This window comes from Mesorhizobium erdmanii USDA 3471, assembly GCF_000472705.1.
Taxonomy (GTDB): domain Bacteria; phylum Pseudomonadota; class Alphaproteobacteria; order Rhizobiales; family Rhizobiaceae; genus Mesorhizobium; species Mesorhizobium erdmanii.
On sequence record NZ_KI421454.1, the window covers coordinates 1 to 102,550 of the forward strand.

The following is a 102,550-nucleotide window of genomic DNA, read 5'->3' on the forward strand; positions in this document are numbered from 1 at the left end:
CTCGATCACCGGCACGCCGGTGACGCTGGTGCAGAACGGGGCGGGCGAAGTCGACGGCAAGGATGGCCTTGGCCATACCGTCTTCACGCTGACGGTCGACGCCACCGGCAAGGTGACGATGACCGAACTGCGCGGCGTGCATGAAGGCTCGGGCGAGACCCCCGACACCAGCGAGGGCACCCTGCTGGGCGCCGGCCTGGTGTCGGTGACCGCGACCGTGACCGACAATGACGGCGACAAGGCGAGCGCCAGCATCGACCTGGGCGGCCAGATCACCATCCATGACGACGGCCCCTCAATCACGCTGAGCGGGGCGGCGGCGCCGATACTGAATGTGGACGAAAGCTATTTGGCGAATGGCTCGACGCCAAACGCGGCTCTGACGGCAGTTACGGCCGCCTTTGCGGGGATGTTCACCGTGGTGCAGGGCGCCGATGGCGCCACCACCAGCTACGGCGTGAGCGTCTCCTCACAAGGCGTGACCTCCAACCTGATCGACTCAGCCACGGGCCAGGCAGTGGTGCTGACGCAGAGTGGCGGCACTGTTTCGGGCTATGTCACAGGCCACAGCGGCGATGCCGCCTACCTGGTGTTCACACTCGCGGTCGATACAGCAAGCGGCCAGGCGACCCTGACAGAGTTCCGCGCGGTGCATGAGAACACCGCCGACAATCCGACCGACACCTCTGAAGGCATCAGCCTGACCTCGGGCTTGGTGACGCTGACGGCGACGGTGACTGATGGGGATGGCGACAAGGCCTCGCAGTCGCTCGACCTCGGCTCCAAGGCCACCTTCCATGACGATGGCCCGGTCTTCAACTCCGTCATGGACGCGATCGTGGCCAACCAGGCCGGTGCCAGCTTCACCGGGCTCTACAGCGCGGCTTTTGGCGCCGATGGGCTTGATCACCTGTCGCTCGCACTTCAAGGGAGTGGAATGTACAGCGGCAGCGCGGTCAATTTCGTCCAGAGCACCAGCTCGGGCGTCACGACCGTTCAGGTCCAAGACGCAACCACGCACGCTGTGGACTTCACTTTTTACTACACCGAGACCCTACAGGCCGACGGCGGTGTGGTGATGCATGCCTATTCGAATCCGAGCGATCCGGCAGGGAGCGCCTTCTTTACCCTAGATCTCAATGCGAACGGCACCTACGACTACACCTTGAACTCACCGTCGGTGATAACCACGACAACGGTGACCGGAGATTCGGCATTCTCGTCCTCCGGTGGCAGTCAAAATTCGCTCACCTCGCCGGACGGACAGCTGATCATCACCGGCGATCTCAACGGCGCTGGGGCGCAGGTCAAGGCTTCCGCCGTGGGCATCGCGGTCGGCAGCACCGGACAGCAGATGGATCCGCATGAGACCCTGCACCTCAACTTCACGCAGAACCAGACGACCGTCAGCTTCGTCCTCAACAAATGGAGCGGTAACGGTGTCGCCGACGTCCAGTTCCATGTTCTCGACAATGGCGGCTCCGTCAGGGACTTCGATCTTCAGATCACAAAGCCCGCGACCGACGTCACGATCAAAGTCGTTGAGACCGCGGACAACACCCTTTTGACCACCAATGGCGGCGTGGCGTTCAACGCGGCGACCAGCACCTATACGCTGTATGTCAATCACGCCTACGACGACATCAACGTCACCTATGACCATGTGGTCAGCGGCAACCCGACATTTGCTTTCAACAACATCACCTATGGCGAGGTGACGACGATCCACGATCTCACGATGAATTTCGGCCTGTCGGCAACCGACCACGATGGCGATACCTCGACGCTTTCCGATCCGCTGACGATCGCCACAACCTCCTCGCTGACGCTCGACGCGCATAATGCGGCGTTTGCCCCAGTCGACGGAAATGACGGCGTCGTCATTTCCGGCGGCGCCGGCAACGACATTCTTATCGGCGGTGACGGCAACGACATTCTCTACGGCGGCGGTGGAACGAACAATATGACGGGCGGCGCAGGCGCCGATACGTTCAAGCTCGACCATCTCGACATCAAGGATCTGATCGCCGACTACCATGGCGCCGAAGGGGACAAGATCGACTTGAGCGCGCTGTTCGACAAGGCGGCGGCCGGCAACATTGCCGACTATGTGCATTATAACAGCGCAACCAGTACTTTGAGCGTCGATACCAGCGGCTCCGGCAACGCGGTCAACTTCGTGGATGTCGCCGTGCTGCAGAATGCGCCTGCCGCCGGCACGATCAACATCCTCTACGACGACACGAACCACGTGCAGCACACGGCCACGATTTAGCACTTATGCATGGCCGTGCTGGCATGCTACATATTAGCGAAGAATAAAATGGCGGTTTGGAGAGGGACTTAAATGAAGCGTTGTGCAAAAATGCTGGCTTCGGCCGCACTGCTGCTGCTGGCTGGATCGACGAGCTTCGCGGCAGACATCATAGGGGAACCGGTAGGCGACTATTGCCGCGTCGTGGGGACGTCCAACCTGGTGCTGAACGACAACATCGTCGATCTCAAGGCCCAGGTGGTCAAGCTGATGGACGAGTCGGTCGCCGTCGCCAACAGTTCGGAGTGGATCAATTCATCCCGGCCTGCCTTCGTCTGGGCATCGGAAGCCAAGGTCGCCTGCGGCATGGCCTATGGCTATCTGAAGACGAACTACAAGGACGAAGACACGCTCAACAAATGCGAGTGTTTCCACGACCGCATGGTCGAGTACATGCACTGAGCGGATGGGCCGCGCCTGTTGGCCACCATGATTGTCAGTCGGATCAATCTTGAGGGCGATCGCCGCAACGGTCGCCTTGGTCTGTTTGCAACCAAGGCGCCGACCGTGCCCCTTGGAAAGCCAGACGGATCATAGTGCCGAGAGCCGCTTTTCGGGCGACTAAAGAACCGCAAGACGGCACGGCAAGTCCGCCGTAACATGGATTGAGGACCAGACCGGGTCATACCCGGCGGCAGACAGGGTGGGGCGATCATGGAAGCAGGCCGGCAGGTCCGCAATCCCTGGATTTGGGCACTAGCCCTGGGGCTCGCCATGACAGTGTCGGGGTGCCAGTCGAAGGGCGGCGTTTCGGAAGTGCTCGACCCGGCAACGATCGCCGCGCCCGCGGTCCAGAACAACGCCCCCGGCACCGGTCCGGCACCGGCGGCCCAGTCGCTCGGCACCGGCTCGACCAAAGTCACGATGTTGCTGCCCTTGTCCGCCTCGGGGACGTCAGGAGAAACCGGCCGCAAGATGCGCGACGGGGCCAGGCTGGCGATGACCGATATCGGCAATGGATTGCTGACGCTGACGATAGAGGACACGAAAGGCGACAGCGCACAGGCCGGCAAGCTGGCGGTGCAGGCGATCACGACGGGATCCAAGGTCGTCATCGGTCCGACCGAGCTGCCGGCGGCCCAGCATATTGCCACGCTGTCGGGTTCGAAACGTCCACCGGTCCTGGCGCTTGCCGACAATTTCGCGGGCGGCGCCGGGGTTTATGCCGTGCGCCTCAGCGAAGCCGACAGCGCCGCGGCGGGTGCCGCGGGGCTCGCCGCGAAGGGCCGCAAGAAGTTCGTGTTGCTGGTCGCGGAAGGCTCGAACGCCAGCGTCGTGGAGAAGCGGGTGGCGAACGGCCTCAGCATCTATGGCGCGACGCTGGCGGTCACTCTGCCCTATTCGGCCGGCGACGGTGGCGCGAAAGCGATCGATCAGATGGGCTCGATCGTGGACGCTCCCGACGCGGTCATCGTTGCCAGCGGCGACGGCAGCCCCGCGGCTGTCCTTGCCGCCCTCAAATCAAAGGGCATTCCAGGAAAGGCGGTTTCGGTGGTCGGAACGGACCGCTGGCTGGAGCACCCCATGGATCCGCTGTTCGAGGGAGCATACATCGCCACGCTCGATCCCGGTGAAACCGGACCGATCGCCGACCGCTTCAGGACGACATACAACTACCCGGCCGACGTCGATGTGGCCTATGCCTATGATATGGTCGCCCTGACGGCGGGGATTGCCAGCGCGGTCGGACCTGATGGCTTCAGCAAGCAAGTCCTCGAAAACCCGAACGGCTTTCGCGGATCGACAGGTTTGTTCCGCTTTCGCGCTGACGGTTCCAGCCAAAGATCGATGCCATTCTATCGGATAGAAAAGGGTGCGCTCAAACTGGTTGCCAAATCGACGTCGGGTTTCTGACCGGCTGCCGGCGGGACGTTGCTCGAACGCAGCACTCGCCTGATGGGCCGGCATGCCCGCCTCGCGATCGCGAGTCTTGAGCTCGTGGTCGGAATTGTCCTGATCATGCGGGCCGGGGCCTTGCTTTCTCTCGACCGGCCCGTCCCCGCGCCATCCTTCGCGCAATCCTTGGAAACTGCCGGCAAGCCGGCACATCAGGCAGATGCGGCCATTCGCATCAAACAATTACAGGAACCGGCCCGCCGGATCGCCGAGAGCCTGATCGCCCCGCCGCCGGTTGATGCATCGGAAATCGAGCGGGTCGAAGCGCGGCCGCCGCTCGGAGACCTGGGACTGGCTGTCCGTCCCAAGACACCGATGCCGAAGGACTGGCGCGAAACCCGGCTCTACAGCCCGATCGCTACATCGTCGGCGACGTTCGTATCGATGGGGTGGAAGGTGGCCATCAGCGGGGCTCAGGACATCGACGTCGACCAGACCTGTTCGTTTCGCGACGAGGCCTGGCCCTGCGGCCAGCGGGCCCGCGCGGCCTTCAATGCCTGGCTGCGGGGCCGCGCGCTCAACTGTTTTCTGCCGCCGGAAACCGAGCGTTTCGCCATCGCCGCGCCGTGCCGGCTGGGCAAGCAGGATGTCGGCGCCTGGCTTGTCGCCAATGGCTGGGCGAAGGCGCTGCCGGGCGGCATCTACGGCAAGGCGGAAGCAGTTGCCAGGGATGCCGGGATGGGTGTCTTCGGGCCGCCGCGATAGAGCAATCACAGGAAAGGTGTGAACGGCCTTGCGTCCGTAATTGCGTCAACGCCGAAGTCGCAGATGGCAGGGACAGATCGACCGCGTCAGGCGACGATTGTTCAGCAATCCCACGTTTCACCTGACCGTCAAGGCGCTGGGTTCCCGGCAAACCGGCTCGTCCGGAGCCTGGCGAATACCCATTCGACCCTTTTTTCATCAAATTGTACGGTTCGGCGAAACCGAAATTACGGCAGGCAGGCCTTATACCAGCCGACCTGACAGGAGATTGGCCAAATGACGAGACCGATGGCGACCACCACTGCCCAGCCCTGGAAGCACGTTGCATGGCTGGCATTCCTGGGAACCGCCGGGAGCCTCGGCCTTTCCGTTGGCCTCAACTACCTGCTCTTGTTCAGCGATGCGCTGACGCCGTTTGGCCGCAGCATGGTCACCGCCGGGCTGCTGCCGGTGATCATCGGCCTGCCTCTGTTCGCGCTGATCGGCTGGAACCGGGCCGAAATCCGTCGCTACCAGCAGGAACTCAACAGGTCCGGGACCTATGACGGGCTGACGGGCTGCCTGAACGGGCCGGTTTTCACGTCGATGGTCGAACGGCGGGCGGCCAGGCGATCGGGACCAGGACCGCGCTCGGGCGCCTTCCTGATCATTCATCCCGAACACCTTCGGTCCATCAACATGCGCTTTGGCCTCGAATGGGGCGACGAGGCCTTGCGGCTCATCGTCTCGACCATTCAATCATCGGTGCGCGAGGAGGATCTGATCGGACGCATCGGCGCTTCGATGTTCGGGGTTTTCCTCGCTGGCGCGACCGAAGCAGAGGCCGAGGAAATCGGCGAGCGTATCCGGAGGCGTGTCGCGCAAGTCTATTTCGCGCCCAAGGGAACCGAGGATGTCCTCGCCATCAAGGTCGGCGGCGTGATGCTGGAGAACGAGATGGAGTTCTCGGACATGTTCCGGTCCGCCGAACAGCACCTGTCCGACGCGCAGGATGAAGCCGGCTTCGAACTGGCGCATCTCAACAGCTGAGAACAGCCGGCGCGCCAGAGCAGGCAATTGAAGAAACCAGAGGAACTGGTGCTGCGAGAGAGGATTGAACTCTCGACCTCTCCCTTACCAAGGGAGTGCTCTACCACTGAGCTACCGCAGCCGCCGATGGCGGGGCTTCTGCCATATCGAACCGGCAAGCGCAAGGCCAAGAACAACGCTTCTGTGAAAGCCTTTGCCGGATGGCTTTCAATGACATGGCGGCGCCACAATGTTGGCTATCCCTGAATGGGGTATCGGCTATGAGCCAGCCGGGGCGGAACGATGGGCGACAAGGCAAATCCAGCGAAAAAAGGCGGCACGGACCGCAAGGACCGGCTCGCCGAGCAGTTGCGCGCCAATCTGCAGAAACGCAAGGCGCAATCGCGCTCGCGCCGTATCGGCGAGGCCGACCAGCGGCCGGATGGGCTCGCTTCGGCAAAGGAAATGCAGAAAGATTAACTCAAATCGGCCACTCTTGGCCCGGGGCGGGCGAAATCCTATTTCTTGAACCAGAGTGGCCAATGGTCTAGACGGGCCGATACTCAAACGATTGAACCGGCTTTTTTGGCCGAGAGGGACGTTTTCCATGGATCGCATCAGAATTGTTGGCGGCAACAAGCTTGCCGGAAGCATTCCGATCTCGGGCGCGAAAAACGCGGCCCTGCCACTGATGATCGCCTCGCTTTTGACCGACGACACGCTGACGCTCGAAAACGTGCCGCATCTGGCCGATGTCGAGCAGCTGATCCGGATTCTCGGCAATCACGGCGTCGATTACTCGGTCAATGGCCGCCGCGAAAAGCAGAATGAAGGCTATTCGCGCACCATCAACTTCTCCGCCCGCAACATCGTCGACACGACGGCGCCTTACGAGCTGGTGTCGAAGATGCGAGCATCGTTCTGGGTGATCGGGCCGCTGCTGGCTCGCATGGGCGAGGCCAAAGTGTCGCTGCCCGGCGGCTGCGCCATCGGCACGCGCCCGGTCGACCTGTTCCTCGAAGGCCTGCAGGCGCTCGGCGCCGATCTCGACGTCGACACCGGCTATGTCATCGCCAAGACCAAGAATGGCCGCCTGATCGGCAACCGCTATGTGTTCCCCAAGGTCTCGGTCGGCGCCACCCATGTGCTGATGATGGCGGCTTCGCTGGCCAAGGGCGAGACGGTGCTGGAAAATGCCGCCTGCGAGCCCGAAATCGTCAACCTCGCCGAATGCCTCAACGCCATGGGCGCCAGGATTTCCGGCGCTGGCACGCCGACCATCACCATCGACGGCGTCGAATCGCTGTCGGGGGCGCGCGTGCGCGTCATCCCCGACCGCATCGAGACCGGCACCTATGCCATGGCCGTCGCCATGACCGGCGGCGACGTCGTGCTCGAGGGGGCGCGGCCGGAGCTGCTGCAGACAGCGCTGGACGTGATTTCGCAGACTGGCGCGGAGATCACGCAGACCAATTCCGGCATTCGCGTCAAGCGCAACGGCGCCGGCATTTCGCCGGTCGACGTGACGACGGCGCCCTTCCCGGCCTTCCCGACCGATCTGCAGGCGCAGTTCATGGGCCTGATGACCATGGCCAAGGGCAAATCGCGCATCACCGAGACGATCTTCGAGAACCGCTTCATGCACGTCCAGGAACTGGCCCGGCTCGGCGCCCACATCACGCTTTCGGGCCAGACGGCGATCGTCGACGGCGTGGCGAAGCTGAAAGGTGCGCCGGTCATGGCCACCGATCTTCGCGCTTCGGTGTCGCTGGTCATCGCCGGCCTTGCTGCCGAAGGCGAGACCACGGTCAACCGCGTCTACCATCTCGACCGTGGCTTCGAGCGGCTGGAGGAAAAGCTGTCCAACTGCGGCGCGGTGATCGAGCGAATTTCCGCCTGACGATCGGGCGGCGGCAACCTCGAAGGAGAGTGCTCCGTACGGCCTGATCGCCCCTGCCAATATCCAAACTCGAGGCAATTGCCTCGGGCTGAAGTCGTGTCGCGGTTGCACCCGCCGGAAAGACCGCATAACAGAAGGCCCAAGAGTCAACCTTCAGGTGCGAAATCCGCATGGCAGCCCTCAAGCTCATCGCGCTCGACGACCAGGATCTGAGCATCGTTTCGGCCCATGTCCAGGACGCCGTGCTGAAAGTCAGTGACATGGAATTCCTGCCCGCGGCCAAGCGTTTCGTGTTGACCATGAACCGTTTCGTCTGGGAGGCGAAGTCGGGCCTGTTTCGCCAGCACAATGAGCGGCGGCAGGCCGTGCTGCATTTCGACCGGGTGCTGGGCGCCAAGACCAACGGCATCGCCCGCGACAAGCCGGCCGAGGTGCTGTCCCTGCTGGCGATCAGCTTCATCGAGATCAGTAAGCCCGCTGGCATTGTCGAGCTGATCTTTTCGGGCGGCGGCACCATCATGCTCGATGTCGAGTGCATCGAGGCTCGCCTCGCCGACATCGGCGGCGCGTGGGAAGCCACGTCACGCCCCGTCCACAAGGCTTGAGCGACCGATGGCCATCACGCTCCGCCAGTCCGACGCCGATTTCGAGCAGCGCTTCGCCGCCTTCCTGACGACCAAGCGGGAAGTATCCGCCGATGTCGAGGCCGCGGTGCGCGAAATCATCGCGCGGGTACGCGCCGAGGGCGATGCGGCGCTGCTCGACTATTCCAGCCGATTCGATCGCGCCGACTTGAAGAGCGTCGGCATTGCCGTCTCGAAGGCCGAAATCGCCCGCGCCTATGACGGCGCCGATGCGCAGACGATCAAGGCGCTCGAATTCGCGCGCGACCGCATTCGCGCCTATCACGAGCAGCAGCTTCCGAAGGACAATCGCTATACCGATGCCGCCGGGGTGGAGCTCGGCTGGCGCTGGACGGCGATCGAGGCCGTCGGCCTCTACGTGCCGGGCGGCACCGCGAGCTATCCGAGCTCGGTGCTGATGAATGCCATACCGGCCAAGGTTGCCGGCGTCGACCGCATCGCCATCTGCGTGCCCGCCACCGGCGGCGCCATACCGCCGCTGGTGCTGGTGGCCGCCGATCTTGCAGGCGTCAGCGAAATCTATCGCGTCGGCGGCGCCCAGGCGATCGCTGCCCTCGCGTATGGCACCGAAACGATAAAGCCGGTGGCCAAGGTGGTCGGCCCCGGCAATGCCTATGTCGCGGCGGCCAAGCGCCAGGTGTTCGGCACGGTCGGCATCGACATGATCGCCGGCCCTTCGGAAGTGCTCGTGGTGGCCGACGGCAACAACAATCCGGACTGGATCGCGGCCGACCTGCTCGCCCAGGCCGAACACGACGTGTCGGCGCAATCGATCCTGATCACCGACGATCCGGCCCTCGGCAAAGCGGTCGAACAGGCGGTCGAACGCCAGTTGCAGAGCCTGCCGCGCGGCGAGACGGCGGCGGCGAGCTGGCGCGATTTCGGCGCGGTGATCGAGGTCGCGACCATCGAGGCCGCGCTGCCGCTGGTCGACCGCATCGCGGCCGAACATGTCGAGTTGGCCATCGACGATGCCGAAGGCTTCCTGGCGCGGATGCGCAATGCCGGCGCCGTCTTTCTCGGCCGCCACACGCCGGAGGCCATCGGCGACTATGTCGGCGGCTCCAACCACGTGCTGCCGACCGCGCGCTCGGCGCGCTTCTCGTCTGGCCTGTCGGTGCTCGACTTCGTCAAGCGCACCTCGGTGCTGAAACTCGGGCCGGAGCAATTGCGCCTGCTGGCGCCGCCGGCGATCACGCTTGCCAAGGCGGAAGGCCTCGACGCGCATGGCCGCTCCGTCACTATCCGGCTGAACATGTAGGCTGGGATGACGGGCTCCGGTCATAGCGCAAAGCTGATCGATGTCGAACTCGATGAATCGATCGGCCGTTCGACGCCCGATGTCGAGCATGAGCGGGCGGTGGCCATCTTCGACCTGATCGAAGAGAACAGTTTCCAGCCCGTCAACGACAGCGGCGCCGGTCCCTACCGGCTGAAACTGTCCCTGGCCGAGCAGCGCCTGGTCTTCGCCGTGGCGCGCGAGGATGGCACCGCGGTCGTCACTCACATCCTGTCGCTGACGCCGCTCCGGCGCATCGTCAAGGATTACTACATGATCTGCGAAAGCTATTACGACGCGATCCGGTCCTCGACGCCGAGCCATATCGAGGCGATCGACATGGGCCGGCGCGGTTTGCACAATGAAGGTTCGCAGACGTTGATGGACCGGCTCGCCGGCAAGATCGACATCGACTTCGACACGGCGCGACGGCTGTTCACGCTGGTCTGCGTGCTGCACTGGCGGGGTTAGCCCTGGTACCCGGCGCCCTGCCCCGCTCGATCCTGTTCCTGTGCGGCATGAATGCCGTGCGCTCGCCGATGGCCGAGCAACTGGCGCGACGGATGCTGCCCGCCACCATTTTCGTCGCCTCGGCCGGCGTGCGCGCCGGCGAGCGTGACCCGTTCGTCGACGCGGTGCTGGCCGAGGATGGCCTGACGCTGGGCGAACGCCATCCCAGGACGCTGGACGACCTCGAGGACGACTATTTCGACCTGATCGTCACGCTGGCGCCGGAGGCGCACCATGCCGCGCTGGAGCTCACCCGCTCGCTCGCCGTCGAGGTCGAATACTGGCCGACACAGGACCCGACCGGTGCCGGCGGCACGCGCGAGCAGATCATGGCGGCCTACCGCGACGTGCGCGAGCGGCTGAAGTTGCGCATAAGCCGACGTTTTCTGCCTTCAGACGCAAAAAACGCAACGGATTAAGCGTGTTCACAAGCGCACGATTATCATATAGGTTCCGCCGAAATTCCGGCTAGAGTCGGATGATTTCAGGTCTGTTCGACCTGGTATCTGAATCCGCCTCTAGATCAAAGAAATAGAGCGCCGGAACTGCCATCCAAGCAAAGGTATCGAATGCCGAAGGAAGAAGTCCTCGAGTTTCCGGGTGTCGTGACGGAATTGTTGCCCAACGCGATGTTCCGGGTAAAGCTCGAAAACGAACACGAAATCATCGCCCATACGGCCGGCCGCATGCGCAAGAACCGCATCCGCGTGCTGACCGGCGACAAGGTTCTGGTCGAGATGACGCCATACGACCTGACCAAGGGCCGCATCACCTACCGCTTCAAGTAAGATCAAGGCCCGACTGGTTCGCGATGAGCATTTTGCAGAAGCTGGTGCTTGCCTCGGGTTCGCCGCGCCGCATCGAACTCTTGCAGCAGGCCGGCATCGAGCCGGACCGGATCCTGCCAGCCGATATCGACGAAACGCCGCTGCGTGCCGAGCATCCACGTTCGCTGGCCAAGCGGCTGTCGAAGGAAAAGGCCGAGAAGGCGTTCGCGTCGCTGAAGGCAGAGACGGAGCATGCGCCAAGCTTCGTGCTGGCCGCCGACACGGTGGTCGCGGTCGGCCGGCGCATCCTGCCCAAGGCCGAAACGCTCGATGATGCCGCCAACTGCCTCGGGCTGTTGTCCGGCCGTTCGCACCGTGTCTATTCCGGCATCTGCCTGATCACCCCGGGCGGCAAGCTGCGCCAGCGGCTGGTCGAGACGCGGGTGCGTTTCAAGCGGCTGCCCCGCGAGGAGATCGACGCCTATGTCGCCTCGGGTGAATGGCGCGGCAAGGCCGGCGGTTACGCCGTCCAGGGCCTCGCCGGCGCCTTCGTCGTCAAGTTGGTCGGCTCCTACACCAACATCGTCGGCCTGCCGCTCTATGAGACGGTAGCGCTGCTATCGGGCGAAGGTTTCAAGACCCATCAAAGTTGGTCGTCGGCGCGGCCATGAGCCTCGACGACAAGGTCACGCCGCTGCGGCCCAAGCGCCCTTGCCCCGAATGCGGCAAGCCCTCGGCGCGCGAAACCTATCCATTCTGCTCGACGCGCTGCAAGGACATCGACCTCAACCGCTGGCTGAAGGGCGCCTATGTCATCAAGGCCCGCGACGACGAGGAAGAGCCCGACACCGACGAGCCGAAATGAGGCAGAAGCCGCTGGATCAGGCGGCTTCCGTCTTGCGCTTCACGCGTGCCCAGGCCGGCAGCCAGTCGCCGTGAGCGGCGAGCAGATCATCGACCAGTGACCAGATCTGGTCGAGATCGAGTTCGGCCGCCGTGTGCGGATCCATCATCGCCGCGTGGTAGATATGCTCGCGGTTCTCGCTCATCAGCGCCCGCACCGCCAATTCCTGGACGTTGATGTTGGTGCGCATCAGTGCCGTCAGTTGCGGCGGCAGGTCGCCGATATAGGTCGGCTGGATGCCGGAGGCATCCACCAGGCATGGCACTTCGGCGGCGCAATCGCGGGGCAGCGAGGTGATGCAGCCATTGTTGCGGACATTGCCGTAGATCACCGACGGCTCGCCGGTCCAAACCGAGTTCATGATCGAGGAGGCATACTCCCTGGACTCCTCGACCTCGATGCGCTGCGCCGAGTTGTAGGCCTGCGCCTGGTCTTTCCAGCGCTCGATCTGTTCGATGCAGCGCTTGGGATATTCATCGAGGGGGATGCCGTATTTCTCGATCAAATCTGGGCGGCCATCCTTGATGAAATAGGGCGTGTATTCGGCGAAGTGCTCCGAGCTCTCAGTGACGAAATAGCCGAGCCGGGTCAGCATCTCGTAACGCACCTTGTTGGGGCAGCGCGGGTTCCAGCCGGGCTTTGGCGCGCGGCCTTCACGGTAGGCGCGCACGAGATCCGGATAGAGGTCGCGATAGGATCCGTCCGGCTGGCGATGCTCGAACTTCAGATAGAAGGCCATGTGGTTGATGCCGGCCGAGCGGTAGCGGATCTCGTCATAGGGAAGGTCGAGATCATGCGCCAGTTCCATCGCCGTGCCCTGCACCGAATGGCAGAGGCCGACCTGCCGGATGTCAGGATATTTCTCCGCTATCGCCCAGGTGTTGATCGCCATCGGGTTGACGTATTGCAACATGATCGCCTCGGGGCAGACGGCGAGCATATCCTCGCAAATCTTCCATAGATGCGGCACGGTCCTGAGGCCCCGCATGATGCCGCCGACGCCGAGCGTGTCGGCGATGGTCTGGCGCAGGCCGTATTTCTTCGGCACCTCGAAGTCGGTGACGGTACAAGGCTCGTAGCCACCGATCTGGAAGGCGACGACGACGAAATCGGCGCCCGTCAACGCCTTGCGCTGGTCAGAATAGGTTTCGGCCTTCGCCTTCACTCCAAGCGTGGCGATCAGCTTGTTGACGACGACGGCGCTCTCTTCCAGCCGCTGCGGATTGATGTCCATCAGCGCGATCGTCGCGCCCGAAAGTGCCGGCCGCTGCAGCACGTCGCCGACGATGTTCTTCATGAACACCGTCGAGCCGGCGCCGATAAAAGTGATCCTGGGATTTCTTGCCATGCTGGTCTCCGGCATATGTTCAGGCCACATCGAAGGCGGCTCTGACGAGCCGTTCGGTGTAGGCGGTCTTGGGATTGGTGAGGACCTCGTCGACAGGTCCCTGCTCGACGATCATGCCGTGCTGCATGACGATGACGCGGTGGCACAGCGCACGCACCACCTTGAGGTCATGCGAGATGAAGAGGTAGCTCAGGCCGCGCTCGTCCTGCAGCTTGCGCAACAGATCGATGATCTGCGCCTGAACGGAAAGGTCCAGCGCCGATGTCGGCTCGTCGAGCAGGATGAATTCGGGCTCGAGCGCGATGGCGCGGGCAATCGCGACGCGCTGCCGCTGGCCGCCCGAGAATTCGTGCGGGAAGCGCGACAGGATATCGCCCGGCATGCCGGCGCTGATCAGCGCCTCGCGCACCCGATCGACCCGCTCGGCCCGCGTCGCGCCGATGCTGTTGACGATCAGACCCTCCTCGATGATCTGGCCGATAGTCATGCGCGGATTGAGCGACGAGAATGGATCCTGGAAGACGATCTGCATGCGCGCACGCAGCGGCCGCATCTCGGCTCGCGTGAGACCGTGGATTGGCTGGCCGTCGAAGCGGATTTCGCCGCGCTTGGCGTCGGTCAGCCGCAGCAGCGCCTGGCCGAAGGTGGTCTTGCCGGAGCCCGATTCGCCGACCAGGCCCAGTGTTTCGTGGCGGCAGAGCTTCAGGCCGAGGTCGTCGACGGCGACCAGTTCGCGCCAGTCCGGTTTCAGGAACGTACCGTGGCGCAGCATGAAGCAGACGCGCACGCCATTCGCTTCGAGGATGGTGGCGCTTGCCTCCGGCAGTGGCTGCGGCCGCCCGCGCGGTTCGGAGGCGAGCAGGCGCTGCGTGTAAGGGTGCCGCGGCTCGGCGAACAGTTGCTCGGTGACGTTGTGCTCGCGCATCTCGCCATGCTGCATGACATAAACATAGTCGGAGAATTTGCGCACCACGGTGAGGTCGTGGGTGATCAGGATGACCGCCATCCTGAGCTCTTTCTGCAGGTTGCGGATCAGATTAAGGATCTGCGCCTGGACGGTGACGTCGAGCGCCGTGGTCGGCTCGTCGGCGATCAGCACGTCGGGATCGTTAGCCAAGGCCATAGCGATCATGACGCGCTGGCGCTGGCCGCCGGAGAGCTGGTGAGGATATTGCTTCAGCCGCGCTTCCGGTTCGGGAATCTGGACATGCCGCAGGAGCTCGAGCGCGCGGGCCCAGGCTTGCCTGCGGCCCACCTTGCGATGCACCCTGATCGCCTCGACGATCTGGCTGCCGACCGTGTAGATCGGGTTGAGCGAGCTCATCGGCTCCTGGAAGATCATCGAGATGCGGTTCCCGCGCAGCTTGCGCCGCGCGCTCTCGGGGAATTTCAGGATGTCTTGCCCGCAATAGTCGACACTCGACCGCGGCGATACGGTCGCCCGCCGTGACAACAGCCCCATGACCGTGCGCGCCGTCACTGATTTGCCGGAACCGGATTCGCCGACGATGGCGATCGTCTCGCCGCGATAGAGCTGGAACGAGACGTCCTTGACCGCCTCGACGGTGCCGTGTTCGACCTTGAAGGCGACCTCGATGTTGCGCGCGTCGATGATGGGTTGATCGTGGCGCCCGTCATGGTCGAGACGGAAGGCCGGTGCGAAGGGTTCCGTGAACGTGATCGTCGTCATCCCGGCCACCTCAATAAGGATCGACGGCATCGCGCAGGCCGTCGCCCAGCGCGTTGAAGGCAAAGACGGTGATCAGCACGAAGCCGACCGGCGACAGGATCCAGGGATAGGTGCCGATGACGGAATAGGTCGCTGTGTCCTGCAGCATCAGCCCCCAGGAGATCAGCGGCGGCTTGACCGCGAACCCGAGAAACCCGAGGAAGGATTCGAGCAGCACCACCGTCGGGATCGCCAGCGTCACGGCGACGATCACATGGCTCATCACATTGGGGAAGATGTGCTGCAGGATGATGCGCCGGTCGGTGGCGCCGACCGCCATGGCGGCGCGCACATATTCGATGCGCGCCAGCGCCAGCGTCTTGCCGCGCACTTCGCGCGACATCTGCGCCCAGCCCAGCGCCGACATGACGATGATGACGAAAGCGAGGAAGACGTTGGTCGGCGCGGTGACCGGGATCAGCGTCGTCAGCGCCAGATAGAGCGGCAGTTGCGGGAAGGCGAGCACCAGTTCGACGAAGCGCTGCATCCAGATATCGAACCGGCCGCCGAAATAGCCGGAAACCATGCCAACGGTGGTGCCGATGACAGTGATGATGAAGACCACCGTCAGCGCGATCATCAAGGAGACGCGCGAGCCGTGAATGGCGCGCGACAGCACGTCGCGGCCGAACTTGTCGGTACCGAGGAAATGTACCGGCTGGCCGTCCATCGAGGCGAAGAAATGCAGATCCGCCGGGATCAGCCCGAAGAGCTTGTAGGGCGCGCCCTCGACGAAGAAGCCGAGCAGCCTTGGATGGTCATAGTCGGGGCCGACGATGGGCTGGAAGGTCACCGGATCGAGGTCGGTCGAATCGGCCAGCGCGTAGACCCTCGGCCGTGCGACGAAATTGCCGTCCTTGTCGTGGAAGGACGGCAGTTGCGGCGGCGCGAAGCCGACATCCGTCGCCTTCGGGTCCATCGGCGCCAGGAACTCGGCGAACACGGCCATCACCAGCAGCAGGACGACGAGCCAAAGCCCGGCCATGCCTGTCCAGGAGCGCTTCAACCGGCGCCAGACGAGCGCGATATAGCTCTCATTGCCGCGCGCCGGCTTGGCGACGATAGACCCTTCGCCCGGCGGTGGTGGAGGGGATGGATCGCGGGCCAGCATCTAGCTTTCTCCATACTGGCGGATGCGCGGATCGAGCAGGACGAGCAGCATGTCGGCGATGATGTTGCCGACGATCAGCGTCGCCGACAGCACCATCATGAAGGTGGCAGTGACATAGACGTCGCCGACCGCCATCGAGCCGACGATCGCCGGGCCGACGGTGGGCAGCGCGAAAATGATCGCCGTCTCGATCTCGCCGGTCAGCATATAGGGCAGCACAACGCCCTGATACATGACCAGCGGATGCAGCGCATTGGGTACGGCGTGGCGCATGACGACGGCGCTGCCGGTCAGGCCCTTGGCCCTCGCCGTCTCGACATATTGCGCGTTGAGCGTGTCCAGCAGATTGCCGCGCATGACACGCATGTTGTAGGCGAGGCCGCCGAAGGTGGCGATGGCGACCACCGGCCAGACATGCTTGACCAGGTCGACGAACTTCGCCCACGACCACGGCGCGCCCCCATATTGCGGCGAGAAAAACGAGCCAATCTCCGAGACGTTGAACTGGAAGACCAGGAGATAGACGATGATCAGCGCCATCAGGAAGCGCGGCACCGTCATGCCAAGGAAGGAGATGGCCGACAATGTCGTGTCGATCCAGGTGTATTGCCTTGTCGCCGCCCATATGCCGAAGGTGATGCCGAGCACCGAGGCGAGCAGATGGCAGACCAGCGCCAAGAGCAGCGTGCGCGGCAGGCGCTCGCCGACCACATCGGCCACCGGCTTGTTGTAGTAGAGGCTGTAGCCGAAATCGCCACGTGTGACGATGCCGCCGATCCAGTTGAGATACTGGACGGGCAGCGGCTTATCGAGGCCGTGTTCGACGCGGTAGGCCTGCGCCTGCGCATCGGCCTCGGCGAAAGAGGCGCCGCCCTGGTTGATCAGCTGCGAGCGGATGTAGTCGGCATAATCGCCAGGCGGTGCCTGGATGATGGCAAAGGTGACGAGGCTCAGTATGGCGAGGACCGGTATTGCCGACGCTATGCGCATGAGCAGAAATCGCAGCATGGACGGTCCGCTTCCTCATCTTGCCGGACGCTCCCATCGAGGATCGTTCGGAGGGTTGGTCTTTCCCGGCCGCGCCAGCGGCGCGGCCGGGTCTGTCTTGGCCAGGGGAGGTAAACCTTACATCGGACCCTTGTCACCCGGTTTGCCGGGAAGCTCCTCTGGGAAAAGCTCATACTTGGCTTGCTTGTCCGCTTTGACGAAGACGCGTTCGCGGATGATCGAATCCTCTGCCCAATTGAACATGAAGATCGGCGTGCCCTGCGGAATGTTGGAGAAGCGCTTGTTGACGATCAGCGCGCCGGGATATTCCGTCAGGCCGACATTGTAGACATGTTCCGTCGAGATCTTCTGGAACTCCCGCATCAGGCTGGCGCGCTCGTCATTGTCCGCGGACGCGACAAACTTGTTGACGAGGGTGACGAGGTCTTTTTCGAATGGCATCAGGTCGACCTCGCCGCTTTCCGGCGCGCGATGGTTCCAGCTGGTTTTCGGGCCGACCGGCGCAAGCTGCTCGGTGTTCTGCACGACGGAGGTCAGTTCCTGGTCGTTGCGCCGGATCAGCCAGTCGAAACGCCCGGAATATTGCGAGGCATCGCGCTGCGTACCGTTGAGGCCGTTGAGCACGACCCTGATCCCAAGCTTCTCCATCTGCGCGACGACGCCTTCGGCCAGGCTCTTGTCCGTTCCGTAGTCGTTGTTGACCAGCATCACGATCTCGACGTTCTTGCCACCGGCAGTGCCGGCGGGAAAGTTCACGAAACCGTCGCCGTCGGTATCCTTGAGGCCGGCCTTGGCGAGTTCGGCCTTGGCCCCCGCGAGATCGAAGGGATAGTACACGGTCGACTTGCGGTCATAGAAGCTGGTACCCGAGGAGAAGCCGCCGGGGTAGATGGCGGTGAACGGGCCCTTGACCAGAGAGTCGCCGAGCGCCTTGCGGTCGAGCGCCATGGTGATGGCCTTGCGGAAATCCTCGTTGCGGTTCAGCTCGCGGACCGCCTGGCCACGCTCGTCCGGGTTGCCCCAGCCATTGGCGGAATAGTTCAGGCGCAGATTGTAGCCGATGAGCCGCGGTCCGAAGGCGAGCCGTGCCGGCGCGTTCGCCTCGGCGGCGCGCTTCAGCGAGGCAACGAAGTTTTCCGGCTGCTCCAGATTGGAGAAGTCGCCCGAGCCGGCAACCGCCTGGACGTCGCGATCGGCCCATGTCGACAGCTTGTACTGCAACTCGTTGAGGTAGGGCAGTTGGTTGCCCTTCTCGTCGACCTTCCAATAGTAGGGATTGCGGCGCATGACGATGATGTCGTCCGGCCGGTATTCCACCGGCACCCAGGCGCCCATGACCGGCATGTTCATATATTCCGGCGGGAAGGCGTTCTTGAACTGGTCGTAGGTGTTCTTCGAATATTTGGGGTGCTGCGGCTTCAAAATGTGCGCGGGGCCGGGGCAGAACGTGCCGTAGGCCATGGCGTAGAGGTACTGCTTCGGAAAGGCGTCCTTGAAGGTCCACTCGACGGTGTAGTCGTCGATCTTCTTCAGCGTCGTGCCAACGCCGAAGGTTTCCGGCGTCGCGCCGTTGAGCGGCGAAACGTTCGGGTCGACGACCTCGTCATCCCAGTAGAACATGACATCGTCGGCGTTGAAGGCGACACCGTCAGACCATTTGGCGCCTTCGATCAGATGCATGGTCAGCTTGTGGCCGTCCTTCGACCAGTCCCAGCTTTTGGCGAGGTTCGGCAGCGGCTCCGTGTCCTTGGCCTCGACCTGGAACAGCGGCGCCGTGCGCGTCAGGCATTCGGAAAGGCCGATGTCGATGCCGCCCCAGCCTTGCGTCTGGCCGGCGCCATAGTTCCAGCCCTCCGGCCGTCCACCAATGACATGGCGCATCGTATCGCCATAGACGCCAATGCCATCGGGCATATTGGCTGTCTTGAAGACCATAGGCTCCTTCGGCAGCCGATCCTTGACGGGCGGCAGCTTGCCGGTCTTGACGTATTTCTCGGTCACCCAATCCGGCTCGTGATATTCCGGCAGCGCCTTGAACTCCAGGATGGAGTCGCGCGCCACGTATTTGATCTTGCCCTCGGCCGGAAATGTCGCCGGGGTCGGCGGGACGGTCGGATCGGAAGCGTATGCGTTCAGTGCCATGACCGAGACGCCCAGCGCCAGTCCGGCAAAAATGCCAAGTCTGCCTAAAGTCCTCACTGTCTCTCTCCCTCTTGATTATTCCGGAGCGTTTGCAGTTGCTCCGCTTCTCCTCGAATTCAAAGGCTCCGCAGCGGTGGATCCGCCTCCCGTGGGTCCACCGTCGCCGTATGAGGTTCAGCCGGCCTGTTTCAGCGCGGCCTTTTCGGCACGCAATTCCTCGATCGAGCGCACGTTTCGCCGCGCGGCACCGGCCCATTCGCGGGTCTTGACCGCGGATTTCGACAGCCGCTCCTTGGCAGCCGGAACCGCATGCGCGTATTGCGGCAGCCAGGCGGCTTGAGCGACGACCATCTCATCGACCATCTGCCAGACCTCCTCCGGTGTCGACACCGCGCCGACCAGCGGGTCGTGCAGGACGGCAAGCTTCAAGAGATCGATGTCGCCCGATATCGCAGCATGGACCGACATGCGCTGGACATTGATCGAGGCCATGCAAGTGGCGGCACAAGCCTCCGGCAGGGTGATACCGGCAGCCATGTTGATGCCGAAGCGATCGACGAAACCGGGCGACTCGATGATGGCATCCTGCGGCAGATTGGTGATCACGCCATCGTTCCTGACGTTGAAGTGCCCGCGATAGACGCGATTGGTCTCCAGCGCCTCCAATATGTGACTGGCATGCTCGTTGGAGCGTTTTGCGGGATCGATCGGCTTCGACGCCGCTTCGAGGAATTGCGGATACTCCGTCTCGAACCAGTTGCGGGTTTCGGTCGAGTAGCGGAGATAGCCGCCGGTCTCGCCATGGATCCAGTCCGACATGTCGATCCAGCGCGTGATCTCGTCGGGCCGCTTGCGGTACCAGGGCAGATATTCGGACAGATGGCCATTGCTCTCGGTCGAATAGACGCCGAAGCGCTTCAAGACATCGATGCGCAGCTTTTCCTGCCGCGAATAGACCGGATGCGCCTCGAAGGCGGCTACCAGCTCGTCCTTCACGATCTTGCGGCCATTCAGCCGCAAATCGATGAACCAGGTCTGGTGGTTGATGCCGGAACAGACATAGTCGAGCTCGTGCCTCGACTTCGCGCCCAGCACCTCGGCGATCTGCTCGGCGCCATGCTGGACACCGTGGCAGAGGCCGACCGTGTCGACCTTGCCGTATTCGATCGCCGCCCAGGTGTTCATTGCCATCGGGTTGGCATAGTTGAGGAATTTGGCGCCGGTCGCGGCGACTTCGCGGATATCCCTGCAGAAGTCGAGAATGACCGGGATGTTGCGCTGGCCATAGAGGATGCCACCGGCGCAGATCGTGTCGCCGACGCACTGGTCGATGCCATATTTCAACGGAATGCGGATATCGTCGGCATAGGCTTCGAGGCCGCCGACCCTGACGCAGCTGATGACATAGCGCGCGCCTTCGAGCGCCTTGCGTCGGTCAGTGGTCGCCGTCACCCTGGTCGGCAATCCGTTCGCCTCGACGATCCTGTCGAGGATCGCCTTGATCATGCCGAGATTGTGCTCGCTGAGGTCGGTCAGCGCGAATTCGATATCGCGGAATTCGGGCACGCAGAGAATGTCGGTGAACAGTTTCTTGGTGAATCCAACACTGCCGGCACCGATAATAGCGATTTTGAAACTCATCACCTTCACCTCGATCCGATCGAATGCTAGGCAAGGAGCAACAAGGGAGGACATGGCCACATGCCGAGGCATGTATGCCATTCAAGCCGGAATCCGGCTGTTCTCCTCCCACCCGCTCCTCGACCGCGGGTTCTTCGCGTTCTTGAAGACCCGATTATGCGCTTATTCGCGGACACGGCCAGAGAAGGATTATGCTTTCGAGGGTAATTTTGTGCTGCATGATTTGATCGCCAACGGACAGTCGATGCGCACCATCTCGCTGCCGCGCGGCCGCCAGCGCCTGCACGCCATGCCGACCAGCACGGGCTATGAAGTGCGCGAGGACGAAATCTACGACTGGGATGGGCGTAAACGCGGCCAGACGCCTTTCACCGTGCTGCAGCACACGATCAGCGGCACCGGCCGGCTGCGCTACGAGAACCGTGACTACCGGCTGCAGAAGAACGACACGCTGCTGGTGCTGGTGCCACACAACCATCGCTACTGGCTGGCCAGGGACGAGCGCTGGGAATATTTCTGGATTTCGATGAACGGCGAGGAGGCGCTGCGCATCCACAAGTCGATCCTCAGCGTCTCCGGTCCAGTGTTCCGGCTGCAGCCGGCGACGATCGATCATCTCGCCGATTGCAGCCTGCGTCTGGTCAAGGGGGCGGCGTCGCCGGGTGCCGCTTCAGCCATCGCCTACGAGGCGGCGATGGCGCTCTATGACGATGTCTTCGGATCCCATGCCTTCGCCGAAAAATTGAGCGCCATGCAGCCGGTCATCGACCACATCAACGCCAATCTGGAAAAACCGCTGCCGGTAGCGGAGCTGGTCCGGATCAGCGGCCTCAGCCGAGCCCATTTTTCGCGCTGCTTCGCCGAGAGCGAGGGCCTGCCGCCGGCCGAGTTCGTGCTGCAGCAGCGCCTGCAGCGCGCGGCGAAGCTGTTGACCAAGGCGGACTTCCTGCCGGTGAAGGAAGTCGCCATCCTGTGCGGCTTCGAGGATGCGAACTATTTTTCGAAGGTCTTCCGCCGCCTCTACGGCACGACGCCGAGCCAATTCCGCACCACGGGCATGTACGCCAATCTGCGGACCCCGGCCAGGCGCGGCGTCAGGCTGTCGGACGACGCGAGCTGACGCCGCCCTTTGATCCTTGTCCAGGTATCAGGCCGCGTCCAGGCTGCCGCCGTCCAGCCACTCGAGGTCAGCAAGCGAAAGCGCGATGTCCAGCGCCCGCAGGCTGTCGTCCAGTTCGCCCAGCGTGCGCGGGCCGATCAAGGGGACCGACGGGAAAGGCTGATTGAGCACGTAGGCCAGAGCAATGTGGATCGGGCTCTTGCCCAGCCGCGCGGCAAGCTCGATCGCGCGGTCGCGGCGGCCGAAATTCTTTTCCGAATACCAGACCCGCACCAATTCCTCGCTGTCGCGCCGGTCGCGCCCGGCGCGCTCGGTGAAGAAACCGCGGCCCTGGCTCGACCAGGCGAAATTCGGCATCTGCCTCGATGTGAGCCACGCCTTCCAGTCGTCGGTCGACGAGGTGACGCAACCCGCCCAGATCGGCTCCAGCATTTCGGCCAGCGAAAAATTGTTGGAGAGCGCGCCGGGCTTCTGCTTGCCGGTGCGTTCGGCATAGGCAATCGCCTCGTCCATGCGTTGCATCGTCCAGTTCGAGCCGCCGAACGGACCACGGATGCGACCGGCCTTCACCTCGCGGTCCATGGCATCGACGAACTCGCCGACCGGCACGTCCGGATTGTCCCGGTGCATGAAATAGATATCGACATGGTCGGTCTGCAGGCGGTCGAGCGACTGGGCGAGCTGCTTGCCGATCACGTCGGGATAGCAGAGCGGCGAATGCGCGCCCTTGGCGATGATCGCCGACTGTTCGCGCACGCCGCGGTTCTTCAGCCATTCGCCGAGCAGCTTTTCGGTATAGCCCGCACCATAGACAAAACCGGTGTCGAAGAGATTGCCGCCGGCTTCGAAGAACGCATCGAGCAGGATAGAACCAGAGGAGAACGTGCGGAAATCCTCGAAGCCGAGCGCCACCACCGACGCCGGCTTCGCCAGGCCGGGAATGGCGCGCTTGCCGATCGCCGTTCCGCCGGACCGCAGCGGCCGGCCGGAAATGGTGTTGGTTCGCGAAGCAGCCTTTTCGATCTCGTATTCCAGCCCGACGGCGGCGCGCCATCTGTCAAGCACGCGCAAGGTGCCGAGGCTATCGGCCCAGCCCATGCCCGGCCAGGCGAATTCCTGCCGCCCGGCGCGGATCGCCTCGCCGGCGCCGTCGACCTCGAAGGAATAGACATGGCGCTTTTCGTCGACGCTGATCGTCTCGCTGGAGCCGTCAGCGCCGATCACGTCGATCCGGCCGAGGCCGACATCGCGATTTCCCCCGGCGAACCAGAAGTCGGGAACCTCGATGCGGCCCTTGGTGCCTAGGATGCGCAGCACATTGTCCTGGTTGAGCGAGATGCTGCAGGAGACCTCGGCGACGATGCCACTGGGGAAATGCAGCAGCGCCGAGGCCCATTCGTCGACGCCGGACTGGCCGAGATGGGCGGTGCCAACCACCTTGTCGGGCTCGGCAAAGGGGAGGCCTGCCGCCGCCCCGGCAATCAGCCGCGCCATAGAAACGGTATAACCGCCGACATCCAGGATACCGCCCCCGGCGGAATCGTTGGCGTAGAGCCGGTGCTGCGGCATGAAGCGCGGCATGGCAAAGCCGAAGCTCGACTTGATCATCCTGATCTCGCCGATGATATCAGACTTGATCAGTTCCACCAGCTTCAGCGTCTGCGGATGCAGCCGGTACATGAAGGCTTCGCCGAGAAAGGTGCCGGCCTTGCGTGCGGCATGGATCATGGCGTCGGCCTCGAAGGCGGTCAGCGCCAGCGGCTTTTCGCACAGCACATGCTTGCCCGCTTCCGCCGCCCTTATCGCCCATTGCGCATGGCCGGGATGCGGTATCGAGAGGTAGACGGCATCGATATCGGGATCGGCAAGCAGCGCTTGGTAGCCATCGACGATGCGGGCGCCGGGAAAGGCCTCGGCGAGGCCGGGCTTGCCGGGATTGCGCGCGCCGATGGCGACCAGTTTTCCGGTGCGCGAAGCGGCCACGCCGCCGGCGAAGGCCTGGGCAATGCTGCCCGGGCCGAGAATGCCCCAGCGCATGGGCGTGATTGCGGTCATTGTCATTCTCCTTGAAAGCTTGGAAGGGCAGCCGGTCAGCGCAGCCGCAGCCCTTTTTCGTCGAACAGGTAGGATTTGCGGATGGAAACGGTGATCTCGGAGGTGGTGGGAACCTTCGCCGCGTCGCGCTGGATCACCACGTCTTCGCCATTCTTCGTCCGGGCGTAGAGAAAACTCGTGCCGCCGAGATGCTCGATCACGTCGATGGCCACGACAAGGTCGGTGTCGCCTTCGCCGGCGCCGCCGAAATGCTCGGGCCGCACGCCGACGATGACCTTGCTTCCCACTTCCGGCGTGACATCAGTGAGCGGCTGCACGATACGGGCGTTGTCCTGGCCCGCCAGTTCGACCACCACACCACGCGCATCCTGCCCGACAATATGAGCCTTTATGAAGTTCATCTTCGGCGAGCCGACAAAACCGGCCACGAACAGATTGTCGGGATTGTCGTAGAGATCGAGCGGCCGGCCGATCTGCTCGATGTGACCGGCGCGCAGCACGACGATCCGGTCGGCGAGCGTCATCGCCTCGGTCTGGTCGTGCGTGACGTAGATCATCGTGGCGCCCAGTTCCTTGTGCAGGCGCGAGATTTCGACCCGCATCTGGACGCGCAACTCGGCATCGAGGTTGGAGAGCGGCTCGTCGAACAGGAACACCTGCGGCTCGCGAACGATGGCGCGGCCGATGGCGACGCGCTGGCGCTGGCCGCCGGAGAGTTTCTTCGGACGCCGCTCCATCAATTCGCTGATGCGCAGGATCTCGGCCGCGCGCTTGACCCGCCGGTCGGTGTCGGCCTTGGGATTGCCTGTCATGCGCAGGCCGAAAGAGAGATTCTGCTCGACGCTCATATGCGGATAGAGTGCATAGGACTGGAAAACCATGGCGATGCCGCGTTCGGCCGGCTCGACATCGTTGACCAGCTTGCCGCCGATGGCGATGTCGCCGCCGCTGATGTCCTCGAGCCCAGCGACCATCCGAAGTAGCGTGGACTTGCCGCAACCGGACGGTCCGACGAAGACGACGAATTCGCCGTCCTTGATGTCCATGCTGGCGCCATGGACGACTGTGAAGGCGCCGAAGCGCTTGACGACATTGCTCAGCGTAACGGTTGCCATGCTGCCTCTTACTTGACTGCCCCGGCGGCGATGCCGGCGATGAAATGACGCTGCAGGAGCACGAAGACGATGAGCATCGGCACGGTCAGCATCACGGCGCCTGCCATGATGCCGCCCCACGACACTTTGGTGAGGCCGATCAGCGTGCCGAGCGCCACCGGCGCCGTCATCGCGCCCGGCTGGCTGTTGATCAAAAGCGGCCAGAGGTAATTGTTCCAGGAAGCCAGGAACAGGATGATCGCGAGCGCCGCCAGCATCGGACGCGCCAGCGGCAGCGCAACGAAGACGAAAATGCGCCACTCCTTCACGCCTTCGACGCGGGCGGCATCGAACAGATCGTCCGGCATCATCGAGAAGCTTTGCCGCATGAACAGCACGCCGAGCGAATTGAACAGCGGCGGCACGATCAGCGCCACCCAGGTGTTGGCGAGTTGGAAGTCGCGCGCCACCATGATGAATTGCGGAATCAACACCACCGCGTAGGGCAGCGTGATGGTGCCGAAGATGATGGCGACGACCACGCCTTTGCCGAAGAACTGGTACCGGGCCAGCGCCCAGCCGGCCATCGACGTCAGCAGCACCGACAGGAAGGTGTAGGTCACCGCCACGGAGACGGAGATGCCGATGGCGCCGACGAAGTTGGTGTCGCGCTGCAGATTGTTGAAATTGTCGACGAAATTGCCGTGCGGCAAAAGCTCGATGCCGGGGCTGAAGATGCCATTGTCGGGCATGGTCGAGAAGACCACCATCATCCACAGCGGAAACAGCCAGATCAGCGCCAGCGGCGTCAGGAAGAGATGCAGCGCGATGCTGCGCCTGAGGCGGGCGGAGGAGAGCGAGCTCATTGCTTTTCCCTCGTCAGCCACAATTGTAGCAGCGTGATCGCGATCGCCAACCCCGCCATGGTGTAGGCGACGGCCGAGGCGTAGCCGAAATTGAGCGACCGGAACCCCTGGCGGTAGAGCAGCAGGCCGAGCGTCTCGGTGCCGCCACCCGGCCCGCCGCGCTCGGTGATCAGGAAGGGCTCGGTGAACAGCTGCATGGTGCCGATGATCGACAATACCAGGCAGAACACGATGACCGGCTTCAACAGCGGCAAGGTGATGTAGAAGAATTGCTTGAGCTTGCTGACGCGGTCGAGCGTCGCCGCCTCGTAGACATCCTCGGGGATGGATTGCATGCCCGCCAGAAGGATGATGGCGTTGTAGCCGGCCCAGCGCCAGGTGACCGCGATCATGATCAGGGCCATGGCCGGCGTGACGTTGGAGAACCAGTCGATCTTGGGGAGCCCGATACTGTTCAACAGCTTGTTGACGATGCCGAAATCGAGGCTGAACATCAGCCGGAACACCGCCGAATAGGCAACCTCGCCCACCACGACCGGGGCGAAGAAGGCGAAGCGGTAAAGCCCCCTCGCCTTCAACAGCGGCGAATTCAGAAGCACCGCCATCACCATGGCCAGCGCGATCATTACGGGAACCTGGATGACGAGGATGAGCAGCGTGTTCTTCAGTGCGTTGAAGAAGGCCGGATCGCCGATCAGACGGCCCCAGTTGAAGCTGGGCGCGAAGCGCCAGGGCACGGTGCGGGTCGCCTGGAACGAGATGATGAACGAGGAGATGATCGGCCACACCCAGAAGATGGCGAAGATCAGGAGATAGGGCGTGAGGAAGCGATAGGCCGTGGCGTTGCGGTTGCGCATTGGTTCCTCCTCCTTTTTTCGTCCCTTGTGTCGCGCCTGTTGGCGGCTGGCGTCATTTTGCCGACGCCACCGCCGCCCCTCATCCGCCTGCCGGCACCTTCTCCCCGTTAACGGGGAGAAGGGAGCTAGCCGCTTACTTGACCGGCAATCCGGTCGCCGCGGCGATCTGTTTTGCGGCATCGTCGAGTGCCGCCTTGGCGTCGGGATAACCGCCGGCCAGATATTTGGTCTGCACGGCGCGAACGATGATTTCGGCATCGCTTTGGAACTGCGTGCCGCGGCTGGGGACGACTTTCGGCAAGGTGCCCAGAATGTCCTTCCACACCGCCTGGCCACCCCAATAAGGCAGGCCCTGGCTGACGTAGGGATCGTCAAGCGCCGAGACCAGCGAGGGGACGAGGCCGAACTCCTTCAGCATGGTGATCTGGCCCTCATTGGTTCCGAGCGTGTATTTCAGGTACTCGTATGCCGCTTCCTTGTTCTTCGAGGCCGAAGTAATGGCCAGCGACGAGCCGCCAAGGTTGGCCGCGCGCGGGCCGTCGGCGGTCAGGCTCGGCATCAGATAGACGCCCCATTTGCCGTTTTCGCCGGCCGATTCGGTGCGGATGGTGCCTTCATACCAGCCGCCGTAGACCTGGGTGGCGACGGTGCCGGCGGTGTTGTTGGTGATCTTGGTCCCCCAGTCGGCGGACGAGACGATGCCGGCGTCCTTCATCTCCTTGACCTTGGTCATGGCATCGACGCATTTGGGCTCGGCGACGGTTATCGACTGGCCGTCCTCGGCGAAATAGGCACAGCCCTGCTCGTTGGCGATCATGCGGAAGAACTCGCTGTCGCCGTTGAAGTCGGCGTTGGTCATCGAGACCCCCGGATTGGCGGCCTGGATCTTCTTGCCGGCGGCGATGAAATCGTCCCAGGTCTTGATCGATGCCGGGTCGACACCGGCCTTCTCGTAGAAGTCGCGGCGATAGAAGGCGGCGACCGGACCGGAATCCCAAGGCATCGCATAGGCCTTTTCGCCGACCTCAAGCTCGGTGCGTTTGAAATCGGGGAATTTCTTCTGGTCCTCGGCGGTGTAACCGAGCGTGTGCAGATCGACGAAGCAGTCGGGGAACTGGCTCCAGTAATTCTCGGCCTCGCCATTCTCGATGGTAACGATGTCAGGCAGGCCGACGCCGCCGGCGGCACAGCCGGCGATCGACTTGTCGTAGGTCGGCTGGTTGCCGAGATCCTGGACAGTGACCTTGATATCGGGATGCAGCTTGTTGAAGCCGGCAACCGTCGCCTTCAGCGACGAAGCGGCGACATTCCAGCTCCAGATGGTGATTTCGCCGGACTGCGCAAAGGCCGGGGCTGAGCCCAGGGCAAGCGCGAGCGCGGCGCATGTCAGTGTGATGCGCATTGAAATCCTCCCATTTCATTTGCTCTCTCTCTGCGAGCCCGGCTAGACTAGGCAGCGCGGAAGGCTTGTCGCCGACAAAGGGAAGACGGAATTGGCGGAAAGTAAGATGCCGGATCGGCCGTTTTACCAGCCAGGCGCCAGCAGCGTGGAAGGGCTGCCGTTGCTCCTGCAGATGTTTCACACCGCTCCGCTGGTAATGCTCAAGCCGCATTGGCATGCCCAGGTCGAGGTGAATTTCATCGTGCGCGGCAACGTGCACTACCGCATGAACGAGCACGAGATTTCGCTTTCGGCCGGCGAGATGTGCTTCTTCTGGGGCGGCCTGCCACACCAGATGGACGATCTAAGCGACGATGCCATCTATGCCGGCGCGCATCTGCCACTGGTGCATTTCTTCCGGCTGCATCTGCCGGCGGATGTGCGGCACCGGCTGATGACCGGCGCGACACTGGTGACCAGCGCCACCGATCAGTCCGACAACGACAATTTCGCCCGCTGGAACCGCTATGCCCGCTCGGGCGATCCGGCCAAGGCCGAGCACGCCGTCAACGAACTTCTGCTGCGGTTGGAGCGAGTGCGGTTCGAGCCTTACCGGCTGGTGCCCGAGACGACGGCCGGACAAGAAGCCGGCAGCGCGTTCGACCAGCAATCGTCGCGCAATGTCGGGCGCATGTGCGATTTCATCGCCGAGAATTTCCTCTACGATATCGATTGCGTGAACATCGCGGCGGCGGCCGACATCCACCCCAAATACGCCATGAGCCTGTTCAAGAAATCGACCGGCATGACGCTCAACGAGTATGTCAACCTCTTGCGGCTGAGCTACGCGCAGGCGCTTCTGATGCACCAGGACGCCAATGTGCTGCGCGTCGCCATGGACTCAGGCTTCGGCTCGCTCAGCGCCTTCAACAAATCCTTCCGCAAGCTGGCCGGCATGACACCATCCGATTTTCGCAAGGGCCTGGCGGGTGCCAGGTAGGCCAGGGCTCGGCGTGGAAACCACGGATCGGACGGCATTTCTTTTCCTGCCGGAAATCCACACCTAGGCGCTGGACAGGCCGGATTCCCATGCTATAACCCACGCGCTTTCAAGGGGCGCCCACGGCGCTCCTGAAATCCGGAGCGCGAGTTTTCGTTAGCCGGAACAGGCCCAGATAGCTCAGTTGGTAGAGCAGCGGACTGAAAATCCGCGTGTCGGTGGTTCGAATCCGCCTCTGGGCACCATCCCCTCTTCTCCCGACAGTCTCTTTCGCCGAAGGCTCTACGCTTCTGTCTCGGCAACTAGCTGAAATACTTACTGATTTCGGTGCCCAAGGCGCGGATGGTCGGGTTTCGTGGAATTTCGGCGCAGTTGGTCCAACGAGGCGGGGGGCTGGTATTTTCGCTGGTATTGGAGATCCTGATGGTATCGATGCAGCCAAATTGGAGGTCCCGAAAATGGCTCTTTCCGACGTAAAATGCCGTAATGCCCGACCCGCTTCCAAGCTCGTGAAATTGTCTGACGGTGGCGGGCTCCAGCTTTGGGTGCAGCCTACCGGATCTCGCCTATGGCGCCTCGCCTATCGTTTTGGCGGCAAGCAGAAGCTTCTGGCGTTGGGCAGCTATCCCCTCATCTCCCTCGCTGAGGCACGCGAGGCGCGCGATACCGCCAAACGTCTCCTCCTGCGTGGCATCGACCCCGCACAGGAGCGTAAGACGCAAAAGGCTTCGGCGGAGGACACCTTTCGCTCAATCGCGGAGGACTATGTCGACAAGCTGAAGAAGGAGGGACGTGCCGACCGGACCATCACCAAGGTCAAATGGCTGCTCGACTTTGCCTATCCAACGTTTGGGGACAAAAGCGTTCGGGAGATCGATCCGGCCACAATTCTTGCCGCTCTCCGCCGCGTGGAGGTTCGTGGTCGATACGAGTCGGCCAGGCGAATGCGCTCCACCATCGGCAGCGTGTTTCGATATGCAATCGCAACCGCACGCGCCGATGTAGATCCGACGATCGCCCTGAGGGGCGCACTCGTCGGTCCGACGGTCACGCCCCGTGCCGCGGTTACCGATCCTAAGGCCTTGGGAGGCTTGCTGAGGGCGATTAATGCATTTGACGGACAGCCTACAACCCGAGCCGCTCTGAAGCTGATGGCCCTGCTATTTCCCCGCCCCGGCGAGCTGCGCGCGGCCGGATGGGACGAGTTCGATTTCGAAAGCTCGGTGTGGAGCATCCCTGAAGGACGCATGAAGATGCGACGGCCGCACCGCGTACCTCTTTCCACGCAGGCCGTCAGCGTCCTGACCTCACTTAGAGAAATCTCTGGTGGTGGATCGCTGTTGTTTCCTAGTGTTCGATCGGGTTCGCGTCCGATTTCCGACAACACGCTTAACGCCGCCCTTCGCCGTATGGGCTATGGCAAAGAAGAAGCTACCGCGCACGGCTTTCGAGCAACGGCATCAACTCTGCTAAACGAATGCGGCAAGTGGCACCCGGACGCCGTAGAGCGGCAGCTGGCCCACATTGAGAACAACGACGTTCGGCGCGCCTATGCCCGGGCAGAGCACTGGGAAGAGCGCGTCAGGATGATGCAATGGTGGGCCGATTATCTGGATGAACTCGAGAGCAAAAACTCGCGGGTGGTCTCAATCGGGGGACGCGAGGCAAGCCTGCTGTCCATACATCCTCGCGAGGGTCTAGTTTGGAAGCCAACGGCGACGGTTCGCCAAACGACGAGACGAACCTCCAACCTCCGAAAATCACACTGAACCTCGTCGAAAACACCGAAACTGGGCGACCAATGTTGCAGGCCCGGAGGGTCATCGTTTTCCACAGGAAATCAATACGTTATGTTGGCCACACATTTCCTTCGTATTCTCTCGTATGGTCTGGCGAACCTAAGGACCAGGAGGAGGACTAGTATTCCCTCCGCGGTGTCTCGTCGTCCACAAGAAGGGTCGATTAACCCGTGACGAACGTGGCTGGTTTGGGGCCATGTATGGACGGCTCTCCGTTGGCAAGGGATTTGTGAGCTTTTGCAGTTGCTGGTTGGTGCGGCCATGTATCCGACCTGTAGGTGCGGCCTTTCATGTGCCGCTGGCCATAATGCCATTCGCGCGTTTCAGGTCCCGATCGAAAGCTCGCACTTATAGTGCACGGCCCCAGTGGGTTTTCCTGATCCGGCGGTTTCAACCGGCTTTGTGCATTAGCTCCTGTCCGCCCTTTCCAACCTCGTTGGCGATCCCGCGCCTTGTTTCGTTCTATGCGATGACCGGCTCCCTGTAGCGCTCGCCGCCGGTCATCAATGCCCAGACCATGCGGGCTGTCTTGTTAGCCAGCGCAACCGCCGCGACCTTGGTTGTTCGCCGCGCCATCAGTTGCACCAGCCATGGCCGCCTGGTCCCGTTCCGTTCGGCATAGCGGATGACCGCCATGGCGCCGACCACGAGCAATTGTCGCAGGTAGCGATTGCCGGCCTTGGAGATGCTGCCGAGCTTCTCCTTGCCCCCGCTAGAGTTCTGCTTCGGCACGAGCCCGATCCAAGCCGAGAGGCATCGCCCCGACTTGAACGCGTGCGGATCGGCGACGGTCGCAACGAGCGCACTCGCCAGCAGCGGGCCAACGCCCGGAATCTCCATCAACCTGCGACCCAGTTCGGTCTCTCGCGCACTCGCACGGACCCGGCGATCGTTTTCGAGGATCTGTTCCTTCACGACATCGGTCTTGTCACGGCCACGCAGATCGCCTCTGCATCTGCAGCATCATTCTTCTGCCGCTTCAGATAAGGCTTCACATACTGTGCCGGCAGCAGCCGCACATCATGGCCACGTGCAGTCAGTTCTCTCGCCCAATAATGCGACGAACTGCAGGCTTCGATTCCGACCAGGCAACGCGGCAGGCTCTCAAAGAACGGCAGCACACGCCCACGCGTCAAGTTCCTGCGAACTGCAACCTCACCAGTCGCATCCACGCCGTGGACTTGAAACACGGACTTCGCATTATCCAGACCGATTGTCGTAACGTTGCTCATAATAGCGCTCCTCCAGCTCTAATCCCGCGATCATACCGCAGGAAGGGAGGAGAGCCGTCCACCGCATCAGGAGCGGAAGGATTGCTTCTGTCACAGAAAATGCGATTGCGGTCATCCAGCACGCTAGGATTACATCGCCCGTGGGCCGAAACGGACGTTACAGGCCTCATCGAGGGAGAACCAACTTCGGTTGGAGAGACGAACCGAACCGTTGTAGCCGCTGGCCCGCGGAGGTGGGCAGCCGTCCACAGCCAAGTGAAGAGCTGCCCAACCTCAGCTATACACAACAATTATGTTGTGTTAGACGGAGTCATGACCTTCGGCATGATTCTGAACGAAAGGGACCTACGAGAGGCGCGCACCAGCGCAGCGGTACTGGATGCTGCATTGAGTTCCGAGCATGTGCTTGAGCCGATGGTAAAGGGCCTGCCGCCTGAGGTGGTGGTACACGTGACGCGCGCCATGAAGGCCGAGCGTACGGATTTGGCCGGGGTTATCGCAGCATATGAGAATGCGAAGGATAGCGGCGATCATCGCCCTCTTCAAAAAAGGGCGGGTAGCGACCCCGGCTTGACCTTGATCGTCGCCCGCATTGCAAAGGGGATGTCGCAGCGGGATTTGGCTTGGCGGCTAGGCGTCAAGGAGCAGCAGGTCCAACGGTATGAGGCAGACCGCTACAGTACCATAAGCCTCAAAAATTATGAGCGGGTCGCCGCCCTACTAGGCGTAAGTCTCCGGGCGGAAATCTCCGACATCAAAGAGCTTCGCGGGCTGGACCTGGTCATTGATGACGTCTCCAAGGAGAATATCAGGAAGATAATCAAGCACGGTCGGGAGAACGGCTGGTTTTCTGAGGGCGCGGACAAGGAGGAATTGCGCCGGTTCATAGCGGAAAACAGGATCACATTCGGCAGCCCGTCACTTCTGCGCACAGGCTTGAACGTCAAAGACCATAGCGAAGACATTCTGCTCCATGCGTGGCGTGCTAGGGTTACGAATCGGGCACTAGAGATCATCGATGCGGATAAGCCGCGCTATGTACCGCTTGACGTTACATGGCTTCCTGACCTCGTCCATCTAAGCGTGTTTGCTGACGGGCCCAAGCGCGCGAGGGACATGCTTCTGGAGCATGGCATTGTTCTGGTGACCGAACCGCAGATTGCCGGTCTGGCCATAGACGGCGCGGCGTTCCTGATCGGTGAAATCCCGGTAATTGGCATGACACTGCGCCGGGACGCGCTTGACAATTTTTGGTTTACGCTTCTGCACGAGGTAGCCCACGCGATTCTGCACTATCGCACAGGGCTGGCCGTGGGCTTCTTTGATCAGTCGGAAGCGGAATCAGTTGACGATCAGGAAGCGGAGGCCGACACATTCGCTTCAAATATCCTCATTCCGGAAGAAAGGTGGCGTAAGTCAGCCGCCCGCATTGCCCGCTCACCAGCCATTGTTGAGCGATTTGCTGAAGATATAGCTATCCATCCCGCAATTGTATTTGGACGAATCAGAAAAGAAAGAAACGACTATTCGCTCTTCTCCCAGAAAATCGGTGTAAGGCAGGTGCGTAGCGTGCTCATTGCAGAAACCTAAAGGAAGGTAAGTCAATGCTTCCATACTATCCCGCCCTACGCTTCAAGCAGGGAGAATACACTGCTGCAGGCAAGCTGCCCGCTGACGCTCAACGATTCATAGAGCCGCGCTTTGTCCTGCCGTCTCTGATCGAGCCTGATCCTGCTCTGGAGCGAACGCCCACAGTGGATGAAATCGCTTATCTGACTGGCGACCGTGTTGGAAAACACTGGCCGATCAGGCGGGCGTTCTTGGATACCCATTTCATCGCACGGGAGCTTGGCGACGTAGGTCTCCTGCGTCTCTTTCGTACAGTGTGGGGGCGGAACCCCCGGATCGTGCCGGTGGCTAGATTGACGGACCTAATCAATCCGCTGTTCCGGGACCTTCGGTGTGACGGTCCAGTAAAGCTTTCTGTACTCGTTGGCTATGAAGAAGCGGACGAGGAGGCGATCGCCGAAGCATTAAAGACCGCAAGATTGGAAGCATCAGACTGCGTGATCTTCGTTGATTTCACAGGCGCTCCGCTTGATCCAGACATAGCAACCGGTTCGGTGAGCGGAGTACTGGATCGCGTTGGCGAGGTGGGTCTATGGCAGCGCGTTGTTTTTCAAGCCTCCAACTTCCCGAACAAGAATCCAGCCGCGCCGGGTGAGACGGAACTCATTCCTCGCCACGAATGGGATGTGTTCCACGCCGCCTTGAAGGAATGCGGCATTGCGCCTGATCGGCTGGGTTATGGTGATTTCGGTGCCGACTGCGGAGAAATGGTCTTTCCGCGCAAAAAAGGCGGTGGAGCTGCGATCCGGCATCTGCGCTACACGACGGCGTCAAAGACTCTCGTGGTGCGCGGCGCTGAGACGGGTAAAGACGCTGATGTGATGGCTGACGTATGCAAGCGGATTGTTGATGGCGGACACTTCACCGGGCCGGCGTTCTCGGAGGCGGACGACCGCATTTACTGCCTCGCAAAAGGTATCATTTTGGGACCGGGAAATGCTTCCAACTGGCGGGAATGGAACATGCTGCATCACATGATGCAGGTGGTCCGCGATCTTGGCGCGCTTGCGGGTATGGAGTTCGCACTTGGACGCGTCACGTCAGAAGTCGGCCAACAGCCGTTGTTTGAGAATGCAGTCCTGACGGTAGCGTAATTGATCTTGCCGTAGGCCACAGTCACCAACCACTGGATTGTAATCAAGAGTTTGGTGGGCAGTGCAGCCGTCCGACATGGCGCAAGGTGCCATAAGATTGGCCACTCGTATTAGTGGTAAGCGGGATTATAGATGGAAGAACAGCGCAAGACACTTGAAGGCCTGATACTTGGGCTCCGTGAATTGCTTGAGGACGTTCGACTCGGACAATTCGACACCCGTGAACGCGCTGTCATGGGGCGACTGGCTCGCTTCATGGCGCCGCACTATGAAGACTGGGACATCGACACCGATCATGAACGGAGGGGGACATCCTTCCGAATGGGGAACCGGGCGAGAAGGCAATCATCCCAGATATTATAGCTCACGAATTGGGCGTGAGGAGCAACCTGTTGGTGGTCGAACTGAAGCTGAGCGACAATCACGATATCGCCCTCGACCTTTGGAAGCTCGCTCACATGACCCGCGAGAACGGACTCTATGGCTACACGCCAGGGGCGCACGTTATCCTGAACCTACAGCAGCAGACCGTGGCGCAATCCATCATCTTTGTAGGCGGGGCACCGCATCCCGAACTGGCAGGTTGGTTTCAGCGGCATTTCGACCGGATCGGCGTTATTCAATAGGGCAAACCCCGACGTACGCTTCTGACGCACCCTCGCCGGGGCGCAGTCCAATCTGACCGTTCCAAGGACCAAATTGGGGGCCGAAGGCGTCTATCCGCTTCGAGGTGCAGGAATGCTACGAGCGAAGCGCAGTCGGTGGTGCCGTGTCGCCCCAATTCCGTTGTTGCGACAGGCAAGAAGCACTTCTCCTATAATACGGGGAAACGGTCCTGCGGCACGTGGAAATCGGTCGACAGGTCAACAACGGCAGTATAACTCGGCCTAACAACGATAATTCTTTCGCGAAGCCGTCGTTGGACATGTGTCGCAGAACGCTCTTGGACAGGATTCCTATGGTCAACTTCGAAGATCTGCTCGACGACAACGAGGCGCCGGTGACCGATCCGCGCGATATCTTCCTCACGCTCGACCGAGCGAAGCGCTTCTCGTTCCCGCGCGACATTCAGACCGAAGTGATGAAAGCCTGGTTCCAGGATCCCGACAATCACGACACGGTCATCAAGCTGAACGTGGGCAGCGGGAAGACCGTGGTAGGCCTCCTCCTCCTCCAGAGCTCCTTGAACGACGGCAAAGGGCCGGCGCTGTACATATGCCCGGACAATCAACTGGTCTTCCAGGTCTCCGAGGAAGCCAATGCATTGGGTCTCGAGATCGTCGACGACCCGAAGGATCCGGCCTACGCCTCAAGTCAGAAGATCTGCGTCACGACGATCCACAAGCTGTTCAATGGCAAGTCCGTGTTCGGATTGGAACAGGTGAAGATCGCGATCGGTAGTGTGGTCGTGGACGACGCCCATGCCTGCGTGGCGGCCATCGGCGACCAATTCCGCATAACCCTGCCGAACACCCACCCGGCCTACAGCAAGATTTTCAAAGCAGCATCGAGCCAGTTGAAGCGACAAAGTCCGTCGCGCTTCCTGGCGTTGGAGGACAGCGATCCATGGGCGACCATGGAGGTGCCCTTTTGGGCGTGGAAGGACAATCAGGAAACGATACTGAAGGCCTTGCACGAACAACGGGAGTCAGACGAGCTGATCTTCAGCTATCCATTGCTAAAGGAGGTTCTGCCCTACTGCCGATGCGTTATCGGCGGGCAATCTCTTGAGATCGAGCCCACCTGCCCGCCCACCGACCTCATTAGGTCCTTCTTCAAGGCGAAGAGGAGAATCTACCTGACCGCGACCCTCGCGGACGACAGCGTACTCGTCTCGCACTTCGGAGCCAACCCGAAGAAGCTCCGCGACCCGATCGTGCCGGTATCGTCCCAGTTCATGGGCGAGCGGATGATCTTGATGCCGCAAGAGCTCAATCCCGAGATCGACATCGCCGAGGTCCGGTCGTTGCTCGTCGACCTTTCTCAGGACCACAACGTGGTCGTCATCGTGCCATCCAAGCCCGCGGCCAACACTTGGAAAGGTGTCGCCGACCAGATCCTGATCGGCGACAAGGTCGCGCCGGGCGTCGAGAAGCTTCGAAACGGCCATGTCGGCCTGACCGTGCTGGTCAATCGTTACGACGGCATCGACCTACCTGGCGATGCATGCCATGTTCTGGCACTGTTCGATCTTCCGGAGGTTTCCTCGTTCCGGGAAGCCGCCGATATGGCGATCCTCGCCGAGTCGAAGGCGGGTCTCCGTCGACAGATGCAGCGCATCGAGCAGGGCATGGGACGCGGCGTTCGATCCAACGACGACCATTGCGTGGTCCTGCTGTGCGGCGCCAAACTGACGAGCCGCATCAAGTCCGTCGATGGCCGCGAGATGCTGGCCGGAGCCACTCAGGCCCAACTCGATCTGTCCATGAGCCTCGCCAAGCAGCTCGATGGCACCGACATCGACGGCATCAAGAAGGTCATCGAACAATGCCTGGACCGTGACCCGGGCTGGGTCAAGGTCAGCAAGAAGGCGCTCCTCAAGGCCAAGCCCGGCAAGGGCCTGACTCTCGATCCGATGGCCGTTGCGCTCCGGACCGCATTCGATCTGGCGAGGTCGGGCGACCACCCCGGCGCACTGGAGGAACTCCGATCGGCCGGTAACAATCTCGACGATGTCGACGAGAAGGCCTTGACCTTGGTTCGGCAAGCCGAGATAGCGCATCACATCGATCCTGCGAATGCGCAGAAGATATTGCTGTCCGCGCACAAGTTGAACAACACCGTGCTCAGACCCATCGACGGCATCGCTTACCAGAAGCTCTCCCCGGTGGCCGGCAAGCAGGCGGCGGCAGTCCAGGAGATCCACCGAACGAGCTTCCTGGAAGCAGTGGACAGGATGCTGCACTTTAAGTCCTTAGTGGAGGACCTCAAGTTCGAACCGAGCACCTCTAACAAATTCGAAGCGGCCATTCACGAAACCGGGCGGCTGCTTGGCCTGGGATCGCAACGGCCGGAGAAGACGTCGGAAAAGGGGCCGGACAATCTCTGGGCATTCTCGGACGGAAGCTTCTTGATCATCGAGTGCAAGAACGGCGCCACCACCGAGCAAGGCATATCAAAGCACGACCTCGGTCAATTGGGCCAAGGCATCGACTGGTTCGAGGAGAAGTACACTAAGGTCACGCCGAAGACCGCGTTGATAGTGCACCCGATGAAGAACACCGGCTCGGGCGCGGCCATGATCGACGGAGCCCGCGTAATGACCGAGGTGCAACTCGACAAGCTGCGGAATGTTCTCATGGACTTCGCGAAGGCGCTGGGCGAACCAAACGTGCTGAATGACGTGAGTCGCATCGGTGCACTTCTGACCACACATGCGCTAGTGCCGACCATGTTCGTTGATCGATATTCCGTGCCACTAAAGAAGTCCTAGTCGGTTTGGCGGACGAACTGTTCTTTAGGATAAGACCAGAATATTCCTTGTTAGCCAGCATACCATCCGATGGTTCCAGCCCGGGTTAGCCGCTTGACTCTGAGCAGGGGCGGTTTGACAGGGCTGCCTAAATATCCGCTTTTCGCAGGCAGATGAAGCTCGCCCAACGACCGGAATCAGGCGGTGCAAAGCCGACGCTCCAGATAGGCTGCGCCGCCGTGCTGCAGGCAATCATTTGGAGTCGCCTGTATTTTCCTGGTCATATATCCCTAGTCAGCGCGACCGGCGAAGTTCGGCCAAGCGATCGGCCAAATCGACCTACCGATCGCAAATTTGTACATACTATCAATGCGCTAAGCATAGCGAATATCGGCCATCATCGGCATCGGCATTGGCGTCGTCGATCAACCGTCTCGGTGAAGCTGAGGTAGCGGCTAACATCGGCCAAATGATCGGCCAGTTATGGGCGCTCAGCTAAAATTTCTGTTGACATATACGTACTTAGCGCGATCTAACATCGGCCAATCATGGAAGAGACCGTACAGCGCATCGAGCCGGCGCGCCTGGAAGACGTTGCGGAGCCTATCTCCGACGCGCTGGCTGAGCTGTCAGCAAGCTCGGCGGTTCTCGGCGCCAAGCTGCATCCGCGCACGGCCGCGAACCTGGCGGATCTCGTGCGCATCATGAACACCTATTACAGCAACCTGATCGAGGGCCACAACACGCGCCCCCGCGACATCGAACGCGCCCTCGCCGGCGAATTCGACAAAGACCAGGAACGACGCAACCTGCAGGTGGAAGCCGCGGCCCATGTTCGACTGCAGGGGGAAATCGATCGCCTGGCAGCGGAGGGTCAGCTCCCAGAACCGGCTTCGCTTGATTTTTTGCGCTGGCTGCATGCGGAATTCTACCGTGACGCCGATGAGGCGATGTTGCGCATTCGCGGCGCAGACAGAGAATTCTTGATGGTTCCGGGTCGGTGGCGATCACAGCCCGAACATGATGTCACTGTCGGCCGCCACCAGCCGCCGTCAAGCGATCGCGTCGAAGCGTTCATGGAGCATTTCGCTAGCCGGTACCGCTTCCAACGTACGGGCAAAGCGGCTAGGATATTGGCGATTCCGGCCGCGCATCATCGGTTCAATTACATTCATCCCTTCCCAGACGGCAATGGACGCGTCAGCCGCTTGATGAGTCACGCCATGGCCCATGAGGCAGGAATCGCCGCGCACGGGCTGTGGTCGATTTCCCGAGGCCTGGCGCGGGGTCTGGAAAGCCGCGGCGACTATAAACGCATGATGGATCACGCCGACATGCCACGCCAAGGCGATCGCGACGGCGGCGGTAATCTTTCTATGCGGGCGCTGGCGGATTTTACCTTATGGTTTCTACGCGTATGTATCGACCAGGTCAGTTTCATGTCGAGCCTGTTCGATTTGAACCAACTAGCCCGGCGCCTGCAGCGGTTCGTTCAACGCTACGACCTGAAGCCCGAAGCTTTCCGGCTGCTCGAGGAGGCGCTTCTGCGCGGCGAGTTCGATCGCGGTGAGGCCTCACGTATCGCTGGCTTGCCGGAACGTACGGCCCGCCGCGTGTTTACCGAGGTGCTCGAGCTTGGCCTGCTTGCGTCCGATACCCCGAAAGGACCGGTATCGCTACGCTTCCCGGTCGACACGTTGGACGAACTGTTTCCTAAGCTATTTCCGGAAACTTAGCGTCGCATAACTGCGCCTACTGTTTCCCCGCCCCGGCGAGTTGCGAGCCGCCGAATGGGAAGAGTTCGACTTCAAAGGCTCGGTGTGGACCATCCCGGAAGCAAGGCATGAAAATGCGGCGGCCGCACCGCGTTGCACTTTCGAGGCAGGCCATCACCGATCTCAGAGACATTTCCGGCGGCGAGGCGCTGTTGTTTCCAAGTGTGCGATCGGGTTCTCGTCCGATTTCCGACAATACACTTAACGCCGCCCTGCGTCGCATGGGTTACAGCAAGAAAAAGCAGCGGCTCACGGTTTCCGAGCAACGGCATCAACTCTGTTGAATGAATCGGCAAGTGGCATCCAGACGCAAGAGAGACAGCTGACCCATATTGAAAAGAACGACGTTCGGCGCACTTACGCCAGGGCAGAGCACTGGGAAAAGCGCGTCAGTATGATGCAGTGGTGGGCCGATTATCTGGACGAAATTGGGTGCACGAAACCTGCAGTTGAACCCAACAAGTGTAACTGCAACCCCGTGTCCGCACCTATCGTGAACATGAACATCAGCTTTGCGTACGTTATGACATTGGCCGCGTCTATGTTGGGGCGGAACCGGCGACGCAGTCCTTCGAGGGACAGGGGCTTTTCACAAATCTACGTCAAGCGACTTAACTGGTTGTGGAGCTTCAATCGTTATTCCGAGTCGGCTGACGGCCGGCGTCAGCACAGCGTCAGGAACAGCGGTCTGGCTCAGCGTTCCGGCTTGTCGTCCCGGAGGATGCGCTCAGCGGCTCCGTCAAGATCCTCATATTGGCCACTCTTCAACGCCCACAGAAAGCCAGTCAGCCCCAGTGCGCCAAGAAATAGGGCGACTGGCATGAGGTAGACGAGTATCGTCATGATGACCGCGCTGATGGGTGAATGCCGGAATGCGTTGCCGAAGAAGCCCTCGTCAGCTCGGCGAGCCTAAAGCCCTGCAGCCGCAGCCCGTTTCCGATCACTAGCAGCGATGAGGCGGACATCGCGACCGCGGCGATCAACGGCGTGACGTTGCCGAAGATGGCGATCGGCACGGCAACAGCATTGTAGATGATCGCGATGGCTATGTTCTGGCGGATCAGCCGCCCTGCCTTCCGCGAGACGTCCAGCGCAAGGGGTACGGCCGAAAGGCTTTCACGCAGGAACACGAAATCGGCCGCGTTGCGGCCAATATCGGCGGCGGTCGCGGGAGCGATCGAGACGTGCGCCGCGCCCAGCGCTGGCGTGTCGTTGAGCCCGTCGCCCACCATCAGGACCTTGTGGCCGGCCTTGGTCAGCACTTCGATCCGCTCAGCCTTCTCGGACGGCAGCAGCGCCGAAACAAAACGGTCGATGCCCAATATTCTTGCGACATCGCCACAAGCGTCCGGGGTATCGCCCGACAGCATTTCGACCGACACGCCGGCATCCTTCAATTGTCCGACCGCCGCCTTGGCGTCGGCGCGCCTAGCGTCCTCGAACTTGAAGGAGGCGACGATCCTCCCATTCTTCGAAAGCACCGTCCCGCCATAGCCGCCATACTTGCCTTCGCCACCGGTCCGGGCTTTCCATCCGGCCCAGCCGCGCCGGCCAAGACGCCAGGTGCTGTCCGCGGTCGTGGCTTCGATGCCGAGACCCGGGTGCTCGCTGACGGCTTCCAGCTTCGGCTGGCCGGCAAAACCCGCGAATGCGGCGATGGCCTTCGAGAACGGGTGACGGGAGTGCGCGGCCATGTCGGCTGCCATCGCCAGCATCGCCGGATCGATGGACGACGCGTTGACCAGCCTGGGCTGGCCGAGCGTGAGAGTGCCGGTCTTGTCGAACACCGCGATGTCGATCGCTGCCAGGCGCTCAATGGCCGATCCGTCCTTGACCATCACGCCGGCTTCGAACAAGCGGCGCGCCGCGACCACTTGCACGATCGGCACGGCCAGACCGAGCGCGCATGGGCATGTGATGATGAGAACGGCGATCGCGATCGTCACTGCCCGGTGCCAGTCGCCGGTTACCGCCATCCAGCCAAGGAACGTCACGAAGGCGGTGAGATGGACCACCGGCGCGTAGAGCGCCGAGACACGGTCGGCGATCCGCCGATAGTGCGCACGACCACCTTCGGCGGCTTCCATCAGCCGGACCATTTCCGCCAGGAAGGAGTCCTTTGCCGCAGCGGTCGCTTCGATGGTCAGCGGGCCGGTAAGGTTGAGCGTGCCGGCCTGAACCTGTTGCCCGGACGTCACGGTTTTTGGTGTGCTCTCGCCAGAAACCAGCGAGCAGTCGAGATCCGACGCGCCCCGAATGATCCGGCCGTCGACAGGGACCCTTTCGCCTGCGGCGACCAGAAGGTGCATGCCCGGTTCGATCTCGCCAACCGGCAGGTAGTCGCGCGCGCCATCGCCGCGCAGCACGATGGCGCCACGTGCGGCCAACTGGGACAGGCCTTTCACGGCGGTCCGTGCCCGTTCGCGCATGACGTGATCCAGGGTGCGGCCGATCAACAGGAAAAACAGCAGGGATACGGACGCGTCGAAATAGGCGTGATCGCCATGATTGATCGTCTCGTAGAGGCTCATGGCATAAGCGAGCGACACCCCAACCGCGATCGGCACGTCCATGTTCATGCGGCCGTGGCGCAGTGCATTCCAGGCCGAGCGGAAGAAGATGCCGCCGGCAAAGGTGAGCGCCGGGATGGCGATCAATGCAGAGACCCAGTGAAACAGGTCGCGGGTAGCACCTTCGGCGCCGGACCAGACCGAGACCGAAAGCAGCATGATGTTGCCGGCGGCGAACCCGGCGACCGCGACCGCGCGGATCAGCTCGGCAAGCGTCTTGTCCTTCTTATCAGCGTCGGCTTCGAACAGGTGCGCCTGAAAGCCCAGCCGTCCCAGCGCGGCGACAAACGGAGGCACAGAGTCCCCACGCCACCGGATCGCGACCCGTTTCGTCGACAGGTTGACACGAGCGCCTTCGACGCGATCGAGCCTTCCGAGAGCCGTCTCGATGGCCTGGATGCACGCCGCGCAGTGAACCGTCGGCACTGAAAGGTCGGTCTGCCAAAGATTGTCGCCAAGCGATCGGCTCGCCAACCTGATCTCCTGGCTAAACGGCAGGACCGATGTGGTACTGGTCAGATCCAGCGCCAGTTCCGCGCTGGGTGCACAACAGCTCATTGCAGCGCTCCTTGCGAAATCATGATCCGGCGAACGTCGCGATAGGGCTCTGTCAGACCGGCATCGGCGTCGACTTCGACGATCCAGACGCCATCCCTTGGCAAGTGCTGCGCGGCAAATTCCTGGTCCGAGACGAGGGCGAGAGTGACGGCCTTGTCCCCAGCCTCGTAGGCGGGATGACGAAACAGTATCTTGACGCCATGCAACGGAACCGGCTTGCCGGTGGTATCGCTCAAGCTGTAGCGGACCTCACCCCGAGCGATCGTCAGTTTGCCGGTCCAACCGAGTGCCGCCTGCGCGCGCCCTTCCTCGGCCTTTCGGTTGAATTGCTGGCTGGCCACATAGGTGTTCTCGACGACAAGGCCGGTCCAGCTCGTGCTGGCGAGTGTCGCCATCGTCAGATTGACCGCGATGATCACGCCGAAAAAGCCGAGAATGGTGAGCAGCATGTGCCTGCCGGTGAACTCACGCGTCTTTTGCGTATTGGTGCTCATCTGGCGATCTCCGGTGCGTTGAAGGTGGCGGTGTATTCGTCCGATTCGAAGCTCGCTCTGTCCTCGACGCGGAACTTGAAGGTTTGTGCAGCGTGCCGAACCTCACCCGCTGGCTGGCGCACGAAGACCTTCAGCATGTTCAGCCGGTCGGGTTCGACCGCGATGGCGAAGAAGCGAGCTGCCGGCAGATCACTGCCGACGACGCTCATTTCGGCTCCCTGCAAGCCCTGCATCGTGACGACGATCGTCCTTGGCTCGGGGATCATGTTAAGCAGCTTGACGGTGTAACCGTTGCGGATCGAGCCGTCGGACAGGGTCACGAATTGCGGATTGCGGTCGTGCAGGACGTTGATCTCGAGTCGGTCGCGCGTCAGCAGCGAATAGATCAAGGCAAGCCCGACCGCCGTCCACGCGCTCATGTAGAAGAAGGTCCTCGGTCGGAAGATCTTGCGAATATGGAAATGCGCCAACCTGGCGGAGAATGTGCTGTCGGCCGTTCTGACGAGTGAAGGGTTCACGGGACCGGAGCCGCCTGCGGTCACCACCGCCATGTTGGCGTTGTAGTCGGACAGCGTCGCATAGGAGATCAGCCCGCGCTCCTTGCCGAGCTTGTTCATGACGCCGTCGCAGGCATCAAGGCACAGCGCGCAAGTGATGCATTCGAGTTGCTGGCCGTCGCGAATGTCGATCCCCATCGGGCAGACTGCGACACAGGCATTGCAGTCGACGCAGTCACCGACCGGCTGCCCCGCAGCCTGGACCTTCTTGGCGTGCCGCGAACGAGGTTCGCCACGCCAGTCATTGTAGGTCACAGTGAGCGAATTCTCGTCGAGCATGGCAGCCTGGATGCGCGGCCACGGGCACATGTAGGTGCAGACTTGCTCGCGCATCAGCCCGCCGAACGTGTAGGTGGTCGCCGTCAGCACCGCGATGGTGACGTAGGCGACCGAAGCGGCGGTGCCGTTGAATACGTCGCCGATCAGCGTCGGCGCATCGGCGAAATAGAGGATCCAGGCGCCGCCGGTAGCTGCCGCTATGACCAGCCAGATGGCGTGTTTCGACACACGCAGCACCAGTTTGCGCGCGGTCCAGCGGCCGGCGTCGAGCTTCATGCGAGCGTTGCGATCGCCTTCGATCGCCCGCTCGACAACTAGGAAAAGATCGACCCATACCGTCTGCGGGCAGGTATAGCCGCACCAGGCGCGGCCGACGGTGGACGTGATCAGGAAGAGGCCGATGCCGGCCATCATCAGAAGGCCGGCGACATAGTAGAATTCCTGCGGCCATATCTCGATGAAGAAGACGTAGAAACGGCGGTTGGCAAGATCGATCAGCACGGCCTGATCAGGAGCAAACGGACCTCGATCCCAGCGCAACCAGGGCATCAGATAATAGATGCCCAGCGTGATCGCCATCACCAGCCATTTGAAGCGGCGAAAGCTGCCCGAGGCGCGTTTAGGGAAGATTTTCTTGCGCGGAGCATAGAGCGGCTGTCGTGTCTTGGCGGAGTTGACCGCTTTTGCCTCGAGCCGCTCCATCTGCGTTTTATCCAGCACGTGCATCTCCACTCGCGCGCGGCCTATGACATCGTTGTGCGACGGACTTGTCTGCTTCGACAGACGTCCGGTCTGCAGTGAGCCCGCTTCGCCGTGTGGGCCGCGCCGCCTTGCTGCAGGTCAATCGCCGCATGCCGGAATGGTGTCGGGGCCCGACTCGTGCCGGGCCCCGTCGCTTGGCGGGGAGGGCCGAGAATAGGCTTCCGTTCCTATTCTCCGCCGCCAAGCGAATGGACATAAACCGCAAGTTCCTTAACCTTGCTCTCGCCGAGACGCCCGATCCAGGCCGGCATGACACCGTGCTTCGGCGCGCGGACTTGGACGGCGATGGCTGTCTCGCCGGGTGCGTAGAGCCAGATCGCATCGGTCAGATTGGGCGCGCCGAGCTCTTTGTTGCCTTTCGCATTATCGCCATGACAGGCGACGCAGTTTTCCGCGAATACCTTGGCGCCGGGCTCGATAAGACTTGCATCCTGGACCTTGCCCGAGAGGCTGGCGACATAGGCGCCGACCTGTGCGATCTGTTCGGGCGTGATGATGTCACCGAAGGGGGGCATTTCCGACTGCCGAGTATCCGGGTCGGATGCGAAACGGATGCCGTGCGCGATCGTTTGCTGGATCTGCTCGGTCGTGCCGCCCCATAGCCAGTCATCGTCGTTCAGGTTTGGAAAGCCCTTCGACCCTTGGGCGCCCGAGCCGTGGCATTGCACGCAATTGACCTTGAAGGTAGCTCCACCGGCCGCTACCGCGAATTCACGCAGCGCGTCGTCGGCTGCAATCTCGGATACGGTCTTCTGCTGGATGGCCGCGACATATTTGCCCTTGGCGGCTTCGGCAGCCGCCAGCTCAATCTTGACAGCGTTGCGGCTGGAATAGCCAAGCACACCCTTGGTCGCGGAAGACAGCATCGGCCAAGCCGGATACGCAATTGTATAAGCCACCGCCCAAGCGACGGTGATGTAGAAGGTTATCACCCACCATCGGGGCAATGGGTTGTTGAGTTCCCTTATCCCGTCCCATTCATGACCGGTCGTTGAGATGCCCGAGACTTCATCGATATGCTCGCTGCTCATGATCAGTCGTCCTTGAGTGGAATCTGGGCGGCTTGATCGGCCTGTGTTTTGCCGCCGGGACGCAAGGCAAAGGCAATGCAGCCGACGAAGAAGAGCGCCATGGCAAGCAGACCCCAGCTGTCCGCGAATTCCCGCATCAAATTATAGCTCATTGCGTCCCCCCTCAGCGGTAGCCGGCTGCATCGTCATAGGTCTTGAAATCGACCAGTGTTCCCAGCATTTGCAGATAGGCGACGAGGGCATCCATCTCGGTCACCTGCTGCGGATTGCCGTCCAGATCACCGACTTTGGCTTTCGGATAGCGTTTCTCGACGCCGGAGGCATCGGCATTCGGGTCGGCCTGGGCCATCAGATCGGCATTGGCGTGCGCGATCATGTCATCGGAGTACGGGACGCCAACACGCGCGTTCGCAACCAGATGCGTCGAGAAGTCCTTCACCTCGATCGGAGCGTCCTTCAGGAACGCATAGCTCGGCATGATCGATTCCGGCACCACGGAACGTGGATCGGAAAGATGTGCGACGTGCCATGCGTTCGAATAGCGGTCACCGACCCGGGCGAGATCGGGCCCGGTGCGCTTCGATCCCCATTGGAAGGGATGATCGTACATCGACTCGGCGGCCAGGCTGTAGTGGCCGTAGCGCTCGACCTCGTCCCGGAAAGGCCTGATCATCTGGCTGTGGCAGAGGTAGCAGCCCTCGCGCACATAGATGTTGCGTCCGGCGAGTTCCAGTGGCGAGTAGGGCCGCATGCCTTCGACTTTCTCGATCGTGTTGTCGAGATAGAAAAGCGGCGCAATCTCGACGATGCCGCCGACGGTCACCACAAGAAGAGAGCCAACGAGAAGAAGCGTGGCGTTCTTCTCGATGATCGCGTGTTTGTCCATCAAGCCCATTGTCTGGCTCCCTATTCGGCAGGCCGGAGGGCGGGCTCGGAACCTGGCATTGGTTGCTCTTCGCGCTGGTGGCCAAGAATGGTCATGGTCACGTTCCAGGCCATGAGCAGGGCGCCGGTGAGGTACATCGCACCGCCGATGGCGCGCATGACGTAGAAGGGATGCATGGCGGCGACGGTTTCGGCGAAGGAGTAGACGAGGAAACCCTGCTCGTCGTATTCGCGCCACATCAGGCCCTGCATGATGCCGGAAACCCACATCACCGCGGCGTAGACGACGATTCCGAGCGTCGCCAGCCAGAAGTGCCAGGTGACGAGCCGCAGCGAATAGAGACGTTCACGGTTCCACAGTTTCGGCACCATGTAGTAGATTGCGCCGAACGAGATCATGCCAACCCAGCCGAGCGCGCCGGAATGGACATGGCCGATGGTCCAGTCCGTGTAGTGCGACAGCGAATTGACCGTCTTGATCGACATAATCGGACCTTCGAAGGTCGACATGCCGTAGAAGGCGACTGCCATCACCATCATGCGGATGATCGGATCGGTGCGCAGCTTGTCCCAGGCGCCAGACAGCGTCATCAGGCCATTGATCATACCGCCCCATGACGGCATCCACAGCATGATCGAGAACGCCATGCCGAGCGTCTGCGCCCAGTCGGGTAAGGCGGTGTAATGCAGGTGGTGCGGGCCGGCCCAGATGTAGAGAAAGATGATCGCCCAGAAGTGGACGATCGACAGGCGGTAGGAATAGACCGGCCGGTTCGCCTGCTTGGGCACGAAATAATACATCATGCCGAGGAACCCGGCGGTGAGGAAGAAACCGACGGCGTTGTGGCCATACCACCATTGCGTCAAGGCGTCCTGGACGCCGGAGAAGGCGGAGTAGCTCTTCGAGCCCAGGAACGACGCCGGCATCGACAGGTTGTTGATCACATGCAGCATCGCGATTGTCACGATGAAGGACAGGTAGAACCAGTTGGCGACGTAGATATGCGGTTCCTTGCGCTTCAGGATCGTGCCGAGGAACAGGACGAGATAGGCGACCCAGACGATGGTCAGCCAGAGATCCACATACCATTCGGGTTCGGCGTATTCGCGGGCTTCGGTGATGCCGAGCAGGTAGCCGGTCGCGGCCATGACGATGAACAGCTGGTAACCCCAGAACACAAACCAGGCCAGTTTGCCGCCAAGCAGCCGGGCGCGGCACGTGCGCTGCACGACATAGAGAGACGTGCAAAGCAAAGCGTTGCCGCCGAAAGCAAAGACGACGCCGGATGTGTGCAGCGGCCGCAGCCGGCCGAAATTGAACCAGGGTTGGATGTTGAGGTGAGGGTATGCCAGCTGCAGGGCAATGATCACACCGACGAGCATGCCGACGACGCCCCAGAATACCGTTGCAATGGCTCCGTAGCGGATCGGGCCATCCATGTAGGCGGAGGTGTCGACCGGAGCCGCCGGCTTGAAATCTGTGTTGCGCAGCAGGATCGCGGTAAAGCCAGCCACGGCGACGAACAAAACCCCCATATGCTGGCGAAAAGGTCCTTCTACGCCGAAGCCAGCAGCCACCAGGGCCGCAAAAGCAAACAGGCTTAGAACGACGATCTCCGTGCCGAATTTCATGACATGTCCCCGACCAGGATTCCAATGCGCGGACGCCAAATCCGCGGTGCATTAATTCCGTAGTTGCCGCCTGCTCGCCCTGATCCATGTCAGAGCCGCACGATTTTGCTTCGGGCAGCATCGAGTTCGGTGCAATCAGAAGGTGGCGATTTGAACAAGGAAACGCAGCACGGGCCAACCCGCTCATGGACAAGTGCGGCTTTCTCGCGCCAGGCCGGCACAGAGGCGATTCCGGGCGAGGTCATGAAGCTTGCCCATCGGGAAAAGCTGGAGCTCTGCTTCTCGCTGGAAAGCATTGCCGATGCACTGCCGAACGTCGACCGCCTCAAATGTCTTGGAACGGCCAAGAAGATCGTTCCGCTGCTCCGTGACATTCATGGGTTTGAGGAGAGGGTGATTTTCCCTGCGTATGAGGCGCACTTGACCCCGGCCGAGGCCAAACTTGCCTCTACCAGCCGGTTGCGCATCGAGCACCTTGAGGATCAATGCTTCGCTGGCGAGGTGGCCGAAACGCTCCTAGCGATCGGTCATGGTGATCCGATAGAGAGCGCGGAAGCTGTCGGATTCATGCTACGCGGCTTCTTCGAAGGCTTGCGGCGACACATCGCTTTCGAACGCGAGCATGTCCTGCCGCGGATCGTAATAAGCGACGAAGGCCCCGACGCTTAGGTCTCATTCACAAAGGCCGGTTGCCGCGCGCCTCGGCCGCCGCAGCGCTGCTCCAGCCGGCTCATGCTGTCGACCGTTACATGGCGTTTGTTCTCGATCCGGATCGCGCCGTCAGCCCGCAATCGCGTAAGCTGGCGGCTCACGGTCTCGTTCGTCAGTCCAAGGAAATCAGAGATGTCGGCACGTGTCAGCGGCAGATCGAAGCATGCCGACCCAGCCGCCGGGTCGATACTGGAATCCATATTCCGGGCGATCATGAGGAGAAAGCTCGCCACCTTCTCCGGTGCGGTCTTGCGCCCGAGAGTCACCATCCATTCAAGTGCCTCGTCGAGTTCGTCCAGCGTCTGCTTGAGCAGGCGATGCTCGAGTCCCGGTGATTCCTTCATTATCCGTTCAACGGCCGCCTTCGGAAACGAGCACAGCGAGACGGAGGTTGCCGCTTCCACATTGATCGTGCTTTTCACCTTGAAGGGCCGTCCCAGAAAATCCGGTGCGAACCGAAGACCGACAATCTGCTGGCGGCCGTCCGAAAGGCACTTCGTCAGCTTCACAACGCCTGAAAGCAAGTTTGAAAAGCTGTCGACGGCCTCGGCGTCGGCGATCAGTTCGACCCCCGGCTCGATCTTGTGCCGCGACGAAGTTTTGGCGAGCCCAACCAAATGGTTTGGATCGAGCGCACCGCAGACGCCGCGATGTCGTGCTGCGCAAGACAGGCAAAGAACGGGAATGCCGGAACTGTGAATGTCTTGCCGTACTGTCATTACGCTCGCGCTACCGATCCCAAGTTTCGACAGGATAGCAAGCGATGGCAGAGAAATCCTTGCGGCAGTTTGTCCGTGCTGGAGGCTGACCGAAATCAGGGCATTGGCTCTTCGACGCGTCCAGACTTCCGGCGAGGCAAAAACGGCGGACCACCAAATGAGACCGGATTTAGCTGCCAGGCTTGGCGAGAACGTCCCGCGTTATACCAGTTACCCGACCGCGCCGCATTTCCATCCTGGCGTCGACGCTGATGTCTATCGAAGCTGGTTGAAGGCGCTCGAAAGCGGTGACGAGGTCTCGCTCTACCTGCACATCCCTTATTGCGACCGGCTGTGCTGGTTCTGTGCGTGCCATACAAAGCAGACCCGCCGCTACGAGCCGGTGGCTTCGTATCTCCGCTCGCTTCACGCGGAGATCGCGACTGTCGCAGGTCTTGTCGGCGGCAAGGCCCATGTCCGCGCCGTGCATTTCGGCGGCGGCTCGCCGACCATGCTGAAGCCCGAGGATATGATAGCCTTGGGAACTGTCCTGCGGGATAGCTTCGATTTTCTTGCCGATGCGAAGATCAGCGTCGAAATCGAACCCAACGACATGGACGAAGCCCGCCTTGATACACTTGCCGAGATCGGCATGGCGCGGGCGAGCCTCGGCGTTCAGGATTTCGATCCGAAGGTGCAGAAGGCGATCAACCGCGAGCAGAGCTTTTTGCAGACCAAGGCGGTTGTCGACGGCATTCGCTCTCGCGGCGTAGGGTCCGTGAACCTCGATTTGCTTTACGGCCTGCCGCATCAGACCAGGGAGAGCGTCTGTTCCACCGTGGCGCAGGCGCTGACTCTGGAGCCGGACCGGATGGCGCTGTTCGGCTACGCGCATGTGCCCTGGTTCAAGAAGCATCAGACTATGATCGACGAGGCATGGTTGCCGGGTCAGGCCGAACGGTTCGCTCAGTGGCAAATTGCCGCCCGTCTGATCATGGGCGCCGGATACGAGGCGATTGGAATAGACCATTTCGCCAAGCCGGATGATGCGCTTGCAGTCTCGGCTCGCGCGGGAACAATCCGCCGCAATTTCCAGGGCTACACCGAGGATCGCTGCGAAACACTGATCGGGCTCGGGCCGTCATCGATCAGCCGGTTTCGACAGGGCTATTCGCAGAACATGCCGTCGACAGCCGAATATGGACGCATGGTCGAGGGGGGACATCTGGCCACGGTCCGCGGCATCGCGTTTTCCGAAGATGACCGTGTTCGCGGCTGGATCATCGAGCGCTTGATGTGCGATTTCGGCTTTTCAGCAGCCGATCTGGTGGAACGCTTCGGGGAAGCCGGACAAAAGCTTCTTTTCCAAGCAAGCTCCATCGCCATTGGCGACCCTGCTCGACCGCTTGAACTCCAAGGTGACAGTTACGTCGTATCGGCGGAAAGTCGTCCCTTTGTAAGGAGCATTGCAGCGAAGTTCGACAAATATTTCGAAAGTGGAACGGCCAGGCACTCAGTGGCAGTCTGAGTGCCACAGACGAACGTCACCGTCTTCAGTGGATCGCGAACCTCCTCAAAATCCCCGAAACCAGCAGCTAACAATTCGATAGTGCATATGACGCCACTTTACGATGCTGTGACGACGCGGGTATTTCCCAAAGGGGGTCGCATGGCAGAGGGCTGGGACCAGCCGGAACCCTGCAGGCAGGGCTCCACTTCGTATCCGCCCAAGCAGGTTGGATTGTTCGGCCCAGTCTTTCACTGAATGTCAGCGACGCACCCGATTGCGGCTTCCGCTACTCAGCGCTGCGGCTCTTGAATGCCCTTTGAGATGAGCTCAATTCTGAGTAACAACCGCACGGCGTTCCCACGTGTCTGAAACCATGCATCAGTGCGGCTAGCACGCCCTGCGCCTTGTTCGCGGTTTCCGGGCCGCCCAGGCACTTACTTGACCTCCAGCTGCTCGAAGTTCGCGCATAGGCCTTACACGACGGATCGGTAGGCCGCGACGGCCGGGAAATTAGGCACCCGGGCGGCTGCGCCAATTGACCACTTTATGCTTCGATTACTCGGAATCTGAACCTGACACGCGTCGCGATTTCTCTGACATGCCGGCGGCAGGCAAGCTTTCCTTTCTGGCCTTGGCAAACGCTCTGTCACCTTCCAGAAACCCTGCCAGCATGAAAGGTATGAGTTCCGCTACCGTTTCAGACTCGCCATAGGTCTGGCGGTAAAGCGCCGCATAGTCCTTGAGTGCTTGGTTCAGGTCCGCGCTAACGGTGATGGTCATCTTCGAAGGTGTCCGGTCTGGAAGCTTTCCAAGTTTCAGATCTGCCATGACTACTCCTGTTCAAGTCGGGTATGGGCGCAGCACAAGATCATATGCCGCCCTGTGGACTATCCCGAGTTGCGTGCGCATGTGCTTCCTTTCTGTGGTAATATTAAGAGAATCAGTCGGCATAGTTTGGTTCGTCCAGAACCCGCCGACACTGTGTTTCCGATGAACAGAGCAAGTCGAAAGAGGCGCTCTCGGCTTTTGGTCGAGGGTCCGCTGGCTCCCTATTTTGAGCCCTATGCCGAGTATCTTGCCGATCAGGGGTACTCGCAGGTTTCTTATTGGAAGAAAACGTTCCTCATCAATGAGTTCAGCCGATGGCTGGACCGGGAGGGCATCGCGGTCGAGGAGATAACGACCGCACATGAAGAAGCATTCCTGCGTGATCGGGCTCAACACCGCTGTCTCAAGGGCGGCGACCGCATCACGCTGTCCGGCGTGACGGCCTGGCTTCGTGAAAAAGGCGTTATCGACGGCAGGGCCACGGCTTCGGTCGAGATATCTCCTGTTGACTTGGTCTTGCAGGAATACAGGTCCTACCTGCACGATGAGCGCGGCCTGGCAGCGGCGACCATCGAGAATTACCCCGGATATGTCAGGCGCTTTCTGACGGACATATCCGGCGAGGGCGAACTGCATCTCGCATCCGTGCATGCCAGCCAGATTGCGGACTACATCCGGCGAAATGCGCCGCAGGACCGCACATTCGCTTCGGCAAAGCACATCGTCACGGCACTGCGGTCGTTCTTCCGCTTCGCGCGGTACCGCGACTACATCCATACCGATCTTGCCGCGGCAGTCCCATCCGTTGCCGGATGGTCGATGGCGTCGATTCCGAGAGCGATGCCAGCCGACTGTGTTCGGGTTCTTCTGAACGCGAGCAAGGAATGGCGGGCGCCAGCCGGGTTGCGCAATCGAGCCATCCTGTTGTTGCTCGCGCGGCTCGGGCTGCGCGCAGGAGAGGTTGTCCGGCTTGAACTGGGGGATATCGATTGGGGTGAAGGCTCGCTGAGCGTGCATGGCAAGGGCCGTACGGAACGGCCGTTGCCCTTGCCTCATGACACGGGGCAGGCGATTGCAGCCTATCTGGAGCGCGGACGGCCGGAATCGGCCAGCCGCAGAGTGTTCTTGCGCTCCCGCGCCCCCTTTGAAGGTTTGAGGTCGTCCAGCGACGTAGGCCAGATCGTCGCGCGTGCGATCAGGCGTGCCGGGATTAAGCCCGGTCTCACTGGGTCGCATCAGCTTCGTCATGCGCTTGCCGTCGACATGCTGCGCCAAGGGCTGTCGCTGACGGATATTGGCCAGATGCTGCGGCATCGCAGCCCGGATGCAACGCGGCGATACGCGAAGGTCGATCTGGATGCTTTGCGCAAAGTCGCCCTGCCATGGCCGGGGACTATGCCATGAACAGTTTGCGCGACGGCATTGTCGATTACCTGGAGTTGCGCCGGTCCCTCGGCTTCAAGCTGAAAAAGGACGAGCGGCTGCTCTTGGATTTTGCGCAGTTCATGGAGCGGCGGCGCGCTGCCTGGATCACATCGAAGCTGGCTCTGACCTGGGCGCAACAGCCTGAATCGACCGATCCTAACTACCTCGCCGGACGACTGCGCGCCGTGCGCAGTTTTGCGCGCTACCGTATCGTGACGGACCCGCGCACCGAGATTCCCCCGACGGATTTGCTGCCGCGGCAACGAAGCACCTTCCAGGCTCATATCTTCCGCCAGGAAGAGATAGCCCGCGTTCTCGCCGCCAGCCTGCAACGACGGCGGGGAGCCAAGCCGATCTCGCGCTGGTCGCGCTATACGATCTTCGGCCTGCTGAGTGTCACCGGGATGCGTCTCGGCGAAGTACTGAACCTTGATTTGGAGGACATCGATCTCGACCACGGTGTCCTGACCATACGCAACACGAAGTTCGGAAAATCCCGCCTGGTCCCAGTCCATGCGACGACCTGCGCTGTCCTCAAGCAGTACCTGGAACAGCGCAATGCGTTCCTGGCGGGACACAGCGCCCGCCCATTCTTCATCTCGCCGCTTGGCCGTCGCATTACGCATTCGGTTTTGGAACTGTCGTTCCGCCGACTGTCCCGGAAACTCGGATTGCGCGGCATCTCGGATGCGACGGGGCCACGTTTGCACGATCTGCGCCACACCATGGCCGTCGAGGTCTTGCGGCAATGCTATTGCGCAGGCGCGGATCCCGAGCGCCGCCTGCCGGCGCTGTCCACCTACCTCGGGCACACCCATCTCAACTATACCTACTGGTATCTGCACCAGAACCCATCTCTCATGCAGCAGGCTGTGACGCGGCTCGAGCATTATTGGGAGGCCTCCACATGACCCTCGCGCTCCCGACCTTCCCGGCGCTCTTGCAACGGTTCTTCACCCAGCGGCTGATGCAGCAGAAGCGGGTCAGCGCGCATACGATCAGATCTTATCGGGACACGTTCAGGCTTCTGCTGCGCTTCGCGCAGAAGCGGTTGCGCACGTCGCCGGATCGCCTGGCATTCGAAATGATCGACGCCCCGTTCATCTCTGCGTTCCTGAACGAGCTCGAGAAGACGCGGAGCGTTGGCGCGCGCACCCGCAATCTTCGCCTCACCGCGATTCGGTCGTTCTTCCGCTTCGCCGCCTATGAAATGCCGACCCACAGCGCTCAAATCCAGCGCGTCCTCGCCATGCCGGCCAAGCGTTTTGATCGCAAGCTGATCGACTTCATGACGCGCCCGGAGGTCGACGCGCTTCTGAACGCGCCGGACAGGAGCACCTGGAAGGGCCGACGGGATCACGCGCTGTTGCTGACGACCTTGCAGACGGGCCTGCGCCTGTCCGAAGTGACCGGCCTGAGACGCCAGGATGTTACGCTGGGCACCGGCGCTCATGTCGAAGTCCTCGGCAAGGGGCGAAAGCAGCGCGCCATCCCACTTTGCAAACCTGTCGCCAAAGTCCTCGAAGCATGGCTCGATGAAACAAGCGCCGCCGAAGACGGCATTGTCTTTCCAAGCATGCGCGGCGGGCGATTGAGTGCGGACGCCGTGGAGCGCCTGCTGACAAAGCATCTGGCCACCGCCAGCGGAGTCTGTGCCTCGCTGAGGAAGAAGCACATCACATTCCACTGCTTGCGCCACACGACGGCGATGGACCTGTTGCATGCCGGGGTGGAGCAAACCGTTATCGCGTTGTGGCTGGGGCATGAATCCATTGAAACCACCCAAATCTATCTCGATGCGGATCTGGCCCTGAAGGAAAAGATCCTCGCAAAAACCATCCCCTTTGACAGCAAGCCGGGCAAGTTCCGTCCCGATGACCGGCTGCTGACGTTCCTCAACCAGCTATAGAAGGACCAGAACTATGCCGATATTTGGCGCCCCGATCCTCTCGCTTTATTGCCCCTTCGACCACCACCCGCCCACGCAACTCGGGATAGTCCACAGGGCGGCATATGACCTTGTATTCCGCTAGCGGAATACAAGATCCTTGTGTACAATCACGCGTAGGGGCCAACCGGGGCGGACGATAATGGTGGGTTGAATATTCAGGTTCTTTTCGGTGATGCGCTGGCCGGCTTGACTGATGTTTTGCTGAGTGGATTCCCGGATCGCCTTAACTAGGTCGCTTTCGTTTTCCCCAAAGCTCAACTCGGTACCAACGCCCAGTAGCGTCGCTACAGCAACTCCCTTGATCAGCTGCCAGGTGTGAAAATCGACCTTGTCCTCAAGCCCAGCATAGCCGGCAGTATCCGTCGCTGGCAGATTGTCGATTTCGATCGAGGAACCGTCGGGCAGGATTATTCGCTGCCAGACCAGCAATGCGCGCCTCTGCCCAAAAGCCACGACGCTGTCATAAGTGCCGATGAGGCGTGAGCCTTGCGGAATGAGCACAATGCTGCCGGTGACTGTGTCGTGCACATTCTCGGTGACCTGCGCGACGACAAGGCCAGGCAAGTCGGAATTTATGCCGGTGACGAGACTGGCCGCGATCACGCTGCCGGCCATCAGTTGGTAGGGTGAGGCCGGCGTCTGCAGCGCGTGCTGATTGTAGATCCCGCTTGTGTTCCGCTGACTGATAAAATCGAGCTTGCGCTGTTGGTTGTTCTGGTCACCCTCGGCTGGGGCAACGGAAGCTGACGCGCGCGTCGCTCCGGATTGCGGAAGCGCCTCAGACGGCTGCTGCGCACTCGGCCCGCCGCCGGCGACATCTGTCTGTCTGGGTCGATTGTCGATCCGGAACAAGACTTGCGACTCGCGCGCCTCAATTGCTTGCTGGGCAAGGCGCTGCTCCTCGGCGGAGATATCCTGCCCTGGCGCGATGCCGAGCTGACGTTGGCGTTCAAGGATGGGGCGACCGAGGTCGCCGGGCAGTGGCGGTCCGAGCACAGGGGCCTTCGGCATGATCCCGGAATAGTCCTTGGGAAGCGCTTCTAGTCCCTCGGCGGGTGGCTTGCGCTCGGTGTTATAGCGGTCCTCTGCCTGGTGCTTGATACGCCATGCCGGTCCTTGAAGCGCCATCATCGTGACGCCCAGAATGGCACCGGATCCGACTGCAGCGATGGCGACGATCACACCGCGCCTGAATCGGACAGCGCGGCGGGGCGAGGCTCGCAATTGCAGCTGCTCGGGATCGAGTTTCGGCGGCGCATCGGATCGGGAAGTATCGGTCATGAGCGCTCCCCTCACCTGCTGGGCCGCGCAAAGAGCGGAATCCGCCGCGGCGGTTGCCGGCCGTCAGTCCTGGTGATGCGCACCACTTGCTGCTGTTTGGCGCCGAGGCGCAGTTCGGCGGCAGCAAAGAGGCGATCGACGATGTAATAGTTGCCGCGCATACGGAAGTTGACGAGCTGGTCATTGTCATCAGCGCCGACGATGAAGAGAGGAGGCGCTTCACCCTGATCAATGCGACGGGGGAATTCGATATAGACCTTGCTGCCATCGTCGAAAGCGCGCATCGGCCTCCAGGGTGGTGTGTCGCCGGTGATTGAATACCGGAAGCGGATATTCTCGAGCGCCACATTCGACGCCACCGGCATGGCACCCTCGGCTTGAGCGTTGCGCTGGCGTAGCGCGATGATCTGGTCCTCGCTATAGGTCCAGGAGATCGCCGCCATTGAGGTTTTCTCGGTGCTTTGAAGCTGCAAATGGTAGGTGCGTCGTTCTGTGGTGATCACCAGATTGGTGGTAAGCCCCGGCGCGAAGGGTTTTACCAGCACATGGGTGCGCTGATTGTCACCGGTGCCGCTGACGGTATCGCCGATCACCCAACGCACCGTGTCGCCGGCCGACACGGCTGTTAGTTTCTCGCCCGGCTGGAGTGCGATATCGGTGACGCGCTCCGGCGCGGCATAGAGCTGATAGAGCGCGCCATCGGCGAATGGATAGACCTGAACCGCATTCATGTACCCATACCTGGTAGGTTGCTGCGTCGCTGCTTTATTGGCATCGGAGACCCGTTGTTCAGGAGAGCGCTTGTCTTCGGCCACTCTGCCCGGATTGGGCTGTAACTGACCGGGTAGCGGCAGCGGCTTTGGCACCTCGACTATCTTGACCGGCTTCTCCGGCGGCTTCTCGATTGCGGCTGGTTTGAAATCGGCAGCATCATAGTAAATCTCAGGCGGCGGTACCGGCTTCGACGCGCAGGCGGAGAGGACCGCTGTAGAGGCCGACAGGATCAGCACGGCACGGACCAGCGACATTCTATTCTTCATTGGTGGACTCCTTTTGGGGAAACGGACGTCGGCGCAGCACTGTCGAGCTCGCGCGACCAGTCGATGGCGTTGATGAAGACGCCGAGCGGGTTGTTGCGCAGTTGGTCAGTATTGCTTGGCGGGCGGATCACGATGGTGAGGATCGCGGTCCAGCGCGTCGTGCTGGCAAGGCTGCCGCGCGCAAAAACCTGCTCGGCCCATTTGACCTGGAACGAGCTGTCGGAAGCCCTGACCACGCTGGTCACTTGCACCGACACGCTGCGTGTGCCGATCTGACCGAAAGGATCGTTCGCCTTGGCGTACTCGTTGAGAAAGAGCGCCGCGCGGTCGGTGGCGAAGTCATAGGCCGAAAGCCAGTTCTGCCGCACCAGCACCGGATCGGTGGAAACGGAACGGACATTCTGAATGAAGCGGCCGAGATGCCACGCGATCTGGGCATCGGAGGGCTCGTAGTCCCGGATTGCCGGTGCAACGGCGCGTGCCTCGCCGAAGCCGTCGACCTCGACGACGTAAGGCACGACGCGGCTCTGGATCGACTGCCACACGAGTCCGCCGGAAAGTCCGGCCGCCAAGGTCAGACAGCCAAGAGCCATGAACCGCCAGTTGCGGGCCTGCACTCGAGATGAGCCTATGCGCTCGTCCCAGAGCTGCGCGGCCTTCTGATACGGCGTGACCGGCTCGGGCGTCTTGCCGTAACGTTGAATGGGTCGCTTGAATAGCATTTAGTCGTCCTTGTCGTTGAGAGAGGGATTGGCGCTGCCTCCCGGCCTGTCGCCTTCACGGACGGCCTGCATGGCGGCGTGACGGTGGGCACGGGCTGTCTGTTCGGAACGCAGGCGCCTGGCCCAGCCGGGCGCGGCATCAGCGACCGGACCAGTAGGGCTTCCGGTCATGGATGCGGTCGGCGCACCACCGGTCGCGGTCCAGGCAGCTTCGCGCCCGGCATCAACGCTGCGCCCGAAGCCTCCTGCGGCAGATCGTGCCGCCCGCATTGCGGCGCCGCCGGCGGCGCTGGTCACACCATGCATTCCAGCAGCTACACCGGGCAGGCCGGACTCGGGCGATGTTGCGCGCCCCATCTGCCAGGCCGTAGAAGCCGCTGACCCCATGGTCGTGCCGGCACGGAGTGCGGTGAGACCGCTGCCGGTTGCCATGCGCGCGCCGGCAAATGCTGCGCCTGCGGCAACGAGCGATGCACCGGCTGCGGCTGCCGTGGTTCCAAGTGCGGCGCCCGCGCCAAGCTGCGGCGCGCCCGAGACAAGACCGGAGGCTATCCCAGGTCCGAAAATGCCGAGACCAAGGAGCGCCAAGGCGCCCAGGACCTGTGACATGGCGGCGGCCAGATCCGGCTCCTTGCCTTGCAGCGCGGAAGCGAACTCGCCAAAGAGCGTGGAGCCGATGCCGATGATGACGGCCAACACCATCACCTTGATGCCCGACGAGATGACATTGCCGAGCACGCGCTCGGCGAGAAACGCTGACCGGTTCCAAAGCGCGAAGGGCACAAGAATGAATCCGGCCAGAGTGGTGAGTTTGAATTCGAGAATGGTGATGAAGAGTTGGATGGAGAGGATGAAGAAGGCGATGATGACCAGGAACCAGGCCACGAGCAGCACGAAGATGGTGAGCGCGTTGCCGAAGATTTCTGGGAAGCCGAGAAGCTGGCTTGCCTGATCGAGAAGCGGCCAGGCGCCCTCGAAACCGGTTGCGGCAATGCGGCCCGGATGCAGGAGATTGTCGGCAGATAGGTTGCCGGATGACGCATTGATGCCGAGACCGGCAAAGGACCGATAAATGATATCGGCGAGGTTCTTGAAGTTATTCAAGATGAAGGCAAAGACGCCGACATAGAGCACTTTGCGGATGAGCCGGCCGAATATGTTGGGTTCGCCGCCGAATGCCCAGGCGAGGCCGGCAAGTGTGACGTCGATGCCGATCAGGGTCGTGGTAAGGAAGGCGACATCGCCCGAGAGCAGACCGAACCCGCTATCGATGTAGCGGATGAAGGTCTCCATGAAGCGATCAATGACCCCAAGGTCGTTCATGCCGCCTTCCTCGTCGTCAAGAGATTGGTGATCAGTTGCCGGGATAGGCCGTGCCTGTGCCGAGGAAGCGCTTTGTCGTCTCGCGCGCGGCCTCCTCGGACTGCGCCTTGCGCGCCGCATCCTCGGCCTCAGCGCGGAACTGCGTTGCGAGCAGCGTCTGGATCTGCATCTGCTGCTTGGTCGAAAGCGCAAGGAGCTGGTTAGTGGCCTGACTTGCCTGAAGCGCACCGGCCGCGCCTTGGCTGCGGTTGACGAGATCGGCAAGCAGGTCGCCATCACCGCGAACATTCTCGACGATCTGCGACTGAACACCCATGGTCTGACGGAATGCCTGCATTGCGCTTTGCCAGCGGTCACGTGCGGCGCTCGCCACCTCGCTGACCTTGATCGTGGCGTCGTAGCTTTCCGGATATTGATTACGCCACTGGTCCTGAAGCTTGTTGAGATCAAAGCTCAGGCCACTTGCCTGGTCCATCAGACCGTCGATCCGTTGGAGCGAGCCGGTAAGCTGACCCACGGAAGAAAAATCCAGACTCTGAAGATTGCGTGCCATGTTCTGCAGCACGGTCGCCTGATTCTGGAGCGACTGGATCTGGTTGTTGATCTGCTCCAGCGAGCGCGCCGCCGTGAGCACGTTCTGTGCGTAGTTCGACGGATCGAACACGATGAGCGCGTAGGCCGGCTGTACGTAGTCGGCCATCGGCTTGGCGATCAACGAAAGGGTGATCAGGCCCGAGAGAAAGCGGCGCCGCATCATGACGATTGCTCCTTGGTTGGTTGAGGGAATTGCTGGAGAAGCTCGGCCGCCCAATCCAGGCCGCGGGCGCCGAGGAAGCGAAAGACAAAGCTGTCCTGCCCGTGCTTGGACAGGACCCTGTCGATCAGGCTTTGCGCGGCTGGACCCGAGGCGCCGCAAAGTGCAAGCGCGATGGGGCCGAGCCCGAGCTCGAAGAGACGGTTGCCGCAGCGCGACTGCAAATAGTAGTGCCGCTTCGGCGTGGCCCGGGCGATCAGTTCAATCTGCCGGTCGTTGAGACCGAAGCGCTCATAGGCAGTCCGTGCCTGCGGTTCCACGGCACGATCATTGGGGAGAAAAATGCGCTGTGGGCAGCTCTCGATGATCGCCGGCGCTATTGCAGAGCCGGCGATGTCGGCAAGCGACTGCGTGGCGAAGATCACCGATACGTTCTTCTTTCGCAGCACCTTCAGCCATTCGCGGATGCGGGCAGCAAAAAGCGGATTGTCGAGATAGACCCAGGCCTCATCGAGCATGAGCAGCGTCGGTCGCCCGTCGAACCGCTCCTCAAGGCGATGGAAGAGATAGGTGAGCACAGGCAGCACAGCGCTTTGGCTATGCATCAGCTCCTCGGTCTCGAAGCACTGCACATCCGACAAGGCCAGCCGATCGTCGTCGGCATCGAGCAATCGGCCGAAGGGACCGTCGAGCGTGTAGGGCATTAAGGCGGACTTCAGTGCATTGGACTGAAGCAGGACCGACAGACCGGTCAGCGTGCGCTCCTGCGCCGGCGCGGTGGCGAGGCTGTTGAGCGCCGACCAGATCGCCTCCTTCACCTCCGGCGTGAGGGTGACGTTCTCATGGGCAATCAGGCCGGCGATCCATTCAGCTGCCCAGCTGCGCCTACCCTGATCACCGATATTGCGCAGTGGCTGGAAGGCAAGCGCACCGTCCGAACCCAATACATGATGCTCTCCACCCATGGCGAGCGTTGCCGCGCGCGCCGAATTGCCTTTGTCGAAGACATAGACCTGCGCGCCGGCATAGCGACGAAACTGCAGGGCGATCAGGGCAAGCAGCACCGATTTTCCGGCGCCGCTCGGTCCAACGATCAGCATGTGGCCGACATCTTCGACATGGGAAGAAAGCCGGAACGGAGTCGACCCGCTGGTTTCGGCGATGAGGAGCGGCGGGGCCTCTCGTCCAGTGACTTCAGCCAGATGCTCGTTCGCCGCAGGACCGGCCCACACCGAGGAAAGCGGCATGAGATGGGCAAGGTTCAGCGTGTGAACGAGCGGCTGACGAACGTTGGCATAGACATGACCCGGCAGCGAGCCGAGCCAGGCTTCGACCGCATTGACGCTTTCGCGGATGGTGGTGAACCCGAGCCCATTGATGATGCGCTCGACCGCGCGAAGTTTCTCAGCGGCGGCTTGGCGATCCTCGTCCCATACCGTCACCGTTGCAGTGAGATACCCGAAGCCGACATGATCGCCGCCCAACGCCTGAAGTGCTTCATCGGCGTCGAGCGCCTTATTGTCGGCGTCGCTGTCGACGAGCGGAACGGGTTCGTTGCTTACAACCTCGCGCAGGATTGCGACGATCGATTTGCGCTTGGCAAACCACTGCCGGCGCAAGCGGGTCAGCGTCTTGGTGGCCTCGGTCTTGCCGAGCGGAATGAAGCGCGTCATCCAGCGATAGGCCAAATCCTGATGATTGAGGGCATCGAGGATTCCGGGCCGGGTGAGGTTCGGAAAGCCGAGGATGGTAAGTGTGCGAAGATGTTGCTCACCCAGCATCGGCTCCAAGCCGCCGGTAAGCGGCACATCGACCAGGATGCCGTCCAGATACATTGGCGTTTCCGGCACGGCGACCGGATGGCGGCGGGTCGAGATCGTGTCGTGCAGGTATGTCAGCGTCTCGGCGTCATCGAGTGGACGCACTTCGGGCATGAAGCCCGACAGAAGATCCAGCACACGGTCGGTCTCGTCACGGAACCGCGCCATCTCCTGGCGCCAGTCTCTTTCGCCTTCTGAATGATGCGAGTCGACGAGCGCGCTTTCCGCCCGCGCCTGGGCGTCCGGTGGCGGCATGGACAGCAAGGTCAGGTGATAGCGGCTCTCGAAATGCGCGCCCTTGCCTTCGAAGGCAGCACGCCGTTCTTCATCAACCAGCCATGACGCCGCGTCCGGGAAACGCGAGGACGGATAGCCCAGCGCTTCGATGCGCTCCGCCTCGAAAAACAATGTCCAGCCGGAGCCAAGGCGTCTAAGCGCATTGTTGGCCCGGGCGCAGATGCCGAGGAGTTCGGCTTCGGTCGAGCTTTCCAGATCGGGCCCGCGAAACCGAAGAGTCCGCTGAACGCTGCCGTCCTTGTTGAGCACGATGCCGGGCGCCACCAGTGCTGCCCAGGGCAGATGGTCGGCAAGCCGGTCGGCCTTGCCGCGATATTCCGAAAGGTTCAGCATGCGAGCCATCCCCTCAGGCGAAGGTGACGGACAAGCACGCTGGCAAAGTCGGGATCGCGCCTTGCGGCAAAGACCGCGAGCGTGTGGCCGCCAAGCCAGAGCACTAGCCCGGCAATCCATTGCTGCAAGCCTAGTCCGATGGCCGCAGCCACCGTGCCGTTGAGGATCGCCACCGCCCGCGGCGCGCCGCCCAGCAGGATCGGTTCAGTCAATGCCCGGTGAACGGGAACCTCGAAGCCCTCGATATGTTGCACTCCGGCGGTCATCAGACGAGCGCCCCGCCGCCGAAGGAGAAGAACGAGAGGAAGAAGCTCGATGCGGCGAAGGCGATCGACAGGCCGAAGACGATCTGAATCAGCCGGCGGAAACCGCCGGCAGTATCGCCGAAGGCAAGGGTCAGGCCGGTGGTGATGATGATGATCACCGCGACGATTTTGGCGACCGGTCCCTGCACCGATTCCAGGATCTGCTGCAGCGGCTGTTCCCAAGGCATGCCGGAGCCGGCAGCGTGCGCCGGAACTGTGAGAAGAAACGCGAGCGCGGCAAACGATAGAAAGCGGAGCTTCTTGCGCATAAGGGGGCCTTTCAGAGTTGCTGGAGTTGCGGAGGCGTGAGTGGGGTGACGGCGTAGTCGCCGCTGCCGTCGAGACCTGTGACCTCAGCGATTGCATCGATGCGGCGCGACGAGCCGCGCCCCGCGATGAAGACGATGAGATCGATGGCATTGGCGATGAGGCGGCGCGGCACGGTGACGACAGCTTCCTGTGCAAGCTGCTCGATGCGATAGAGGGCAGAGCGCGCCGAATTGGCATGAACCGTGGCGATGCCGCCGGGGTGCCCGGTGTTCCATGCCTTGAGCATGTCCAGCGCTTCCGCGCCCCTGACTTCACCGACGATGATGCGGTCGGGGCGGAGCCGGAGCGTCGAGCGCACGAGATCGGCGAGTGTGACCGAGCCCCGCCTGGTTCTCAGGGCAACGCAGTCCTTTGCTGCGCATTGCAGTTCGCGGGTGTCCTCGATGAGGATCACTCGCTCGTCGCATTCGGCGACTTCGGCCAGCAGCGCATTGGCAAGCGTCGTCTTACCCGACGACGTGCCTCCGGCGACAAGGATGTTGCGCCGTTCTCGGACTGCCTTTATCAACACATCGGCCTGCAGCGGCAACATGATGCGATCCGCAACATAGTTGGCCAGCGTGTAGAGCTTTGCGGCTGGTTTGCGGATGGCAAAGCAAGGCGCCAGCACGACAGGCGGCAGCAGTCCCTCGAAGCGTTCGCCCGATGGCAATTCGGCGCTGACAATCGGATTGTCCGCATGCGCCTCGGCACGCACGTGGGAAGCGACCAGGCGGATGATGCGTTCCGCCTCGGAAGGATGCATATGCACGGCCGTATCGATTCGGCCTTCTCCCAGCCGGTCGAGCCGCAGCGCACCATCGGGATTGACCATCACCTCGATGACCAATGGATCGGCCAGCGCCTCAGTGATCGTCGGACCCATGGCGGTGCGCAGCATGGCGCGGCGTCGGTGGTCGGCCTCTGGATGAGCGCTCATCCTTCCCCTCCTCCGCCATTGTCTTTGCCAAACGAGCGTTTCCCCGATGCGATCTGGCGACCGACCTGCTCGACGAATTTGTCGAAACGCTCCTGAGCAATCGCCTGCGTCGCCTTGTCCGGAACAGGCGTGTGGGCATGAAGCGTGATCGAAAAGCGGATGAAGAGCGCCAAGCTTTCCAATGTCATGTCGACATCGCGCCTGACGTGACTGAGGTCGCGGGAAAGACGGTCCAGCCTCATGCCATAGCGCCGATCGAGTTCATTCTCGCCACGCCGCTCGATGAAAGCTTCTACGGCCTTCGCGACGACCGCGGATTTTGTGGTCGAGGGATCGCGGCTGAGGTTGTCCAGCTTCTCGCTCAATTCCGGTTCGAGCAGAAACTGGTGACGAATGCGGTGGGGCTTCATGCGCTTGTTCCAACTGGCCGGCGCTGGCGGGCCGGCGGCGGAACAAGCATTATCGAGATGCCCAAAATTGCTTACGGCCGTTATCTACGCTGAGATACGCCCGAGCTGCGGAAAGCGTTCAGAAGCCGGGGACGATATCCTTATCATCGCCCCTTCCCTCGTTGATGCCATAGGCACCTGCGACGGTGGAGATCCGGTCCATGACGCGCTTGTCCGCCATCGCCTCGCTATCATCGTCTGCGGGTCTGGACAGATCGTCCTGGTCCGGTTCCTGGGTGACGGCGGTATGTTCTTCGGGTAGGCCAGGATGGCGCTGCTGCTGAACACCTCCCTCGTCCGCAAGCGCGGCGCCAGCGCTTTCATCGTCAGACGCAAGACGACGGTCGACGCCGCGTACTTGCCCAGTCCAATCGTCCGGCCGCGACATCGGGCAGTCCGCGTAGGGTCCGTCGCGCAACACCGGCGAAGGCAGCACCCGCTCGGTGAAATTGTGATCCTCATAGTATCGCAGCTTTTTGGCCCGGATGGGGGGCAATCCCGAAACCAGCACCAGTTCGTCCGCGGGCGGCAATTGCATCACCTCGCCCGGTGTCAGCAGCGGGCGGGCGGTTTCCTGGCGGCTCACCATGACATGCGAGAGCCAAGGTGCCAGCCGGTGGCCCGCATAGTTGCGCATGGATCTGAGTTCCGTGGCCGTGCCAAGCGCGTCCGAGATTCGCTTGGCCGTGCGCTCATCATTGGAGGAAAAGGCAATTCGCAAATGGCAGTTGTCCAGAATGGCGTTGTTGTCGCCATACGCTTTGGAGATCTGGTTCAACGATTGCGCGATCAAGTAGGCACGAATTCCGTAACCGGCCATAAACGCGAGCGCGGTCTCAAAGAAGTCGAGGCGACCGAGCGCCGGAAACTCATCCAGCATCATCAGCAGTTGATGCTTGCGGCTCTTCTTTGGGTCACCCTCGAGGCGCTCCGTCAGCCGCCTGCCGATCTGGTTCAGGATCAGTCGCACCAGGGGCTTGGTGCGCGAGATGTCCGATGGCGGCACGACCAGATAGAGCGACATCGGCCACTCCGCATCCATCAGATCGGCAATGCGCCAGTCGCAGTCCGATGTTACCGCCGCCACGGTCGGATCACGGTAGAGGCCGAGAAAAGACATGGCGGTCGAGAGGACGCCTGAACGTTCGTTCTCCGATTTGTTCAACACCTCTCGTGCCGCCGAGGCCACGACGGGATGGACCTGAGGCTTATTGGCCGCGCCGAGATGGTTGGTCGTCATCATTCGCCGCAAAGTCGCGGCAAACGAGCGTTGCGGGTCCGAGAGAAAGGTCGCGACGCGGGCAAGAGTCTTTTCCTCTTCGGCGTAGAGCACGTGCAAGATAGCGCCGACCAGGAGTGAATGACTGGTCTTCTCCCAATGATTCCGCCGCTCCAGCGCGCCTTCCGGATCGACTAGAATGTCGGCGATGTTTTGGACATCGCGAATCTCGTCCGAACCTCTGCGTACCTCCAGCAGCGGGTTGTAGCGGGCCGATCGCGGATCAGTCGGATTGAACAAAAGGCAATGCGAGAACCTCGACCGCCAGCCGGAGCTCAGCTGCCAGTTCTCGCCTTTGATGTCGTGAATGACGGCCGAGCCGGACCAGGAGAGAAGGGTTGGGACAACCAGTCCGACGCCCTTGCCGGAACGTGTCGGCGCAAAGGCCATGACGTGCTCAGGCCCGTCATGACGCAGATACCGGTCCTTCAGTTTGCCGAGGAAGACGCCTGCCGGCTGAAACAGCCCTGCTTTCTCGATCTCCCGCGTCGCCGCCCATCGAGAGGAGCCATAGGTGGTGACCAAGCCGCGCTGGCGCGCGCGCCAGAGGGAACCAGCGATCGCAGCGGCACAGCCCATGAATCCACTGGTGCCCGCAAGCATGCCCGCCTTGTCGAATACCTCGGGCGCATAGGCATCGAATTGGAACCACCATTCCAACAGTTTCCACGGCTCGTAGATCGGCCAGCCAGCCGCGACAAACCATGGCGCGCCGAGTTGTTCCTGAAAGGCTAGCATATGAGCGCACCATTGCGTGGCAGCCCACACGCCGAGGAGAACGATGGCGAACACAATGGCGATCTGCCCAATCAGAAGCTTCGTGGGCGTCACTGGCTTGCTCCGCTGTTCTGGAGAGATGGATCGAGCATCGCCCGGGACGGCCGGAACAGGAATGCGCCCTATGTACGACTTGGTGCGATGAGAGGCTGTTTGGCGCGCCGTTGCTCACCTTCGAGGTGTATCAATATTCGCGCATTCCCGAGGACTGCTAAGTCGGAGGGGACTCATATCGGTCGTGCCTATCGTGAGCACGTGGTCGGCGAGCTGGCGGTGGCGTGCGGGCAAGCCGCTGAGGAAATTCCGAACATCGAGTCCGGTCTGAGGTATAACAAGCCTATCGAGATCGGATCGCGAGGTAGCCCTGCCCGCCATGGGAATTCCTCAGGCGAGTACCGACATATTGGGCGCTGCCTTATAAGTGGAAGGCGCCTTCCCGTTGCCTCTATCGCAGATAAGTTACCTTCCGGCCTTCGCGCTGGGTTTCCCAGCTGGACTGCGTTTCAGTCTCAATTCGCTGTGCTTCTTGTGAGCCAGACACCATTTCTCGGACGGTGAATTGACGACATTCATTGTCCGACAAGCCCTCGCCGGCGATCTGTTGGGCAGAGGCGGCTATCACCCCGGCCGTGGCACATTCGCGCGCTGCAGAACCTCGATGAGCCGCCGGCTCAAACGCCCAGGCGGATGCAAAGATCCACAGATGCGTTCCGCCAGCCCTAGTTGCCAAGCATATGACCGGCATTTCGCAACGCGCCTAGGAAGAGGCCGGCATGGTGAGTGACATCGATTTTGGCCTGCATTGACACCGGCATGCTGGTCCAATTCTCCAACGGTGCAATGAAGCGGGAGAAGGTATCGTCGACGACGCAGTAGCGGCTAATAAGGCCTTGTCTGTCCAACGCCAGCACACCAATCTGCCCGCCTCGATATCGGATGGCTGCGAGCCGTTGGACCTCGGCGTCATCATCGATCCGCACATCGAAAAGCAGGTTTCCGCGGCTCCTGGCGGCTATCTCCGCCGCTTTGTCATTGAAGCTCAAGCAGAGTGAGCGGACGCTTTCCACTGCCATCTGGAAAACCAACAAATCCAGTTCATTCACGGCCATGTGGGCAGTTGAGCCAATAAATGGATGATTGCAATGTCGCACAAGGCTTGTTCACAGGTGTCGGCGACTGATCGTTCGTGGCTTTCTGTCCGCTGCCGGCGATGGAATATTTGAAGGACGGCGGGTCCCGTATTTCCTGTCGCGTTGGCAACCGCGGCGGCCACCTGCCGGGCGGCAGCGGCAGAGATAATGTCATAGACAGGTGGAAGCGTGGGCTTTCTGCCCTTCAATAGTTCCCTGACCCTACAGATTTGCACGCGCGGCCGCAGCTTGCCGCCCGCCTCAACGGATTTGGCTTCTCTGGCAGCACGTTCCATTGCTGCGGTCGCCTTGTTGAGCGTCACCAGAACGCCAAGCTTCGTGGCTGGCAAGATCGCCAACTCGCTCAAGCTCACGACCTCTATTCGATGGACGGGCACGGCCGTGCATCGCCGCGACAGGGGACAACATCGTCGTGACCGACGCTCAAGCCCTATATCGTGTCGGCGCGATCGCTCACCAGGAACGGCGAGATCGCCGTGGAGGGCAAGCCCTTCCACATCGTGGCCGTCGGCGGGAGCGGCAAGATCCACGATCAAGCAGCTGAGAAAGATCACGCATATAGCCACGATCCCGCGGTCCAGCCGATCTACATTTGAGGACGACCAGATCAAGCAGCGCGCCCTGTCGAATTTGGGTCCGGGATTGGCAGTTGGTCTATCCCTTCCTGACGATGGAACGCTCGATCCAGTCATCGCTTATAAGGCGGAGAGCGGCGACCAGAGCGCAGATGAGTACGCGCCTACTACGAGATCGGCTATCGCACCAATTCGAGCGGATCATGATCGATGGCGACACCGTGGCTTTCTTCGAGGGCGGGAAGCCGCTTGAGGCCTGCTACGCCGGCGACGGCTGTGAAATCCTGACCTCGAAGAAAGGAAACCGCATGGGCGTCAAATTTCGCTTCGGCATCGCCTTGGCCTCCTCACACTTGGTTGGCTGACTCAGCGGGCAACCCGGTCGAGAAAAGCGTCGAATGCGGCAGCGACAACGCGCATCGCAAAGCGGTGCTGCTGCCGTACGCGGACAAAACCCTTTTCGATGTCCACAATCCCGTCCTTGGCAAGCATCGCCAAGCGTTCAGCTGAATCGAGAAAATGGATCGGATCAGATCCGTGGGCGGCACAGATTGCCGGCACATCGGCCTCGAGATCGCACATTAGTCGCTCGATGATTGCGGCACGCGCGCGGTCTTCGTCGGTGAGACGGTAGCCCTTTGACGTCGCCAGACGGCCAGCTGCGATGTGCCGGCAGTAGGAATCCCGTGTAACCTCGTTCTGGACGTAGCCCTCGCCGACACGCCCGATAGCCGACGCGCCGAAACCGATCAGGGTTTTGCAGGTGTCGGCCGAGTAGCCTAGCGAGTTGCGCCGCAGGCGACCGGTTTTCTGTGCCAGCGCGAGATCGTCGTCCGGCAAGGCGAAATGGTCGAGCCCGATCTCTCGGTAGCCGGCGGCAATCAGCGTCACGGCAATGGCCGCATCCTGTTCGGCGCGGGCAGCGCTGCCCGGAAGCGATGCCTCCTCGATGAGGCGCTGATTCTTAATAAAGGACGGAATGTGCGAGTAGCCGAACACCGCAAGCCGGTTGGGGCGCATGGCGACCGCCGCCCTCGTGGTCTCGACGCAAGACTGCACCGTTTGATGCGGGAGACCAAAGATGAGGTCGAAGTTGATGCTTGTCACTCCATGCCGACGCAGCATTTCGACGGCAGCCGCCGTCTGCGCCTCACTCTGGACCCGGTTGATCGCTTTTTGAACAATGGGATCGAAGCTCTGCACGCCGAGGCTCGCGCGGTTCACGCCGGCTGCTTGCAAGGCTTCGGCCATATCGGCCGTGAACGTGCGTGGATCGATCTCGACGGCGATCGTAGCTGTTTCCGCAAGCGCAAAGTGGCGGCGCAGGAATTCCGTCAGGGCGAGGAACTCAACTGGCCCCATGAGAGTTGGCGTTCCGCCGCCGAAATGCACATCGCTCACGGGCAGCGCCTGCGGCGCGTGCTCCGAGACCAAACGTATCTCGTCACGCAGCGCCGCCAGATAATTAACGATCGGCGCATCAAGGCGGGTGATGGTGGTGGGGAAGCCGCAATACCAGCACTTTGATCGGCAGAACGGAACGTGCAAGTAGAGTGACGCCGGATCGTTAGCCGGTAGGTTCCTGAGCCATTCCTCATAAGCGTCGGCGCCGACCGCCCCAGAGAACTCCGCGACAGTCGGATATATGGTGTACCAAGGCAGGCGGGCTTCGCGATGTTTTGTGGTCTGCAACAGTTACCGTCCCATGTCGTTGCCTTCCATCCTTACCACTGCGCTCTCCTGTGTCTTTGCGCTATATCAGTCCGGTCCGCTTTGGACCCGATTATTTCGCAGCGATAGCCCCATTCAGCCTTGGCTGGACAGCGATGGTATGAGCACGCGCTGGTCAGCGACAAGCGCCATGGGTTTCCCGTCGAGACTTTCCCGCACGCCGTTTGGTGTTACTATCCTATCCTATCCTCTCCCTTCAGCGTCCGATGGAACGCAGCATGCCGCATCCGACCAGTCGATTCGGCGTTGGGACCAGACTTTTGCTCGCCGGCTGGTGCGTAAGACGGCGTCACGTAGCGATACCTGGCATCTCGATGAGTTCGTCGTATTAATTGCCGGCACGAGGCTTTGGCCGTGGCGCACCGTCTGTCAGAGCGGGAATTGTGCTCGAGGAGACCGTCCGGGTCCGCCCCTGCCAAGGCTGCAAGCCTGATGAACCAATTTAGAAAGTAGCGCTACGCCAGGCGCATGATCACCGACAAATCGCGCTCCTGTGGCCCGGCAAAGCGCCGGAGTGAAGCGCAACTCAAGCATCGCTCGCAGCTGACAATCGAGCGAATTCGCATGTGCTTCCGTAAAAACAAAAATGGCCCATGCACGGCTTCCGTCGAGGCTCAAAACAAACAAAGGCTATCGCCATTGAACGATACTGTCGCGAAGCGAACAGACGAACCATGTCCGAAACACTTGCTTTTCGTGCTCAGCTTGACCCTCAGAGCAAAAAAGGAAACGCAAACCAAGGTCCGACGGCAAACTTGAGTGTCAATCGTAGCTTGGTCGTGAGGTTGGCACGTCACTTGCAGGGTGATTTTCGAAGCCGTTGTGACGGTACGCCCGCAGCTATCGGAGATAATCATGGCGATCGATTCTGAAGTGTTTGATTCCTCCCCGGGCATTTCAAGCAAGTGATATGAGAACAACAACTTATCGTGTTGAAGTATGATTCAGATTCATCGCCCCTGTGGTTGAATAATTATTATGATCCGTGTGTCACACTGCGATAGGCGCAGCGCGATGTGCATCGTTTTCGATTGTGGGGACAGGAAGGGCTGGCTCGTTCTTTGACGCCCCCTTCTTCAATATTTGAACGGAGATCAAGAATGAACATCAGGAGCCTCCTGCTCGGCTCAGCTGCGGCCCTGATCGCCGTTTCCTGTGCCCGAGCCGCCGACGCCATCGTCCTGGCCGAGCCTGAGCCCGTTGAATACGTCAAGATCTGCGACGTTTACGGCGCTGGTTACTACTACATCCCCGGCACCGAGACCTGCCTGCGCATCGGCGGCTATATCCGTTACGACATCGGCCTCGGCGATGTCGTATCGTATGACAAAGCTAGAACCACGAATGTGAAGACTGGCGAGGCCCAGGGCATATGGCAAAACCACACGCGTTTCACATTCAAAACTTGGACCGGGCAAGAGACCGAACTCGGTACATTGCAGACCTACGTCGAGACCCGCATGCACTACGGCAAGCACACCGCCTATTCCGGTTCGGACAGTCCTCGATACTATGCCTTCAGCCAAGGCATCACGTTGACTTTCGCCTGGGTTCAGCTTGGTGGCCTCCGAGTTGGCAAGGACTGGTCCGCCTTCGACATGTTTATTGGCTACGCGGGCGACGTGCTCAATCAGATGCTTATCCCGTACGGCGCCTTCGATACTAATGTGGTTCAGTACTACTTTGACGCCGGTAACGGCTTTTCGGCTGTGGTTTCACTCGAAGAAGGCTCGGGCCTGGTCGGCACCATCGACAGCTACGTTCCGCACCTAGTCGGCGGAGTGAAATACACACAACACTTGGGCGCGATCACCGGCGTTGTCGCTTATGATAGCAACTACGAATCGGTCGCCGGCAAGGTCCGCATCGACGTCGATGTTACCGACCAACTCTCGCTATTCGGAATGTTCGGCTACGGCTCCAGCGGCAAGCTCAACGATGACGTCACTAACGCAATCGACGCTCATGGTCGCGGGTTCTACAAAAGTTGGGGCGGTAACTGGGCTTTCTGGGCCGGCGCCACTTACAAGCTCAATGAGACAACTTCGTTGAATCTTCAGCTCTCGGGTGATCAGCTCAGGAACTATGGTGTCGCTGCAAACGTTGCCTATGCGTTTCTTGCAGATTTCACAATTACAGCCGAGCTCGACTATGACCGCTACGGCGACTTCGCCGTCGGCAAGGTCGACCCTTCCATTAGCTGGGCTAATGCCAACAAAAAGAGCAGTGTCGGCGGCATCCTCCGTTTCGAACGTTCATTCTAACGGGAGGAAGAGCTTCATCTCGGTGGCCTCAGGCGGCAAAGACGATTATGCGGGGGACCTGCCACGCCTGCGGCAGATAAGCCCTGACACGTTTGCAATCGGATACAGCTGCGATTAGGGCGCGGCCGATGCCCCGCTTGCCGGGATGTGACAGCTGGTAAAGCGTTGCGGCAGGTTTGCTGGCGGGTCCCGGCGCTTGCGCTGACGCGTGCGGCGCAGTCCGGCGACACGGTGGAGGCCGCCGGCAGATGGGTGGGCGCGTGATCGCCGAAGCAATCGCCGAACCCGCCCAGTATCCCAGCTTCGATAACGACTGAATCGGCGGCGACTCAATGCAACCTTGGCTTCCGGAGACCGCGCTGCCCGCCGCCGGCCTGACCGCGCTCGCCGCGCAGGATGCTTCGGACAAGCAAATCACCTGCGTCAAGGCGCCCTTCAAGTCGCTGATCGACCATGTCTTTATCTCGCCCAATCTCGTGCCGTGCGGCCACGATTTCATGATCCTCGCGCTCGACCGAACCATCGAGCGGTTCCTGGAAGTGTCCGATCATCGCCCGGTCCTCTTGCGACTGGCCGGGCCTATCGGTGAGCGTTAGATCCAGAACGAGGTTACACGGGATTCCTACAGCCCGCACATCGCAGCTGGCCGCCTGGCAAGTCAAAGGGCAACCGTCTTACCGACGAAGACCGCGGCGAGCCGCAATCGTCGAGCGAGGACGAAATAGTGGACAGCGAAGGGTTTTATCCGCATGCGGCAGGAGGATCGCTTTGTGGTTAGCGCTATTGCTGCGTATTCGATGCTTTTCTCGACCGGGTTTGCCCGTAGGCACAGCCAAGCAGCGTGAGGGGGGCCAAATGGATAACCAATCGTCGCTAAACGGCATGCTCCAGCAAATAACGGCAAGGCGGTAGCGGCGCGCTTGAGCCCCGGTTGAAGTGCTTGGAGTTTTTTCCGAATGCGCGAGCGTTGCGACTAATGAAGGCGTCACATCATTCGACGGTGACTGATTTTGCCAGGTTGCGTGGCTGGTCGAGATCTGTGCCCATGAAGAGCGCCGTGTGGTACGCAAGAAGCTGTATCGGCAGCGAGAAGATCATCGGCGCGATAATCTCGTCGGTGGCCGGCAGCACGATCGTGTGCATCGTATCGAGTTTCGATGCGGCTGCCCCTTTTCCATCGGTGATGAGGATAATGCGCCCTCCGCGGGCAGCCACTTCCTGCATGTTGGAGAGGGTCTTGTCGAAAAAGCGATCATGTGGCGCGATGACGATCACTGGCATGTTCTCGTCTATCAATGCGATAGGACCGTGCTTCAATTCACCCGCCGCATAGCCTTCGGCGTGGATGTAGGAAATCTCCTTGAGCTTCAGCGCACCCTCCATCGCCAGTGGGAAATTTGTGCCACGGCCGAGATAAAGGACATGATGACACTTTGACAGTTCGCGCGACAGAAGCTCAATCTCCGGCTGGATGCTGTCCAGTACCTGCCTCATGAGGCGCGGCATTTCGGCGAGGCTCTCGACGAGCGCCTGCACCTCATCTTCGGTCACGGTTCCGCGGGCCTTGGCTGCGTGGATGGCGAGTGCGGCAAGAGCGGCTAGCTGGCAGGTGAAGGCCTTGGTGGAGGCGACGCCGATCTCTGGGCCGGCAAGGATCGGAAAGACCACATCGGCCTCCCGAGCCATGGTCGATTCGCGCGCATTGACGACAGCGCCAATTTTCAGCCCAAGCTGCTTGCAGTACCTCAGCGATGCCAGCGTATCGGCGGTTTCGCCCGACTGTGAAATGAACAGAGCCGCAGACTGCGGCGACAACGGAATCTCGCGATAGCGGAATTCGGATGCAACATCTATTTCGACCGGCAGGCGCGCATAGCGCTCGAACCAGTATTTTCCGATCAGCCCGGCGAGATATGCGGTGCCGCAGGCAGAGATCGCCAAGCTCGGGATCTTGGCGAAGTCGATGCCAAAAACCGCATCGGCACCATTTTCGATGAAATTGATATAATGACCGAGCGCATCGGCGATGACCTCGGGCTGCTCGAGGATTTCCTTCTCCATGAAGTGGCGATGGCTGCCCTTGTTGGCCAGAGTGGCCACGGCCACGGAGGTCTGGCGCGGACGCGCGACGGGGTGGCCGTCGTAATCAAAGATATCAGCGCCCGTCCTGCCGACAACGGCCCAGTCACCGTCAATGAGATAGGTGATTTCATTCGTGAATGGAGCAAGCGCGATCGCGTCGGAGCCCAGGAACATCTCGCCGTCGCCGTGACCGATCGCCAGCGGTGGTCCATTGCGCGCCGCAATGATGGTCGACGGATCATCCTCAAAGAGGATGGCAAGCGCGTAGGCACCCCTGACGCTTTTCAGCATGGCATGCACCGCCTCACCACGCCTCATGCCCTCCCGGCGGTGCCTTGCCAAGAGATGCGCAAGGACCTCAGTGTCGGTGTCGGTCTGGAACTCGGCTCCCGTCGCCGCCAATTCGTCCTTCAGTTCGGCGAAATTCTCGATGATGCCGTTATGGACGACGGCCACACCATCCGTGAAGTGCGGGTGTGCATTGCGTTCCGTCGGTGGCCCATGGGTTGCCCAGCGGGTGTGGGCGATGCCGATGGTACCACCCAGCGGCTCTTCCTTGAGCCTCCTCTCGAGATTGACGAGCTTGCCCTCCGCGCGCCGGCGGTGCAAGGTGCCCTCGGTGATCGTCGCAATGCCGGCCGAGTCATAGCCGCGGTATTCCAGACGCTTCAATGCGTCGACCAGGCGTTCCGACACCGGCTGTTGCCCAACGATGCCAACAATTCCGCACATGTTCTTCTCCGAATTCTTCCCGGCAGCCTTAGCCGACGCAGACGAGGGACGCCGCCCGGCATGCGCTCAGTTAGATTCTTCTAATAGAATCCAGTCAGTTCGGTAAAATTGATTGTTGGGATAGCCAGCATCCACGCCATGGATGAACTAAACCTCAGTCCAATGCGGGTGATGTGAACCGGGGCGTACGCTTCCGCCTTCAACGGGCTGCGCATATCATGGCCGGCGCCCTCACCTGCGTTAATAGCATGCAAGCCGGCCGGAGGAGACGGGGAATACTTGGGCCGAGTGCGAATGGGTAGTCCCAGCGCACTCTTTGATCTCGCCGTTCAATTGTGCGGACGCTGCTTCATGCATCATTCCTCGGTTTGCTTCTCCAGGCCGGACGCAATGACTCCTTTCGGCGGCGAGAAGCAAACCCTCTTCCGATCCCTGGGGCCACGCACCACGTCTTAGCTATCCGCATGGGCCGTGCGGCAGGCCGAGAATCGGTCGCCACAGTACCGGCCCATTCAGACGTCCCCTCCAGCGGATGCGCAACAGGCTGGCGTGAGAGATCTCGAGAAACCCGGCCACCGCCTCCGTTTTGCCGACGGGCTGCGGCTTTCCGATACGCGACAATGGCCACGTTGCGAGGCGAAGGATCCGTTCCATACGCGTATCGGTCACCGTCACGATCCGGGTGAGATTGTTGGCCAAGCCGAATTCGATCATGCCGGCGAAGAGCTCGTAGGTTGCTTGGGCAAGGCCGCCTGCCGCCTTGGGCGTTGATGGGGGCAAATCGAGCGCGAAACGGCTGCTTTCCCATATGTCGGGACTCGCGGGCGCCACAGCCTCACCCAGCAGCGCCGGGAATGTGTCGCGCAACATGGTCGGCCCAGTGGTTGGCAAAAGGCGCACGCAGCCACGAATTCGCCAATCGGATCCCTTGAGCAGCAGGTAGACAGGCTTCAAGACGTCAAAGGTGTCTGTTTCCATTTCGCCTCCGGTCTGAACTTCCCAATCGAGCCTCTCCTTGAAAACCCGATATCTGAGCCCGTGCATCTCTTTGAGCTCGCCTGCGAATTCGCTGTAGAGGCCAGGTGTGATCAGCTGAATCATTCGTCGCCTCCGTGCGGGCTGTGTTCCCGCCATCGAAGGGCAAAGCGCACAGCGATGCAGCCTGTGGACGTTTACAGCTATCCTCGCGGAAGGATCCGGATCTCGCCTGACCGGAGGCAGCCAGCCTGGCAACCGCATGGATCGTCCGAACGCGAGCTTTGCTTGGCATTTTCCAGATGGAAGGTCCCCTTGGCCTTTGAGACCTGCTTTCCAAGGCGTATTCGCGCGTTTTATCCATGCCTTTATGGTCTTGGAGAGCGTGGCGGGCAGGCTACACAGTGGGTGGCCGAGAGGTCGGGAATCAGTTGGAATGGAGGAATTCGTCTCGCCAAAGAGGGGATCCTTTGCAATGCACTGCCTGCCCGACACTCCCGCTTCAACGTTACGCGCCACATACCGCCGAGTAACAGCCGGACCGGCGACGCCGGCTGTGCTGGTTGTTGGCCTGATCAGCGGCGGCACGGTGAATCTGAGCCACGTCGCCAGCCATTTCCACGGACCGGCGAGCGTAGCCTCCAACGATCGACGGCGGCGACGCTTCTTCCAGTTTACCAGTTCGACGAGGACTGGCTGGCGTGTACGCTGGTGGCGCGGCTCAACCTACGCCCGCCCTTGCGGCTGTGCCTTGACTGCACCAATTGGAAGCAAGGACATAAGGTTCGCATCAAGGAGCGAGGCAATATGCATCGTCGTAACCTGATTAGAGCATTCATCGCGCTGGGCGTGTGCCCGATCTGCGCCCAGACCGCGCGTGCGGCCAGCGCCCATTGGGGATATGGCGGCTCGGTCGGGCCGGAGCATTGGGCCGATCTGGACACGAGAAATTTCGCCTGTTCGGCGGGCAGGCAGCAGTCACCCATCGACATCGCCGGCACGGTAAAGGCGGATATACCGCGCATCGACATCAGTTGGCTCAAGGGCGGCGGCAGGATGGTGAACAACGGCCACACCATTCAAATCAACATGCCGGAAGGCAGCACCTTGACCCGCGGGGATCGCGTCTACCAACTGGCACAGTTGCATTTCCACGCGCCGAGCGAGCATCACGTGGCGGGCATGAGCTTCCCGATGGAAGCGCATTTTGTCCATAAAGACACAAAGAGCGATACTCTGGGTGTGCTGAGTGCCCTTCTTACGCCTGGCGCGACAAATATCAGCTTTGCCGGTCTCGCCAAGGTCTTTCCGGCCCGGCCCGGCGAGGAGATGGCAGTTGACGAGTTCGATCCCAACGGGCTTTTGCCGGCCTCGCTCGGCTACTGGACCTATGAGGGATCATTAACGACTCCGCCCTGCACCGAAAACGTGGAGTGGATGGTTGCAATGGAACCGGTCGAGGTCGACACCGCAGACATCAAGCGGTTTACGACGCTTTACGCATCTAACGCGCGGTCGATCCGTCCCTCCAATCGGCGCTTCATCCTAGGCCTCAGCTAAGGTCATCGCGCGCGTCAAGCAAAATCGAGTTAACAATCGGGGGGTTTCGAACAGTACGACGCCACCTTGGTGGCGCTGGCATCGACCATAATGCCCTAGGGTTCACAACAGCATGACCGGATCATGGGGAACTTGTGGGCCGCTTGCTTGCGGAGAACTGGGTGGCGTCACCGACACCCGTACACTCCGGCCTGGATCTGCTTGATCAGGGATTGATAAATTCGACGCGTCGCTCCCGCGCTGCGAGAACCCTCCTCATACTGGACCAATTAAAATCTCCAAAAGTGGCAGTTTAGTTTGGACCAGTGAACTGCAATATTGGCTTGCAGTCAGGGAAGCGATCGTGACTGGGTCGCGCCGGTCATGGATTGCTTGCGCTCGAACTGATGGAGTTGCCTGGATGTTTGAGGGTCCCATCATCGACGGTCGAATTAAGAATATTGCATCGGGGTTTAGAGCCGTGAGCGTCTACGTCGATGCCACTTCAGCTGGAGAAGGACGTTTCGATCCCCGATTGCTTGGTGATGCCTGCGATTGCGCGTTGGCGGATGGCCCGGCTTGGGCAGAAGCTCATCTGGCGAGTTGGTCCGACGCCTACGTCGTCTTTGGCGCGAAGCCTAACCGTACGCCGTGCTCAGCCCAGGCCCTCAGAAAGCGGGTTCTGAAAGACGGCACTCTTTCGACGATCAACCCGATCGTCGATCTCTACAACGCCATCAGCCTGAAATACGCAGTCCCGGTGGGTGGAGAGAATTTTGACGCCTATGTCGGAAGACCCCACCTGACGATCGCTGACGGGAGTGAGACGTTCGACACCATGATGAATGGAGAGGCGGTCAACGATCCTCCCTTGCCCGGTGAGGTCATCTGGCGCGACGACATTGGCGTCACCTGCCGACGCTGGAACTGGCGACAGGGCACTCGAACCCGCCTGAAGACCCTAACAGGCCGGATGTGGTTCGTACTGGAGGCGTTGGAGACCATGCCGGACGATGCATTGGCAGAGGCGACGGATGCCATGGTCGGAGGGCTGAATGCCTTGATGCCTGGCTGCAAAATCGCGAGCCAAGAAATTGCCATCGCCGGATGAGGTTTCCGGTCGAGCGAGCGGATCGCTGGCCGCCCGGGGCATCCGGCGCGATCGATCCGATCGAGATTATCAAGGGCTGAGAGAATGAATGTCGATCTCCATCAGTTGCTCATCGTCTTTGCTGCATATGTCATTGCCGCGGGGAGCCCCGGCCCGAGCAACATGCGCATTATGGGGGTTGCGATGGCGCGCGGCAGAGGTGCTGCGCTCATGCTTGCCTCCGGCGTCGTCAGCGGCTCGATCTTTTGGGGTTTTATGGCCTCCACCGGCATCTCCGCCCTGTTGGCCAGGTACGCCCAGGCACTGCTCGTTCTGCAGGTTTTCGGGGGGCTTTACCTGCTATTCCTCGCCTTCAGGGCGGGACGGTCGGCGCTTACGTCGGACGAGAAGCTGGCGGTGCGCGCATCGACCGACCAAGTCGCTCTTTCGCGGGGTGAGCTCTATAGGAAGGGCCTCTTGATGCATTTGGCGAACCCAAAATCCGTGCTGGCATGGATCGCGCTCGTCACGCTGGGGATCGGCCCGAATTCATCGTGGCAAAGCATCGCGGCGATATTGGGTGGCTGCGCCATCCTAAGTGTCACGATATTCTGCGGCTACGCCATTGTCTTCTCCACACCGCCTATGGTGGCTCTATATCGCCGCTGCCGCCGCTGGATCGAAAGTCTGTTGGCGATGTTCTTCGCGTTCGCCGGGCTGCGTATGCTGCTTTCCCGTATGTAGTTTCGAAAGGAATGGATGATGACTTTGTTTCGCGGCCTGTCGGCGTTCCCCCTTACGCCAACCGATGCGGAAGGGCATGTCGACACCGAGGGTCTGGCTCGTTTTCTCGAGCGTATTCAACGCGCCGGAGCGGACTCCATCGGCCTTCTGGGGAGCACGGGCGGTTATGCTTACCTCACCAGGGAAGAACGCAAGCGTGCCGTTCAGGCTGCCGTGGAATGCATCGGCGGCAAAACGCCTCTTGTCGTGGGTGTGGGTGCATTGCGTACCGATGAAGCTCAGGCTTTGGCGCGCGATGCCAAATCCGCTGGCGCTGACGGCCTGCTCCTGGCACCCATGTCCTACGTTCCCCTGAACGAGGACGAAGTCTTCCAGCACTTCGTCGCGGTGGCCGAGGCGGGGGAATTGCCTTTGTGCATATATAACAATCCAAGCACCACGCGCTTCACATTCAGCGACGCATTGATCGCCCGGCTGTCGGAGGTGTCCAACATCGTCGCGGTGAAAATGCCTCTGGCGGCAAATGACGATTACGCGGGGGAACTGGCACGTTTGCGGTCGATGACGCCTGACACGTTCACAATCGGATACAGCGGCGATTGGGGCGCGGCGGATGCCCTGCTTGCCGGATGTGACACCTGGTACAGCGTTGCGGCAGGTCTGCTGCCGGTCCCGGCGCTTGCGCTGACGCGTGCAGCGCAGTCCGGCGACGCGGTGGAGTCCAGTCGGTTGAACCGCGCTTTCGGGCCGCTCTGGACCTTGTTCAAACACTACGGCAGCTTCCGCGTTATGTTCGTCATCGCCGACTACCTCGGTCTGGCGCACGTCCAGCCACCGCGCCCTATTTTGCCGTTGCCGGAGGACGCCGGAGATGACATTAGGCAGGCATTGGAGAAGCTCGAATAGCCGAGCACAGGGCATGCCCAGTGCCACTGCTAGTTAGGCACCCGGCGCGCGGGCGTTCCGCGCACCGTTCGAGATGGAAGTTAGGCGGCGCAGAATTGGATCGGGTTGGTCGCGCTTTGGCTTTGCGGTCTCTTCGGTGGTGAAATGGTCGCAACGTTATCGTGCTCCGGTAGCGCCGGGAAGATGGGCGGCCATCGCAAACGCGTTCTGCAGCCGCATCGAACTTTCATCCGCGACCAAACGACCGGAAGTAGAATTTCGAGCTGATCGTAGGCCGCTCGCTGCCTGAAGAGGGTGCTCCGCGCTACATCGGTTTCGTCTATGGCTATGATCGCGAGCCGCAACGGCGCATTCTCGACCATCTCAAGAAGCAGCCCGTCCAAGCCAATCAGGATATCACCCTCATCACCGACGGTGGGGAAGAATCGCCGACTGGTTCCATATCACCGTGCGCATCAGGGTCCTTCGGCAGTTCGTGCAAGGGCTCGAAAACCAGGACGAGCAGACCGGACAGGACCTGCTCGAAACTCTGCGCAGGATCAAATGGCATCTCTGGCATGTTGACGTCTATCGGGCCCGTCACGAAATCGCCGACCTGCAATTCGACGCGGAAGGTCTCGAAACAGGCTAGCCGAACATGCGCAAGTTCCTGACCGCCATCGGCGAGTTCACCAGGCCTACATCGCCTCCGACAGTGCCAGCCTGATTAATTACGGCGAGCGTTAGCGGTCCGGAGATCGCATCTCTTCGGCCCTCGTCAAGGCCACCGTCAACGCCGTTCCAAGCGGGTCGCCAACAAGCGGCAGATGCAGTGGAGCAGGATCGGCGCACATCTTCTGCTGCAAACCCGCACGCAGATCCTCGATGACCGTCCCGACGCGCTTGGCGTGCAGCCCCTCACCTCGCCCGCGCCCCGCGGTGGTTCTTGCCAAGAGACGCTCTCGCTCGCATCTAACGAAAACCGCCGCTGCATTTAGCTGCATCCATTGTTCGGATGCGTGCGATCCAAACAATCAATTTGTTCAATCAGCTTCTTGAAAGCTAACCCTTGTTTGGTGGAACATGGGCTCTGGTCGTCGACGCTGGCTTAATGCAGGGGCTGCACGCAGGAGATACAATGCACAGAGATCGCAAGCGGGTTAGCGGCATAATGGCTGGCCGACCGGTGTCATCCCCAGGCTGCTGCAGCGTGCGGCTTGTCTGTCCCTCCATGATCTCTCGGAAGACAGTTCCGAATACTGCGACCGGTTGCCCGCCTTGTGTGTCGCCTCGATCTCATAACCGATGGTGAGCTGCTCAATGGGCTATCCTTCACCGGATAAGAGATGAAGTGCGAACGCTCCTCGGGGATCATGCCGATCGTACGTACGTCCTGCTTACTCTGGTCAGGCATAGAGCGCAATTTGTTGGCCCAGCTATGAAACTCTTGCCGGAAGTTAGCTCTGCCGCGTGCGTGATGGCTTGAGCGGACTGACGCAACGAAGGCTCACGAGTATTCGGTTCCTGCCGTCATTATGACGAGACTCAACGGTACCTTCAACATCGGCGTGGTTCGACTCGCCGCGCGAAAACAGGCAAATCTCGATTGAATCCGTCACGCGGTGTCAGCCTGGCATTGGTGCCTTCCCTTCTCAACAACTATCAAATCAGCATTCACGGATAGCCCAGTTTCTCACGTGCCGTAACGCCGTGCCTTCAGTTTCCACGTTCGCGTCGAGCTCGCGAGTGGCCAGAGTTCGGAGAACGGTCGAAGTCTAATCGCCGCGAAATTCAACGGAGGGTCAGCGGGGCCACGGGGGCAAAGTGCGACGGTGTCTAAGCCGTCTTTATGAGGGGAGAGGTACACATGGTTTTCCTGTTCCAGCAGCATCCGGCCGCACACCGAAGCAATGAGGAGCTAGAATTCAGATCGGACTTTCGCAAGGCGCGCACCGCGCATCAAACGCCGTTTCGTTGTGAAAAAAGGCTCAGTACCGACAACGTTTTTGTAATCGCCCTGGCGGCCTCGTTTGCGCTCTTGTTCGGGATACAGAGGCAGGACCCACAGGTCGACGAGGCGGTCCTAAGTGAACTGCGAACGATTCAGATCAACTACGCATTGCTCCAGCGCGATGTCGCCCGCGCTCGAACCGACATGGTATTGGACTTCCGCCCCGTTGATTCTACCCTCCAAGCATTGCAAAGGAACGTTACAAACTTGCAACGCCTTGCCGAGATTTCGCCCGATGAGAGCTCCGGAGCGCACTCCAGGTTGCTTGCACAGCTCAAAAAGTCCGTCGAGAACACGGAGGCTGCCATCTCGGCAGCGGCTGCGCAAAATGAGCTTCTGCAAAGCTCTCTCGTACGGTTTGCTCGCTCGGTTAATCGCCTTGAGGGGGCGCCGTCCAACAGGCTTGAACTCTCCAATTTGATCCTTCAGTTTTCGGCCAGACTACCGGGATTCAGCCTCGCATCACAGATCGATCAGTCTCTCAGCCGACTTCCTCCGAGCCAGGACCAAGCCACCCACGATGTTGTCCGCAACGGCCGCGCTATCCTGTCCGCGTTGTCGAGAGTGGACCGAGCAGCCGATCGGATCGCATCCTTTAACACGTTCGCCAAGGCCGCCGAACTGGAGCGCGAATATCTGAAAGACTACAGCTTGGCCAGCGCGCAAGCGCAGCGCACACGACTTTTCTTTGGCTCGGTGTCCATATGCCTCTGCTTGTTTGCGATCATTCGGGCCTTCAGGCTGCATGTGCGGACGAACCGGTTGGAAAGGCGGCTGGAGCTTGAAGAGGCAATGCGTGAGATCGAAGCTCGCTTCAACGAAAGTAAAGCAAAGAACGCGTCGCCGCGCTTTTCAACGGAAGCAGCGCTTAGACTTGTTCAACGCGCTTTCGACGCGGATCACTGCGCGCTTGCTCAGGTGGATCCGAGTCTCAGCAGGCATACCGAGTGCTTTGTGACGAACACGTGCATGCGTGTCTGGAACGTCGCGCTTCTTGATGAAGTCGTTTCACTTGTCCGCGCCGGACGGCCAGTGTTTCGCGTCGTTCCGGCGGCGGAAATGGTTCGCACCGCCCTAGACACTTCCGGTGTTTGTCAAATTGTTGCTTGCAGGGCCTCCGATCAGCAGGCTGTGGTTTGCATCCTTGTTTTTGAACGAGATCGCTCACTCCCCTCAGCAGGCGACCTGTGGGTTCTTGCCAGTGCCATTGTGCGTTTGAGCAACCATCTTGAAATGCAACGTGTAAATGCCGAACGCGACCTTCTGGTGAGTCGATGGGAGCAGGTGGAAAGGCTGAGGACCGTCGGCACGATCGCAAGCGGCGCCACACATGAGTTCAACAATATTTTAGGCGCAATAATCGGATATTCAGAAATTGCCCAAGGTCTGGTGCGTCGCCCCTCCAGAATACGGAACCACATCGACCAAATCATCTTAGCTGGACACCGCGCCAAGCTGATCGTTGACCAGATCTTGTCACTCAGCCGAAACCGCAAGCGCGTTGCAGTGCCTTTCAACGTCTCCGAAATTGTCATGGATCTTGCGCCATTGCTGCGGGTTACAGTTCGTGCGGGTGTTCAGTTGAACTTCAGGATCAACGAGTGGCAAACGGTGGTCGAGGGCAGCCCAACCGAGATGCAGCAGATTCTCATGAACCTGTGCAAGAACGCGTCGGAGGCTGTCTTGAACGAGGGCCGCGTCGAGGTTAGCGTTTCTCGCGCCCAGGTGTGCCAAACCAAGCCGCTGGCTCAGGGCACCTTGAGACCTGGAGATTACGTTCTCCTCTCCATCAGCGACGATGGCCCAGGAATCGCAAGTTCGATACTTCCGCATGTCTTTGAGCCCTTTTTTACCACGCGCTCTCTCGTCGGCGGGACCGGGCTAGGTCTTGCTGCAGTTGACAGGCACGTGAGCGCGCTCGCAGGATACCTAGACGTCACCTCGGTTGTTGGCCGAGGTACGCGCTTTGATATCTACTTGCCAGCCTCCGAGGAGGAGCCAGTCAGCGCTGACGTCACTTTCGGCCCATACAGCGGATCACCGGCCAACGGCGGAATCATTGCAGTCGTGGAGCCCGATCCAGCAGAGTTGGAGATTCACAAGGACAATATCGCCGCGCTGGGTTATGAGCCGATCGGCTTCGCGACCTTCGAAAGTCTTTGCGGCTGGATAGAGAGCGGGAAGGCAGCTGACCTGCTGATTTTGGCGAAGACGCCTTTCCTCGAGCGAGGACGGGCAGAGTCCGTATGCCCGGCCATCATGACGGTGCCTTTCATAGTCATCGGTGACATCGACCCCACGCCGGTCACATCTGACAATCAGGCCTTCGTCCTTCGGCTAGCGAGACCGGTCTCGTCCAGGACAATAGAGCATGCGATTCGTATAATGATGATGGCGTGATGCCGCCGACTCGCTCATTCTATGCAAGTGTGAGAAGGCCTGGCAAAAGACATCGAAGCAGAACAAAACGACGCGTCGCATCACAATGGACTTATCGATCCCGAGACGTTGTTCTAGCCTTAGTGCTTGTTAAGGAGGTCGGCTACTGTCTCTCCCCGTCGCCGGGCATCGGCGGCGAGCCATACCTCTCCCACCTCGTACAGGTCACCTTGGGTGTGGAACGGCACAATGACGTCAACGGCAGCCGACAGCATGTCAAGAAGCGTTCGATCTTCCACAGCGGCTCCTTGCGGGCTGCTCTTGACGAGGGAAAAGAGCTTTTTGAAGCCCTGGACCGGATCAGCCCCATGGATCGTTGATATTGATCCCGCATGGCCGGAGACGACTTCGCTAAGGTAGGCCCATGCAGCATCATCGCGCATCTCGCCGAGCAATATTCGGTCAGGGCGCATGCGCAAGCTCGCTTGCAGCAGTTGCTCGGCTGTCACCGCACCTACGCCGGCTCGGTCCTTCGGATAGAGTAACCGGACATGGTTCTCGTGCGGGATTACAAGCTCCAGCGTGTCCTCGATACTTATCAGTCTCTCTTGCGGGGGTATAGCGTTGATCAAAGTCTTGCTCATTGTCGTTTTGCCGCTTCCAGTAGGTCCGCAAAGCAGCATCGTGAGCCGTCCCGAAACACACGCTTGCAAAAACTTCTCCAAGTCACCATCGTCGTATTGCTGAAGAATAGTTTGGTCCTGCCGCTCTTGGCGCTGTTTTCGTGACCGCCATTGATTCCAGCGTGAGTATTCGTAGCGAGAAGAAACTTCCTTCAGTTCGGTCACACGACTTGAAGGACGCCGTATCGTCAGGCTTACTGTTCCTGAGGGAACAGCGGGCGGCAAACAGATCTGCAGCCGCTCTCCGTTCGGCAGCTCAGTCGCACAGAGGGGGCTTTGCGGTCCGACATCTTGCTTGCGCAGCGCTCCAGCGAGAATCGCGATGTCCTCCAGATCGTTATAACCTAGTGGTAGCGGATGTTTCGTGAAGACGCCGGCTTGTCGCACAAACGCTTCCCCAGGCCGGTTGATAGCGACCTCTTCGGTCCTCGGCTCCTCAAGCCATTTCAGAACGGGGTCGAGAAGCAAACGCAATTGAGGGTCAGCCTCCGATCGCATTGTTGTCTCTCCGGCGTTGGCGATGTTGGGGGGCTGGCGCCACGACGGTTGCCGTGAGACCGTATACATCCGAGAAATCGAGGTCGCGAGCCACAAAGATGGATACAGCATCTCCCTGGTTTTTCTTCAGGGTTGGCGGGATGTTGACCGTCGCTCTCAGTGTCGTCTCGACGGCTTGTCCGCCATTGCTCTGGAAGCTGTTGATGCCGCTTCCTCCGCCAGAGCTCGCCGCGTATTGACCGGCCGCCTGGAACGCGCCTTGAAGGACGCTCATCAGCATTGCTCCGCCAAAGCGTTCCCGGAAGTGATTATCCACCGTGCCAGGCACTCCGGAGCGGCCGAGCTCGTCAGCGCCCGGCGATGCTATCGAAACGAGGGCATGGTCAGGTGTTTCGATGCGCGTCCACAGCACGAAGACACGCGCATCCCCCTGTTCGAGACCATGCTGGATCTCGCCAATCACGGTCGTCCCACGATCCAAGAGCACGACATTGTTGGTGGCGCCGCGGACGTCTTTAGGTAAGACGCACTTCACATAACCGGGTAAATTTGTGTCGACTGCCGTTTGCAAAAGGCAAGGAATGATCGTTCCCTGAGTAATCACGAGATCAGGGTGCGGCAAAAGTGTGGCCCGGCTCGGCTCCTGTATGTCTGGCTTCAATCGGCCCGACAGGTCGCCACCGATCGAAATCTCATCCGCGGTCGCGGGAGCATCCTTGTGGTCGTCTTCGCTCCGCTGAGCCACGTCGGGCTTTTGACTGCTGCTGCTGTAGGCGAAAATTGGTGACTCCTCGGGCGGCGGTTCAGCTGCCGCGGGTTGCGGCGTGGATGGCGCAGGATCTGCCGCCTGCGCCGCCTTTGCGGGTGCTGGAGGTTCGGGAGCAAGCTCAATAGGCACGGGGCGGAACGGCTCGGCGTTCGGGGAAATTGGCGGGTTTGGCTGAGATGGTTCGTCTTGTGTGCTGGGACGACTTCCGAGCCAGATGAGCGACAGAGATGAGATGAGAACAAGACCGGCGACGGCCAATTTCTGTGATCCCGAAACATGCCGGCGGGCCGGCTCCGAGACCAACGATCCGGATGCATTTACATCGTGTCCCGACTGTGGGCCGGTTTCATTCATCGGCCCGAGCCTTTCAAAACGCGCCACACGTCGGGTCTCACTGTACCGGTCCCCGGCGCTTGTCCAACAGGATCATATGCCCTGTTGAAAATCGACAATACCGTATTGCCATCTCTCAGACGCCATTCCCGGGCGACTGCGGATACTTCAACATAGTCGCCTTTGACTGTGAAGTTGGCAGCGGCTTCCTTGCCGTCGGGATTGATAATGTAGAGGGAGGGTATACGGGAATTGCTTGCGAAGCCAAATACGGTGGTAAAGCCATTGTCGAAAACCTGCAGCGGCGCCAGCGATCGATCGCCCTTTGCGACGTAGTGAAAATTGCTTTCGTCGGAACTGGCAGTTGTACCGGGCCGATTCAACAAATCCTGAACCCTCTGTTCCTGCAGCACCTTTGCCCGGGCCTGACCAAGAATCGAGCGCTTTTCTGCTGCCTGTCTCAAAGCAGCGGCCTCATCACCGGGATAAGTGAACTGCACACTGTAGTATAAGTCAGGTTGCTGCTCATCTAGTTTTGGCATCGCTCTCGTTGAAATGCTGAAGACATATCTGCGGGTACCGGACTCACTGTCGGCCAGAACGACGACCGGCTGCGGCGGCAGGATCCGGCTGGCCTTAAAGAACAGGTAGTTGGCGCGTGGGAGCGCAGCCAAGTCTTTGCTATTGGAAACGGCCACGGCTGCGACGGTCTCGTTGGCCGCGAATGTGACGACCAGCGTTGCCCCCACCGCGGTCGACAGGCGCACCACTTCGTCGGGACGGTAAGCCAAGTAGCGCATCCGCGCATCATGCTTGCCGGCAAGCGGGGTGTCTTCCGCGGAAGCCTCCAGCGTTAAGAGTAGTGAACAGGCCAGGGCGAGAAACGCTCTTTTTGTCATGGCTGCACGTCACCCAGGTTCGACACGCTATCTTCCGAGGTTTGATAGGAAGTGACGAGTAGACCTCCCGGATTGGTGAGCCTTGATTGGGCAGGCAGATCTGTCAGGCGCTCGTAGCGGATGGTTGCTGTCCAGGTGGTCACCAGCGGCATCTGCCCATCGATGGAAAGGGTGCGTTTGTATCGGATCTGTTGAACGTCCGGACTGATGTCGTTTGAGGAAATATGCCCGACTTCGAGCTTGCCGAGCTTGCCGACTGTGACTTGCGGCGAGGTGGGATTCGGATAATTGAAGAAATCTTGATATTGCTGCCGCACAGCCGGTGCGCTGAAACTGGATACGAGGTCATAGCCGTATTGGGCGGAATCGGCTGTGTAGCTCTCGCGCAGGCGTACATATTCCCACAGCGAAGCATTTATGACGGCTCGCTCTTGGGTTGCCGGCAGTCGAGAGACTGACACTTCGCTGTCAACTGTTCCATCCGGGCGTACCCAGAGGAACACAGGTACGAGCTTGGCCAACGGGACCATGGCAGCGATGGTAAATGCCTGCGCAACATTTCCTAGGACCGCCGCTGCCGCAAAGGCTATGAGGGCCTTTGACAGGCGCCGCGCAGACTTCGCTCGTGAAGTTTGAAACGCTTCCACCTTCTTATAGTGGGCGGCTAGCGTTTCTCTCTCCACCAGAAGGGCATGTTCAGGAAATTTCACTTGGGCTCTTTCGCACATTCGACTTGAAGATCTTCAGGGGAGGTTTCCCATTGTCCCACGTTCAGTTGGAATGGCGAACCCGTGCAGGTCGCAAGCTTATCGGTTGTCTTGCAGGCCGCCAAAGCCAGTATTGACAAAAGTAGATAGTATTTCATGTTGAGGTACCGCGCTTGTCGATTGATTAACCACCTGCCGTTTTGGCAATGCGGCGATTGAGGCTGCTAAGAGATTGGTTCGCACCTGCCCAAGAACCGCCGGCTATGCTGCTGGCGATCGTCGGAAGCGCGACGATCAAAGCGTCACCAGCTAGGAAAAGCATATCGAGCTCGTAAAGCCCGATGATCTTGGCTGCTGTCGTACCCTTGTATTTGATCACCGCAAGCATGACTCCCAGCGCGACTGATTCGGCCGCGATAACTATCGTTGCAACGATGTTGAGGAGGACAAGCAGCAGCCCGTATGAGAGCAGTTGGCCGATCCATCTGGTAGCCATGTCTCGAGTGTGATCAAAAAGATAGCCTACAAGAACGAGGGGGCCGATCGCCAGGAGCACCTTCGTCAGAATTCCAACGGCATCATAGATCTCGAACGCTGTCCAGAGCGAGCCGTACAAAATCCATTGCGCTCCCTGGAAGGCAAGTATGTCCTGCTGATTCATTGGCCCAATTTCGGAAGCAATCCGCTGAAAGGCACTCTGACTTGCAGCGAACATTACGTCGAGCTTCTGGGGGATACCGATGAAGGGCAAGGTGCTTCCGCTGATCTGGTGGGCAAGCTTTGGAATCGTGTCGTCGAAGACCGATTCAATGTACAGCTGATAGTTGGCCTGCCCTAAGATGAGGGCGACGACAATCGATACCGTGACTACGCGCGAGATACCTCCGCGCGCGTCGACTTGACCGCGCATGACCAGAAAGCCTTGGATTATGATCCAGAGCGTGACGCACGCAACCAGAGGCGCACTGACCGCCTCTTGGACGTTTCCAATCACTTTGTGCAGCCCCACCGTAAAGGCCCCATGAAAGATCGCGTGTATGGCCGTGAATGGCGCAGGAATTCTGAAAACCATTGCGTGAACCTTATTTGCCCCTGATCAGCGCAGATGAGCCGGATGAACTAAGCGTCGCTACTCAAACATTCTGGCGGTGTCCTGGCGTTCGCGACGCTGCATCGCGGCCTCCTCTGCGGCGTGAAGGCTCGCTTGTGCAGTGGCCATCGTCAGCAGACTCGTGGCCTGGACATTTTGGATAATCGCATCATGAATCTGCTTGAGGACCAGACCGTTGGTGACGGTGGCCTGCACAATATTTCCCGAGCGGGAAAGCTGACCAAGCGTGTTGTCATTGGCCTTAAGGCGCTTGTCCATTACGCCCAGAGTGTCGGCTGCAAGGGCTGCGGCATTGATGGCACCAGCGATTTGTCCCTGTAACAGTTTCGCTTCCGAATCCGTGCCGTCGACTTTCCGGTTTGGGTTGTCCGCAATTGCACGCGCTTTAATCGAAGTTGGCGCCTGACCCTCAAACATCTGCCTCTCAAGCTGATTGCCCGACGGGTAGTGATTTCCTTGGTTCAGTGAACTTAGCAGCCCCGTGACACCGAATGACGAACTTAGTATCTCCACCATTTCCATCGTGGAAGCGAGCGTCTGGGCTGACTTTATCAGGATCTGCGCGGTGGAAACCGCTGTTAAGCCCGCTTGTGTTACTACCGCCGGGTCGATGACGACAAATTGCGACCGGGCCTGTCCGCTAAGTAGAAAGGAAGCGGCAAGCGTCGTTGCTGCAAGCGTGGGAAATCTCATGAATATTCCTCCGTCAGTCTTGAATTTCGTGGTAACGAGTCATGAACTTGTTGAGCCACGCACTTGGGGCATCTCCGTGCTGGTCACGAAGCTGGTCGACAAAGCGCACGGTGTTGGCCCGCCCCGAGAGTACGGCTACATACTCGCGCATCTGGCCAAGATCGAATTCGCAAACAACACTCCCGCTCTCGCGCTTGAGCAAAAACTTGCGGCTGCCAATTGCCATTCCCTGGCGGATTGCCTCGAACTCCTGCGTGGTGCACTTCAAGCCATCGACATACGCGGCCCGGTCGGCCGTCGGTGATGGGTAGAAGATCTTGGTCATGCATTGTGCAACGAGACTGGCTCCGAGGGGCGATTCAAGCACGTGTTCAGGCTGCTGCGTTGCGAGTATCAACATGCCGTTGTTCTTGCGGACGGTGAGCAGGAACTTGTCGATAACAGCCGAGAACTGCGGGTTGAGCAGATAGAAGCGAAATTCGTCGCAGCTCATGACGAACCGACGGCCATCGACAACAGCGCCCACGCGGTGAAGAAGATATGCGGCGGCCGGCGCACAAACCTCCTCAAATTCCAGGAGCTGCGTCATGTCGAAGCCGGTAATGGAGGCATCCAGCCTGACTTCGTCCTCATCGCCGTCAAAGGCCCATCCAAGCGCATTCCCTCTACACCACCGCTGCAGCCGTGCTCCCGCGCCCTCCGAGGGGCTGTGCAGCAGGAATTCGCGCAGGCCCGCAAGTGAGCGCATGGCGGGTTCGAACGAAAGTTGACGAAGAATGCCACGTTCCAGTCGACGGCTTTCCTCCGGCGAGATCGGACCACGGCCGTCACTCTCGATGAGGGCCATCAGCCATTCGCGCAGAAAGTCCAACGAGGCGGAGGTGTTGTCCAGTCCGCGCAGAGGGGCCAAGCCGCTCGGAGCGCCTCTGCGCAACGCAAGGTATGTCCCTCCCGTGGCTCGCACCAGCAGTTCACCACCCCGGTCTTTATCGAAAAAGACGATGGCACCATTGCGATCGACCACGCTTTGCTCAAGCATCGCGAGGATAAAGGTCATCAGCGTCGTCTTGCCTTTGCCGACGGGTCCGAATATCGCCGTCATGCCGACGTCATTCTCATGGGGGATGTAGTCGAAAGACGTTCCACCGTTTGTGCGAAAGCGCGCAACAGCTTTGCCCCAGTGGCCGGAGCTGGAACCGCTGGGGAAGTTCTCAAATGAGACAAGCCCGGCAAAATTGTACGAGGTGATCGCCCCGGGGCGCGTGCGCCACCTGTTGTTCCCCGGGAGTTGGGACCAGTACGCGGCCTCCATGCCGATACCCTCTTGGACGATAACGGCGCCTGTGTCGGCCAGCCTTGCGCGCGCATTTGCTGCGCGATCTGCAAGGCTATTGAGGCTGTCGCCATAGACGCACAGGCTCAGATGATGCGAACCCATGACGAACTCGTTGCTTGCCAGTGCGTCCTCTGCCTCGGCAAGTTCATTGATCTGGGTGAGAGCCTTGTCGCCGGCGCTCGTCATCTGGCTGGATTTAAGGCTAAGCTTCGCATGAGCTTGTGGCCGAGTGAGGAAGGAAAAGCTCTGGCTCAGGACAAGCGGGAAGTTGGCGGACAGTAAGGGATTTAGCATGCCTGGCCGCGTCGTCGCCGGATATTCACGGAACGAAAACAATGATCCCACGGAGCTATCCCCGGGTCTTCGAATCTCAAGCGCCCGCTTCCCGCAGATGACCCGATCAGTGTAGATCGAGGCGCCAAGCGAGCCGGTAACCATCGGAACCGGAAGAAACCGGCAAGTCATTATCAACCGAAGCGCCTCACCAATTTCCGTGAAGAGCACGTTGCCTTTCTCGCGAATACCCAACCGGCGCAGACCGTAACCGCCGAGTGAGCCAGCAATGATCTGCCAGAGGTCCTCCAGGCTTCGCATTTGTGTGGCCAGATCGTTGTCATTCCGTCTGGGGGATTTGGCAATGCGCCAGCCTATCTTGCCGATTGCGGTGCGGGGGGACACGACGATAGTGAGGAAGTGATCGTTGCGAAAGAGCTTGCCCGACAGCACATGGCGCTCATAGGCCTCGCTCAGACTGCCAGCAAATGCACTTTGAAACTGGCGCGATGCCGGCTCCGGCACATCGTTATTGCGCACAAGATGAGCGTATAGCGTGACATTGTCATCCGCGATGTTGCGCAAGAGAGTGTTGAACGCGCGGCAGCGCGAATTGCGCATCTCTGCGTCTTCCAAATCAAAGGGCAGGCCGTTCACGTGTGCCATGGCCATGATCGATCCGTCTTCCAGCAGGACAACCTGATCGCTGAGATGACCGACATACGGAAGATAGATCTCGCCAGATCTCTCGGTCCGGCCACTGGCGCCAAACATTACACCATTCCTCTTCCGCGTTTCGGCACTCTGATCGGATTGGCGCTGACGCTCGCGCCACCCCAGACCGGCCCGTCCACGCTTCTGCCGGCAGTCTGCAAATAGAGGAGCGCGACGCTTGCGGCGTTATAGTCACGCTCAACCACCAGCCGTGCCCCGAACCAGAGTGGCACGAGCACGATTTCATAAAGTGGGTTTTGAAGGACAATGATGACGAGACCAGCCAACATCATCAGCAATCCGGCCAGCGTCAGCGGCACCCCCAGAAACAGTGCGGGGCGTGTCGCCGCCACATAGAGGGTGCTCACTTCCAACCGGTCGCTCATCAGCCACCGCCTATGAGCGCCTTGCCCAGGAAGCTGGCGCCGAACATGATGACGATCCCTCCAACGACACCCGCAACCAAGCCAAGTGAAGCACGACCGAACATCCAAGAGATGCCGATGGCCACGAGTCCGAGCACGGCCAGTGATTGTCCGAAGGGGCCAAGTATGAAGGTGCAGATATTCTGGACCATCTTGGCGGGATCCGTCCCTCCGGTCACCTGAGCCGAGGCTGGCCCGATGGAGAAGACCGTCCACGCGGCGCCTGCAGCAGCGGCCGGTCCATATTCAGCCGCCGTGCGCAGCATGGAAAAAGGCGAAGGAACACGCGTTTTAAGCGCACGAAGTATTTTGAGTGGCGTCATCATTGTATCTCCATGGTTCAATCGAATACGAGTTTGTTCGGGTTCGAGGATTCCCGCTCTTCCGCAGCCTGGCTGCCTGTCGGACCGGAGGGATCGGCCCCGGAGCGGTTTGACTCATACGAGCCCCAGATGTCCCAAGAATTTCGTTTGGGCTGCTTTCCATTGGCCTGTTGGCTCTGTTGGAGCAGAGGCGGCACGGCTTTCCGACCGGGTGCCTCAAGGTGTGGCGCATCTTGAGCGGTCGGCTCCAGGGTTGGCTCGGGGTGACTCGAGATGTCCTTTGCGGCTGACTCGACCTTGCGTACATAACCGTTGGTGAAGCCACGCGTGACGTCGCCCGTGTTGTAGGCCGAGATGGCACGGCGAAGCGCCAGTTGCTGCGCCGGAGCAGTCGTGCCGCCGGCATACCGGCTTTCAAGCAAGTGGGCGGCGGCCGATAGCGAGGCGCAGGGCTCGAAAGCCTTTTCCGGCGTGAGATTGAGGAAGGAAAAGTTCTTGCTGTTTATCTGCATCAATCCGACATCGACAGAATGTTGTGCTTCGAGGCGGTTCTTGATGCCCCGCGTCGCTTCCAGGCGGTCTATCCAGCGAAGCTGCTCACCTGTGGTGTTGTCATGAGCCACCAGCGTTTCAAAGCCACTTTCAATTTTGGCAATCGCGGCGAGCGTGGACGGCGCAACCCAGGGAGCGCATTTGCGCGACAGGCGGTGGAATTCACGGGGCGAAAGTGGCGCGGGCTCGGCGGGGAATGACATGGATGTCAACAGGGCGATGGCCAGCGGCCAAGCTGCAATGAACATTCCTATCCCCTACCTTTCCAAGCGTCCGGACCGGTTCTGGCCCTGTCCGGCACGCGCTTATCGGGCAGGTTTGTTACTGCGTGATGTTCAAGTTCAGCTTTTCGGTTTCAACTGAAGCAAAGAGCTTGTTCATGTCCGGGTGCATGGGCACCTTGCGCATGCGCGGGTTGCGCGGGCGCGATCAGCCGGCACATCTCGACCATCGTGGTGGACCATTCCTGCGCGGGATTGCCCGCCCCGGCCGTCCGTTGCTCCTGCAGCGTCAACTGCGACTTGGCATGGGCGGTGATGGAATCTTGTGTCAGCGCCTGGCCGAAGGAAGGCGGGTTCATCTCAGGCTGCGGAAGCTTGGGTCGATCGAACGCGAGAACCGACTAGGGCGCCGAGCTGCCCAATGTTGCGGCATGCTGCCGTTGTTGCAAGAGACAGCCATGCGCCCTGCATACTCAGGCATTGGTTGAAACCGCGAGTTCGTCCGCGAAGCTCGTCGGAGGCGCAAAATACGCGGGGACGAGGGTCAACTGGGAAGACGTGGCGGCGCAGCCGGCCTGGTGCGAGACCTGGTTCAGCTGTTCGGCCGCGCCGCGAACTGGTGGGTCACGCACAGTCCCATCGGCAGAAACCGCAGGCGGATTGACGCAGTCCGACAGCGCTCTCGACAAGTACAGTGACAGGCTCAAAAGGAAGGTATTGCATCAACTGAGAAATGTTAGCTCGCAAGGTAACCGTAACCGTAACCGGACCTGCCGATCGCCGGGAACAGGATTGGCGCCGCCGGCCACCTCCCAATGACCTGCCTTGGGCAGGAGACATACCGGTGGCACAAGGCCACTATAGCGAATCACGGCCGTTCTTCGGCCAACCGCCTCTGCGATCAGTCAACCGCCGCGGTGCTCCACCGCGTCGGAGCCGCACGCACGAGCGGGAGGATTTCGAGGTGATCCAGGTCCGCAAGCGCCAGAAACGCGAAGAAGATGCAAGGACATGGCAAGCGACCGGGCGTCCGTGCCGTCGTAATCAAGTGGTGTTGGCAGGCCTACACCAACGGCGGAGCTCGCGAATAAGCGAAGGACCACTCGGCAGGGTCATACCGGCGCTTGCAGCTGTGTGGTGGCCACCGGCTGCCTGGATGCGGTCAATTCGCTGTGGATGAAAAGACCAGGCCGAGCAACGGCCTCACATTGGCCGCACGCACCGGCGAGTGGCAAGGGGCAGCTGTCCTGCGTCGGTGCCCCAAGGGTTGCTCGGCAACAGCTTTAGACAAGGGGATTCAAGATTGAAGGTGAGCCGTTGAAACATGTTCTTGTCATTGACGATGATGCCGCAATGCGACGCCTCATCTCCCAGTATCTCATGATGCATGCCTTGAAGGTGACCGCAGTCAACGATAGCAAGCAGTTTAACTACGTTCTATCGCATGAGCCAGTCGATCTCGTGGTTGTTGACCTCAACCTCGGCCGGGAGGATGGGCTTGCCATCGTCCGCAACCTCGCGACGAAATCGGATTTACCCATCATAGTGATCAGCGGCGACCGGCTTGATGAGGCGGAAAAAGTCGTTGCGCTGGAGCTCGGCGCAACCGATTTCATTCCCAAGCCTTTCGGGCTGCGCGAGTTCTTGGCCCGCATTCGAGTAGGGCTACGCCAGCGCATTTCCAGTCCGCGAACGAAAGATCATCGCTCATTTCGGTTCGGAGCCTGGAAGCTCAGCGTCAAGCAGCGGCGACTGATCTGTGCGGAGCGTGGCGAAGTCAAGCTTACCGCATGTGAGTTCAACCTGCTGATCGCGTTCCTGGAGAACCCCCGCAATGTCCTATCCAGAGAACGGCTTTTGCTCGCGAGCCGTGTGCGTGGAGAAGAGGTCTACGATCGAAGTATCGATGTCCTAATCTTGCGCTTGCGCCGAAAGCTGGAGGCTGATGCGGCCAATCCAAGGCTAGTCAAGACATGCCGTGGTGCAGGGTATTTCTTCAACGCTGACGTAGACGTTAGCTACGGAGGCACCTTGGCCGCGTGACAGGAGCTATTCTGGAGATTGGCTGATGAAGCGTGGCGGTGTTTTCTGGCGGCCCTTAGCTCGGCGCCTGGATGTCTGACCCAAGGCAGCATCTCGTCGATCTGGCTGGGATGGCTGTTGACGATCCTGGTGGTGAGGACGTCGGCGAGATAACCGAGTGACTCGACACCATCGAGCCTGCAGCTTTCGATCAACGACGCAATGACCGCCCAGTGTTCGGCACCGCCGTTCGAGCCGGCGAAGAGCGCGTTCTTGCGGACGGATTGAGCGCTCGACGGTGTTGTTGTCGATCTCGGTGCGACCGTCGTCAACGAAGCGCGAGAGGCCTTCGCAGCGTGAGAGCGTGTAGCGGATTGCCTTGGCGACCTTGGTCTTCTGACCGATCAGGCCGAGCTTTCACGCAGCCAAGGTTCAAGATGGCGACAATAGCGCGGCTATTTTCCCGACGCGTCGCACGGCGTTCATCGGCCGGTCGGCCGCGGATATCGTCCTCGATCTTATTGAGGTGGGCGATCGTCTCAGCGCCTCGCTGGCGATCGGCGAGTTCCAGGCCTACATCGCCTTCCAACAGTGCCAGTCTGATCAATTGCGGCGAGAGCTACCGGTCCGGAGATCGCATCAGCCTCTCCGTCGCCAAAAGAGCTGTTCTGCTTAGCCGTCGAGCTCAACGCCCAGCGTCGGAGCGCTCTCTGCTCCTGAAGGAAGCCATGAGGTCCGCTCGGGCTTGATCGGAGGCTTGGCCGATGGACGTTGTGTTTGCGTCGCTCGGCTGCCGCCCGATGGCGAGGCTTTGCGAATTGTCAGTCCTCTGCCTTTTCGCCGGTCTCAACGGCGCTGTGTAACGTTCAGTGTTGATGATGACGCCCCCGCTGTTCACGCGGTTGCTCCTGTGCAGTGTACTCGTCAGCTTGTCCTCGGCCTCGCGCGTCTGGCCCAAGTGCCGTTCCAACGGCGCTGGCGCGACCTGTCTGGCTTGCTGCTCTTGCAACGCGGCGTGTTGCACCTGCGACCCGGCTGCTGCCAAAGCTTCGGCGGGGCTTGCGGCAAGCTCGTGCGGCAAGCGGCCCTCTCTCAGTCGGTTTTGCAGCGCCTGCCGATCGGCGACGAGGTAGTTGAGGTGCAGCGGCAGCTGCTGGTCTGGCCGCTCTTCGTTCGCCAATCGACGAACCAGCTCGCGCGTGCCGTCCACCACGAAGACGCCGCAGTCAACAGCGTTTTTCTGCTGCGCCATGTCGGGTGTTACCAGGGTCGCGTCCAGTCTTGTAGCGAGCTTTCGTGCAGGCGCGTCGTTGTATCGCTGTTCATTTTGCTGGATGGAGTCGTAGTGATAGGCGACCGCTCTTTCCGGATCGCGGCGATCTACGAGGAGCAGCGACCAATGGGTGCCGCGGTCAATACCCACCCCATCGTTCACTGGCACGAACAGGAAGTCGGATGGGCCGGCGTTTCGATTATAAATCGACTGCAATGTGCCTCGCGCGTCTTGCTGCTCCATGTGGCGCAGCAGATGGGAGACCGACGGATCGACCAGCCGCGTCCGGGCGGCGAGCGCTGGATCGGCCTGCTGCAGCTGCTGCTCGAGGAATTCGTAATCCCTCTGGATATGTTCGTCGCCCAGCAGTTGGGTGGCCCCGAGCACCGCCCCCCGGGGGAGATTGGACGAGCCTGACGGAAGGGCTTCGATGTGTGCATCGGAGGAGGTGGTCAGATCGACCAACGGAACCCCGAGATGGGTGTCTGAGAGCCTGGCGGTCGCTGGCAAGGCGGGTCCCGGAGCCCTTGCCGGTACTGCTGCCGCTCCAGCTTCCCTTATCGCTCCGCGATGGAGGAGCCAAACGTCGTTGCCCCCCTCCGGCCTCCGGGCGGTGTAGCCGTGACCATTAATATCGAAGTGCCATTCCGGCTTTTCCGCATCTGGCAAGAGGCCATGGCGGTCCAAGAAAGAGAGCATTGCGTCTGGGACGCGTTGAGTCCCATGGGAGAAGTCTTTGGGGACGGCGAACGAAACGTTTATGGAGTCCTCGATCGCAGCCGGGGGCGCCTCGGACCTTGCTGAGGGCGCGGCTCCCGCATGCAGGCTTCCAATGTGTTCGGACCCTGTCCCTTGAACCGGTACCCCTTGCAATGGCAATTCACCCAACTGCCGCATGGGGGGCTGCATCGGCACGCGGCCGCCTTCGCTCGGCGGCTGCTGAATGGCGATGCTTTGCGGATTATCAGTCCCCTGCCTCTCCGCCGGCCGCAACGGCGCCGTCGAATGTTCATTGTTGATGATGAACCGCTCGGGTGGCAGGAGGTTGCCCTGGTCAAGCGCATCCGGCCAGGGCCGGATCTGCTGTTGGCTGGCAGCCAAGACTGGCGGGGCGGCGGCCTCAACTCCGGCGTGCCCAGAGCCGGCCGCTGCCAAAGCGTCCGCCACGATCCTGTCTGACGCAGGCTTCGCATCGCGAACCCGTTCAAGCGCCAAGCGGAGAAAATCGTTGCCTGGAAACAACGCCTCGGCGAATTTGATCCGTGAATCATGATCCAGCCCAGAGATCGTCTGGCCCCGCCTCTCAAGCGCCTCAGAAAATCTGCGAAGACTACGACCATAGGCAACACGGGTGCTTGGGGCCAAGCTGCTGTCACTGGTCACTTGTTCTAAGACATGCGCATCTGCCTTTGAAGGCACCGCCACTGGCCACCGGCCAGTCGCTGAATAGCCCGGCTCATGATACGCACGCAGGACGTTCAACGCCGGCCTTATATCCTTTATGTCAGTGTTTTTTGGAAAGAAGGTATCGAGGTGATCGACCAGGGATTGGTGATTTTTTAGATCAGTCGCTTGGCCACGAGCGCCGAGATCATTCGCCAATCGGCGAAGCGCATACGAGTATATTCGGAGCGTCGGCGCGCTATGGTGTTGCTGAGCCTCAGCATGGGCGATCGCCTTATCAATCACGTCCCGGTGTTCGTCGGACAAGTGGGGATAGCGGTTAGCCGGGGCACCAACAGACGCTGAATAGCCCGGCTCATGATACGCACGCAGGACGTGCAACGCGCTCTTCATATCATCGCTTTTCGGAAAGAAAGCATCGAGGTGATCGACCAGGGATTGGTGATTTTTTAGATCGGTCGCTTGGCCACGAGCGCCGAGATCATTTGCCAACCGGCGAAGTGCATACCTGTACTTTAGGACCGTGCTCTCGCTATATTTTTGCTGAGCCGCAGCGTGGGCGATCGCCTTATCGATAAGGTCCCGGTGTTCGTCGGACAAATGGGGATAGCCGGTGGCACGGGCGCCACTCGCGACAGGTTCGGCTCGGCGCGGCTCGGCCACGTGCTGCTCAAAACCCGCTTGCCGCGCTTGGCCAGCATCCGGCAAGGGGCCAGGGCGGTTCAAGGAAGAGAGCATCGCGTCTGGGACGCGTTGGGTCCCATGGGAGAAGCCTTGGGGGACGGCGAATGAGACGTTTATGGAGTTCTCGATGGCAGCGGGGGGTGCCTCAGCCCTTGCGGAGGGCGCGGCCTCCGCATGCAGCCTTCCGATGTGTTCGGACCCTGTCCCTTGAACCGGTACCCCTTGCAATGGCAATTCACCCAATTGCCGCATGGGGGGCTGCATCGGCACGCGGCCGCCTGAATTGCCGATTTCGCGCGGCTGCTGCTGAATGGCGGCGGCTTGCGGCGTATTCAGGGCCCTCTGCCTCTTCGCTGGCCGGAACAGCGCTGTGGAATGTTCNTTGTTGATGATGCCCCCCTGGGGTGGCAGGTGGTTGCCCTGGTCAAGCGCATCCGGCGAGGGCCGGATCTGCTGTTGGCTGGCAGCCAAGACTGGCGGNGCGGCGGCCTGAACTCCGGCGTGCCCAGATGTTGCGAAAGCNTCCGACACGCTTCTATTGGGGTCCTCCGGTCCAGCACGCATCCCTGGGTTGCTGAGCGAAGACGAGGCGGCTTGATCATCCTGCCGCTGCTGAAGCACTTCGCGGAACTCCTGTTCCAGTCGCAGAAGCTCCTCTGGATTGGTTGGCGGCTTGTGAGCTCGATTATCGAACAGCGGCCGCAAGGCCTCGGGAATCTCCGCATTGTGAACCCGCTGCAGCGCCAAGCGGAGTTTCTTGTTGCCTGGAAACAACGCCTCGGCGAGTTCGGTCCGCGAATTGTGATCCAGCCCAGAGATCGTCTGGCCCCGACTCTCAAGCTGCTCAGAAAATCTGCGAAGAAGACGACCATAGACGACACGGGTGCTTAAGGCCAACTCGCTGTCACTGCTTAATTTTTCCAAGATACGCGCATCTGGCTTTGAAGGCACCGCCGCTGGCCACCAGCCAGTCGCTGCATAGCCCGGATCATGATACGCACGTAGGACGTTCAACGCCGTTTTAATGCTCTGGTCATTCGGAAAGAAAGTATCGAGGTGATCGACCAGGGATTGGTGATTTTTTAGATCAGTCGCTTGGCCACGAGCGCCGAGATCATTCGCCAATCGGCGAAGCGCATTCGAGTATATTCGCAGCGTGTCCGCGCTCTGGTTTTGCTGAGCCGCAGCGCGGTCGATCGCCTTATCAATAACATCCCGGTGTTCGGCGGACAGATGGGGATAGCTGGCAGCAGGGCCGCCAGCAGTCGCTGAATAGCCCGGCTCATGATACGCACGCAGGGCCTTCAACGCGCTCTTCATATCAACGTCTTTCGGAAAGAAGGCACCGACGTGATCGACCAGGGATTTGTGATTTCTTAGATCGGTCGCTTGGCCACGAGCGCTGAGATCATTCGCCAACCGGCGAAGTGCAAACGTGTATTTTCGGGCCGTGGTCTCGCCATATTTTTCCTGGGAGTGGGCGATCGCTCTATCAATAAGGTCCCGGTGTTCGTCGGACAGATGGTGATAGCGGGAAGCACGGGCGCCACTCGCAAAAGGGTCGGCTCGGCGCGGCTCGGCCACGTGCTGCTCAAAGCCCGCTTGCCGCGCTTGGCTAGCATCCGGCAAGGGGCCAGGGCGGTCCAAGAAAGAGAGCATTGCGTCTGGGACGCGTTGAGTCCCATGGGAGAAGTCTTTGGGGACGGCGAACGAAACGTTTATGGAGTCCTCG

Annotated in this window: 86 protein-coding genes, 2 tRNA genes and 4 pseudogenes; 39 read left to right on the plus strand and 53 right to left on the minus strand. The window is 60.7% G+C overall.

All coding sequences use genetic code 11. The annotated features are described in order from the left end of the window. The 5 genes from A3AU_RS1000000140835 to A3AU_RS0130440 form a co-directional block, all read left to right on the plus strand. Positions 1-2,275: DUF5801 repeats-in-toxin domain-containing protein (locus A3AU_RS1000000140835; RefSeq protein WP_027056255.1), on the plus strand; the 2,275-nt coding region annotated here is incomplete at its 5' end. 72 nt (positions 2,276-2,347) lie between these two features. Beyond that, the gene (locus A3AU_RS0130425; protein WP_027056256.1) at positions 2,348-2,716 is read left to right on the plus strand and encodes a hypothetical protein; all 369 of its coding nucleotides are present in this window, start codon (positions 2,348-2,350) and stop codon (positions 2,714-2,716) included. Positions 2,717-2,968: 252 nt separating this feature from the next. Continuing rightward, complete coding sequence (locus tag A3AU_RS0130430; protein ID WP_027056257.1) at positions 2,969-4,168, plus strand: type 1 periplasmic-binding domain-containing protein; 1,200 nt, start codon at positions 2,969-2,971, stop codon at positions 4,166-4,168. Positions 4,169-4,210: 42 nt separating this feature from the next. Continuing rightward, complete coding sequence (locus A3AU_RS0130435; protein WP_027056258.1) at positions 4,211-4,915, plus strand: thermonuclease family protein; 705 nt, start codon at positions 4,211-4,213, stop codon at positions 4,913-4,915. A gap of 276 nt (positions 4,916-5,191) precedes the next feature. After that, positions 5,192-5,944, plus strand: a complete 753-nt coding sequence (locus tag A3AU_RS0130440) for a GGDEF domain-containing protein (protein ID WP_027056259.1) — start codon at positions 5,192-5,194, stop codon at positions 5,942-5,944. Positions 5,945-5,990: 46 nt separating this feature from the next. On the opposite strand, the gene A3AU_RS0130445 is transcribed toward A3AU_RS0130440, so the two are convergent. After that, positions 5,991-6,065, minus strand: a tRNA-Thr gene (locus tag A3AU_RS0130445). Between the two features lie 161 nt (positions 6,066-6,226). On the opposite strand from A3AU_RS0130445, the gene A3AU_RS1000000140005 reads away from it, so the two are divergent. The 9 genes from A3AU_RS1000000140005 (at position 6,227) to yacG (ending at position 11,888) form a co-directional block, all read left to right on the plus strand. After that, positions 6,227-6,403, plus strand: coding sequence for a hypothetical protein (locus A3AU_RS1000000140005; protein WP_081294253.1), 177 nt, complete (start codon positions 6,227-6,229; stop codon positions 6,401-6,403). Between the two features lie 127 nt (positions 6,404-6,530). Then, a complete protein-coding gene (gene murA / locus A3AU_RS0130455; RefSeq protein WP_027056260.1) occupies positions 6,531-7,823 on the plus strand; it encodes a UDP-N-acetylglucosamine 1-carboxyvinyltransferase in 1,293 nt (430 codons plus the stop codon). Between the two features lie 170 nt (positions 7,824-7,993). Continuing rightward, positions 7,994-8,428, plus strand: a complete 435-nt coding sequence (locus A3AU_RS0130460) for a DUF2948 family protein (RefSeq protein ID WP_027056261.1) — start codon at positions 7,994-7,996, stop codon at positions 8,426-8,428. 7 nt (positions 8,429-8,435) lie between these two features. After that, a complete protein-coding gene (gene hisD, locus A3AU_RS0130465) occupies positions 8,436-9,728 on the plus strand; it encodes a histidinol dehydrogenase (RefSeq protein ID WP_027056262.1) in 1,293 nt (430 codons plus the stop codon). A gap of 6 nt (positions 9,729-9,734) precedes the next feature. Continuing rightward, on the plus strand, positions 9,735-10,217 hold the full coding sequence (locus A3AU_RS0130470) for a UPF0262 family protein (protein WP_027056263.1): 483 nt from the start codon (positions 9,735-9,737) through the stop codon (positions 10,215-10,217). Beyond that, positions 10,205-10,675 carry an arsenate-mycothiol transferase ArsC gene (locus A3AU_RS0130475; RefSeq protein ID WP_081709724.1) on the plus strand — a complete coding sequence of 157 codons (471 nt, stop codon included), beginning with the start codon at positions 10,205-10,207 and terminating at the stop codon, positions 10,673-10,675. Before A3AU_RS0130470 ends, A3AU_RS0130475 begins: the two co-directional genes overlap by 13 nt. 150 nt (positions 10,676-10,825) lie before the next feature. Next, on the plus strand, positions 10,826-11,044 hold the full coding sequence (gene infA / locus A3AU_RS0130480) for a translation initiation factor IF-1 (RefSeq protein ID WP_006200926.1): 219 nt from the start codon (positions 10,826-10,828) through the stop codon (positions 11,042-11,044). 23 nt (positions 11,045-11,067) lie between these two features. Continuing rightward, the gene (locus tag A3AU_RS0130485; RefSeq protein ID WP_027056265.1) at positions 11,068-11,694 is read left to right on the plus strand and encodes a Maf-like protein; all 627 of its coding nucleotides are present in this window, start codon (positions 11,068-11,070) and stop codon (positions 11,692-11,694) included. Next, positions 11,691-11,888 carry a DNA gyrase inhibitor YacG gene (gene yacG, locus A3AU_RS0130490; RefSeq protein ID WP_027056266.1) on the plus strand — a complete coding sequence of 66 codons (198 nt, stop codon included), beginning with the start codon at positions 11,691-11,693 and terminating at the stop codon, positions 11,886-11,888. The genes A3AU_RS0130485 and yacG overlap by 4 nt, the downstream gene beginning before the upstream one ends. Before the next feature lie 16 nt (positions 11,889-11,904). On the opposite strand, the gene melA (A3AU_RS0130495) is transcribed toward yacG, so the two are convergent. The 6 genes from melA (A3AU_RS0130495) to melA (A3AU_RS0130520) form a co-directional block, all read right to left on the minus strand. Next, positions 11,905-13,275, minus strand: coding sequence for an alpha-glucosidase/alpha-galactosidase (gene melA / locus A3AU_RS0130495; protein WP_027056267.1), 1,371 nt, complete (start codon positions 13,273-13,275; stop codon positions 11,905-11,907). 19 nt (positions 13,276-13,294) lie between these two features. Beyond that, a complete protein-coding gene (locus tag A3AU_RS0130500; protein WP_027056268.1) occupies positions 13,295-14,965 on the minus strand; it encodes an ABC transporter ATP-binding protein in 1,671 nt (556 codons plus the stop codon). A gap of 10 nt (positions 14,966-14,975) precedes the next feature. Continuing rightward, a complete protein-coding gene (locus A3AU_RS0130505; protein ID WP_027056269.1) occupies positions 14,976-16,115 on the minus strand; it encodes an ABC transporter permease in 1,140 nt (379 codons plus the stop codon). Next, entirely contained in the window at positions 16,116-17,123 is a 1,008-nt protein-coding gene (locus A3AU_RS0130510; RefSeq protein ID WP_027056270.1) for an ABC transporter permease, read from the minus strand. A 117-nt stretch (positions 17,124-17,240) separates the two neighbouring features. Beyond that, on the minus strand, positions 17,241-19,265 hold the full coding sequence (locus A3AU_RS0130515; RefSeq protein WP_418001091.1) for an ABC transporter substrate-binding protein: 2,025 nt from the start codon (positions 19,263-19,265) through the stop codon (positions 17,241-17,243). Positions 19,266-19,439: 174 nt separating this feature from the next. Beyond that, on the minus strand, positions 19,440-20,906 hold the full coding sequence (gene melA / locus A3AU_RS0130520; RefSeq protein ID WP_027056272.1) for an alpha-glucosidase/alpha-galactosidase: 1,467 nt from the start codon (positions 20,904-20,906) through the stop codon (positions 19,440-19,442). A 211-nt stretch (positions 20,907-21,117) separates the two neighbouring features. On the opposite strand from melA (A3AU_RS0130520), the gene A3AU_RS0130525 reads away from it, so the two are divergent. After that, positions 21,118-22,026, plus strand: coding sequence for an AraC family transcriptional regulator (locus tag A3AU_RS0130525; RefSeq protein WP_027056273.1), 909 nt, complete (start codon positions 21,118-21,120; stop codon positions 22,024-22,026). A 27-nt stretch (positions 22,027-22,053) separates the two neighbouring features. Here A3AU_RS0130525 and A3AU_RS0130530 read toward each other — a convergent pair whose 3' ends face one another. The 5 genes from A3AU_RS0130530 to A3AU_RS0130550 form a co-directional block, all read right to left on the minus strand. Then, entirely contained in the window at positions 22,054-24,081 is a 2,028-nt protein-coding gene (locus tag A3AU_RS0130530; protein WP_027056274.1) for an aldo/keto reductase, read from the minus strand. A 35-nt stretch (positions 24,082-24,116) separates the two neighbouring features. Continuing rightward, positions 24,117-25,196, minus strand: a complete 1,080-nt coding sequence (locus A3AU_RS0130535; protein WP_027056275.1) for an ABC transporter ATP-binding protein — start codon at positions 25,194-25,196, stop codon at positions 24,117-24,119. 8 nt (positions 25,197-25,204) lie between these two features. After that, positions 25,205-26,041 (minus strand): carbohydrate ABC transporter permease, encoded by an 837-nt coding sequence (locus A3AU_RS0130540; protein WP_027056276.1) that lies wholly within the window; start codon positions 26,039-26,041, stop codon positions 25,205-25,207. Further along, positions 26,038-26,898: a carbohydrate ABC transporter permease gene (locus A3AU_RS0130545; RefSeq protein WP_027056277.1), complete on the minus strand. Its 861-nt coding sequence runs from the start codon at positions 26,896-26,898 to the stop codon at positions 26,038-26,040. The genes A3AU_RS0130540 and A3AU_RS0130545 overlap by 4 nt, the downstream gene beginning before the upstream one ends. Before the next feature lie 133 nt (positions 26,899-27,031). Next, complete coding sequence (locus tag A3AU_RS0130550; RefSeq protein WP_027056278.1) at positions 27,032-28,300, minus strand: ABC transporter substrate-binding protein; 1,269 nt, start codon at positions 28,298-28,300, stop codon at positions 27,032-27,034. A gap of 106 nt (positions 28,301-28,406) precedes the next feature. Here A3AU_RS0130550 and A3AU_RS0130555 point away from each other — a divergent pair, with 106 nt between their 5' ends. The 3 genes from A3AU_RS0130555 (at position 28,407) to A3AU_RS0130565 (ending at position 31,048) form a co-directional block, all read left to right on the plus strand. Continuing rightward, positions 28,407-29,279 (plus strand): helix-turn-helix domain-containing protein, encoded by an 873-nt coding sequence (locus A3AU_RS0130555; protein WP_027056279.1) that lies wholly within the window; start codon positions 28,407-28,409, stop codon positions 29,277-29,279. Between the two features lie 169 nt (positions 29,280-29,448). Then, positions 29,449-29,524, plus strand: a tRNA-Phe gene (locus A3AU_RS0130560). A gap of 213 nt (positions 29,525-29,737) precedes the next feature. Continuing rightward, positions 29,738-31,048, plus strand: coding sequence for a tyrosine-type recombinase/integrase (locus A3AU_RS0130565; RefSeq protein WP_032918462.1), 1,311 nt, complete (start codon positions 29,738-29,740; stop codon positions 31,046-31,048). 492 nt (positions 31,049-31,540) lie between these two features. Here the strand turns inward: A3AU_RS0130565 and A3AU_RS1000000137045 are convergent. Then, a pseudogene (locus A3AU_RS1000000137045) lies at positions 31,541-32,310 on the minus strand (IS110 family RNA-guided transposase). Between the two features lie 312 nt (positions 32,311-32,622). Here A3AU_RS1000000137045 and A3AU_RS0130575 point away from each other — a divergent pair. The 6 genes and pseudogenes from A3AU_RS0130575 to A3AU_RS1000000141025 all read left to right on the plus strand — a co-directional run. After that, on the plus strand, positions 32,623-33,900 hold the full coding sequence (locus A3AU_RS0130575; RefSeq protein WP_027056281.1) for an ImmA/IrrE family metallo-endopeptidase: 1,278 nt from the start codon (positions 32,623-32,625) through the stop codon (positions 33,898-33,900). A gap of 14 nt (positions 33,901-33,914) precedes the next feature. Further along, on the plus strand, positions 33,915-35,033 hold the full coding sequence (locus A3AU_RS0130580) for a beta family protein (RefSeq protein WP_027056282.1): 1,119 nt from the start codon (positions 33,915-33,917) through the stop codon (positions 35,031-35,033). 392 nt (positions 35,034-35,425) lie between these two features. Beyond that, positions 35,426-35,659 carry a hypothetical protein gene (locus tag A3AU_RS0130590; protein ID WP_154674698.1) on the plus strand — a complete coding sequence of 78 codons (234 nt, stop codon included), beginning with the start codon at positions 35,426-35,428 and terminating at the stop codon, positions 35,657-35,659. A 332-nt stretch (positions 35,660-35,991) separates the two neighbouring features. Then, entirely contained in the window at positions 35,992-38,466 is a 2,475-nt protein-coding gene (locus A3AU_RS0130595; RefSeq protein WP_027056284.1) for a DEAD/DEAH box helicase family protein, read from the plus strand. Positions 38,467-38,993: 527 nt separating this feature from the next. Then, positions 38,994-40,181, plus strand: a complete 1,188-nt coding sequence (locus A3AU_RS0130600; RefSeq protein WP_027056285.1) for a Fic family protein — start codon at positions 38,994-38,996, stop codon at positions 40,179-40,181. Between the two features lie 10 nt (positions 40,182-40,191). Beyond that, positions 40,192-40,650, plus strand: a pseudogene (locus A3AU_RS1000000141025) (tyrosine-type recombinase/integrase); the annotation flags it as partial. Positions 40,651-40,913: 263 nt separating this feature from the next. Here the strand turns inward: A3AU_RS1000000141025 and ccoS are convergent. The 8 genes from ccoS to ccoN form a co-directional block, all read right to left on the minus strand. Further along, a complete protein-coding gene (gene ccoS, locus A3AU_RS0130605; RefSeq protein WP_006329249.1) occupies positions 40,914-41,063 on the minus strand; it encodes a cbb3-type cytochrome oxidase assembly protein CcoS in 150 nt (49 codons plus the stop codon). Continuing rightward, a complete protein-coding gene (locus tag A3AU_RS0130610) occupies positions 41,060-43,348 on the minus strand; it encodes a heavy metal translocating P-type ATPase (protein ID WP_027056286.1) in 2,289 nt (762 codons plus the stop codon). Before A3AU_RS0130610 ends, ccoS begins: the two co-directional genes overlap by 4 nt. Further along, a complete protein-coding gene (locus A3AU_RS0130615) occupies positions 43,345-43,842 on the minus strand; it encodes a FixH family protein (protein WP_006329246.1) in 498 nt (165 codons plus the stop codon). The genes A3AU_RS0130610 and A3AU_RS0130615 overlap by 4 nt, the downstream gene beginning before the upstream one ends. Then, positions 43,839-45,404 carry a cytochrome c oxidase accessory protein CcoG gene (gene ccoG / locus A3AU_RS0130620; RefSeq protein ID WP_081709725.1) on the minus strand — a complete coding sequence of 522 codons (1,566 nt, stop codon included), beginning with the start codon at positions 45,402-45,404 and terminating at the stop codon, positions 43,839-43,841. The genes A3AU_RS0130615 and ccoG overlap by 4 nt, the downstream gene beginning before the upstream one ends. A 203-nt stretch (positions 45,405-45,607) precedes the next feature. Continuing rightward, positions 45,608-46,471 carry a cytochrome-c oxidase, cbb3-type subunit III gene (ccoP, locus tag A3AU_RS0130625; protein ID WP_027056288.1) on the minus strand — a complete coding sequence of 288 codons (864 nt, stop codon included), beginning with the start codon at positions 46,469-46,471 and terminating at the stop codon, positions 45,608-45,610. A gap of 2 nt (positions 46,472-46,473) precedes the next feature. Then, positions 46,474-46,623, minus strand: coding sequence for a CcoQ/FixQ family Cbb3-type cytochrome c oxidase assembly chaperone (locus A3AU_RS0130630; protein WP_027033462.1), 150 nt, complete (start codon positions 46,621-46,623; stop codon positions 46,474-46,476). A gap of 11 nt (positions 46,624-46,634) precedes the next feature. Further along, positions 46,635-47,366 carry a cytochrome-c oxidase, cbb3-type subunit II gene (ccoO, locus tag A3AU_RS0130635; RefSeq protein WP_027056289.1) on the minus strand — a complete coding sequence of 244 codons (732 nt, stop codon included), beginning with the start codon at positions 47,364-47,366 and terminating at the stop codon, positions 46,635-46,637. Between the two features lie 11 nt (positions 47,367-47,377). Further along, positions 47,378-48,988, minus strand: coding sequence for a cytochrome-c oxidase, cbb3-type subunit I (ccoN, locus tag A3AU_RS0130640; protein WP_027056290.1), 1,611 nt, complete (start codon positions 48,986-48,988; stop codon positions 47,378-47,380). A 129-nt stretch (positions 48,989-49,117) separates the two neighbouring features. Between ccoN and A3AU_RS0130645 the strand changes: the two genes are divergently transcribed. Continuing rightward, positions 49,118-49,657, plus strand: coding sequence for a hemerythrin domain-containing protein (locus A3AU_RS0130645; RefSeq protein WP_010914029.1), 540 nt, complete (start codon positions 49,118-49,120; stop codon positions 49,655-49,657). Here A3AU_RS0130645 and A3AU_RS0130650 read toward each other — a convergent pair. Next, on the minus strand, positions 49,654-50,418 hold the full coding sequence (locus A3AU_RS0130650; RefSeq protein ID WP_027056291.1) for a Crp/Fnr family transcriptional regulator: 765 nt from the start codon (positions 50,416-50,418) through the stop codon (positions 49,654-49,656). The genes A3AU_RS0130645 and A3AU_RS0130650 overlap by 4 nt on opposite strands. Positions 50,419-50,575: 157 nt before the next feature. Between A3AU_RS0130650 and hemN (A3AU_RS0130655) the strand changes: the two genes are divergently transcribed. Continuing rightward, entirely contained in the window at positions 50,576-51,925 is a 1,350-nt protein-coding gene (gene hemN / locus A3AU_RS0130655; RefSeq protein ID WP_027056292.1) for an oxygen-independent coproporphyrinogen III oxidase, read from the plus strand. A 537-nt stretch (positions 51,926-52,462) separates the two neighbouring features. On the opposite strand, the gene A3AU_RS0130660 is transcribed toward hemN (A3AU_RS0130655), so the two are convergent. Next, positions 52,463-52,735, minus strand: coding sequence for a DUF2274 domain-containing protein (locus A3AU_RS0130660; RefSeq protein WP_027033457.1), 273 nt, complete (start codon positions 52,733-52,735; stop codon positions 52,463-52,465). A gap of 198 nt (positions 52,736-52,933) precedes the next feature. On the opposite strand from A3AU_RS0130660, the gene A3AU_RS0130665 reads away from it, so the two are divergent. Genes A3AU_RS0130665 through A3AU_RS0130675 form a run of 3 tightly spaced genes read left to right on the plus strand, consistent with a single transcriptional unit; the run spans position 52,934 to position 56,069 of the window. After that, positions 52,934-54,139: a tyrosine-type recombinase/integrase gene (locus A3AU_RS0130665; RefSeq protein ID WP_051355512.1), complete on the plus strand. Its 1,206-nt coding sequence runs from the start codon at positions 52,934-52,936 to the stop codon at positions 54,137-54,139. Continuing rightward, entirely contained in the window at positions 54,136-55,071 is a 936-nt protein-coding gene (locus A3AU_RS0130670; RefSeq protein WP_027056294.1) for a tyrosine-type recombinase/integrase, read from the plus strand. The genes A3AU_RS0130665 and A3AU_RS0130670 overlap by 4 nt, the downstream gene beginning before the upstream one ends. After that, a complete protein-coding gene (locus tag A3AU_RS0130675; protein WP_027056295.1) occupies positions 55,068-56,069 on the plus strand; it encodes a tyrosine-type recombinase/integrase in 1,002 nt (333 codons plus the stop codon). Before A3AU_RS0130670 ends, A3AU_RS0130675 begins: the two co-directional genes overlap by 4 nt. A 120-nt stretch (positions 56,070-56,189) precedes the next feature. Here the strand turns inward: A3AU_RS0130675 and A3AU_RS0130680 are convergent, their stop codons facing one another. The 13 genes from A3AU_RS0130680 to A3AU_RS1000000139625 form a co-directional block, all read right to left on the minus strand. Next, entirely contained in the window at positions 56,190-57,392 is a 1,203-nt protein-coding gene (locus tag A3AU_RS0130680) for a TraB/TrbI/VirB10 family type IV secretion system protein (protein ID WP_027056296.1), read from the minus strand. Positions 57,393-57,403: 11 nt separating this feature from the next. Continuing rightward, on the minus strand, positions 57,404-58,432 hold the full coding sequence (gene trbG / locus A3AU_RS0130685; protein ID WP_027056297.1) for a P-type conjugative transfer protein TrbG: 1,029 nt from the start codon (positions 58,430-58,432) through the stop codon (positions 57,404-57,406). Then, positions 58,429-59,154 (minus strand): conjugal transfer protein TrbF, encoded by a 726-nt coding sequence (gene trbF / locus A3AU_RS0130690; RefSeq protein WP_027056298.1) that lies wholly within the window; start codon positions 59,152-59,154, stop codon positions 58,429-58,431. The genes trbG and trbF overlap by 4 nt, the downstream gene beginning before the upstream one ends. Beyond that, positions 59,155-60,477, minus strand: coding sequence for a P-type conjugative transfer protein TrbL (gene trbL / locus A3AU_RS0130695; RefSeq protein ID WP_006329225.1), 1,323 nt, complete (start codon positions 60,475-60,477; stop codon positions 59,155-59,157). Between the two features lie 31 nt (positions 60,478-60,508). After that, positions 60,509-61,234, minus strand: a complete 726-nt coding sequence (gene trbJ, locus A3AU_RS0130700; RefSeq protein WP_027056299.1) for a P-type conjugative transfer protein TrbJ — start codon at positions 61,232-61,234, stop codon at positions 60,509-60,511. Then, complete coding sequence (gene trbE / locus A3AU_RS0130705; protein WP_027056300.1) at positions 61,231-63,681, minus strand: conjugal transfer protein TrbE; 2,451 nt, start codon at positions 63,679-63,681, stop codon at positions 61,231-61,233. The genes trbJ and trbE overlap by 4 nt, the downstream gene beginning before the upstream one ends. After that, the gene (locus A3AU_RS0130710) at positions 63,675-63,947 is read right to left on the minus strand and encodes a VirB3 family type IV secretion system protein (protein ID WP_027033451.1); all 273 of its coding nucleotides are present in this window, start codon (positions 63,945-63,947) and stop codon (positions 63,675-63,677) included. Before A3AU_RS0130710 ends, trbE begins: the two co-directional genes overlap by 7 nt. After that, positions 63,947-64,255, minus strand: coding sequence for a TrbC/VirB2 family type IV secretion system protein (locus tag A3AU_RS0130715; RefSeq protein WP_010914020.1), 309 nt, complete (start codon positions 64,253-64,255; stop codon positions 63,947-63,949). The genes A3AU_RS0130710 and A3AU_RS0130715 overlap by 1 nt, the downstream gene beginning before the upstream one ends. 11 nt (positions 64,256-64,266) lie before the next feature. After that, the gene (trbB, locus tag A3AU_RS0130720; RefSeq protein WP_027056301.1) at positions 64,267-65,235 is read right to left on the minus strand and encodes a P-type conjugative transfer ATPase TrbB; all 969 of its coding nucleotides are present in this window, start codon (positions 65,233-65,235) and stop codon (positions 64,267-64,269) included. Beyond that, a complete protein-coding gene (locus A3AU_RS0130725; RefSeq protein ID WP_006329210.1) occupies positions 65,232-65,645 on the minus strand; it encodes a hypothetical protein in 414 nt (137 codons plus the stop codon). Before A3AU_RS0130725 ends, trbB begins: the two co-directional genes overlap by 4 nt. A gap of 118 nt (positions 65,646-65,763) precedes the next feature. Next, positions 65,764-67,794, minus strand: a complete 2,031-nt coding sequence (locus A3AU_RS0130730; protein ID WP_027056302.1) for a conjugal transfer protein TraG — start codon at positions 67,792-67,794, stop codon at positions 65,764-65,766. Positions 67,795-68,459: 665 nt separating this feature from the next. Continuing rightward, complete coding sequence (locus A3AU_RS0130735) at positions 68,460-68,849, minus strand: hypothetical protein (protein ID WP_027056303.1); 390 nt, start codon at positions 68,847-68,849, stop codon at positions 68,460-68,462. After that, a complete protein-coding gene (locus tag A3AU_RS1000000139625; protein WP_167335254.1) occupies positions 68,840-69,238 on the minus strand; it encodes a hypothetical protein in 399 nt (132 codons plus the stop codon). The genes A3AU_RS0130735 and A3AU_RS1000000139625 overlap by 10 nt, the downstream gene beginning before the upstream one ends. 323 nt (positions 69,239-69,561) lie before the next feature. Here A3AU_RS1000000139625 and A3AU_RS1000000140590 point away from each other — a divergent pair, with 323 nt between their 5' ends. Continuing rightward, positions 69,562-69,831, plus strand: a complete 270-nt coding sequence (locus A3AU_RS1000000140590; protein WP_272481104.1) for a ZinT/AdcA family metal-binding protein — start codon at positions 69,562-69,564, stop codon at positions 69,829-69,831. Between the two features lies 1 nt (position 69,832). On the opposite strand, the gene hemN (A3AU_RS0130755) is transcribed toward A3AU_RS1000000140590, so the two are convergent. Next, on the minus strand, positions 69,833-71,158 hold the full coding sequence (hemN, locus tag A3AU_RS0130755) for an oxygen-independent coproporphyrinogen III oxidase (RefSeq protein WP_027056305.1): 1,326 nt from the start codon (positions 71,156-71,158) through the stop codon (positions 69,833-69,835). A gap of 1,139 nt (positions 71,159-72,297) precedes the next feature. Between hemN (A3AU_RS0130755) and A3AU_RS0130760 the strand changes: the two genes are divergently transcribed. After that, positions 72,298-73,461, plus strand: a complete 1,164-nt coding sequence (locus A3AU_RS0130760) for a porin (RefSeq protein WP_027056306.1) — start codon at positions 72,298-72,300, stop codon at positions 73,459-73,461. 332 nt (positions 73,462-73,793) lie between these two features. Further along, positions 73,794-74,057, plus strand: a complete 264-nt coding sequence (locus A3AU_RS1000000139290) for a hypothetical protein (RefSeq protein WP_027056307.1) — start codon at positions 73,794-73,796, stop codon at positions 74,055-74,057. A gap of 394 nt (positions 74,058-74,451) precedes the next feature. Here A3AU_RS1000000139290 and glmS read toward each other — a convergent pair whose 3' ends face one another. After that, on the minus strand, positions 74,452-76,275 hold the full coding sequence (gene glmS, locus A3AU_RS0130770; protein ID WP_027056308.1) for a glutamine--fructose-6-phosphate transaminase (isomerizing): 1,824 nt from the start codon (positions 76,273-76,275) through the stop codon (positions 74,452-74,454). 456 nt (positions 76,276-76,731) lie between these two features. Beyond that, positions 76,732-77,376, minus strand: a complete 645-nt coding sequence (locus tag A3AU_RS0130775; RefSeq protein ID WP_027056309.1) for an acyl-homoserine-lactone synthase — start codon at positions 77,374-77,376, stop codon at positions 76,732-76,734. A 681-nt stretch (positions 77,377-78,057) separates the two neighbouring features. Between A3AU_RS0130775 and A3AU_RS0130780 the strand changes: the two genes are divergently transcribed. From A3AU_RS0130780 to A3AU_RS0130820, 6 genes and pseudogenes are all read left to right on the plus strand, one after another. Then, complete coding sequence (locus tag A3AU_RS0130780; protein ID WP_027056310.1) at positions 78,058-78,810, plus strand: carbonic anhydrase; 753 nt, start codon at positions 78,058-78,060, stop codon at positions 78,808-78,810. 400 nt (positions 78,811-79,210) lie between these two features. After that, positions 79,211-79,900 (plus strand): B3/B4 domain-containing protein, encoded by a 690-nt coding sequence (locus A3AU_RS0130785; RefSeq protein ID WP_027056311.1) that lies wholly within the window; start codon positions 79,211-79,213, stop codon positions 79,898-79,900. Positions 79,901-79,984: 84 nt separating this feature from the next. Continuing rightward, positions 79,985-80,623, plus strand: a complete 639-nt coding sequence (locus A3AU_RS0130795; RefSeq protein WP_027056312.1) for a LysE family translocator — start codon at positions 79,985-79,987, stop codon at positions 80,621-80,623. Positions 80,624-80,641: 18 nt separating this feature from the next. Beyond that, entirely contained in the window at positions 80,642-81,529 is an 888-nt protein-coding gene (locus A3AU_RS0130800; protein WP_027056313.1) for a dihydrodipicolinate synthase family protein, read from the plus strand. Between the two features lie 254 nt (positions 81,530-81,783). Next, positions 81,784-82,395, plus strand: a pseudogene (locus A3AU_RS1000000138450) (ISKra4 family transposase); the annotation flags it as partial. A gap of 980 nt (positions 82,396-83,375) precedes the next feature. Then, on the plus strand, positions 83,376-85,919 hold the full coding sequence (locus tag A3AU_RS0130820) for a two-component system VirA-like sensor kinase (protein WP_027056316.1): 2,544 nt from the start codon (positions 83,376-83,378) through the stop codon (positions 85,917-85,919). A 119-nt stretch (positions 85,920-86,038) separates the two neighbouring features. Here A3AU_RS0130820 and virB11 read toward each other — a convergent pair whose 3' ends face one another. From virB11 to A3AU_RS0130875, 12 genes are all read right to left on the minus strand, one after another. Then, positions 86,039-87,079, minus strand: a complete 1,041-nt coding sequence (gene virB11, locus A3AU_RS0130825; protein WP_027056317.1) for a P-type DNA transfer ATPase VirB11 — start codon at positions 87,077-87,079, stop codon at positions 86,039-86,041. Continuing rightward, positions 87,063-88,202, minus strand: coding sequence for a type IV secretion system protein VirB10 (gene virB10, locus A3AU_RS0130830; protein ID WP_027056318.1), 1,140 nt, complete (start codon positions 88,200-88,202; stop codon positions 87,063-87,065). The genes virB11 and virB10 overlap by 17 nt, the downstream gene beginning before the upstream one ends. Then, positions 88,199-89,080 carry a TrbG/VirB9 family P-type conjugative transfer protein gene (locus A3AU_RS0130835; protein WP_027056319.1) on the minus strand — a complete coding sequence of 294 codons (882 nt, stop codon included), beginning with the start codon at positions 89,078-89,080 and terminating at the stop codon, positions 88,199-88,201. Before A3AU_RS0130835 ends, virB10 begins: the two co-directional genes overlap by 4 nt. After that, the gene (locus A3AU_RS0130840) at positions 89,077-89,790 is read right to left on the minus strand and encodes a type IV secretion system protein VirB8 (RefSeq protein WP_027033433.1); all 714 of its coding nucleotides are present in this window, start codon (positions 89,788-89,790) and stop codon (positions 89,077-89,079) included. Before A3AU_RS0130840 ends, A3AU_RS0130835 begins: the two co-directional genes overlap by 4 nt. Then, positions 89,787-89,945, minus strand: a complete 159-nt coding sequence (locus A3AU_RS1000000138455; RefSeq protein WP_080680416.1) for a type IV secretion system lipoprotein VirB7 — start codon at positions 89,943-89,945, stop codon at positions 89,787-89,789. Before A3AU_RS1000000138455 ends, A3AU_RS0130840 begins: the two co-directional genes overlap by 4 nt. A 26-nt stretch (positions 89,946-89,971) precedes the next feature. After that, complete coding sequence (locus A3AU_RS0130845) at positions 89,972-90,859, minus strand: type IV secretion system protein (protein ID WP_027056320.1); 888 nt, start codon at positions 90,857-90,859, stop codon at positions 89,972-89,974. 57 nt (positions 90,860-90,916) lie between these two features. After that, positions 90,917-91,591 (minus strand): TrbJ/VirB5 family protein, encoded by a 675-nt coding sequence (locus A3AU_RS0130850; protein WP_027056321.1) that lies wholly within the window; start codon positions 91,589-91,591, stop codon positions 90,917-90,919. 13 nt (positions 91,592-91,604) lie between these two features. Next, on the minus strand, positions 91,605-93,974 hold the full coding sequence (gene virB4 / locus A3AU_RS0130855) for a type IV secretion/conjugal transfer ATPase VirB4 (RefSeq protein WP_027056322.1): 2,370 nt from the start codon (positions 93,972-93,974) through the stop codon (positions 91,605-91,607). After that, the gene (locus tag A3AU_RS0130860; protein WP_019856520.1) at positions 93,974-94,300 is read right to left on the minus strand and encodes a type IV secretion system protein VirB3; all 327 of its coding nucleotides are present in this window, start codon (positions 94,298-94,300) and stop codon (positions 93,974-93,976) included. The genes virB4 and A3AU_RS0130860 overlap by 1 nt, the downstream gene beginning before the upstream one ends. Then, positions 94,300-94,605, minus strand: a complete 306-nt coding sequence (gene virB2, locus A3AU_RS0130865; protein WP_245235629.1) for a pilin major subunit VirB2 — start codon at positions 94,603-94,605, stop codon at positions 94,300-94,302. Before virB2 ends, A3AU_RS0130860 begins: the two co-directional genes overlap by 1 nt. Positions 94,606-94,679: 74 nt before the next feature. After that, positions 94,680-95,462: a type IV secretion system lytic transglycosylase VirB1 gene (locus A3AU_RS0130870; protein ID WP_027056324.1), complete on the minus strand. Its 783-nt coding sequence runs from the start codon at positions 95,460-95,462 to the stop codon at positions 94,680-94,682. Between the two features lie 107 nt (positions 95,463-95,569). Next, positions 95,570-95,794, minus strand: coding sequence for a hypothetical protein (locus tag A3AU_RS0130875; RefSeq protein ID WP_027056325.1), 225 nt, complete (start codon positions 95,792-95,794; stop codon positions 95,570-95,572). A 958-nt stretch (positions 95,795-96,752) separates the two neighbouring features. Here A3AU_RS0130875 and virG point away from each other — a divergent pair. Beyond that, entirely contained in the window at positions 96,753-97,478 is a 726-nt protein-coding gene (gene virG / locus A3AU_RS0130880) for a two-component system response regulator VirG (RefSeq protein ID WP_027033428.1), read from the plus strand. Here virG and A3AU_RS1000000138460 read toward each other — a convergent pair. Beyond that, positions 97,454-98,021: pseudogene (locus A3AU_RS1000000138460) on the minus strand (IS66 family transposase); the annotation flags it as partial. The gene virG and the pseudogene A3AU_RS1000000138460 overlap by 25 nt on opposite strands. Positions 98,022-98,142: 121 nt before the next feature. Further along, positions 98,143-102,550 (minus strand): Ulp1 family isopeptidase (locus tag A3AU_RS0130890; protein ID WP_081709729.1); only part of this gene is annotated, 4,408 nt, incomplete at its 5' end.

Coding starts and splice junctions, on each gene's coding strand:
- A3AU_RS0130650 (WP_027056291.1), bottom strand. CDS start 50,418: ATGACAGTACGGCAAGACATTCACAGTTCCGGCATTCCCGTTCTTTGC.
- trbE (WP_027056300.1), bottom strand. CDS start 63,681: ATGCTGAACCTTTCGGAATATCGCGGCAAGGCCGACCGGCTTGCCGAC.
- A3AU_RS0130845 (WP_027056320.1), bottom strand. CDS start 90,859: ATGGTTTTCAGAATTCCTGCGCCATTCACGGCCATACACGCGATCTTT.
- virB10 (WP_027056318.1), bottom strand. CDS start 88,202: ATGAATGAAACCGGCCCACAGTCGGGACACGATGTAAATGCATCCGGA.
- A3AU_RS0130820 (WP_027056316.1), top strand. CDS start 83,376: ATGGTTTTCCTGTTCCAGCAGCATCCGGCCGCACACCGAAGCAATGAG.
- A3AU_RS0130850 (WP_027056321.1), bottom strand. CDS start 91,591: ATGAGATTTCCCACGCTTGCAGCAACGACGCTTGCCGCTTCCTTTCTA.
- A3AU_RS0130680 (WP_027056296.1), bottom strand. CDS start 57,392: ATGACCGATACTTCCCGATCCGATGCGCCGCCGAAACTCGATCCCGAG.
- A3AU_RS0130775 (WP_027056309.1), bottom strand. CDS start 77,376: ATGATTCAGCTGATCACACCTGGCCTCTACAGCGAATTCGCAGGCGAG.
- A3AU_RS1000000139290 (WP_027056307.1), top strand. CDS start 73,794: ATGCAACCTTGGCTTCCGGAGACCGCGCTGCCCGCCGCCGGCCTGACC.
- trbJ (WP_027056299.1), bottom strand. CDS start 61,234: ATGATGCGGCGCCGCTTTCTCTCGGGCCTGATCACCCTTTCGTTGATC.
- A3AU_RS0130515 (WP_418001091.1), bottom strand. CDS start 19,265: ATGGCACTGAACGCATACGCTTCCGATCCGACCGTCCCGCCGACCCCG.
- trbG (WP_027056297.1), bottom strand. CDS start 58,432: ATGAAGAATAGAATGTCGCTGGTCCGTGCCGTGCTGATCCTGTCGGCC.
- A3AU_RS0130500 (WP_027056268.1), bottom strand. CDS start 14,965: ATGACGACGATCACGTTCACGGAACCCTTCGCACCGGCCTTCCGTCTC.
- trbB (WP_027056301.1), bottom strand. CDS start 65,235: ATGAGCGCTCATCCAGAGGCCGACCACCGACGCCGCGCCATGCTGCGC.
- A3AU_RS0130735 (WP_027056303.1), bottom strand. CDS start 68,849: ATGGCCGTGAATGAACTGGATTTGTTGGTTTTCCAGATGGCAGTGGAA.
- A3AU_RS0130550 (WP_027056278.1), bottom strand. CDS start 28,300: ATGCGCATCACACTGACATGCGCCGCGCTCGCGCTTGCCCTGGGCTCA.
- A3AU_RS1000000138455 (WP_080680416.1), bottom strand. CDS start 89,945: ATGAAATACTATCTACTTTTGTCAATACTGGCTTTGGCGGCCTGCAAG.
- A3AU_RS0130460 (WP_027056261.1), top strand. CDS start 7,994: ATGGCAGCCCTCAAGCTCATCGCGCTCGACGACCAGGATCTGAGCATC.
- ccoP (WP_027056288.1), bottom strand. CDS start 46,471: ATGAGCAGCGAGCATATCGATGAAGTCTCGGGCATCTCAACGACCGGT.
- glmS (WP_027056308.1), bottom strand. CDS start 76,275: ATGTGCGGAATTGTTGGCATCGTTGGGCAACAGCCGGTGTCGGAACGC.
- infA (WP_006200926.1), top strand. CDS start 10,826: ATGCCGAAGGAAGAAGTCCTCGAGTTTCCGGGTGTCGTGACGGAATTG.
- ccoG (WP_081709725.1), bottom strand. CDS start 45,404: ATGCACGTGCTGGATAAAACGCAGATGGAGCGGCTCGAGGCAAAAGCG.
- ccoO (WP_027056289.1), bottom strand. CDS start 47,366: ATGGGCTTGATGGACAAACACGCGATCATCGAGAAGAACGCCACGCTT.
- A3AU_RS0130430 (WP_027056257.1), top strand. CDS start 2,969: ATGGAAGCAGGCCGGCAGGTCCGCAATCCCTGGATTTGGGCACTAGCC.
- A3AU_RS0130470 (WP_027056263.1), top strand. CDS start 9,735: ATGACGGGCTCCGGTCATAGCGCAAAGCTGATCGATGTCGAACTCGAT.
- A3AU_RS0130785 (WP_027056311.1), top strand. CDS start 79,211: ATGTTTGAGGGTCCCATCATCGACGGTCGAATTAAGAATATTGCATCG.
- A3AU_RS0130555 (WP_027056279.1), top strand. CDS start 28,407: ATGCCGGATCGGCCGTTTTACCAGCCAGGCGCCAGCAGCGTGGAAGGG.
- A3AU_RS0130715 (WP_010914020.1), bottom strand. CDS start 64,255: ATGCGCAAGAAGCTCCGCTTTCTATCGTTTGCCGCGCTCGCGTTTCTT.
- A3AU_RS0130565 (WP_032918462.1), top strand. CDS start 29,738: ATGGCTCTTTCCGACGTAAAATGCCGTAATGCCCGACCCGCTTCCAAG.
- A3AU_RS1000000140590 (WP_272481104.1), top strand. CDS start 69,562: ATGGAACGCTCGATCCAGTCATCGCTTATAAGGCGGAGAGCGGCGACC.
- A3AU_RS0130660 (WP_027033457.1), bottom strand. CDS start 52,735: ATGGCAGATCTGAAACTTGGAAAGCTTCCAGACCGGACACCTTCGAAG.
- A3AU_RS0130510 (WP_027056270.1), bottom strand. CDS start 17,123: ATGCTGCGATTTCTGCTCATGCGCATAGCGTCGGCAATACCGGTCCTC.
- A3AU_RS0130615 (WP_006329246.1), bottom strand. CDS start 43,842: ATGAGCACCAATACGCAAAAGACGCGTGAGTTCACCGGCAGGCACATG.
- A3AU_RS0130425 (WP_027056256.1), top strand. CDS start 2,348: ATGAAGCGTTGTGCAAAAATGCTGGCTTCGGCCGCACTGCTGCTGCTG.
- A3AU_RS0130535 (WP_027056275.1), bottom strand. CDS start 25,196: ATGGCAACCGTTACGCTGAGCAATGTCGTCAAGCGCTTCGGCGCCTTC.
- hisD (WP_027056262.1), top strand. CDS start 8,436: ATGGCCATCACGCTCCGCCAGTCCGACGCCGATTTCGAGCAGCGCTTC.
- A3AU_RS0130710 (WP_027033451.1), bottom strand. CDS start 63,947: ATGACCGCCGGAGTGCAACATATCGAGGGCTTCGAGGTTCCCGTTCAC.
- trbL (WP_006329225.1), bottom strand. CDS start 60,477: ATGAACGACCTTGGGGTCATTGATCGCTTCATGGAGACCTTCATCCGC.
- virB2 (WP_245235629.1), bottom strand. CDS start 94,605: ATGCTGCGCACGGCGGCTGAATATGGACCGGCCGCTGCTGCAGGCGCC.
- A3AU_RS0130575 (WP_027056281.1), top strand. CDS start 32,623: ATGACCTTCGGCATGATTCTGAACGAAAGGGACCTACGAGAGGCGCGC.
- A3AU_RS0130530 (WP_027056274.1), bottom strand. CDS start 24,081: ATGACCGCAATCACGCCCATGCGCTGGGGCATTCTCGGCCCGGGCAGC.
- A3AU_RS0130485 (WP_027056265.1), top strand. CDS start 11,068: ATGAGCATTTTGCAGAAGCTGGTGCTTGCCTCGGGTTCGCCGCGCCGC.
- murA (WP_027056260.1), top strand. CDS start 6,531: ATGGATCGCATCAGAATTGTTGGCGGCAACAAGCTTGCCGGAAGCATT.
- A3AU_RS0130440 (WP_027056259.1), top strand. CDS start 5,192: ATGACGAGACCGATGGCGACCACCACTGCCCAGCCCTGGAAGCACGTT.
- A3AU_RS1000000140005 (WP_081294253.1), top strand. CDS start 6,227: ATGGGCGACAAGGCAAATCCAGCGAAAAAAGGCGGCACGGACCGCAAG.
- A3AU_RS0130545 (WP_027056277.1), bottom strand. CDS start 26,898: ATGCGCAACCGCAACGCCACGGCCTATCGCTTCCTCACGCCCTATCTC.
- A3AU_RS0130860 (WP_019856520.1), bottom strand. CDS start 94,300: ATGAGCGACCGGTTGGAAGTGAGCACCCTCTATGTGGCGGCGACACGC.
- virB4 (WP_027056322.1), bottom strand. CDS start 93,974: ATGTTTGGCGCCAGTGGCCGGACCGAGAGATCTGGCGAGATCTATCTT.
- A3AU_RS0130780 (WP_027056310.1), top strand. CDS start 78,058: ATGCATCGTCGTAACCTGATTAGAGCATTCATCGCGCTGGGCGTGTGC.
- yacG (WP_027056266.1), top strand. CDS start 11,691: ATGAGCCTCGACGACAAGGTCACGCCGCTGCGGCCCAAGCGCCCTTGC.
- melA (WP_027056267.1), bottom strand. CDS start 13,275: ATGGCAAGAAATCCCAGGATCACTTTTATCGGCGCCGGCTCGACGGTG.
- A3AU_RS0130835 (WP_027056319.1), bottom strand. CDS start 89,080: ATGACAAAAAGAGCGTTTCTCGCCCTGGCCTGTTCACTACTCTTAACG.
- A3AU_RS0130595 (WP_027056284.1), top strand. CDS start 35,992: ATGGTCAACTTCGAAGATCTGCTCGACGACAACGAGGCGCCGGTGACC.
- A3AU_RS0130600 (WP_027056285.1), top strand. CDS start 38,994: ATGGAAGAGACCGTACAGCGCATCGAGCCGGCGCGCCTGGAAGACGTT.
- ccoS (WP_006329249.1), bottom strand. CDS start 41,063: ATGACGATACTCGTCTACCTCATGCCAGTCGCCCTATTTCTTGGCGCA.
- A3AU_RS0130505 (WP_027056269.1), bottom strand. CDS start 16,115: ATGCTGGCCCGCGATCCATCCCCTCCACCACCGCCGGGCGAAGGGTCT.
- hemN (WP_027056292.1), top strand. CDS start 50,576: ATGAGACCGGATTTAGCTGCCAGGCTTGGCGAGAACGTCCCGCGTTAT.
- A3AU_RS0130870 (WP_027056324.1), bottom strand. CDS start 95,462: ATGTTCATTGCAGCTTGGCCGCTGGCCATCGCCCTGTTGACATCCATG.
- A3AU_RS0130725 (WP_006329210.1), bottom strand. CDS start 65,645: ATGAAGCCCCACCGCATTCGTCACCAGTTTCTGCTCGAACCGGAATTG.
- ccoN (WP_027056290.1), bottom strand. CDS start 48,988: ATGAAATTCGGCACGGAGATCGTCGTTCTAAGCCTGTTTGCTTTTGCG.
- A3AU_RS0130435 (WP_027056258.1), top strand. CDS start 4,211: ATGGGCCGGCATGCCCGCCTCGCGATCGCGAGTCTTGAGCTCGTGGTC.
- A3AU_RS0130800 (WP_027056313.1), top strand. CDS start 80,642: ATGACTTTGTTTCGCGGCCTGTCGGCGTTCCCCCTTACGCCAACCGAT.
- trbF (WP_027056298.1), bottom strand. CDS start 59,154: ATGCTATTCAAGCGACCCATTCAACGTTACGGCAAGACGCCCGAGCCG.
- melA (WP_027056272.1), bottom strand. CDS start 20,906: ATGAGTTTCAAAATCGCTATTATCGGTGCCGGCAGTGTTGGATTCACC.
- A3AU_RS0130760 (WP_027056306.1), top strand. CDS start 72,298: ATGAACATCAGGAGCCTCCTGCTCGGCTCAGCTGCGGCCCTGATCGCC.
- A3AU_RS0130540 (WP_027056276.1), bottom strand. CDS start 26,041: ATGAGCTCGCTCTCCTCCGCCCGCCTCAGGCGCAGCATCGCGCTGCAT.
- A3AU_RS0130875 (WP_027056325.1), bottom strand. CDS start 95,794: ATGAACCCGCCTTCCTTCGGCCAGGCGCTGACACAAGATTCCATCACC.
- A3AU_RS0130670 (WP_027056294.1), top strand. CDS start 54,136: ATGAACAGTTTGCGCGACGGCATTGTCGATTACCTGGAGTTGCGCCGG.
- A3AU_RS0130580 (WP_027056282.1), top strand. CDS start 33,915: ATGCTTCCATACTATCCCGCCCTACGCTTCAAGCAGGGAGAATACACT.
- A3AU_RS0130795 (WP_027056312.1), top strand. CDS start 79,985: ATGAATGTCGATCTCCATCAGTTGCTCATCGTCTTTGCTGCATATGTC.
- virB11 (WP_027056317.1), bottom strand. CDS start 87,079: ATGCGATCGGAGGCTGACCCTCAATTGCGTTTGCTTCTCGACCCCGTT.
- A3AU_RS0130610 (WP_027056286.1), bottom strand. CDS start 43,348: ATGAGCTGTTGTGCACCCAGCGCGGAACTGGCGCTGGATCTGACCAGT.
- A3AU_RS0130675 (WP_027056295.1), top strand. CDS start 55,068: ATGACCCTCGCGCTCCCGACCTTCCCGGCGCTCTTGCAACGGTTCTTC.
- A3AU_RS0130630 (WP_027033462.1), bottom strand. CDS start 46,623: ATGAGCTATAATTTGATGCGGGAATTCGCGGACAGCTGGGGTCTGCTT.